We start from the raw sequence: 115343 nt of genomic DNA, 5'->3' as shown, positions 1-115343 counted from the left end.
CCGCAGGCACGCGGTCACCCTTGTCACCCGGCTGCCCCAGGTCTCGCCCGACCTGGAGGCCAGCCGCGACCTCCAGTCCACCTACCGCCGGGCCCGCAGGAAGGGCATCCGGTTCATCACCGACCACGAGCTGGCCGAGGTCGTGGAGGACACCGTGGTCCTGCGCGACGTGTGGACCGACGAACTCGTCCCGCACGAGGACGTCGACGCGGTCGTGCTCAGCACCGGCAACCGGGCCGACGACGCGCTGTTCCACGCGCTCAAGGGGTCCGTGCCGGTCCGCGCGGTGGGCGACTGCGTGTCGCCGCGCCGCGTCTTCAACGCCATCTGGGAAGGCGAACTCGCCGGAAGGGACATCTGACCGATGACCGACAACACCACCACCCCCGAGATCACCGACGAGGAGGCCCTGGCCAGGGTCAAGGCCCGCCGCGGCTACCTGCTGCCGGTGCACGAGCTGATGGCCGAGGTCGACCCGCAGATCCTGCGCAAGTACGACGACCTGGCCTCGGACCTGCTGTTCTCCGACACGCCGCGGGCGCTGGACCTCAAGACGCGCTACCTCGTGCTGGTGGGCGTCACCACCGCGGTGAAGGGCGACCCCGACGGCATCGTCTGGAGCGCCAAGCGGGCCGTGCGCGAGGGCGCCACCCGGCGGGAGGTGCTGGAGGCGATCCTGCTGTCCGCCCTGCCCGGCGGCGTGCCCACCGTCGAGGAGGCCACGCACGTCCTCTCCCGCGTGTTCGACGAGTCCTGACCGCGGCGATCGGCGAGGAGGCCGGAGGATGACCACGTTCACGCTGCGGGTGGGTCGCGCGGGGCAGGACGACGGCGAGCTGACCGCGTCTCCCGCGCGGGTCTACAACCTGGGCTCGGCCACGGTGGACCCGTCGTCCGCCCTGGCCCACCAGGAGGAGGTCGCGGACGTCGGGGTGCGCATCGCGTTCGACCGGCCCGCACCGCGCGTCTACCCGATGTCGGTCAACTCGGTGACGACCGACGACACCATCGGCGTGCACAGCGGGCGCACCTCGGGCGAGGTGGAGCTGGTGCTGGTCGTCCAGGACGGCGAGGTGTACGTGGGCGTCGGTTCCGACCACACCGACCGGGAGCTGGAGCGGCACAGCATCATCTGGGCGAAGCAGTACTGCCCCAGCGTCCTGGGTCGCCGGGTGTGGCCCCTGGCCGACGTCGAGGCCGCCTGGGACCGCCTGGTGCTGGAGTCCGAGGTGGACGGCGAGCCGTACCAGTGCTCGCCCGCCTCCGTCTTCCTGCCGCCGCGCGAGATCATCGCCGCCCTCGGGCAACGGGTCACCGAGCTGCCCGGCTCCTACCTGGTGTACTGCGGCACCTACACCAGCCTGGACAAGCGCATCCGCTTCGGCGCCAGGTGGACCGCGCGGCTGCGCGACCCCGGGGGCGACGCCCTCGAACTCGACTACGCGGTGGTCGACCTGCTCGCCGAGGTCGAGCCGGGCCACCGCGTCCCACTCCGACCGACCGACCAGTAGCCGGGAGCACCCATGTACGGACGCAGAGCCCGCCTGGGCGTCATCGTCCCGTCGACCAACACCACGGTCGAGCCGGAGTTCGCCGCGCACGTCCCCCGGGACGTGGCGGTGCTGGCCACCCGGGTGCCGGTCGAGGAGGTGGCGTCCGAGCAGGACAAGGTCGCCAGCCTGCTGGCGATGCACGGCCACGTCGAGCGGGCCGCGGCCGAGCTGGCCGGGGCGGGCGTCGCCGCCATCGCCTTCGCCTGCACCTCGGGGAGCTTCCTCGACGGTCGCGACTCCGACCAGGTGATGTGCGACGAGCTGACCCGCCGGCACGGCGTGCCCGTGGTGACGACCAGCAGCGCGCTGGTCGCCGCCCTGACCGCCCTGCCGGCGCGGCGGCTCGCCGTCGCCACGCCCTACGTCCCGGCCGTCGCGGACGGCGCGCGGGACTACCTGGAGCAGGCGGGGTTCGACGTGGTGTCCCGCAACGACCTGCGCGTCCTGTCCAACCTGGACAAGGGCAGGCTCGAACCGACCGCGTCCTACCTGGCGGCCCGGGAGCTGGACGTCACCGACGCCGACGCGGTGGTCATCAGCTGCACGAACTGGCGCACGCTCGACTCGCTGGCGGCGGTCGAGGCCGACACGGGGCGGCCCGCGGTGAGCAGCAACCTCGCCACCCTCTGGGCGCTGCTGCGCCTGGCGGGCGTGGACGAGGCGTTCAGCCCCGGCGTGGCGCTCTCCCGAGCCGGGCTGCCCGGCGCCACCCGCGCCGAGTGGTCGGCCCGGCCCGTGGCGGAGGTGACCCGTGGGTGAGCAGGTGGAGGCGCCCGGCCGCGCGCTCGTCGCGCTGGTGACCGGTGCGACCGGCGGCATCGGCGCGCACCTCTGCGCCGAGCTGGCCGCGCACGGCTACACCGTGGTCGCGGCCGACCTCGACGGCGAGCGCCCGCCCGGCGCGCGGCACTCGGTGATGCTCGACCTGCGGTCCGGGGAGTCCTGCCGGGCCGCGGTCGAGGAGACCGTGGAGGGGTTCGGCTCGCTGGACCTGCTGGTGAACAACGCCGGCGTCAACGCCCGCGGGCGCACCGAGGACATGCCCGAGGAGGTGTGGGGCGGTGTGGTGGACGTGAACCTCAACGGCACCTTCCGGATGTCGCAGGCCGCCTACCGGGCCATGGCGCGGCGGGGTGGCTCGATCGTCAACCTCGCCTCCACCGGCGGCCTGGTGGCCATCGGCGGTTCGGCGATCTACGGCGTGACCAAGGCGGCGATCATCCACCTCACCAAGGTCCTGGCCGTCGAGTGGGCGGCGGTGGACATCCGGGTCAACGCCGTGGCGCCGACCATCGTGCCCTCCCCGATGACCGCGGACGTGCTGGACGACGCCGAGTACATGGCGGCGAAGCTGGCGACGATCCCGCTCGGCCGGGCCGTCTCGCCCCGGGAGGTCGCCGCCGCGGTGCGCTGGCTCGCCTCCACCGACGCGGCGATGGTCACCGGCCACACGATCGCCGTCGACGGCGGGGTGAGCGTGCTGTGAAGACCTCACCCGACACCGTCGCCGCGCCCGCGACCGCGACGCCGAGCCCGTCCGGGCCGCGCCGCCCGCGCGCGCGCCGACCGGTGCTGCGCTACGTCCTCAAGCGCGTGGCCATCGTGCCCATCTCGCTGTTCGTGCTGGGCAGCGTGTCGTTCGTGCTGGTGTTCTTCATCCCCGGCGAGCCGGCGATCACCATCCTCGGCGACTTCGCCACCCCGGAGCAGGTCGCCCACGTCAACGCCCAGCTCGGGCTCGACAAGCCGCTGTGGGACCGCTACCTGTCCTTCTGGGGCAACCTGCTCCAGGGCGACCTGGGCCGGTCGTTCTTCACCGACGAGCCGGTGCTGCACGAGATCGGGCGCTTCCTGCCCAACACCGTCGAGCTGGTCATGATGGCGCTGCTGCTCGCGATCTCGCTCGGCCTGGCGATCGGCGTGCTCGGCGCGTACTTCGCGCGCCGCTGGCCGGACCGCGCGATGAGCGGCTTCACCTCCGTCCTCCAGTCGGTGCCGGACTTCTTCCTCGCGCTGGTCGGCATCTACGTGTTCTTCTTCCTGCTCGGCTGGGCGCCGCCGCCGATCGGCCGCCTGCCGGTGGACGCGAGCGGCGACCAGCCGTCGTTCCTGATCCTCGGCAGCCTGTTCGCCGGCGACTGGGCCACGCTCGGCACGGCGCTCCAGCACGCGGCGCTGCCGGTGCTGTCGCTGGGCCTGGTGTACTCGTCCTACTTCGCCAAGACCGCCCGCGGCAGCATGGGCACCGCGCTGACCACGCCGCAGGTCGAGTTCGCCCGCGCCTGCGGCCTGCGGGAGCGGACCGTCGTCCGCTACGCCTTCCTCGCCTCGCGCACCACCGTGATCACCTACATCGCGATCCTGTTCGGCTCCCTGCTGGGCGGCGCGGCGATCGTGGAGCGGGTGTTCAACTGGCGCGGCATGGGCCAGTGGGCGCTGGACGGCGTGCTCAAGGTCGACGTGCCGGTCATCCAGGGCTTCGTGGTCACCGCCGGCCTGATGACCCTGACCCTGTTCCTGCTGCTGGACGTCCTCGTCCTCTTCCTCGACCCGCGGGTGAGCTATGAGTGACCGACTCGCGACCAGGGCGGGCACCACCGCCTGGTCCTTCGCCCGCGCCAACCCCGGCATCGTCTTCGGCGGCGGTGTGCTGCTGCTCATGCTGCTCGCCGCGTTCTTCGCGCCGCTGCCGTACGGGCCGACCACGCCCGACCCGACGAGCGTGCTGCTGAGCCCGTCGGCGCAGCACGTCCTCGGCACCGACGCCAACGGCTTCGACGTGTTCTCCCGCGTGGTCGCCGCCGGTCGCAGCGACCTGCCGCTGGCGCTGTCGGGCACGCTGGCCTCGCTGGTGCTCGGCCTGCTCATCGGCCTGCCGCTGAGCACCAAGAGCCGCTACAGCGAGGGGTTCATGCGGGCCCTGGACGCCTTCCAGTCGTTCCCGCTGATCGTGCTGTCGGTCACCATCGTGTCCCTGACCGGCAACAACATCCAGAACATCATCTACGCCATCGTCATCATCAACGGGCCGCGCTTCATCCGCCTCATCCGCGGCGAGGCGCTGGCGATCCGGGACGGCAGGTTCATCGAGGCCGCCGTGGCGACCGGCGCGCGACCGCGCCGCATCGTGTTCCGGCACGTGATGCCCAACGTCGTGGACGTGTGCCTGGTGCAGTGCTCGCTCACCGCGGCCAACGCGGTGATCGTGATCGCGGCGCTGAACTTCCTCGGCATCGGCGTGTCACCGCCCGACCCCACCTGGGGGTCGATGGTGCAGATCGGCGCGCAGGGCATCGCCACGGGTCAGTGGTGGGTGGCCATGTGGCCGGGAGTCGCGATCTTCATCGCCATCGGCAGCCTCAACGTGCTGGCCAACGGCATCCAGCGCCGGGTGGAGGGGAGCTGACGTGCTCAAGGTTTCCGGGCTCACGACGGAGTTCCGCAGCCGGGTCCGCACGGTCCGCGCGGTCGAGGACATCTCGTTCGAGGTGCCGGGCGGCACCGCGGTCGGCGTGGTCGGCGAGACGGGCTCGGGCAAGTCCGTGACGATCCGCTCGGTCCTGGGCCTGCTGCCCTCCTACGGCCGGGTGGTGGCGGGGAGGGCCGAGTTCGAGGGCCTGGACCTGCTCACCGCGGGGCGCAAGGAGCTGCGGCAGGTCCGGGGCAGGCGCATCGGGTTCGTCGCGCAGAACCCGTTCGGCTCGCTCAACCCGGTGCTGCCGATCGAGAAGCAGTTCGCCAACGTCATCCGGGCGCACCGCAGGATGAGCCGCTCCGACGTCCGCGACCTGGCGCTGGAGCGCCTGGGATCGGTCCAGGTCCGCGGCCCCGAGCGGGTGCTGCGCGGCTACGCGCACGAGCTGTCCGGTGGCATGGCCCAGCGCGTGGTCATCGCGCTGGCCATGGTGCACGACCCGCCGCTGGTGATCGCGGACGAGCCGACCACGGCGCTGGACGTCACCGTGCAGCGCCAGATCCTCGACCTGATCCGGGAGCAGGTCTCGACCGGCGACCGGTCGCTGCTGCTGGTCACCCACGACCTCGGGGTCGTGGCGCAGTACTGCCGGGAGGTCGTGGTGATGAAGTCGGGGCACGTCGTGGAGAGCGGGCCGGTCGCCCGGGTGTTCGGCGCGCCCGCGCACGAGTACACGCGGCAGCTGCTGGCGGCCGTGCCGCCGGCCCCCTGGGAGTCGGCGCGGCCGGCGCGTGCGGAGGTGACCGGGTCGTGAGCCTGATGGAGCTGACCGGCATCCGGCACGTGTTCCGCCGCGGCGGCAAGGAGGTCCACGCCGTCAACGGCGTCTCGCTCACCGTCGAACCGGGCGAGACCGTCGCCGTCATCGGGGAGAGCGGGTCGGGCAAGTCGACCCTGGGCCGCATCGCCCTGGGCCTGATCACGCCGTCCGAGGGGCGGGTGAGCTTCGACGGCACCGAGCTGGGCTCGCTGCGCAAGCCCGAGGTGCGGGCCCTGCGCTCGAAGCTCCAGGTGGTGTTCCAGGAGCCCTACGAATCGCTCAACCCGCGGATCAAGGTGGGCGACATCGTCGCCGAGCCGCTGATCGTGCACAACAGCGGGCTGAACCGGAGGCAGCGGCGGGACCGGGTGGTGGCGATGCTGGAGCGGGTCGGGCTGACCGCCGAGCACGCCGAGCGCCTGCCCCGCAACCTCAGCGGCGGCCAGCAGCAGCGCATCGGCATCGCCCGCGCGATCATCACCGAGCCCAAGCTGGTGGTGCTCGACGAGCCGACGTCCTCGCTGGACGTGTCGGTCCGGGCCCGGGTGCTCGACCTGCTGCGCGACCTCCAGCGGGAGAAGGGCATCTCCTACGTGTTCATCTCCCACGACCTGGCCACGGTCGGGCTCATCAGCGACCGCGTCGCGGTGATGTACCTGGGGCAGGTGGTGGAGCAGGGCCGCACGGCCGAGGTGCTGGGCAACCCGAAGCACCCCTACACCAAGGCGCTGATGTCGGCGACGCTGAGCACGGTCGTCGGCGAGATCCGCGAGCACGTGCCGCTGCGCGGCGAGATCCCCAACCCGTCCAAGGCGCCCACCACGTGCGTGCTCAGCGGCCGGTGCCCGATCGAGATCGCGGAGTGCTCGGCGGGCGTCGTGCTGCCGCGACCGGTGGCGCCGCTGCACGAGGTCGCGTGCCTGCGCGCCGAGCGCAGCGACGAGCTGATCCCCGCCGAGGGCGCGTGATGGGCGCCGGCTACCTGCGGGCGCCGTGGGGCCTGCTGCACTACCGGTGCGGTGGTGACGAGCCGCTCGCCGACCGGCTGGGCCGGGGCCTGCCGCTGCTGGTGATGTTCCACCAGAGCCCGCTGTCGTCCCGCCGCTACCGACCCGCCCTGGACGGCCTGGTGGACTTCTGCGTGCCGGTCGCGGTCGACACGCCCGGATACGGCTCCTCCGAGGCGGGCGCGGGCGACTGGGACGTGGACCGGTACGCGGACGTCGCCTGGTTCGTCGCCGACCGGCTGGGCGCGGAGCGGCCCTGGCTGTTCGGGCGCGCCACCGGCGCGGTGTTCGCGCTGCACGCGGCGGCCCGCCGGCCCGGCCGCGCCGCCGGGGTGGTGCTGCACGGCGTCCCGGTCTACACCGAGGCGGAGAAGGCCGACCGGCTCGCGACGTTCGCCCCGCCGTGGACCCACGACGGGGAGGGCGACCACCTGCGGTGGATCTGGGACCGCGTCCGCGGCGAGTACCCGTGGGCGAGCGCCGGGCTGCTGACCGGGCTCGTGCGCGACCACCTGGACGCCGGGCCCGACTTCGCCGCGTCCTACCGGGCGATCTGGCGGCACGACCTGCACGACTCGGCGCGCCGGGCCGGGCCGGTGGACCTGCTGCTGTCGGGCACCGCCGACCGGATCGCCGCCATGCACGAGCGCTCCCTGGCGGCGATCGGGCACCGCCGAGCGGTGGTCCTCGCCGGGGCGACCGACTTCGTCGCCGAGCAGGACCCGCAGGGGTTCCGCGCGGCACTCGCCGACACGATCGACCAGACGAGGGGGACCACCCGATGACGCACGACCTGCCACCCCCGGCGCCGGCCGGCCCGCTGACGGGCCTGCGGGTGATCGACGCGTCGACCATCCTGGCCGGCCCGCTGTGCTGCCGGCTGCTGGGCGACTACGGCGCCGACGTGATCAAGGTCGAGCACCCGCGGCGCGGCGACGGGATGCGCGGCCACGGTCCGGCCAAGGACGGCGAACCGCTGTGGTGGAAGGAGATCTCGCGCAACAAGAAGACCGTCGCGGCGTCGCTGTCCACCCCGGAGGGCGCCGAGGTGCTGCTCCGCCTCGTCGAGCGCTCCGACGTGCTGGTGGAGAACTTCCGCCCCGGCACCCTGGAGCGCTGGGGCCTGGGACCCGACGTGCTGTGGGAGCGCAACCCCCGGCTCGTCGTCGTCCGGGTCACCGGGTTCGGGCAGACCGGCCCCTACGCCCACCGCGCGGGGTTCGGCACGCTCGCCGAGGCGATGAGCGGCTTCGCGCACCTGACCGGCCCCGCCGACGCGCCGCCGACGCTGCCCGCGTTCGGCCTGGCGGACTCGATCAGCGGCATCGCCGCCGCCGCGGCCACCGTGATGGCCCTGTACGAGCGGGACGCGGGTGGCGGCGGTGTCGGCCAGGTGGTCGACGTGAACCTGCTGACCCCGCTGATGACCGCCGTCGGCCCCGGCCCGACGGTCTACGACCAGCTCGGCGTCGTCGGCACCCGGCACGGCAACCGCTCGGTGAACAACGCGCCGCGCAACACCTACCTGACCTCGGACGGCCGGTGGGTCGCGGTCTCCACCAGCGCGCAGAGCATCGCCGAGCGGGTGCTGCGGCTCGTCGGCCACCCGGAGGTCGTCGACGAGCCCTGGTTCGCCACCGGCGCCGGGCGCGTCGAGCACTCCGACCTGCTCGACGACCACGTCGGGTCCTGGATCGGCGCACGCACCCGGGACGAGGTCCTGGCCCGCTTCGACGAGGTGGGCGCGGCCGTCGCACCGGTCTACGACGCCGCGGACGTCGTCGCCGACGAGCACGTGAGGAAGACGCGGATGCTGACCACCGTCGAGGACGAGGAACTCGGGGACGTCCTGATGCACAACGTGATGTGGGGCATGTCCCGGACACCGGGCGCCATCCGGCACACCGGGCGGGCGAAGGGCGCGGACACCCGCGCCGTGCTGACCGGGCTCGGCTACACCGCCGAGGAGCTCGACCGGATGACCGAGCGGGGCGTGATCGCGTGAGGGCCACCGACCTGGCGACACCCGGGACCGACGCCTGGCTGGACCGCACCCTGGGCGGCGGTGTCGAGGTCTTCGACCTGGGTCGACCCCTGTACCGCGGGATGCCGCAGTCGCCGAACCACCCGCCGTACTGGCACACCCTGCCCCGCAGGCACGGCGACGCGGTGCGCGCGGACGGCGGCTCGGCCGCGGCCGACCACATCTCGCTCGGCACGCACGTCGGCACGCACGTCGACGCGTTCTCGCACGTCTCCCACGACGGGCGGCTGTTCGGTGGCGTCGACGCGGTGGAGAACCAGCGGGGCGGCGCGATGACCGCGCACGGCGCGGAGACCATCGAGCCCATGTTCCGCCGCGGCGTGCTGCTCGACGTGCCCGCGGCCCTGGGGCTGGCGGCCTGCGAACCGGGCTACGAGATCACCCCGGACGACCTCGACCTGACCGCCCGGCGGCAGCGCGTGGACGTGCGCGAGGGCGACGTGGTGCTGCTGCGCAGCGGCTGGGGCGCGCGCTTCGGCCGCGGCGGTCCGGCCGAGTACGTCGGGCACGACTCGGGCGTGCCCGGCATCGGCGAGGCGGGCGCGCACTGGCTGGCCGAGCGCCGCGTGCACGCCGCCGGCGCGGACACCATCGCCTTCGAGTGCCTGCCGCCCGGCCGCGGCCACAGCCTGCTGCCCGCGCACCGCGTGCTGCTGGTGGAGCACGGCACCTACATCATCGAGACCCTCGACCTCGAAGCGGTCGCCGCCGCCGCGGTCCACGAGTTCCTGTTCGTCCTGTCCCCGCTCAAGCTCGTCGGCGCCACGGGTTCCCCGGTCCGCCCACTGGCCGTGACCCCGAAGGCGGCGTCGTGACCGACCGGACCCTCAGCGCCGTCCTGGCCGACTTCGCCTGCGCCGTCCGGCGCGAGCCGCTGCCCGAGGAGGTGGCCGCGAGCGTCCGGGACCGGGTGCTCGACGTCCTCGGCCTGTGCGTCGGCGCGCGGCGGCTCGACACGAGCACGGCGGCCATCGCCTACGTCCTGGAGCAGGGCGGGGCGGAACAGGCCCACGTCGTCGGCGAGGCCCGGCGGGTCCCGGCCGCGCTGGCGGCGCTCGCCAACGGCGTGCTGGCCCACTCGCTGGACTACGACGACACCCACCTGCCCTCGGTGCTGCACCCGAGCGCCTCCGTGGTGCCCGCCGCGCTCGCCGCCGCGGAGGCCGTGCGCGCGGACGGGCGGGCGCTGCTCGCCGCCGTCGCGGCCGGGTTGGAGGTGTGCGTCCGGCTCGGCATGGCGGGCTACGACCGCGGGACCAACAACTCGGTGTTCTTCGAGCACGGGCAGCACGCCACGTCGATCTGCGGCGCGATCGGCGGCGCGGTGGCCGCCGCGTCCCTGTTCGGGCTGGACGAGGCGGGCGTCGCGCACGCGATCGGCGTGTCCGCGTCCATGTCGTCGGGCGTGATCGAGGCCAACCGCACCGGCGGCACGGTCAAGCGGCTGCACTGCGGCTGGGCCGCGCACGCGGGGGTCAGCGCCGCCCAACTCGTGCGCCACGGGTTCACCGGCCCGCCGACCGTGCTGGAGGGCAGGTTCGGCTTCTTCGAGGCGTTCCTGCACGGCCGGTTCGACGCCGACGCGCTCACCGACGGCCTGGGGGAGGAGTGGGAGGTGCCCGGCATCTTCTTCAAGCCCTACCCGGCCAACCACTTCACCCACACCGTCGTGGACGCCGGGCGGGCGCTGCGGGAGCAGGGGGTGGACCCCGACGAGGTCGAGTCGCTGGTGATCGGCGTGCCCGCGCCGGTGGTGCGCACGGTCGGCGAGCCGATCGAGCGCAAGCGCGTGCCGAGCACCCCGTACGAGGCGCAGTTCAGCGGGCCGTACGCGGTGTCGGTCGGTCTGCTCGGGGGCTCCGGCCTCGGCGCCTCGCTCGCCGACTACGCCGCCGAGCGGCTGGACGAGCCGCGCCGCAGGCGGCTGATGTCCCGCGCGGACGTGGTCGCCGACGACGAGTGCACGGCGATCTTCCCGCACCAGTTCCCGGCCGTGGTGCGGGCGCGTACCCGGGACGGCCGGGAGTGGACGGCGAAGGTCCTGGCCAACTGGGGCGGCCCGGAGAACCCGCTGACGGTCGAGGAGCTGCGCGCGAAGTTCCGGGACAACGCGCGGGACCTGCTCGACGAGGACGCGGTGCGCGCGGTCGAGGAGGGCGTGGCGCGGCTGCCGGAGGGCTTCCCGCCGCACGAGCTGCTCGCCCTCACCCGCGTCCGGACGGACGCCTGATCAGTGGTCGACAACAAGGAGGAGCACGGGATGGCGAACTACGACCTCGTACTGCACGACGTCGACCTGGTCCGGCCGGGCGTGGCGGACGTCGTGCGCACCTCGATCGGCGTGCGGGACGGGAAGGTCGCCGCGATCTCGCCCGACCTGGGCGCCGGGGACGCCGACGAGGTCGTGGACGGCGGCGGCCGGCTCGCGTTCCCCGGCGTGGTCGACGCCCACCAGCACTGGGGCATCTACAACGAGCTGGGCGCGGACGTGGCCTCGGAGAGCCGGGCGTGCGCCCAGGGCGGCGTGACCACGGCGTTGACCTACATGCGGACCGGGCAGTACTACCTCAACAAGGGCGGCGACTACGCCACGTTCTTCCCCGAGGTGCTGGAGACCGCGCGGGGCCGCGCGCACGTGGACTACGGGTTCCACCTGGCGCCGATGATGCGCGGGCACATCGAGGAGATCCCCGAGCTGGTCGAGGCGTTCGGCGTGCCGTCGTTCAAGGTGTTCATGTTCTACGGCTCGCACGGCCTGCACGGGAAGTCGAAGGACCAGAGCTCGTTCCTGATGATCCCGGAGGGGGAGCGGTACGACTACGCCCACTTCGAGTTCGTGATGCGCGGCATCCAGGCCGCCCGCGAGCGGTTCCCGGAGCTGGCGGACGAGATCTCGTTGTCGCTGCACTGCGAGACCGCGGAGATCATGACCGCCTACACCGAGCTGGTGGAGAAGGAGGGCGTGCTCACCGGGCTGGAGGCGTACTCGGCCTCACGCCCGGCGCACTCCGAGGGCCTGGCCATCTCGATCGCCTCCTACCTCGCGCACGAGACCGGCCTGACCAACATCAACCTGCTGCACCTGAGCTCGCGCAAGGCGGTCGACGCGGCGCTGCGCATGGCGCGCGCGTTCCCGCACATCGACTTCCGGCGGGAGGTGACCATCGGCCACCTGCTGGCCGACTTCCGCACGGCGCACGGCCTGGGCGGCAAGGTCAACCCGCCGCTGCGCGACCGCGACGACGTGGAGGCGCTGTGGGAGTACGTCGCCGACGGCACGATCGACTGGGTGGTCAGCGACCACGCGTGCTGCCGCGACGAGACGAAGTTCGGCGACCCGCGCGAGGACGTGTTCGTCGCCAAGTCCGGCTTCGGCGGGACGGAGTACCTGCTGGCCGGCCTGGTCACCGAGGGCCTGCGGCGCGGCCTGCCGATGCACCGCGTGGCGGAACTGGTGTCGGCGAACCCGGCCCGGCGCTACGGCCTGCGCGCCAAGGGCGACCTCGACGTCGGTTACGACGCGGACATCGCCCTGGTCGACCCCGACCACCCGTGGGTGGTGCGGGCGGAGGACTCGGAGTCGACCCAGGAGTACACGCCGTTCGAGGGCTTCGAGCTGACGGCGCGGGTCACGGACACGTTCCTGCGCGGACGGCGGATCCTCCGGGACGGCGAGGTGGTGGGCGAGCCCGCCGGCCGGTACCTGTCCCGCCCGACGACCTGACCAGCCGCGACGCGCCACCGCACCCGGTCGCGGGGCCACCCCGCCCCGTCGGCCGGGTGCGGTCCCACCCCCGGTTCGGGCACGTCCCGGACGGTGGGGTGGGTGGCCCCGACCGCCCGGGACGTCAAGCGGGTGAGGCGGTGTCCGTGTCGGCGCCGTTGTCGGCGTGGCGCTGGGTGCGGTCGGTCCCGTGCCAGTCCAGGCAGAGCACGGTGGCGTCGTCCTGGAGGTGGTCACCGCAGGCGTGGCGCACCGCCCTGGTCACCGCCCGCACCACCTCCCTGACGTGCAGCCCCCTGGTGTCGCGGATCAGCGCCGGCAGGTCGACGTCGGCGGCGCCGCGTTCGACCATGCCGTCGGTGATCAGCACCAGCCGGTCGCCGGGGCGCAGGTCGAGCCGCTGCACCCGGTACCGGTGCGGCTGGACGCCGAAGAGCAGGTCGATCTCCAGCTCGACCGGTCGCACCACGCCGTCGCGCAGCAGCAGCGGTGGGGGATGACCGGCGTTGACCAGCTCGCACCACCCCCGGTGCAGGTCGACGCGCAGCAGCAGCCCGGTCGCCAGCGATCTCCCGCCGTGGTCCAGCAGGGCCTGGTTGGCCTGTCGCGCCTGCTCGGCCAGGTCGTGGCCGGCCCTGCGGGCGCCGCGCAGCGCGCCGACCAGCAGGGTCGCGGTGAGCGCCGAGATCACGTCGTGGCCGACGGCATCGGTCATCGACAGGTGCAGGGTGTCGCGGTCCAGGGTGTAGTCGTAGGTGTCGCCGCCGATGTCGTCGGCGGGCACCAGGGCGCCGGCGACGGTGAACTGGGCCGCCTCGCAGCAGGACGCCGTGGGCAGCAGCTGGTGCTGGATCTCCGCGGCCAGGCTCATCGGGGTGGTGCGCCGGCCGGAGTGGTAGAGGTCGGTGAAGCGGCGGTCGGCGGCGATGACGTAGGCCAGCGCGTGCGCGGCTCGCCCCAGCTGCGCCAGCACGGCCTCGTCGAGGGACGGCACGGTCACCTCCAGCACGCCGACGCTGTCGCCGCGGTTGGTCACCGGCAGCACCACCCGCACCCCGTCGCCGTCGCCGTCCCGCTCCTGCCACGGCTGCTGGGTGCGCAGCACCTCCTCGTAGGCGCTGCCCCGCAGGTCGACGTTCTCCGCGTCCCACCCGTTCGGGGTCTCCGCCGTCGAGGTCAGCCGCACCAGCTGCTCGTCGATGAGGTCGACCAGCAGGAACGACACGTCGAAGGCGTCGAACCGCTTCGCCAGGTCACGCGCGACCACCTCGACCGAGTCCGCCGGCGGTGCGCTCTCGGCCGCCGCCAGCACGTCACCCGGTTCCAACACCCCACCGCTCACGGCAACCTCCGACGACTGGGGTTCCAGCCAACCACATCGGTCACGCCGTCATCGGCCGAGCCGCCCGGAGCACGCGGCTCGCCGGTGGCGCGGTCCGCCGGGGGTTCAGGACGGGGTGAGCGGCACGGCGTCCAGCAGACCCAGCACGGCCACCTTGCGGCGCACGACCGGTGAGGGAACCAGGCGCAGCGAGCGTCCCGACCGGTCGCACCAGCGGGCCAGCGCCGACAGCGCGTACGCGGCCTCGCTGCACAGCAGCCCGACCCCGGTCAGGTCCACCACCACCGTGGGCGCGTCGGTGTCCAGCACCCGGAAGAAGCCCTCCAGCAGTTCGCCCACCATCGGGTAGGGCACCCCGCCGGTCACCCTCAGCACCACCTCGCCGGTGGCGGTCCCGGCGAGGTCGACGGCACAACGGCGCACTCCGACGTCGGGCACCGCGGTGGTGGTGCTCATTCGGTGGTGCTCATCTGGGGTGGCCCCTTCGCCGGCGCCTGGTTATCGCGACGACGCACGCGGTCGTTACCCGCTGTTCGTCACCCACACGGGTGCTGGTTCGCCGCGTCGGTGAACCAGCGGTGGGACCTGCGCGTCGACCACGGTCGAAGGGGGGAGATCGACCGTATCGTTGGCCATTCCACATCCCCTGGAAAGATCGGCGCGCGGTGCCCGAAAGTCGGTCCGATCATGTGGATACATGCCGATCGGGCCAACTTGCCTGCGCCGATCGGATTTGTTCAAGCCTCCCTGTGCCCTAACTTGTCCGCAGGTCCGACGGCTTTCCGTCCGGCGTGTTAACTTCGAAATGGGGGCACTTTCGTGGGACCTTCGCGCGGTAGATCGTCACAATGTGTCGACCGCGCATCCAGGCTACCTGGAATTATTTCTTCAAGGGGGAATCATGTTGGTCAGGTTGAAATCTTTGGGTTTGGCGATCGTCGCCGTGGCAGTGGCGGCGGCTTTCGTCATCCCCGCCGGTGTCGCTTCGGCGACGGAGCCGGGGAGCGGCCAGGTCGTCGCCGTGCCGCTGACGGAGAATTCGGGCGCGCAAGCCTCGAACACGCGCGGTTCCGGCGGGGAGGTCGGTGCTTCGGGGGCCCTGGGCTGCGCGTACCCGTACGCGTGCCTCTACAACGCGAACCAGGCGAAGGTCGGGCAGTTCCAGGTGGTCACCTCGGGGTGGCAGGCGTTCGGTCGAACGGATGTCTACTACGCGGTGAACACGCGCAACGATGACGTCGTCTACATTCGCTACACCAACGGCAGGGTTGGGTGCCTCGGGTCGGGGAATGCCTCGCTTGTCTGGAACCTGCGGGCCCTGGGTGTTCCGAACGGAATTCGCATCGACAGTTCGTCCGTCTGCTTCCCGTGACAGGAGGGGACAGCGGAACCACAACTGGATGACGCGGCCGGATGCCGGGCCCGATGACCACCGGGTCCGACATCCGGGCCGTTCGCGAACCGGGGTGTCGGTGAACTCCGCACATCACCTCCGGTCGGGGTGGGCGGCCGCTCCTGCCGGGCGTCGGCGTGGCCGTCCCGGAGGCCGTCCCGCGCGGACTGCCGGGCGCAGGTCACGCCCACGGTCTTCGGGCGGGTTCCCGGGGCGTTGCGGTCCTGACTGCGGACTCGGGGCCGGCTCCCGGGGTGGAACGGACGCCGTTCGGCCGGAAAGCCCATTTCGGGCGGCCGAATTCCCGAGTGGTCCAGGGCCGCCCGGATGCGTCCGCGAGGTCGATTGCCGACGCCCATGTGCGGTCATTGCGCGACAGGGGAGGCGGCCGAAAGAGTGAGGACGTTGTCCCAGGTCGGAGCCGGTCTGATAGATTTCCCTGGCGCAATTTCCGGTCAGCGGCACCGGTTTCGGCGGCGTTCGGTTCATTCGTGTCGCGCATCTGCCGGTACTTCGGGGTCCTATTGTTCAGGGGGAGTCGTGTCGGCACGACAGGAGAGACCGCTCAGATCCCGGGTGTTGTCGATGCGCGCCCTCGTGGTGCTCGTGCTGGTGGCGGCGTCCGTCGTGGCGGTGGGCGACGCCCGGCCGAGACCCGTCCACGCGCAGCCCGCCGCGGCGGCGGTGTGCGACGCGCCGGTGGTCAACCAGGTGGCGTGCGAGAACACCAAGCCCGGCGCGTCCGACTGGCAGGTGGCCTACCGCGACCCGTCCATCGTCGGCTTCACCACGGACATCAGCGCGACCCCCGGCAGCCGGGTCGACTTCAAGGTGCAGACCAGCGCGACGTCCTACCGCGTGGACGTCTACCGGCTCGGCTGGTACGGGGGCGCGGGGGCGCGGCTGATCGACTCGGCCTCGCACGGCGGCGGCTCGACCCAGCCCGCGTGCCTGCGCGGCACGGACGGCAGCGCGCTGATCGACTGCGGCAACTGGGCGGTGTCGGCCGGCTGGACCGTGCCGCTCGACGCGGTGTCGGGCATCTACTACGCGCGGCTGCGGCGCGAGGACACCGGCGCGATGAACGAGATCGTGTTCGTGGTGCGCGACGACACCAGCACGTCGAAGATCCTGTTCCAGACCTCCGACTCGACGTGGGTGGCGTACAACCGGTACGGCGGCAACAGCCTGTACTTCGGCGACGGTCCGGGGCAGGGCGGCCAGGCGTACAAGGTGAGCTACAACCGCCCCTACACCGGCGGTGACGGCGAGGAGAACTTCATCTTCAACGCCGAGTACCCGATGCTGCGGTTCCTGGAGCGCAACGGCTACGACCTGAGCTACACCACCGACGTGGACTCGGCGCGCCGCGGGCACCTCATCCAAAACCACCGGGTGTTCATGGCGGTGGGTCACGACGAGTACTGGTCGGAGGAGCAGCGCGCCAACGTCGAGGCCGCCCGGGACGCGGGGGTGCACCTGGCGTTCCTGACCGGCAACGAGGTCTTCTGGAAGACCCGCTGGGAGAAGTCCATTGACTCCTCGCGCACCGACTGGCGCACCCTGGCCTGCTACAAGGAGACCAAGGGCGCGCAGGACGACGGCCTGGACGACTGGACCGGCACCTGGCGCGACCCGCGCCGCAGCCCGCCCCAGGACGGCGGCCGACCGGAGAACGCCCTGCTGGGCAACGCCTTCGCCGTCAACGGCCGTCGCGACGACCGCCTCCAGGTGCCCGCCGCGTACGGGAAGATGCGGCTGTGGCGGCACACCGACCTCCAGGACATGGCCGCCGGCTCCACCCACACGTTCCAGCCGGGCACCCTCGGCTACGAGTGGAACACGGTGCCGGACAACGGGTTCCAGCCCGCCGGCGTGGCGAAGATGTCGTCGACGACCGTGGCCCTGAACGGCGCGTACCTCCTGAAGAACCACGGTGACCTCTACGTCTCGGGGACGGCGACCCACTCGGTCACCTACTACCGGCACCCGAGCGGGTCGCTGGTGTTCGGCGCGGGCACGGTCCAGTGGGCGTGGGGCGTGGACGACGACCACGCCTTCCTGACCAACACCCCCACCTCCGACGTCCGGATGCAGCAGGCCACGGTCAACTTCCTGGCCGACATGGGCGCGCAGCCCGCCACGCTCCAGCCCACCCTCCGGGCGGCCACCGCGAGCACCGACACCGCGCCGCCCGTCGTGGCGCTCACCACCGTGCCCGTCCTCTCCACCGTCGGCGCCGCCCACACCTTCTCCGGCACGGTCGCCGACGCGGCCGGCCAGGTCGCCGGCGTCGAGGTGTCCACCGACGGCGAGTCCTGGCACCCGGCGGTGTGGCAGCCGGGGCGCGGCACGTGGAGCCACACCCACACCCCGGCCAGGTCCGGCCCGGCGAGCCTGCGCGTGCGCGCGGTCGACGACTCGCTCAACCTCTCCGCGCCCGTCACGGCCACGCCCACCACGTCGGCGCGGACCTGCCCGTGCGGCATGTGGACCAACGACGACCGGCCCGCGGAGCTCGAACTCTCCGACGGCACCGCGCTGGAGCTGGGCGTCAAGTGGCGTGCCGACCGGAGCGGCTACGTGCGCGGCGTGCGGTTCTACAAGAGCTCCGGCAACACCGGCAGGCACACCGGCAGCCTGTGGACCCCGACCGGTCAGCGCCTGGCCACCGGCACGTTCACCAACGAGACCGCGAGCGGCTGGCAGACCCTGCTGTTCGCGACCCCGGTGGCGGTCGCGGCGAACACCACCTACGTCGTGTCCTACCTGTCCCCGACCGGCCGCTACTCCACCACCATCGAGTACTTCAGCCACTTCAGCCGTTGGCGGACCCACCTCGAACCGCTCACCGCGCTGCCGAGCGGCGTCGACGGCCCCAACGGCCTGTACCGCTACGGCGCCGGGTTCCCCGACCGGAGCGCGGAGGATGCCCACTACTGGGTGGACGTGGTGTGGGCCTCGACGGCGAGGGGCTGAGCCCGAGCCCCGTTGGCATCGGGGTCGATCACGCCCCACCACCGCTCCGAACGGCAGGTCCATGACCACCGGTGCCGACCTCGGCCAGACCATCGACGCCTTCGTGTCCGCCTTCAACGACCCGGAGCCCGACCTCGACCGGGTCATGTCCTTCTTCGCCGAGGACGCCCGCTACCTGCCCGGTCACGGCCCCGAACTGCGCGGCCTCGCGGCGATCCGGGCGGAGTTCGCGCCGCAGTTCGCCGGCCGCTACGGCGCGATGACCTTCGACGTGTACGACCGGGTGATCGACGAGTCCCGCGGCCGGGCCACGATCCGCTGGGCGTGCCGACTGAACCTGACCGGCGAGCACGGTCGGCGCGCGATCCCGCCGCTGCGGTGGTTCGCCCGCATCCGCCACGGCGGCCGCGTCCAGTGGCACGGCCTGGACGTCTTCCACTTCGATCCCGAGGGGCGGATCACCGGCAAGTTCACCTACGCGACGTTCCGCCTCCCCCTCTGGGAACGGGCGCGTTGACGAATCCGCCGCACCGCCGTGGTCACTTCGTCGTGCGGCGGTTCGTGACCGCACCCGTTCGGACGATAGACGTGAGGACATGACGGACCGACGACGTCGCTGGTGTACGTGCTGGACAGCTCCGGCAGCCTCACCCAGAGGGGGTGGGACGCCGAGGAGCAGGCCGTCGGCGAGTTCCACCGGCAGGTGGCGCAGCAGCCGTATCCGGGGGTGGGCAACGCCGGCCTGGTCGCCCGGGGCCGCGCCCTGCCGGTGGCGGGCATCACGTGGTCGTGCACCAGCCGCAGCTGCTCGCGCATCGTGGCCACCCCGGGCAGGTCCAGGCCGGTGAACGCCTTCACCAGCGCCGCGTCGGTGATGGCGAGGATCAGGTGGTCGACCCCGGCCGGTGCGATCTCGGACCTGATCTTCGCCACGCACTCCTGCGGTGTGCCGGCCACCGACAGCCTGCCCGCCAGCTCGGGCGGGGTCAGCTCGAACGCCCGGTCGACCCGGCCTTCGCCCACGGCGGCGATGATGTCGGTCAGCGACGCGGGGTCCACCCCGTTGCGGGCCAGCCGCTCCGCCGGCATCGACGAGGCGTACAACCCGACCACCGCCCTGGCGGCGTCCTTCGCGGCGCGTCCGTCCGGCCCCGTCGCGAACACGACCCACGCGCCCAGGTCCGGGGTGGACACGTCGCGGCCGGCGCGCTCGGCCCCGATCCGCACGTTCTCGACCACGTACTCGTACGCCGACCTGGTGTAGCTCAGCGCGTGGTGCACCCCGCCGGCCACTTCGCCCGCCACCTGGAACGACTTCGGCCCGCGCATCGCGCCGAGCTTGACCGGGACGTGCCGCTGGACCGGCCGGGCGAAGGTGAACAGGCCGCGGTAGCGGTAGAACTCGCCCTCGTGGTCGATCGCGCCCTCGTCGAGCAGGATGCGCAGCACGTGGTGCGCCTCCTTGAGCCGGGACAGCGGCTTCGTCTTCGCCCAGTCGATGCCGTACTGGGCGAGCAGCCCGAAGTCCCCGAGCCCAGCACGCACTCGGCACGGCCACCGGTGAGCTCGTCGAGGGTGGCGGTGGCCTGGGCGATCAGCGACGGCTCCCGCAGCGTCACCGAGGACAGGCTCGGGCCGAACCGGATGTCCTTCGTCTTGTCCGCCGCGGCGGCGAACAGCAACCAGAGGTCCTTGTGCCACGTCTCGTCCGCCGCGTAGCAGGCGTGGAACCCCAGCGCGTCGGCGAGCTTGATGGACTCGGTGGTGTCGTCGAGCGGGTAGTCGGGCAGCAGTACGAAGCTGAATCGCGTGCGACGCCTTTCCGGAACGCCAGGAGAGGGCTCAACCGCGTTCACGCCCGGTGCCGGTGCGGCACGGGGCGGGGCACCGGGCCGACCACCGCGCCCCTCGGGATTTCCCGCCCGTACCGCCGGGGAAGTCTTCCACGAGGGTTCAACGCCTCTCCAGCCTCATCCGCCTTTCTCACACCAACGGGCCACGTCGGGCACGCGACGTGGCCCGTCGACCGCACCGTTGGTGCGTCATGGGCGTGCCTTCGGGTCAGGGCAGGTGAGCCCCGGGGACGACCGCTCCACGGGCGCGCGACCCGTCCTGCTCCCCGTGGCCGAGATCCCCGCCGGGGATCCTGCCGAACAGGTGCGCGGCGGGGGCGTCCGGGTCGTCGCCGTAGAAGAACTCCGCGAGCGCCCGGTGGAACTCGGCGCGGTTCAGCCCGCCCGAGCCGTCCAGGTCCAACGCGTCGAAGACCGCCGCGCAGTCCTCCGGGGTCACGTTGCCCGCCAGGCCGAAGATCTCCCCGAACTCCTCCCGGTCCAGCCGGTCGTCGCCGTCGAGGTCGACCAGGTCGAAGTAGCAGTCGCCCACCGGCCCGACCTGCCGCGGGTACAGGGCGGGATCGGCCAGCGCCCGCCGGAACCCCTCGGTCATCTCCCGCAGGTCGACCTCCCCGTCACCGTCCTGGTCCATCGGCGCTATCACGGTGGCCCAGAACGCGTCCAACCCCTCGGTCAGCCGGCGGGCGGCCTCGGACCCCGGCGCCGCGCCGCGGGCCGCGAGGTACCGCTCGCCCATCAACCGGACGTCCTGGCGGGTGATCACCCCGTTGCCGTCGACATCCGCGCCCTTGAACCACTGGCGGTACTTGAGATCCCGGATTTCGGTCATGGCCACGCAGCGTAGTCAAGTGACCGCCGAATATCCGGGGCGACGCGACCACCGGGGGGCGGATCACTCGTTCGAGTGATCCGCCGTGGTCCGCGTCAACCGGGCGGCACGAGGTCCGGTGGCGCGAAGGCGAGCACCTCGGGAAGGGGACCGTCGTAGGGCTCGACGTCGACCAGCGCGCTGAGGGCACTCGGTCCCTGGGACAGGCTCGAACACGGTCGATCCGCCGTGAGGGCGTTCGGGTTGCCGTGGCGGTCCAGCGTTCCGCCCAGGCCGGGCTGGACCGGGTCCCACCACGCTCCCGTGGACAGCTGCACGACGCCCGGCATGACGTCGTCCGACAGGACCGCGCCCGCGAGGCAGCTGCCCCGGTCGTTGTGGACGCGCACGACCGTGCCGCTCTCGATGCCGCGTGCCGCGGCGTCCGACGGGTTCATCGTCAAGGGCTCACGACCGCGGATCTTCGAGCCGAGGCTGTGGCCGCCGTTGTCGTACTGGCTGTGCAGGCGTGAGGCGGGCTGGTTCGAGATCAGGTGCAGCGGGAACCGGTTCGACAGGTCGGCGCGGAGCCACTCGGCCGGTTCGAACCACTTCGGGTGCCCGGCGCAGTTCTCGTAGCCGAACGAGTCGATCTCCTCGGAGAAGATCTCGATCCGGCCCGAGGGCGTCGACAGGGGGAAGCGCCGCGGGTCCGAGCGGAGGTCCTCGAAACTGCCGGGGAACGGTCCGGTCACCGCCGGCAGCTCAGCGGTGGAGCTCCGCCAGAAGTCGTCGAAGTCCGGCAAGGCGCTGTCGCCACCGAGCCCGGCCCTCGTCTGCTCGTAGAGGTGCCGGACCCACTCGATCTCGGAGCGCGACTCCGTGAACTCCCGCTCGAACCCGAGCCGGGAGGCCAGGGCGGCGAAGATGTGGTGGTCGGTGCGCGACTCGCCCGCCGGTTCGCGGACCTTCGGCATCGCGACGAGGTGGGGGTCCGAGAACCCGGCGGCGAAGTCGTCGCGCTCCAGGCCGGTGGCGACGGGGAGGACGATGTCCGCGAACTTGGCCGTCGTGTTCCACCAGGCTTCGTGGACCACCACCGTGTCGGGGGTCTGCCAGGCGCGGGCCAACCGGTGGAGGTCCTGGTGGTGGTGGAACGGGTTCCCCCCGCACCAGTAGACGAGGCGGAGCTCGGGCAACGTGAGGCGCCCGCCGTCGTAGTCGATGACCTCGCCCGGGTGCAGCAGGGTGTCGGCGATCCTCGCGACGGGGATGAAGTCCGGAACCGGGTTGGGGACCTCCGGTAACGCCGCCACTGAGGCGCGGCCCTCGGCGACGCCCGTCCCGTCCATCGTCGCGTAACCCGCGCCCCACCCGCAGCCGGGCCGACCCATCGAGCCCGCCATGGCGGCCAGCACGACGGACATCCAGATCGGTTGTTCGCCGTGGTCCGCCCGCTGCACCGCGTAGTTGACCATGATGAGTGACCGCCGGGTGGTGAGGCGGCGGGCGAGGTCGGTGATCGCGTCGCGACCGATGCCCGTGATCTTCGCGGCCCAGTCGGCGTCCTTCCGGATGCCGTCGAGCTCGCCCACCAGGTAGGAGGCGAAGCGGTCGAACCCGACGCAGCACCGGCGCAGGAAGTCCTCGTCGTGCCACCCGTTGACCAGCATCGTGTGGGCGATGCCGAGCATCGCGGCGGTGTCGGTGTTGGGGACGACGGGCAGCCACTCGGCGTCGAGGAAGTCGGCGACGTCGTTGCGGATGGGGCTGATGTTCACGAACCGCACCCCGGCCTCACGGCACCGGCGTTGCAGGTCCCTCGTCCGGTGCCTGGCCAGCCCACCGGGGTTGATCTGGCTGTTCTTGAGGGCCAGCCCCCCGAACGCCACCACGAGCTCGCAGTGCTCGGCTATCGCGTCCCACATCGGCATCCGGCTCTGGTAGCTCCACGGGTGACCGCCGATCACGTGGGGGAGGACGACCTCCAGGGCGGCGGTGCTGTAGGTGTTGCGGGAGTCGGTGTACCCGCCGTCCAGCGCCAGGAACCGGTGGAGCTGTTCCTGCGCGTTGTGGAACCTGCCCGCACTGGCCCAACCGTAGGACCCGCCGAACACCGCGCTGTCCCCGTGCTGCGAACGAACGCGACGGAGTTCATCGCTCACCAGCGTGATCGCGTGGTCCCAGCTCACCTCCACGAAGGCGTCCGAGCCCCTGGCCGTGCCGTGGGCGCGGGGCTCGCCGTTCAGCCAACCCCTGCGCACCGCGGGGCGCAGCACGCGAGCGCTGTCGTCGGCGGCTGTCACCATCCCGGGGCCGATGGGCGAGGGCGCGGGGTCGTCGTGCCTCGGCTCGATCCGCACCAACCGGCCTGAATCGACCACCGCGACGAAACTGCCCCAGTGCGTCGCAACCGACACGCGTCGTTCCACCACGCATCAACTCCACCTCTGAAGGATTCGACCTCGGACAACGGGTACCCGCGCCGCCGTGGGTGAGGTGTCGCGACGGGGCCCGTCGCCGACGCCGCCCGACTCGCGGGAAGGAGCCGGTGCCCGGCTGCGCGAGCCGGGAGGCCCCACGCGGGAGTCGCTCATCAGCGGAGTCTCCGTCCCGCCCTCCGGCGTGCCACGCGGTGCGGCTCTCGGCCGGCGACGTGGCACCCACGGTAGCCCCGTCCGGGCGCACCTCGCCGCGGACCGGGGACGAGCCGGGGCACCTCTCCACCACGCCCCGGCAACCGTCCGGTTCGACGGGGAGCACGTCCACCGGGTCCCGACCGGCGAACGAGGTGAACGACGCGGCGGCGTCCGACAACCGCGCCAGGTCGGCGGGCCCCGCACCGGCGCGGCCTCGGCGGCGCACGGACGTGTCCGCCTCGTCGGGGTTGCTGCGGAAGGGTTGCTGCGGAAGGGTGGTGTGGAGGGTGGATGAATGCTCCGTTCGGGTGAAACGGGGCGGAATCGTTCAAGTCGGTCGAGGTGCCTGCCGATGCGGTGGAGGAGAAGCGCCGGACCTGCCGCAGCCCGGTGGGGAGGCCGAGGTCCGCGGCCGGTGCCTATGCGGGGCTCTCGGCAACGGCGAGGTGGCGGGCGGAGGCCACGTCCGGGCAGCCCGCCAGGCGCAGCGCCGTCTCGAACTCGGCCCGCAGCACGTCCAGCACCGCCGTCACGCCCCGCTCACCGCCCGCCGCGAGCCCCCACAGCACGGGCCTGCCGACCAGGACCGCCGCGGCCCCGAGCGCCAACGCCCGCAGGACGTCCACCCCGCTGCGGACCCCGCTGTCCAGCAGCACCGGGCACCGCCCGCCCACCGCGGCGACGACCTCCGGCAGCGCGACCGCGCTCGGCACCGCACCGTCCAACTGCCGCCCACCGTGGTTGGACACCACCACACCCCGCACCCCGAGGTCGACGGCCCGCGCCGCGTCCCGCGCGTCGAGCACCCCCTTGACCACCAGCGGCAGGTTCGTGTGCGCCCGTATCCACTCCAGGTCGCGCCAGCTCAACGACGGGTCGAACACCGCACTGGTGTGCCGGGCGATCGCCGAGTCGCCGGGCACCCGTTCGCCGACCTCGCCGTCGGTGTTCACCGGCTTGACCCACGACGGCAGCGCGAACCCGTTGCGCAGGTCCCGCAGCCGCCGCCCGAGCACCGGCACGTCGACCGTCAGCACCACCGCGGCGCACCCCGCCTCCTCGGCACGGCGCAGCAGCTTCACCACCACCTCGCGGTCGCGCAGCCAGTACAGCTGGAACCACGTCGTGCCGCCCACCGCGGCCACGTCCTCGATCGGGTCGGAGCTGAGCGTGCTCACGACGTACGGCACACCGGCCGCCGCCGCGGCGGCCGCGGCCGCCCGCTCGCCACCGTCGTGGACCAGCCGCTGGTAGGCCATCGGGGCCACGGCCAGCGGCAGCGCCGACGGGACGCCGAACAGCTCGCAGCCCGTGTCGCAGGCCGAGACGTCCACCAGTGCCCGCGGCACGACCGCGACCCGGTCCAGCGCGGCCCGGTTCGCGGCGAGCGTGACCTCCTCACCGCTGCCGCCCGCGATGTAGTCCCACACGTCCGGCGCCGACCGCTCGGCGGCCAACCGCTCGACATCGGCCGTCGACCACACCTCACGCATACGCCGCCGCCTGCATCGAGTAGAGCTCGGCGTACAGGCCGTTCGCGGCCATGAGCTGCTCGTGCGAACCGTGTTCCCGGACGTGCCCGTCGGCCACCACCACGATGAGGTCGGCCATGCGCACGGTGGAGAAGCGGTGCGAGACGAGCAGGGTGATCGCGCCGGTGCGCCTGCCGACCTGTCGCGCACTGGCCGCGTACCGCTCGAACAGCCGGTGCTCGGCCTGCGCGTCGAGCGCCGAGGTCGGCTCGTCGAGGACGAGCAGCAACGGTTCCCCGCGCATCATGGCCCGGCCGAGGGCGAGTTTCTGCCACTGCCCGCCGGACAGCTCCGCGCCGTCGGCGTAGGTCTTGCCGAGCCGGGTCTCGATACCGTCCTCCAGGCGGTCCAGGACGTCTTCGGCGCGGGCCCGGCGCAGGGCGCCGTGCACGGCGTCGGCCGATTCGACCTCGGCCAGCTCGCCGACACCGACGGTCTCGCGGGCGAGCAGCTCGAAGCGGGCGAAGTCCTGGAACCCGACGGTGATCCGGCGGCGCCAGGCGTCCACGGGGAAGCGGGTGAAGTCCGTGCCGTCCAGCGCGACCGTGCCGGTGGTGACCGGGTAGAACCGGCACAGCAGCTTGATCAGGGTGGTCTTCCCGGCGCCGTTCTCACCGACGAACGCGACCGTGCCGCCCGCGGGCAGGGTGAGGTCGACGTCGGCGATGACCGGCCGGTCGGTGCCCGGGTAGGTGAAGGACACGCCGCGCAGCTCGATGCCGTCCCGGATGCGCCGGGGCACGTCCCGGTCGGGCGGTGGCGGCGCCTGGCCCGCCACCAGCGCCCGGACCCAGCGCAGGTTGCCCATGACCCGCCCGGTGCGCTGCATCTCCTGCAACGTGGCCACGGACGAGGTCACCTGGAGGTTCACCTGGGACGCCAGGGTCAGCACGAGCAGGACGTCACCCACGCCGCGGCGGCCGGCCACCGCGTCGCGCAGCACCAGCAGCGTGCCCAGCACGTAGGCCACGGCGAAGAACAGCTCACCGCCGGTGCGCAGCACCACGGCCCGGCGCTCACCGCGCCACAGCTGTGCCGACGCGTCGTCCCAGGCCCGGCGCTGGCGCGAGCGCAGCTCCGACTTCAGCCCGCTGACGCGCAGCTCCTTGGCCGACGCCGCGTTCGCCACGAGCCCGAAGAGGTGCTTGGCGTGCCGGGACGGCAGTGCCGAACGCTCGCGCGCGCCGTTGACGATCGACTCGGCCCGCCGCCCGAGCAGCAACGGCGGCACGGCCGCGAGGGGCAGCAGCAACAGCAGCGGGTTGAGCCGGGCCAGCAGGACTGCGGTGATCGAGATGGCCACCAGCAGGCCCAGGCTGTTCAGCAGGCCCTCCATCGAACCCCACCCGGCCCGGTGCAGTTCCTGGCGCAGCACCTGGAGCTTGTCGGCGTACTCGGGCCGCTCGTGGTGCTCCAGCCCGGCCGAGCCGTTGGTCATCTCGATCAGCTCGCGCTCCAGGCGCGGCACCGCGCGGTCGCCGAGCTCGAAGTAGAAGATGTGGGCGAAGTGCCCGGCGGTCAGCGCGGCGATCACCGCGACCACGACCAGCACCGCCGCGGTGGTCGCCCCCCGGACGTCCCCGGCCAGCGCCGCGTCGGTCAGCGCGGCCAGCGCGGGCGCGGCCAGCGGCATCGCCGACGCCTGGGCGATCATGAGCACGACGGCGAGCACCAACCGGTACCGGCTCTCCTGCCAGGCGATGACGAGCAGCTCCCAGCCACCGCGGACGACCTCGATCACCGGCTGACCCCCTCCGCCACCGCGGCCGTGTCCTCGGTGTCGTCGTCCTCGGCTTCGTCGTCCTCGGCGTCCAACCCCCGGGCGAACCGCTTCGCCTGGAGGGTGAACAGGCGCGCGTAGTGGCCGCCCGCCGCGATCAGCTCGTCGTGCGAACCCCGCTCCACCACGTGCCCGCCGTCCACCACCACGATGTGGTCGGCCCGCCGGACGCTGGAGAACCGGTGCGAGATCAGCAGCGAGGTCACCCCGCGGGTCAGCTCCACGAACCGGTCGAAGAACGCCACCTCGGCGCGGACGTCCAGCGCCGCGGTGGGCTCGTCCAGCACCAGGACGGTGGCGCCCGCCTCCAGCGCGTAGAACGCCCGCGCGATGGCGATCCGCTGCCACTGGCCGCCGGACAGGTCCGTCCCGCCGGGGTAGGCCCGCGAGAGCGGCGTGTCCAGGCCGTCGGGCAGGGCGAGCAGCGCTTCGGCGATCCCGGCGCGTTCGGCGGCGCGCAGCACCACCGCGCGGTCGACCGGCACGTGCGCCGCGCCCAGCGCGATGTTCTCCGCCGCGGTCAGCTCGTAGCGCACGAAGTCCTGGAAGATCACGCCGACCTGGCGCCGCCAGAGCACCGGGTCGAACTCCGCGATGTCCACGCCGTCGGCGCGCACCGCGCCCGACGTCGGCTCGTACAGCCGCGCCAGCAGCTTCACCAGCGTGGTCTTGCCCGCGCCGTTGACGCCGACCACGGCCGTGCACCGCCCGGCGGGCAGGACCAGCTCGATGCCGTCGAGCACGGTGCGGTCCGAGTCGGGGTAGTGGAAGCCGACGCGGTCGAACGCGAGCGACGCGGCCGGCGTGCCCGGGGGAACCCCGGCCCTGCCCGGCGTGGGCTGCCCCTCGTCCAGCTCGTCCAGCCGGTCGCGCAACCGTTGCAGGGCCGTCAGCGACAGCATCGCGTACTGGGTGCTGGTGTCCGCCTCGGGGTAGTAGCCGCCCAGCGAGATCGCCAGCACGATCGCCTGCACCCCGAGCGCCAACGCGGTCAGGCTCACCCGCCCGGTCGCGGCGAGCTGGGCGGCGTACACCATCGCGCCGCCCGCGAGCAGCAGGCCCAGCAGCGTCAGCACCAGGTACGGGGTCAGGTAGACGCGGCGGCGTGCCCGTTCGAAGGTGTTGCGCACGGTCTCCCACACGGCCGCGTAGCGATCCGCGAGCCAGCCGGTGAGGCCGAACACCCGGATCTCCTTCGCCGCCACGTCGGTCATCGTGAGTTCGTGGAGGTAGCCGATCTCGCGCATCCTGCCGATGAGGTCGCGCCCCACCCGCGAGTACTTGCGCAACCCGCCGCGCTGCCCGTAGCGGAACGCCAGCACCGCCGCGCCGACCCCGAGCGCCGAGGGCCACCCGATCGCCAGCCCGATGGCCACCACCAGCGCCACCAGGCGGGTGTAGCGGGCGACCAGCGCCACCATGCCGAAGCACGCCTGCCCCGGTGTGCCCCAGTCGCGGTCGAAGGCGCGCACGGCCTCGTTCAGCTCGTCCAGCGTGCGCTGGTCCTCCAACGGCCCGATGCCGACCGGGCGCAGCATCAACGCCATCGCGTCGTCCCGCAGCGCGCTGTCCACCCGTCGCCGCAGCTGCTGGCCCAGGGCGTTGCCCACGGGGGTGAGGACCTGGGTGAGCAGGAACGCGGCGGCGGCGAGCAGGAAGATCGAGGTCAGCCGGTCCCACGCCGCGCTGCCGACCCCGCCGCCGACCGCGGCGGGCACCTCGCCGACCAGGGTGCTCGTCGCGACCACGAAGGCCACCGGCAACAGGCCGAGCACGAGGTTGAGCACGGCCAGGAACACGACCAGGCCCACGCCCCCGGACGGCAGCAACCGCGCGATCCGCAACCGCGGCCGCACCGCCTCCTCCACCCAGTTCGCCCACGTGGCGCGCAACCCGGCCGTCGCGGACCCCGCCGAGGGAGGTGTTCCGGTCGTCATGGCGCTCCCGCGGGTCCTCCGGTGGTGCGGTTCGTCGACCGACCGCTCGTCGAATTGACCGCGGGCGCATTGCCGCGGTTTTCGTGATGTCGGGTGGACGCCAATCCTCAATCGGCCGGCCGGGCGTCCCAGGGCATCCAAGCACAGGGGCGCGAGCACCTTCAACAAGGTGATTTCGTGAATCCGCACGATTTTTTCGCGCCACTCGTCGGACGTTGCTCCGGTCGGTCCAGCGGCCTGCCGCCACGGCCCTGGCACGACGGCGTGAGCGCTGGGTGCCGGGTATTTCCCGTAAGTTTTTCGGCCGCGACGAACGAATTCTTCCGGGAGCCCCCGTCGGCCGTGCCTGCCGAAGATCGTGCGGCCGAACGTGCCGATGAGCCGTAGTGCCGGGACGAAGTCCCCTCCCCGGCGTCGTCGCGAAAGGCTACGGTCGTCGCGCGACAGGCGGCGTGCGGGCGGATGGGATGAGGTGGAGGCGAATGGCCACCGGTGGCTTCTCGTCGAAACGGCTGGTTCGGGTGCGAGAGCTGCTGGAGCACCGCGTCGAGTCCGGTTTCGTGCCCGGTGCGGTGGCCGTTCTCGCCCGCCGCGGCGAGGTGCGCGTCCAAGCGGTGGGCACCCTCGCCTTCGAGGGCCCGGGTTCGGGGACACCGATGGCGGCGGACACGATCTGCCGCACGGCCTCGATGACCAAGCCGATGGTCGCCGCGTGCGCCTTGACACTCGTCGAGGACCGCACCCTGCGCCTCGACGACCCGGTGGACGACCTCATCCCGGAACTGGCGGACATGACCGTGCTGGTCGATCCCCACGGGCCGCTGGACGACACCGTCGCGGCGCAACGCCCGATCACGCTGCGGGACCTGCTGACGTACACCTGCGGCATCGGCGTGCTCCCGACCAAGCCGGGGAAGGTCCCGATCGTCGACGCGGTGAACGCGCTCGACTACACGTCGCCGGACGCGTGGGTGCGCGGGCTGGGCAGGCTCCCGCTCGTCCACCAGCCGGGTGAGCGCTGGATGTACGACACCGCCTCCAACGTGACCGGCGTGCTCATCGCCAGGGCCACCGGCACGTCCTTCGGGGACGCCTTCCGCGAGCGGATCTGCGAGCCGCTCGGCATGGCGGACACCGCCTTCAGCGTGAGCGGCGAGGACATCGCCCGGGTGGCGACGGCGTACCACCGCGACGACGCCGCCACCGGCGAGCCGGTCGTGGAGGACGGCCCCGACGGGCGGTGGAGCCGACCGCCGTCGTTCGAGTCGGGTGGCGGCGGACTCGTCTCGACCGCCCAGGACTACTGCGCCTTCGCGTCGACCCTGCTGGCCGGCGGCTCCCACCGCGGCCGGCGGGTGCTCTCCCCACCGCTGGTCGCGCTGATGACCAGCGACCGCCTGACCCCGGAGCAGAGGGCGGTCTCCGGGTTCTGGCCGGGGTTCTTCAACGAGATGGGGTGGGGTTTCGGGATGTCGGTCCTGACCCGCCCCAGCCCGCTCGGCCCGTCGGCCGGCAGCTACGGGTGGTCCGGCTTCTACGGCACCGCCTGGTACAACGATCCCGCCGAGGACCTGACGGCGATCTTCTTCATGCAGCGGGGGCACACGGGCGACCAGAGGTTGCCGATGTGGCACGACCTCTGGACCGCCGCCTACCGGGCGATCGACGACTGACCGCCGACCCCCGACCCCGGTGCCGCCCCGGGCCGGGGACCGGTGGTCAACGCCCGGTGCCGGTGGTGAGGGGCGCCGGCCACGCGGCGGGGTCCGTCGGATCGGCCGGGGCGGTGGGGCACAGGACGTAGTGGCGCGGGGCGAGGGCGTTGAGGTGGTCGGGCAGCGCGGCCAGGCAACGGGCGTGGGCCTGTTCGGGTGTCCGCACGGCGTCGGTCGCGGTCAGGTGGGCGACCAGGTCGCGGCCGTCGACCGAGCGGAAGACGCGGGCCGTCGAAGGCGCCAGGGCCTCGTCCAGCAGCTGTTGCACCTCGGCGAGGTCGACCCAGCACGAGTCGACCAGCACCCAGTCGGGCGTGCGGGCGACGGGGTCCAGGCCGATGACCTCGCGGACGCGCGGGGCGTCGAGGTCACCCGCGGCCGCACCGACCAGCAGGCGCTCGACGGCCAGCAGCAACGACTCCATCTCGGCCCGGGGCACCAGCCCGGTGTCCGCGCTCCACAGGTCGAGCCGGACCCGGCCGTCCACCTCGTTCAGGCCGAACCGCAGCGGCGTCCCGTTGTGGGGCACCGGGCGCCACCGCAGCTCCGTCTGCCGCAGCGCGGCGGTGATCTCCTCCGGCCGGTGCTTGACGCCCGCGGTGACCCCGGACCACGACTCGGGCACGAGGCTGTTGAACAACGGGTCGTAGAGGAAGTGCGCACCCCGTTCGTGCTGGATCCGCTCGTCCGCCGCGCCGCGCTCGACGCCGTCGTACCTGGAGTGCCTGCTCGCCTCCAGCACCGCGGCCCACGTGTGCTTGACCAGCGCGTCGAAGCTCCGGTCACCGACCTCGACGGCGACGAGGTTGCCCTGCGCCAGGGAACCGACGAAGTCGACCAGGTGGCGGTCGAACCGGTTGCTCGACAGCGACGGGAACACCAGCTCGCGGTAGCCGGTGCGCCGCGCCAGCACCGCGCACGTCGCGGCGAGCACGACGGAGGACCGGCTGGACCGGGTGCGCGCCGCCACCTGCCGCACCGCCATCGCGGCGGCCGGGGACGACAGCTCCACCGCCAGCGACTCGCCGGACCGCGTGGCCCGGGGCAGCACGAGCAGGCAGCGGGGCTGCCGCCGCGCCAGCTCCCGGACGTGGTCGTTCGCCGCCCGGGTCCGGCGTCGCTCGGCGGGCGTCGCCTCCAGCTCGGCCTGGTCCAGCGGCTGGTGGCGGGGTCCGCCCACCTGTCGGCGGTCCGGGTGCGCGAGCATCTCGGCGAACTCGCGCTTGAGCACCTCGATGGAGCCGAAGTCGACGGCCAGGTGCGAGAACCCCGCGACGCAGGCGATGACCGCGCCGTGCTCGTCGGTGGCGACCGCCATCCGCAGCGTGGTGGCCGACGTGTCGCCCCGTTCCCCCAACCACGCGAGCAGCCGCCCGGCCACCGCCGGGCGGTCGCGGGGCCCCCACGGACCCTCGCCGAGGGCGCACACGTGGAGCGTGAACGCGACGGTCGCCGCGACCACCTGACGCGGGTCCCCGCCCCGGACGTAGGTGGTCCGCAGGGACTCGTGCCTGGCCACCAGCACGGCCGCCACCTCGGCCACGTCGGCCGCGGACCTCCCGTCGGGCACGGGCAGTTCGACGCGCAGGACCGCGGCCAGGTGGTCGTCGTCGGGCCCCAACCACTGGAGGGTGTTGAGCTGGCCGAGGGTGACGGGTCCCTCGGCCGCACGCGCTTCGGTGGAGCTGACCTGGATGGCGTCGACGGGCGTGAGCCGCACGCGCCGCCTGCGCCGGCCGGTGTCGGTCGAGGTGCTCATCCCGGTCAGCCGATCAACCCGCGCAGCGCGCCGGCCACGTCCCCGTCCGGCGGCGTGTGCTCGCGCGTCACCGCCGACGGCCAGTCCGCGAACGCCGGCCGGTCGTCCGAGGGGCCGGTGAAGACGTCGAGCGGACCCGGGTACGGCCGGGGTTCCCAGTCGCGGACGGCGTCTTCGTTCGCCTGCCACACGCGCGCCGAACGCTCGACGAATTCCGGGGTCGCGTCCGACGGCACGAGGTCGAGTTCCCTCCACCGGTCCAGGACCGCGACCAGGTCACCGGGCGGCTGGTCGAACCGGGGGCCGACGTCGAGCAGCTCGGCGTCGACCAGGGCCAGCAGCCGCACCTCGGCGTCGTCCCCGGTGAGCAGGGCGGCCATCTCGTGGGCGACCGCCGCGCCGGTCGAACAGCCGCCGAGCAGGTAGGGGCCGGTCGGCCGCGCCGCGCGGACGGCCTCGACGTAGGTGCGCGCCATGGCCCGCACCGAGGCGACCGGGTCGACGTCCGAGTAGAGCCCGGCCGCCTGGAGCCCGAACACGGTGAAGTCCTCGCCCAGCGCCTGGGCGAGCCCGGCGTATGGGCCGACCTGCCCGTTGGCCGGGTGGACCAGGAACAGCGGGGGAGCGGCCCCGTCGCCGCGCTGGACCAGGACCAGCGGGCCGGCCAGCCGCCCGTTGTGGTCGCGCAACAGGGCGGCGAGGCTCTCCACGGTGGGGTGCTCGGTCATCGTGTTGAGGGGCAGTCGCACGCCCAGTTCCTCGAGGACGGAGTTGACGACCCGGGCCGCGTCCAGGGAGTTGCCGCCCAGCTCGAAGAAGTTCTCCCGGATGCCGACGGCGAACCCGATGACCTCCTGCCACTGCCGTGCCAGCCACAGCTCCACCGGGTCGCGGGGGTGCCGGTAGCCGGTGTCGAGCACGTCGTCCACGGTCGGGTTCATGGTGTGGGCGCACCGCCTTCGTGATCGGCGGCGAGCCGCCAGCGCTGGATCTTCCCGGCCGCGGAGCGGGGGAGTCGGTCGACGAACGCGAAGTGCTTCGGGATCTTGAAGCCGGCCAGCCGCCGGCCGCAGTGCGCGGCGAGGTCGGCCTTGCGGACGCTCACCTCGGGGCGCAGCACCACCTGCACGCCGACCACCGACCCGAGGGTCCGGTGCGGCACGGCCAGCGCGACGGCGTCGACCACCGCGGGGTGGGCCAGCAACGCGGCCTCGACCTCGCTCGGGTCGACCTTCTCGCCGCCCACGTTGATCGTGCCGTGGTCGCGGGGTGCGAGGTAGAGGTAGCCGTCGCGGTCGAGCCTGCCGCGGTCGCCCACCGTGGCGAACCCGTCCGGGGTGGTGCGGACGACCTGGTCATTGACGTAGTCGGACCGGGCCACCCGCCGGGGGGTGCGCATGAACACGGTGCCGACCTCGCCGGGCGCGACCGGTGCGCCGTCGTCGTCCAGGACGCGGAGCTGGGTCAGGACCCCGCGCCCGACCGTGCCCGGCCGGGCCAGCCACTCGTCGCCGCGGGCCAGCGTCACGCCGATGCCCTCGGTCGCGCCGTACAGCTCGAAGACCCGCTCGGGGCCGAGCAGGTCGATCCACCCGCGCTTGGTGTCCGCGTCGCAGGCGGCCGCGGTGTGCAGGAGCGCGCGCAGGCTGTCGAAGGCCCCCGGGTCCGCGTCGGCGAGCGCCAGGATCTCGCGCATGTGCGTCGGCGTCAGCTGCACCCACTCGATGCGGTGCTGCCGCACCAGGTCGACGGTCCACCGCGCGGAGAAGAACGGTTGCAGCACGACGGTGTTCAGGTCCAGCAGCGCGTCCACGAACGCGGTGAACGGTGCCGCGTGGTACAGCGGACCGACGATGAGTTGCCGCTGGCCGGTTCGCCAACCGGTCTGCCGGATCACCAGCGACGGCGTCAGCGCGGGGTCGTAGCGCAGCGGCCCCGGTCGCGCGGAGACCTTCGGCACGCCCGAGCTCGCGCCGGTCGCCAGCAGGTAGGCCACGGCGCCGTTCCCGGCCGGTGGTCGCGTGGTCGACGGCAGCGTGGTCGACGGCAGCGTGGTCGACGGCAGCGCGGCCGACACGATCGCCGGCCCCGGCCGGTTCCCGACGTCCACCAGGTGCACGTGCCGGTACCGGCGGCCGAGCAGCCCGAGCAGGACGTCCCGCTCGGCCGCGGGTGTGGCCGGGTTCAGCGGGAAGACGGGCACCTCGGCCGCGAGCGCCGCCGCGAGGCCGGTCGCCGCGGCGAGGGTGTTGGCCGCCTCCACGACGACGCACGACGGCACGTCCGGGTCGAGCGCCGCCCGCAGCGCGGCCACCGCCTCCTCCACCGACCCGGCGAGTTCCCCCCACGTGAGGGTCTGCTCGGCCAGGTCGGCGTCGAACCCGATCAGGGCCGGCCGACCGGGTTCGGCGCGGGCGATGTCGGCGATCCGCCGGTGCACGGGGAGGACCACCGCTACCGCAGCATCTCGGCCAGCCGCCGGACGCTGGACGCGCTCATGAACTCGTACACGTCCAGCGACCGGTCGAACTCCGCTTCGAGCGCGGCGATGATGCCGAGCGCGGACAGCGAATCGCCGCCCAGCTCCAGGAAATCGTCGGTCACGCCGACCGGCCGCACGTCCATCAGCGCCGACCAGATCGCCGCCACCCGCCGCTCGACGTCGTCGCGCGGGTCCTCGAACGTGGTGCACCGGCCGTCCGCGACGGCCGCCGCCAACTGCCCGGCGTCCACCGCGCCGTCCGCCATCGGCAGCCGGTCCACGACGAGCACGCCGCCCAGCCCGCAGTCCTCGCCGAGCCGGTGCCGCACGTGGTTGCGCAGCACCGGCCCGCTCAGGTACTCGGTCAGCTCGACGGCGGCGATCGTGACGTCACGTCCCTCGTGGCGCACGACGGCGACCCCGGCCCGGCTCACACCGGGGTGCGCGGAGAGGACGTCGGCTATCTCGGCCACGTTCACCACGGGCGCTCTCCTATCAGCAGTTCGGCGACGAGGTCGTGCACCGCGGGCTCGCGCAGCAGGTCGGGGTGGTCGAAGTCCAGCGCGAGGCGCCGGGCGTCGTCCACGGGCGGCTCGTGCTCCCTGGAGGACAGGAACAGCGGCGTCCCGGAGCGCGTGTCGAACCGGCCCTGGGCGGCCAGGAGCAGGTACTCCACGTAGGCGGTGAACCCGCCGGTGAGCTGCTGCCGGAAGAACTGGTTGAGCGACAGCCGGGCGGCGACCTCGCCCATCAACGCGTCGTACCGGTCGACCAGGGCCGCGGCGATGCGGGGCAGGTCGTCCGGGTGCGCCTCGACCAGCTCGTCCGCCAGGGCCCGCGCGTCGTCCAGCTCCCCGGCGGTCAGGTGGTCCGCGGAGGTCTCGATGGTGGACGTGAACTGGTGGCCCAACGAGCCGGCGCCGGTCGCCGCGGCGTCGAAGAGGAGGGTCACCGGCGTGGGCGCGAACTCGGCGAGGGCGTCGGCGACGCAGGTGGCCAGCGACGACCCGGCGCAGTACCCCAGCACCGCGCGCACCGGGCGGCCGGTGGCCGTCGCGTCCGCCACCCAGCGGTCGACGCACGCGTCGAGCGGCCCCGAGCCCGGCTGGGCGAGGTGCAGGAAGCAGGCGTCCACGGGAACACCGGACGCCAGGTCCGCGAACCCCGCCGCGGCCCGTGCGCCGGGGAAGTCGAGGCACAGCACGAGGTCCGGTCCGCGGTCGGACAGCCGCCGCCAGTGCGTCAGTTCCACCGGCCGACCTCCCGGGTGTCCACGGCCGCCGCCAGCGCCCGGTAGTCGACCTTGCCGCCGGGCGTCCGGGGCAGGTGGTCGACGTGGCGGACCGCCACGTGCCGGCTCGGCACCCCCAGCACCTCGGCCAACCGCCGCCGCTGCCGCTCGTGCACGTCCGGGTCGCCCGCGCCGAACAGGTACACCACGTCGTCGTCGCAGACCACGGCGGACGGGTGGTCGGCCCGCTCGACCACGCGCTCCAGGTCGTCCAGGCTCGTGCGGACGCCGAGCACCTTGGCGATCCGCTTGGTGCGGCCGGTCAGGTACAGGTAGCCGTCGCGCAGGTACCCGAGGTCGCCCGTGTCCAGGACGTCCACCTCGGGACCCCGGCCGAGGTCGTCGCGACCGGTCGCGTAGCCGAGCATCACGCCCGGACCGCGGTAGTGCACGGCGCCCTCGCCGGGGGCGGCCCGGTCGTGAACTTCGGCGGGCGCGATGGTGATGACGCCGCCGGGCACCGCCGTCCCGACCGAGCCGAGGCGGTCCGGGAGGGCCGCCGGGTCGAGGCACGTGATCCGCGAGGTGGCCTCCGTCTGGCCGTACATGGGGAAGAACCGGCCCCGTCGCCGCTCCATCATGCGCACCAGCCGCATCGTCAGCTCGTCGCCGAGACGGGCGCCCGACTGGGTCATCGTGCGGATCTCGCTGCGTTCCAACAGGTCCGCGTGCGCCGGGCCGAACGCCGCGTAGGTCGTCGGCACCGCGGCGAACGAGGTGGCGCCCGCCCTGGTCGCGTGGTCCCACATCGCCAACGACAACGGCGACCGGTCGGTCAGCACGACACCCGCGCCCGCGCTCAGGTGGCTGTTCACCACCGAGAGGCCGTAGGCGTGGGTGATCGGCAACGTGGTCGGCGCGCGTTCCGCGGCGGTGACGCCCAACGCGCGGACGATGGCGGCGGCGTTGTCGGCCAACCCGTCGTACGACAGCCGCACCGCCTTGGGGCTCCCGGTCGTCCCGGAGGTCGAGAGCAGCAGCGCCAGGTCCGGGAAGATGTCGCCCGCCGGCCGCGCCGAACGCCCGCGGAAGACGTGCGGACCTCCCACGTCTGCTCCGGGCACGTGTTCCCCGGCCACGTCTTCCACGGGCGCGTAGCCGAGGTCGGCCAGGTCCGACCCGCCACCGGGGGCCGGGACCACGAACTCCGGTCGGTACGCCGCGAGCACCTCGGCCGAGGCGGGCAGGAACGCGACCGAGTGGCCGAGTCGCAGCGCGGCCAGGTAGGCCGTCAGCGTGGACAGGTCGCGGTCCCCGGCGCACAGCACCAACGCCTTGGTGTCGTGGCGCAGGGACCGCTCGACCTCGCGGACCAGTGCGGCCAACTCGCCGTAGGACAGCGCCCGCCCGCCGACGAGGTGGACGGCGGGGGACCGCGGCGACGCCTCTCCGTGCGTCACGAGATCCAGCATCGCCGAGGGCATGGCGCACATTCTGCGGCCGTTCCCGACCGCGGTCCATAGCCCGTATTCGGTACGGGCCCGCGCTTGACGGCCTCGACCCCGGTGAGGCAGATTCCCGTTGACCTCCCGGAGAGGGGAAGCACCGTCATGAATTCCGAGATCCGCCAGTTCCTTTTCGACTCGTTGACGGTCATGAAGTACAGCACCGCCGACATGGACGACGACACGGTGCTGGGCCCGGCGGGCGCCGACCTCGAATCGCTCGCCCTGGCCGAGCTCTCGCTGCGGGTGGAGGAACACTTCGGCGTCCGGTTCGACGAGGACGAGGCCGAGCGGTTCGCCGCCATGACGGTCGGGGAGTTCTGCGCCGAGGTGGCCCGACGCTCGCAGACCGCAACGGCGACGTGAGCACGAGCGTTGCCGTGACGGGGATCGGGCTGGTCAGCCCGGTCGGCACCGCGGTCGACGAGGTCTTCGCGGCGGTCTGCGCCGGTCGGTCCGGGGTCGTGCGCCCGCCGGCGGGCCACCCGCTGCACGGCGTGGTCGACGTGGCCGCGATCGGACCGTTCATCGACCCGGAAAGCGTTATACCGCCCAAGGAAGCGCGCGTGGTCGACCGCTCGGTCGTGATGGCCGCGCGGGCCGCGGACGACGCCCTGGCCGACGCCGGGATCGAGGTCGGCCGGGACGTCGACCCGTACCGCGTCGCGGTCGTGCTCTCCGGGGTCGGCGGGCTCGGGACGCTCGCGGACCAGGCGGTGGAGCGGTCCCGGCGCGGTCGCCTGGGCGTCAGCCCGTTCCTGCTGCCCGGTGTGCTGCCCAACATGGCGGCGGCCCGGGTCGCCATCAAGTTCGGCATCCGGGGGTACACGTCGTCGTCCGGCACGGCGTGCGCCGCCGGCGGGCAGTCCATCGGCGAGGCGATGCGCATCCTCCGGTCGGGCGAAGCGGACGTGGTGGTGTGCGGGTGCACCGAAGCGCCGCTGTTCCCGACCTTCGCCGACGCCTTCGGCAACGCGCTCGCCCTCGCCCGCGGCTGGTCCGACCCGACCACCGCGAGCCGCCCGTTCGACCGGCGCCGCAACGGTTTCGTGCTCGGCGAGGGCGCCGGTGTGCTGGTGCTGGAGCGGCTCGACTTCGCGCGGGCGCGCGGCGCGGCGGTCCACGCCGGCGTGCTCGGCTGGGGTGCGACGAGCGACGCGCACCACCCGACCACACCCCGGCCGGACGGCTCCAGCGCGGCGGAGAGCATGCGGATCGCACTTCGGGATGCCGGACTGTCGACCGGCGACATCGACTACCTCAACGCGCACGGCACCGGCACGAAGGCGGGCGACACCGCCGAGGCCGCGGCGATCCGGGGCGTGTACGGCGACGCCATGCCGCCGGTCAGCTCGACCAAGGGGGTGACCGGGCACATGCTCGGCGCGTCCGGTGTGGTCGAAGCGGCGGTCGGCATCGCGGCCATGCGCAAGGGGCTGCTCCCACCGACCCACAACCTGGACGATCCCGACCCGGCCTGCGACCTCAACCACGTCCGCGGCGAGGCGCTGCCCGCCGCGGTGGGCGCGGTCATGTCCAACTCGTTCGGCTTCGGCGGCCACAACGTGAGCGTGATCTTCGGGAGTGCCGGTGGATGAACCGATCGTCCACGACCGCGTCACCGTGCCGTTCTCCGGGCCCGGCGCGGGGACCGCGCCGCTGACCTGGGGTCAGAAGAGCATCCTCCAGGACATGCGCAACAGCGACTGGACCTACAACATCAGCGGTGCGCACCACCTGCCGGAGGGCCTCACCGTCGCCGACGTCGCCGAACGCCTGGGCCGGCTGATGGGCAAGCACCCCGCGCTGCGGACGCGGTTCGGCACCGACGACGAGGGGAAGCCGTGCCAGGTGGTGCACGGGTCCGGGGAGATCGACCTGGAGGTCATGACCTTCGCCGACCACCTCGACCGCGCCGCCGCCGTCGACCACGGCAACAAGCTGTGGCTCAAGTGGATGGCGGCCCCGCTGGCGGAGCACACCCCGTGGTCGCTGCGCATGGGCGTGATGCGGCACCGGGGCGAAGCCGTGTACGCGGTGCTCACCATCGGCCACCTGGTCGCCGACGGCGTGGGCGCGTTGCTGCTCATGACCGACCTCGGCCTGGGCGAGCTGGTCGGCCGCCCGGTGGACCCGGACGCGGTGCTGCTCGCCGACCTGGGCCGCCGGGAGTCGGCACCGGAGCTGCGGCGGGTCAGCGACCGGGCCATGCGCTACTGGGAGGGCCACCTCCGCGACCTGCCGCCGCTGACGTTCGGCGGGTCGGGCGCGCCGGACTACGAGGCGGGGCGGCGGTGCCGGAACGTGCGGTTCAGCTCGCGGGCCGCCTACCTGGCCGTGGTCGAGATCGCCCGGCGGACCCGCACGGACACCGGGCGGGTGCTGCTCGCGGTGATCGCCACCGCGATCGCCCGGACCACCGGCGTCGACCCGCTGACCCTGCACGTGGCAGCGGGCAACCGGTACCGACCCGGGTTGGCCGACGTCATCGGCACGGTGGTCCAGAACGCCGTGCTCACCCTCGACCTCGACGGCACGGTGGACGACGTGATCGCGCAGGCGCGCCGGGCCACGACCGCGGCCCTGATGAACTCCTACTACGACCCCGACCGGCTGGCGGAGCTGACCGCGCGCCTGGACGCCGAACGCGGCCACCCCGCCCGGATCACCTGCCGGGTCAACGACCGGCGGTTCAGCACCAGGACCCGTGCCGACGCGGTGGCGGACGCCGCGCCCCTCACCGAGGACGAGATCAGGTCCAGGCTGCCCGAGACGTACCTCAGGTGGAACAAGTTCGTCTACCGGTGGACCGACCAGCTGTTCGTCAACATCGAGGACCACCCGGACACCGTGTACCTCCAGGTGGTCGGCGACACCGAGATCTTCTCCGCCGAGCAGGTGGAGGCGATGCTGCGCGCGGTGGAGGAGGTGGCCGTCGAGGCCGCGTTCCACCCGGACGTGCCGACCGGCGCACGACCCCGACCGGCCGTCTCCGGTGGCGGACCGAGGTAGCCGGGGGCGGCACCGCGCGGCTCGCGGCCAGGGCGGGACCCGCTACGCCCCGGCCGACCGGTCTGGTCCGTCCACCGAGGACGGAGCGGCCGCGACCACGGCGAAGCAGAGGTAGCGCAGCTCCCGGTCGTAGTCGCCGACCAGCACCGCGCCCTCGCGCGCACCGGCCAGGTGCCACCACACCCCCGTCGTGGGCTGCCCGGCCGGCGCGCGGGTGTGGTCGGGGCGGTCCGGCCACACCGCGGCGAGCGAGTCGCTCAGCACGACCCGCGTGCCGGGCCGGCCGGCCGACAGCTCGGCCATCCCGAGGCGGGCCACCTCCGGCACGGCCCCCGGCTCCACGTCGGGGTACTGGCGGACCCCCGTCACCCCGGTGCCCGCCCCCTCCTCGTACAGCATGGCCACGCCCCGGTGCGCCAGCGGTGTCGCGGCGGCCGACCGGTAGGGCAGCGCGGCCTGCTCGACCACGACCAGCAGCGCCCGCCGCACGCCGTGGTCGCCGAGGACGCGCAGACCGGTGAACGGCGACGCGCTGCCCTGGTCGCAGATGGCGAACGACATCGGCGTGCCGGGGCAGACGTGGCTGAGGTAGGTCGCGGTCGCCCGGCCCGGCCACACGTCGTGGATCGAGAACGCCAGCACCAGCAGGTCGACCGGCTCGGTCGCGGGCACGACCTCCGCCACCAACGCCTTCGCCATCTCGCCGTAGGACTGGCCGGACAGGTCGGTGACGGGTCCTGCGCCGAAGGGCCGGACCAGGTCCGCGAGGTACTCGGTCACCTGCGCGCGGTGGTCGTCGTCGGCCAGGACGGCGGCGTCACCGGTGAAACCCCGGCGCCCGGCGCGGACCAGGCGCATCACCAGGGCCGGCTGTGACCGGCGATGAACGTGGCCAGCTGGCCGACGGTCAGCAGCTCGTCCGGGCGCATCCGCTCCACGTCGATCTGGACGCCGAGCTGCTCCTCCACCTCCAGCAGCAGCTCCAACCCCATCGACGAGCTGACCCCCAGCTCGTCGACCATGTGCATGTCCTCGGTGATCGGCTCCTCGCGCTCGACCAGCCGCTTGAGCACGGTCGTCATGGCCTGGACCACGCGGTCCCGCGATGCGTTGTCGACCTGGGCGTCGGGTGCGGTCATGTCGGCCTCCTGGGTGGGACGGGGTGTCAGTGCTGGAACACCATCGCGGAGAACGTCGCCCCGGCTCCGGCGCCGACGGTCGCGACGAGGTAGTGGTCGCCCTCGCGGAGCAGGTCGCGCTCCCGGGCGGTCCGGTAGTTGGCGAACGCGTCGGTGCAGAACAGGTGGCCGTTGTCGGGCACGTTCGACAGCAGCACGCGCCGCACCGGGAAGTCCATGAGCGAGCACAGGCGTTGCCAGGTCACGACGTTCACGTTGTGCGGCAGGACCAACCGGATGTCGTCCAGGACGAGCCCGGCCTCGGCGACCGCCCGGTTGATCACCTCGGCCAGCGACGGGCGGTACCGGCGCTGGAACTCGTCCTCCCGGTCGCCGAACTCGCCGTCGAACTCACCGCGTTGCGCGCACACGAAGGACAGCACCCGGTCGCGCCGCCCGTTGGCGCTCACCAGGCACGCGGACGCGCCCTCGCCGAAGAGGGACGTGCCCGGCAGCAGCCGCGCGTGACGGGTGAACGCCTTCTCTCCCGTCAGCACCAGCGCCAGCGCGTCCCCGTCCGGGTCGCCGGCGAGCAGCCGGCCGGCCAGCCCGACCGCCAGCAGCCCGCTCGCGCAACTCTGCTGCGTGACGGTGAAAGCCAGCGCGTGACCGAGCCCCAGCGCCCGGCAGACCTCGTGCAGCGGGTTGTGCGGGTACGGCACGACGACCGGCATCGCCCGGCCGTGGACCACGTACCGGACCCGGTGCTCCTGACCGCGCAGCTCGGTGAGCCCTTCGACGGCGGCGCGCAACAGCCCGGCAGGCGACCGGTCCGGGTCGAACCGGACCTGGTCGAGCCCGTGGAACCGCCGGAAGAGCCTGACCTGGATGCCGGTCAGGCCGAGCGGGTCGGCCAGGTCCTCGATGGGGACGCGAAAAGCCGGTGTGTACACCGACACCGCGTCGAGAGCGGTCACACTTCGGGATCCCACCACGTCGTTCCGGGGATCGTCAATGTGTGCCACGATGGTGCGGTGTCGCGGTTCCTGCTGGTCGTGCTGCCGCTGCAAGGTCACCTCTACCCCATGCTCGCGATCGGGCAGGAGCTCGCCCGCGCGGGTCACGAAGTCGTCTGGTGCGGTCCGGAGAACGTGCTGCGCCCACTGGTCGGTCCGGGTGCGACGGTGCACCCCACCGGCACCCGGGCCTACCGCCGCTACGACGAGACGGGCATGGCCGGCGTGCGGGCGATGTGGGACGGGTACCTGATCCCGTTCACCCGCTTCACCCTCGGCCCCGTCGACGAGGCGGTGCTGGAGCACCGGCCGGACGTCGTGGTCACCGAGCAGTACGCGCTGGCCGGCGCGTTGGTGGCGCACCGGCACGGCGTGCCGTGGGCGACCCTGTGCACCGGCACGCTGGAGCTGACCCCGCCGGCCGACCTCGTCGGGTTCGACGACTACCTGGCCGACAAGGTGGCGCAGGCGTTGGCGATGGCGGGCCTGTCCGGCGAGCCGATCGACCCCCGGTTCTCGCCGCACCTGGTGATCGCCCTGATGACGCCCGGACTCGTGGGCGACGCCGTGCTGCCGGACCGCTGCGTGCTCACCGGCGCGGCGCTGGGCGCCAGGCCGAACGCACCCGATTTCCCCTGGCACCTCTGGGACCCGGACCGCAGGCACGTGCTGGTCACGGTCGGCACGCTGGTCGGCCACATGGTCGGCGACTTCTACGACCGGGCCGCGGCGGTGCTCGCACCCATGGCGGACGAGGTGCAGGCGATCTTCGTGACCTCCGGCGTGGCCGCGGAGTCGTTCCCGGACAACGCCATCACCGCCGAGCTGGTGCCGATGCTCGACCTGATGCCGAAGCTGGACGCGGTGGTGTGCCACGCGGGGGGCGCGGTCAACGAGGCGCTCACCTTCGGGGTCCCGATGGTCGTCGCGCCGGTCCGGGCCGAGCAGGCGGCGCTGGCGCGGCAGGTCGCCCGGTCGGGCGCGGGCGTCGAGGTGTCGATCCTCGACGTCACGGTGGCCGAACTGGGCACCGCGGTGCGGGCGGTGCTCGACGAGCCGGACTACCGGCGCCACGCCCGTCGGATCGGGGCGGAGTTCGCCGCCGCCGGTGGCGCGTCGGCGGCTGCCGCGCACCTGGTCGGGTTGGCGTCCGGCACGTGAGCACGCGCGAGCGGGAGGGTGGTCCGGTGGACGGGTCCGCGGTGAAGGCGTTGCCGGCGGCCGAGGAGTTCGCGTGGGCGAGGCAGCGGCGGGCCGACATCCGCCGCGCGGGTGGCGTCCTCGACCTGGTGCTGCCGCTGAGGGAGGGCGGTGACGGCCCCGCGCTGTTCTGCGCGCCGCCGTTGATCGGTGCGAGCTGGTGCTACCTCGCGCTGCTGCCGCACCTCCCGCCCGAGCACCCGGTGTACGGCCTGCAACTGCGCGGGCTGCGCAGGCCCGAGCCGCTGCCGGTCGACATGGCCGAGCTGGCGCGGGACTTCGCCGACCAGATCAGGCTCACCCGGCCCCACGGCCCGTACCACTTGTTCGGGTGGTCGATCGGCGGCAACACGGCGCACGCGATCGCCGAGGAGCTGGAGCGGCGCGGCCACGAGGTCGGACTGCTCGTCATCGGCGACACGGTGCCCGGCCTGCCGAACAGCCTCAGCGTGGCCGACGACAACCTGTGGCTGGTGTGCGACTTCGTGCTCCGCGAGCTCGGCTACCAGCCGGTGGTCGAGCCGGACGACCCCGACCCGGTGCACCGGATGCTGGAGGTGGTCCGCGGCCGGCCGGGCTTGGGGCTGCACGAGTGGCCGGATCGCCAGCTGCTCGCCCTGCCGCACGTGATCAGGAACAACCTCGCGGTGGCGCAACGGCACCGCCCCGGTCGGGTCCGCTGCCCGGTGCTGTTCCTCTCGGCCACCGGGGACGAGCGGACCACCGGGGCGAAGGTGGCCTCCTGGGACGACTGCGTGAGCGGGCCGGTCGACGTCGTCGAAGTGGACTGTTCGCACGAGCACATGCTGCTGCCGGCGCCGGTCGCGCGGATCGGCGCCGCGATCGCGGCCCGGCTCGCCGGGAACCCGGAGTCGCCTGCCCCGGAGTCGCCTGCCCCGAAGTCGCCCGTGCCGACGGCGGACGCGTCCGAAAGCCCGATTGCCACAGGGGAATCGCGAACCTAGTCTCGGACCACACGTCCGCGCCCGCGGCCGCCAGGTCCACAAGACCGGCGGGCGGCGCCGCAGTCCGCGAAGCGCCGCACCCCGCCGCTGTCGATGCGGGAACCCGACTCGGTGATGTCCGTTCGGTAGTCCATTGTTCTCCGCAAACGGGAGGTCTGATGAGTCGGGCGAACCTGCGCACCGCGCTGGCGCGGGACATGCGGGTCGGCGCGGGCAACGTGCTGCCCATGCTGCTGGAGCACGGCGCCGACCTGGACGCCCCGCGGATGACCTTCGACGTCGAGGTGGACGGCACACCCGCGTGGACGCCGCTGTCGCTCCGCGACCTGACCGAACGGGTCGCGGCGCGCGCGGACTGGTTCGCCCGCAAGGGGATCGGCCGACGCGACCCCGTCGCCGTGTTCGTCACGTCGGCGGCCGACGTGTTCCTCAACTTCTTCGCGCTCAACCACCTCGGCGCGATCCCGGCGTTGATGAACGGGTCCATGCCGATCGAGGTGGCCGCGGAGTTCGTCCGCCGGCTGCGCGGCGTCGGCGTGCTGGTCGACGCCGACCACGCGGCGCTGCGGGACCACGAACTCGGCGTGCCGGTCCTGGGCGACGCCGCGGAGACCGGCACCGGCGACCCGACCCAGGCGCCCCCTCCCTACCGCCACCACGACGACGACCCCGTGGCGATCACGCACTCGTCGGGCACCACCCGGACGCCGACGCCGGTCGTGCACTCGCACCACAGCCTGTTCGCCGCGGTGCGGGCGGTGCGGCTCACCGAAGCCAGGCCGTACGGGCAGGTGCGCGAGCTGTCCGTGCTGCCCGCCGCGCACGCCGCCGGGATCATCGTGGTGAACCAGGCGCTGTGCAACGGCTACGAGCTGCTGTGCCTGTCCGGGCAGGGAGGGCCGTTCCGGCACAGCGGCGAGGTGGTCCTGGACGCCATCGAGCGGTGGCGGCCGACCGGGGTGTTCGGTTTCGCGGTGACCTGGGCGGAGCTGGCGCGGTTCGACCTGACCCGGCGCGACCTGAGCTCGGTGCGCAACTGGTCCAGCACCGGCGACTGCGCGCACGAGGCGCACATCCGCAAGCTCGTCGCGGTCGGTAGCCACCCCGTGTGGACGCCGGACGGCGTGGTCGACGTGCCGGGCTCGAAGTTCATCGACACGCTCGGCTCGACCGAGATGGGCCACAGCGCGTTCGCCATCAGCCACCGGCTCGACAGCGACCGCTACGACCGCTGCGTCGGCAAGCCCTACCCGTTCGCGGAGGTGGCGCTGCTGGACGTGGAGACGGGGGAGGAGGTGCCGGTGGGCCAGGTCGGTCAGTGCGGGCTCAGGTCACCGACGCTCGCGCCCGGCTACTGGAACGACTCGACCGCCACCTACCGCAACCGCCTCAACGGCTACTACCTGACCGGCGACCTGATGTACCGGGACGAGGAGGGCTACTACTACCACCTCGACCGGGCCGGCGACGCGGTCGACCTCGGCGACGGGAACCGGCTCTACACCGCGTTGACCGAGGAGCGCATCCTCGCCCGGTGCCCGGACGTCCGCGACTGCACGGTCCTCGCGACCGGGCGGGAGGACGGTCCGCCGATCACCGACGTGCTCCTGGTGCTGCACGAGGGCGCCGACCCCGCGCAGGACCGGGGTGAGGAGGTCCGCGCCGCGGTCGGTGAGGCGGTGGCGCGCACCGTCCGCCGGGTCGACGTCGTGCCCGACGCGCAGCTGACGGTCGGGCCGACCGGGAAGGTCCGCAAGTTCCTCATGCGGCAACGGGTCCTGGCGGACGCGCCCCACGGGAGGTAGTTCGTGCGGTACCCGCTGTCGTTCGCGCAGGCGCACGCGCTGTCCCTGCCCGAGCCGCTGTCCCACGCGACCTGGCTGGACGGTCCGGTCGACCCCGTCGCGCTGCAACGGGCCGTGGACGTCGTGGTCGCGCGGCACTCGACGCTCCGGACGGGCGTCACGGCCTCCGGCGAGCAGGTCGTCTCGGAGGCGGGTGGTGTGGTGGTCGAGCACGTCGTCCTGCCCGGCGACGTCGAGCGGGCCGAGTCGATCGCCGCGGCGCTGGCGGAACGGCCCTTCGACCTCTCCTCCGACCCCCTGCTGAGGGTCGCGGTGGTCGAGGTCGGCGCGGACCGGTGCCTGTTCGTGCTGGTGGCGCACCGGGTCGTCGCCGACGGCTCCGCACTGGCGGTGCTGCTCGCCGACCTGTCCACGGCGTACCGCGGAGGGCTGTCCGAGCTGCCGGGGTCGTGGATGGACTACGGGGACTACGCCGTGTGGCAACGCGAGCGGTTGGGCGGCGAGGAGCTGGCGCGTCAGCTGGAGCACTGGCGCGAGGTGCGCGACGTGCCCGCGCCGTCGCCGCTCCCGGCCGGGCACCCCGCCGCGCGGTCGACGGCGGTGGTGGACCCCGCCGCGGTCCGACGCCTGGTCGACGTGGCGGAGGGCGTCGGAGCCACCCTGCCCACGGCGTTCCTCGCCGCGTACGCCGTGGTGCTGTCCCGGTACGCCCGGCGGGCCGACCTCGTGATCGCGGTCCCGGTGAGCGGTCGCGTGCGGGTGGAGCTGGAGCCGATCGCGGGCCCGTTCGCCGACGCGGTCCCCGTCCTGGTCTCCCTGGCGGGTGAACCGTCGTTCGGCGACCTGCTCGTCCGGGTGCGGGACGCCACGGCGCACGCGCTGTCGCACGACGAGGTCCCGCTGACGAAGCTCGCCGAGGAACTGGGGGTCGACCTGTCCGCCGCGCCGCGGTTCACCCCCGGGCCGCCGGCCGCGCCGGCGCTGGACCTCCCCGGCGTCACCGTGCGGAGCCACGTCGTCCTGACGGGCGCCGCCGAAGCCGACCTCGACCTGCGCGGGGACGAGAGCGGCGCGCTGACCCTGGAGCACCGCGCCGACCCGGGGTTCGCCGGCTGGGTGCTGCGGTCGGTGGTGGCCGTGCTGGAGCACGCGGCCGCGGACACCGCGGTGGCGGAGCTGCCGGTGCCCACTCCCGACGGGGACTGGTCCGCGGTGACCGGGCCGCCGGCGAACGGCGTGGTCGGGCGCGCCACCGCGGAGCCGGAGCCCGAGGCGGACGGGGGCCCGGTGCCGTCGCGTGACCGGATCGAGGGGACCATGGCCCGGATCTGGGCCGAGCTCCTGCGCGCCACCGAGCCGATCGGCCCGCACGACAACCTGTTCGGCCTCGGCGGCGGGTCGTTGACCGCGGTCCGGTTCGCCGCCCGGATCGCCGACCTCTACGGCGTCGTCCTGCCCATGGACCGCATCATCGCCTCGCCCACGATCGCGGCCCTCGCCGAGGTCGTGTCGGCCGAACTCGCCCCCGACCCGCCCGACGACGCCGCCCGCGACGCCGCGCTGGCCGACCTCTCCGACGCCGAGCTGGACGACCTGCTGCGCGCGGTCGTGGCCGCTCGCGAGCGGCGTCGGAGAAGTCGAGGGGGACCTCCGGTGAGCACATCGCCGGTGAACGCGGAGAACATCGCCGAGCTGACCACCGGAACGTTGTTCGGCGCGCTGGAGGACCCGGCGCTCAACTCGATGAATTTCCTCAACGAGGTCGCGATCCACTACCCGGACGCGATACCGCTGGCGGCCGGCAGGCCGAGCGAGGAGTTCTTCGACCTGGAGGACGTGCACCGATATCTGCGCGAGTTCTGCCGGTATCTCGCCGAAGACCTCGGGCGCACCGGAGAACAGGTGCGGCGCACCGTATTGCAGTACGGCCGGACCAAGGGGATCATCCACGACCTGGTCGCGGAAAACCTGCGGCTCGACGAGGGCATCGCGATCGACCCGGGGTCGGTGGTGGTCACCGCGGGGTGCCAGGAGGCGATGTTCCTCGTGCTCCGCGCGCTGCGCGCCGACGAGCGGGACGTCCTGCTCGCGGTGTCGCCGACGTACGTCGGGCTGACCGGCGCGGCGCGGCTGGTCGACCTGCCCGTGCGCCCGGTGCGCACCGGCGGGCACGGGATCGACCTCGACGACCTGGTCTCCGTGATCCGGCGGGAGCGCGCCGCCGGCCGCCGGCCGCGCGCGTGCTACGTGGTGCCCGACTTCGCCAACCCGTCGGGGCTGAGCCTGGACGTGCCGACCCGGCGGCGGCTGCTGGAGGAGGCCCCCGCCGAGGACGTGCTGCTGATCGAGGACAACCCCTACGGGCTGTTCCACGGCGACTCGGGCCGGATGCCCACGCTCAAGGCCCTGGACGAGGGTCGGCGGGTCGTCTACCTGGGCTCGTTCGCCAAGTCCGTGCTGCCCGGCGCGCGGGTGGGCTACGCGGTCGCCGACCAGCGGGTGGTCGGCGCCGACGGCGTGGTGGGCCTGTTCGCGGACCAGCTGTCCAAGATCAAGAGCATGCTGACGGTGAACACGTCGCCGATCGCGCAGGCCGTCGTCGGCGGGAAGCTGCTGACGCACGGCTGCCGGCTCACCGGGGCGACCGCGCCGGAGCGGCGGCTCTACGACCGGAACCTGCGGCACCTCGTGGCCGGGCTGGCCGAGCGCTTCCCGGTCGGGACGGGCGTCACCTGGACCGTGCCGACCGGTGGGTTCTTCGTCGTGGTCACCGTCCCGTTCGTGGTCGACGACGCGCTCCTGGAACGCTCCGCCCGCGACTACGGCGTGTTGTGGACGCCAATGGGGCATTTCTACGGCGACGGTTCGGAAGTCCGCGCCCTGCGCCTTTCCTCCAGCGTTGTCCCGATCGACCGGATCGACCACGGCCTTGATCGGCTGGCCGCATTGATCAATGACCGGTCGGGTCGATCGGAGAACCCGGTGGTTCGTCACGGCCGATTGGCCGATGGTGCGTCGGCCGAACCCTGACGTACGATTCGGATCACTCGTTCCGCGGGTGAGCCGGAAGTTCGGCGCAACTTTTTCGAAATGACTTTCGGACCAGGCGGGAGAACTGATGGAAAAGGTTCTGGCGTCGGCCGGATCGGCATTCGCGGCAAGCCCGGAATGGGTCGACGAGATCCTGCTGCGCGGCGCGGACGACGACATCTGCCTCCACGTGGGCGGCCCGGTCGACCGGGCCGCGCTGCGCCGGCTGGTCGCGCAACGGCAGGCACGCCTGGCGGAGGCGGGACTGCGCGCGGGCGGGTCGCTCGCGCTGCGCCTGCCGCCCTCGGTCGCGTACGTGGCCAACCTGCTCGCCGGGTGGCGCATCGGCGCCCAGGTGAGCCTGCTCGACCACCGGCTCACCGCGTTCGAGGTCGACGCCGCGCTCGGCAGGCTCGCACCGCAGGTGCTGGTCGAGGCGGGACGGATCACGAGCAGCCCGCTGAGCCCGTTCGCGGACGTGGAGGAGACCGTCACGGCCCGCCCCGGCCGTCCGGCGGCGACCCCGCACGCGGTGATCCAGTTCAGCTCCGGCTCCACCGGCCCGTCCAAGGTGATCGGCCGCACGGCCGCCGACCTGGTCGCCGAGGTCGAGCGGTACACCCGGATCGACGGCGTGCCGCTGCCGGGTGAGCGGATCATCGTGCTGGCCTCGGTGGTGCACGTCCTGGGGCTGGTCGGCGCCCTGCTGTACGGCCTGCACGCGGGCGTGCAGATCAGACCGCCGGAACGGCTCACCGGTGACAGCGTGCTCGACGCGGTGGCGGCCGAACCCACCCCCGCGACCGTGCTGGGCGTGCCGTTCCACATCGGACTGCTCGCGTCCGTCGTGGACCCCCCGCGACTGCCGAACCTCAAGCGGATGACCACCGGCGGTGAGGCGGTGCCGGTCGCGACCGCCACCGCCTTCACCGACAGGTACGGCGTTCCGCTCGGCAACATGTGGGGGATGACCGAGGTCGGTGTGATCGCGACCGACCTGTTCGGCGCGCACCGGCCCGCGCTCGCGCCCGCGCCGGGCCTCGCGGTCGTCGAACGCGGCGGCGAGCTGTGGGTGAGCCGCCCCGAATCGCCGTACGTCGGTCCGTCCGACCCGGACCGCTGGGCGGACGGCTGGCTGCACACGAGGGACGCGGGCGCGGTCGACCCGGGCACCGGCCTCGTCACGGTCAAGGGACGCCTCGACTCGCAGGTGTCGGTCGGCGGCCTGAAGGTCGACCTGACCGAGGTGGAGGCCACGCTGGCCGGGCTGCCGGGCGTGGTGGCGGCCGTGGTGCTGCACGACGACGTCATCACGGCCTACGCGCAGCTCGACGCGCCGGCCACGGCGGCGTCCGTCCAGGCGGGTCTGACCGAACGGCTCGCCCCCTACAAGAGACCACGCCGGGTGCACGTGCTCGACGCGATGCCCCGCACCACGACGGGGAAGCTGGTGCGCGACCGCTCGGTGCTCCGCGCGGTCGCGACCGGGAACGGGGTGCCGGGGTGACCCGGGGCGGCGCACCCGACCGGGACGACGTCCTGGCGATGCTCGCGAGCCTCGACGGCAGACCGGCGCAGGACGTCCCCGAGCTGATCGAGTCGATGGAGCTGGCCTGGCTCGTGCACCAGGTGGAACAGCGCTACGGCGTGCGCATGGAACTCGACAGCGGCCAGTACGGCCGCATGACCACCGTCTCAGGAGCCGCTGACGTGCTCCGGGAAGTGATCCGGATGCCTGATGAACCTCTCCAGGATTGACCACATCGAGATGTACGTCGGCGACGCGAGGCAGGCGGCGTTCTACCTCTGCACCGCCTTCGGGTTCACGACCTGCGGTCAGGGCGGACCCGAGACCGGGCTGGAGGGCGCGCGCTCGTTGCTGCTGCGGCAGGGCGACATCCAGGTCGTCCTGACCACGGGCCTGGTCCCCGACCACCCCGCGACCGAGTACGTGCGCAGGCACGGCGACGGCGTGGCGGTCGTGGGGATCGGCGTGGACGACGTCGAGGCCGCCTACCGCGGCCTCACCGAGCGCGGCGCCGAGCCGGTGTCGCCGCCGCGCGAGTACGTGGCCGGGGGACCGGGCGGGCGGGTCGTCGTGGCCGAGGTCTCCGGCTTCTCCGACGTGACGCACCGGCTGGTCGAGCGGCACGGCTCACCGAGGGAGTTCCTGCCCGGCGCGATCGAGGTGACCGACCCCGAGCCGCACACCGACGACAAGCTGCTGCGCGCGATCGACCACCTGGCGATCTGCGTGCCCGCGGGTGGCCTCGCCGCGACCGTCCGGTACTACGTGGACGTGTTCGGGTTCACGCAGATCTTCGAGGAGTACGTGGAGGTCGGCGGCCAGGGCATGGACTCCAAGGTGGTGCAGAGCCCGTCCGGGCACGTCACCTTCACGTTGATCGAGCCGGACCCGGAGCGCCGGCCCGGTCAGATCGACGACTTCCTGACCTGGCACGCGGGCGCGGGCGTCCAGCACGTCGCGTTCGGCACCGACGACATCGTCAAGGCGGTGAGCACGCTCGGCGAGAGGGGTGTGCGGTTCCTCGGCACGCCGAGCGCCTACTACGACACGCTCGAAGAGCGGGTCGGCCACCTGGACGAGCCGGTGGACGAGCTGCGCCGGCTCGGCGTGCTGGTCGACCGGGACCACTGGGGCCGGCTGCTCCAGATCTTCACCGAGTCGATGCACGTGCGCCGGACGCTCTTCCTGGAGATCATCGAGCGGCGGGGCGCGTTGACCTTCGGCAGCGGGAACATCAAGGCGCTGTACGAGGCGAAGCGGGACGAGCTGTCCGGCACGACGGCCGGCTGAGGGGGAACCACCGTGAACGGGTTCACGCTGACCGAGCGGGAGCGCGCCCTGCTCCCGACCGACGACGAGGTCCGGTTCTACGCCGAGCACGGCTGGTACCTGTCGAAGAAGCTGTTCTCCGACGACGAGGTCGACGAGCTGGCCGCGGCGGTCGACCGGTACTACGCGGGCGAGCGGAGCCGCAGGCTGCCGACGCGGCCGCCCCGGTTGGCCTACTGGGAGCCCGAGCACGGCGACGTCCAGCGCCACAACGACTACGCGCACCACGAGAGCGACCCGATCGCCAAGGCGCTGCTCAAGCCGCTGGTCGGCGCGGTGGCCGCGCGCCTGGCCGGTGCGGAGGAGATCCGGGTGTTCCAGTCGACCCTGATCTACAAGCCGCCGATCGCCGAGGAGCCGTCGAACGTCGTGCCCTGGCACTTCGACAAGCACTACTGGTCGTCGTCCTCGTCGGACCGGATGCTCACCGCGTTCATCCCGTTCCACGACTGCGACGAGGAGCTGGGCACCATCACGATGGTCGACGGCAGCCACCTCTGGGAGGAGGTCGGCTCGGACGACAGCGCCACGAGGCACTTCGCCGAGCGCGACCCCGACCACCTGGAGGACCTGCTCACGGCCAACGCCGAGCACAACGGCACCACGGTCGCCAAGATCCCGATGATCATACCCAAGGGGCACCTGAGCTTCCACCACTGCCGGACCTACCACGGCAGCGGGCCCAACCGCTCGAACCGGCCGCGCCGGGCCATCTCCCTGCACCTCCAGGACGGCGACAACGCCTACCGCGAGTTCCCCCTGTCAGACGGCGACCTCGCCTTCTACAACCACGACTCCCTCGTGCGGCGCACCCCGGACGGCAGGCCGGACTACGCCGACCCGGAGTTCTGCCCGACCGTGTGGCGGTCCTGACCGCCGTGGGGGCACACGCGCCGGACTCCGACATCGGCCTGTACCGCACGGTGCGGCTGATCCGCCGCTTCGAGGAGCGGGCGGTCGAACTCGTCCACTCCGGTGACGTCGTCGGCGGTATCCACCCGTACACGGGCCAGGAGGCCATCGCCGCCGGGGTGTGCGCGGCACTGCGCGTGGACGACATGATCACCAGCACCCACCGCGGGCACGGGCACGTGCTCGCCAAGGGCGCCGACCCCGCCCGGGTGCTCGCCGAGCTGGCCGGTCGCGCCACCGGGCTGAACAAGGGGCGCGGCGGGTCGATGCACGCCGCGGACTTCACGCTGGGCATCCTCGGCGCGAACGCGATCGTCGGCGCCAACGGCGCGATCACCGCGGGCGCGGCCTGGGCCGCCCGGCAGGACGGGGACGACCGGGTCGCGGTGAGCTTCTTCGGCGACGGCGCGGTCAACCAGGGCGTGCTGCTGGAGGCCATGAACCTGGCCGCCCTGTGGCGGCTGCCGGTGCTGTTCGTCTGCGAGAACAACGGCTACGCCACGACCCTGACCGTCGGCGACGCCGTCGCCGGTACGATCACCGGGCGTGGCGCGGCGTTCGGCATCCCGTCGGTGGCGGTGGACGGGATGGACCCGCGGACGGTGCTCGCCGCGGCCGGCGAGGCGGTGGACCGCGCCCGCGCGGGCGGCGGGCCGTCGCTGGTCGAGTGCCTGACCTACCGGTTCGACGCGCACCACACGTGGGAGCACAAGGCCCGGGTCCGCTACCGCGAGGACGACGAGGTCCGGAGCGGACGGGAGAGGGACCCGGTGGAGATCCAGGGCGCGCGGCTGGCCGGCGGTGAGCGGGAACGGGTGGACGCGGAGGTCGAGTCCGTCGTGGACGCGGCGGTCGCGTTCGCGCTCGACAGCCCGCACCCCGACCCCGCCGGCGCGCTCGACCACCTGTACGCCACCGGGATGCGGGCGCGTCCGGGCGGTGGTGGGTGATGCCGTGGCTGTCCTACCGGAAGGCGCTGAACCGCGCGCTGGGCGACGAACTGGCCCGCGATCCGGCGGTGTTCGTGCTGGGCGAGGACGTCCGGGTCGCGGTCTCCAACGTGACCGCGGGCCTGCTCAAGCGGTTCGGGCCGGACCGGGTGCTGGACACGCCGCTGTCGGAGCAGGCGTTCACGAGCTTCGCCACCGGGGCGGCGCTGGGCGGGCGGCGGCCGGTGATCGAGTTCCAGATCCCGGCGCTGCTGTACCTGGCGTTCGAGCAGATCGTCAACCAGGCGCACAAGTTCTCCCTGATGACCGGGGGTCAGGCCCGCGTGCCCGTGACGTACCTGGTGCCCGGCTCCGGGTCGAAGACGGGCTGGGCCGGGCAGCACTCCGACCACCCGTACGCCCTGTTCGTCCACGCCGGGGTGAAGACGGTGGTGCCGGCCACGCCCGAGGACGCCTACGGCCTGCTGACCACGGCGATCCGGGACGACGACCCGGTGGTGGTGTTCGCGCCGGCGGCGGCGCTCGACGTCCGGGTGGACCTCGACCACGACGGGCTGGCCCCGGTGCCGCTCGGCGTCGGCCGGGTCCACCGCGAGGGCGGGGACGTCACGGTCGTGGCGGTCGGGCACCTCGTGCACGACGCGGTGGCGGTCGCCGAGGAGCTGGCCGCCGACGTCTCGGTCGAGGTGTTCGACCCGCGCACGGTGTACCCCTTCGACTGGGACGGCCTGGCCGCCTCGCTGGCCAAGACCGGTCGGCTGGTCGTGGCCGACGACTCCAACCGCGCGTGCGGCCTCGCGGCCGAGGTCATCGCCACCGCGGCCGAGCGGTGCGACCTGACCGCGCCGCCCGTCAGGGTGACCAGGCCGGACGGCGCCGTGGTGCCGTTCGCCCCCGGGCTCGACCTCGCCGTGCAACCCGACCGCGCCCAGTTGACCGCCGCGATCCGGAAGGTGCTCGGACAGTGACGACGGAGGCCCCCATGCCGCTGGACCCGAGGCCCGGGGCGGTGCGCGAGGACGCGGCGCCCCCGCCGCTCTACACCCTCTCGGTCGAGGAGGCGCGGGCCGCCGACCTCGCCGCGATCCGGGCGGCGGCGGGTGCGGGCGAGCCGGTGCGCCACGTCACCGATCGGCACCTCCCCGGACCGGGCGGTGATCTGCCGATCCGGGTCTACCGCCCGGTGGACGAGGCGGGGCCCCTGCCCACGGTGGTCTACTTCTTCGGCGGCGGTTGGGCGCTGGGCGGCATCGAGACCTCCGACGAGATCTGCCGCGCCCTGGCCAACGCGGTGCCGTGCCAGGTGATCACCGTCGGCTACCGGCTGGCGCCCGAGCACAGGTTCCCGGCCGCCGTGGACGACTGCCGCGCGGCCGTCGCCTGGATCGCCGCGAACGCGGCCGAACTCGGCGTCGACCCCGACCGCCTCGCCGTGGCGGGCGACAGCGCCGGCGGCAACCTCGCGGCCGTGGTGACCCTCGATAGCGGCGGGCCCGCGCTGGCCGCCCAGGTGCTGGTCTACCCCAACACCGACCACCGCGGCGACACCGCGTCCATGCGCGAGAACGACGACCCGGCCGCGTTCAACCGCCGATCGGTCGCCTGGTACTGGGGGCACTACCTGGCGAGCCCGGACGACGGCCGCGACCCGCGGGCCTCACCCCTGCTCGCCGAGGACCTGACCGGCCTACCGCCGGCACTCGTCATCACCGCCGAGCACGATCCGCTGCGCGACGAGGGCGAGCAGTACGCCGAACGGCTGCGCGAGGCCGGTGTGCCCGTGGTCGCGACGCGGTATCCCGGGGTGGCGCACGGCTTCTTCGCCATGTCGGGCGTGGTGGACGCGGCTCGTGAGGCGCGGGCCGAGGTCGCGGCGTTCCTGCGCGCCCACCTCGGTCGGTGAGGTCCGGGCCGCGCGACGACACCGGGGACCGGGTCGCCGAGTCGGTGACCGGTGCCGTGCCGGGAGCAGCCACCGCCGGCGGAAACGCACGTGGCCACGAAGCGCGGGTGGAGCACTAGGCTTCGAGCCCGTGCGCATCCTCTTCTCCAGCCTCGGTTTGTACGGGCACACCTTCCCCCTGCTGCCGCTCGCCGTCGCCGCGCGGGAGCTCGGCCACGACGTGGACTACTTCACCGGCAAGGGGTTCAAGGACGTCCTGGCCGCACACGGCATCGAGCACGTCGAGGGCGGCATGTCGCCCCGCAAGGCGTTCGAGACCGCGATGGCGGGCGCCGCGCCCGGGACGCCGGGGGACGTCGACGTCGAGCGGGTCGCGTTCACGTTCGCCTCGGTGCTGCCGCGCAGCTTTGCCACCGGGCTCGCGCCGGTCCTCGCCGAGCGCAAGCCGGACCTGGTGGTGCACGAGTTCGGCAACCCGGGCGCGGGCCTGGCCGCGAAGGTCGCGGGCGTGCCCGCGCTGTGCCACTCGTACGGTCGGATGTGGCAGGAGCCCGACTTCGCCGAGCCCGCGCGCGACCACCTCACCGCCCTCGGCGCGGAGCTGGGCGTCGAGGTGCCCCGGACCGACTCCATGGCCCTGGGCCACCCGTACCTCGACATCTGCCCGCCCTCGGTGCAGAACCCGGCGTTCCTGGCCTCGTCGGCGCACCGCATACCGTTGCGGCCGGTGGTGTTCGCCGCACCGGGGGAGCTGCCGTCGTGGGTCGCGGAGCACCGGGAGCCCCTGGTGTACCTGACGTTGGGGACGGCGTTCAGCGAGGCGGCGCTGCTGCGCACCGCCGTCGACGGCCTGGCGGTGGTGGGCGCGAGGGTGCTCGTGTCGGGCGGGCGGAAGGTCGACCCGGCGGCGCTGGGGGAGGTGCCGGACAACGTCGTGGTGCTGCCGTGGGTGCCCCAGGCCGACCTGCTGCCCCACGTGGACCTCGTGGTCCACCACGGCGGCGCGGGCACCACGATGGGCACGTTCGGCGCGGGCGTGCCGCAGCTCGTCCTGCCGCAGGCGGTCGACCAGTTCAACAACGCCGAGGTGGTGACCGAGGCCGGGCTGGGCGACCACCTGCTGGCCGAGGACGCGACCGCCGAGGCGATCGCGACCAGGGCGCGGCGCCTGCTCGCCGACGAGGCCGTGCGCGCCGCGGCCCGCGCGATGGCCGCCGAGGTGGCCGCGATGCCGTCGCCGCGCGACGTGGCCCGCACGCTGCCCGACTACGCCTGAACGGCCACCGGGCCCCGCCGGACTTCCCCGGCCCGGTACGACCGTTCGCCGAGGTCGGGGATGGCGGCGCACCCGCGATCCAAACGCTTCGACACGCCGTGCCCGTCCCGCCGCCCTTGCCTCCGGCGCCACGGCACGTCACAGTGTTCTGGGAGCGCTCCCAAGAACGGCACGGCCCCGCGGGGTCGGACAGCGGTCCCGACAACCACCGGACCACCGCCGCGGTCCGACCGAACGGGTGGAGGCGTCTGTGCCAAGCAGTCGACAACGGCGAGGACCACGATCGTCCACGGCCATCGGGCTGTCGGCGGTCCTGGTCGCGACCACGGTCACGGCCCTGGCGGCGACGAGCGCCGCGGCGGCGACCGCCGGCCCCGGGCTGTCGGTGGACGTGTCCGCCGGCCGGCACGCGATCAGCCCCGACATCTACGGCCTCAACGGCGGCGATCCGGCGTTCAACGCCGAGATCGGCCAATCGGTGGCGCGCTGGGGCGGCAACGCCTCCAGCCGCTACAACTTCAAGAACCGCACCTACAACACCGGCAGTGACTGGTACTTCGAGAACATCGTCGCCGACGAGGCGAAATCCCTGGAGACGATGGTCGGGAGCAACCTGGACCGCGGCATCAAGCCCGTCGTCACCGTGCCCCTGGTCGGCTGGGTGGCCAAGGACTCCCCGTCGCAGCACCCGTTCGCCTGCGGGTTCCCCGCGACCCGGTTCCCGCGGCAGGACGGGTTCGACGAGTGGGACCCCCAGTGCGGCAACGGCCTGCTGAACGGGCAGGAACTCGCCGGTGTGCCCACCGACACCTCGATCCCGGCGGGCCCGGAGTTCGTGGGGGAGATGGTGTCGCACCTGGTGGCGGAGTTCGGCACGGCGGAACAGGGCGGCGTCCCGATCTACGAGCTCGACAACGAGCCGGTGCTGTGGGCGCACACGCACCGCGACGTGCACCCGGAACCGGTCTCGATGGACGAACTGGGCGACAAGGGCACCGCGACCGCCGCGGCGATCAAGGCCGCGGACCCCGGCGCCAAGACCCTCGGCCCGTCGGGCTGGGGGTACTGCGAGTGGGTGGCGTCCGGTGTGGACGGTTGCGGGCCGGGTCCCGACTCGGCCGCGCACGGGGGTCTCAACCTCTCCCAGTGGTACCTGAAGAACATGAAGGACTACAGCGACGCGCACGGCGGCACGCGCCACCTCGACTACTTCGACCAGCACTTCTACCCGCAGATCACCGGTGGTACCGATCCCGCGGCCAACGCCTGGCGGCTGCGGTCCACCCGGTCGCTGTGGGACCCGACCTACGTCGAGGAGTCGTGGATCGGCCCCGGCGGGGTCAACGCACCGCCGTTGCAGTTCATCCGCACGATGAAGTCCTGGGTCGACCGGTACTACCCCGGCACCAAGACCGCCATCACCGAGTACAACTGGGGCGCGCTGGACAACATCAACGGCGCGCTGGCGCAGGCCGACGTCCTGGGCATCTTCGGGCGCGAGGGCCTCGACCTGGCCACGATGTGGGGTGAGCCCAAGCCGACCGACCCGGGCGCGTACGCGTTCCGCGTGTACCGCGACTACGACGGCGCGGGCAGCCGGTTCGGCGACGTCAGCGTGTCGGCAACCTCCGGGGACCAGGACCGGCTGGCGGTCTACGCGGCGGAGCGCTCCTCCGACGAGGCGCTGACCGTGGTGGTCGTCAACAAGACCGCCGAGGACCTGACCTCGCCGCTGTCGGTGGCCGGGTTCGACAGCGCCGGCGCGGCCCGGCGGTTCACCTACAGCTCGGCGGACCTGGGCGCCATCGTGCGCGGCACCGACCTCCCGGTGACCGGGGACCGCGTCGAGGCGACGTACCCCGCGAACTCCATCACGCTGCTGGTCCTGGCCCCTGCCGGGTGCTCGGCGACCCTGCGCGTCGACGGCGACTGGGGCACCGGGCACGTCGCGACGGTCACCGTCACCAACAACCGCCGCACGGCCATCACCGGCTGGCGGGTCGGCTGGACGTGGCCCGCGGGCCGGCGGGTCACCACCTCGTGGAACACCACCCTGACGCAGGACGGCACCGCCGTGACGGCCGCGAACGCCAGGTGGAACGGCTCGATCAGGGCGGGCGGCACCACCACCTTCGGGTTCCACGCCACCGGGGGAGCGGCCTCACCGGCACTGGTCTGCGGCCCCACCTGAGCGAGCGCGGGTTCAGGGCGGGTCCGTTCTCCCGTCCTCGGTCGTGTCCGCCTGCCCGACCGGCGTCGGGTCGAGGTCGGCGAGTTGCCGGAGCACCCGCTCGGTGTCGGTGTCGCGGCCCTGGTCCCGGTACAGCGCCAGCGCTTCCCGCCACGCCTCGCGGGCCTGGTCGTGGTGGCCTAGGGCGGCGTGCGGGTGGCCGAGGCGGTCGAGGGTGTCGGCGGCCGCGGCCGTGTCGCCGAGGGTGCGGTAGAGGGCGACGGCCTCGCGGTAGTGGTGGACGGACCCGGTGTGGTGGCCGGTGCGGTGGTCGATGTACCCCAGGCTGTCCAGGGCGTTCGCCTGACCTTCCGGGTCGTGGTGACGTCGCTGGAGGTCGAGGGCGGCCCGGCAGTGGTCGCGGGCGGTGTCGTGGTCGCCCAGCGCCGCGGCGGCCCAGCCCGCCTGGTTGAGCGCGTCGCCCTCCAGCACCGGCCGGTCGAGGCCGCGGAGGAGGCGCAGGGCGCGCTGGGCGTGGTCCAGGGCCTGCCGGTAGTCCCCCCACAGCTCCCAGGCCCTGAAGAGCGCGTGCTCGGTGTAGGCCGCCTGGAGGGTGTCGTGGTGGCGCTCGGCCGTGGCCAGTGCCCGGTGCAGGTGCTCGACGGCTTCCTCGTGCTGCCCCAGTTCGAAGTGGGCGCGGCCGAGCAGCCGCAGGGCGAGGATGTGCTCGGTCCGGCCGGGCAGGTGGGCGGCGGCGTCCAGCGCGACCCGCCACACGGCCAGCGCGTCGTGGAAGTGCCCGCGCCGCCAGTGGAAGGTGGTCAGGGTCCAGGCCACGTGCAGCGCGGCCTGGTGGCGGTGCTCGCCGGCGGCGGTCCGCTGGGCGGCGACCAGGTGGGAGTGCCGGTCGTCCAGCCACGCCAGCGCGGCGGGCAGGTCGGGGAGCGGCTGGGCGCGGACCCCCGGTGCGGGCGGGTCGAGCCGGACCGGGTCGCGGGTGGGGTCCAGGAGGCGGTCGGCGGTGTGGGCGGTGTGCAGGTAGAAGTCGACCACCCGCGCCAGCGCGGCCCGGCGCACCGGTTCGGGCAGTTCGTCGCGGGCGGTGGTGGCGGCGTAGGCGCGGACCAGGTCGTGCATCGCGTAACGGCCGTGCGGGTGCCGGTCGAGCAGCGAGTGGTCCTCCAGGACGTGCAGGGCCTTGCGCGCCTCGGCCGGGGTCAGGCCGGTGAGGGAGGCGGCGGCGGGCAGGTCGATGTCCGGGCCGGGCGCGATCCCGAGCAGCATGAACACCGCGCGCTGCCGCGCGGTGAGGCGGTGCAGGGACCAGGACAGCACGGCGGGCAGACTGGCGGTGGGGTCGGTCTCGTGGTCGAGCATCTCCAGGCCGACTTCGCGCAGCTCCGCGGCCAGCTCGGTCAGGGGGAGCCGGGGACGGGTGGCGGCGTGCCGCGCGGTGATCGCCAGGGCCAGGGGGTGCCGACCGCACAGCCCGACCAGCTCGTCGACGGCGCCGGGTTCGGCGTCGGTGCGGTTCCGGCCCAGGCGTGCGGCCAGCAGGGCGCGGGATTCGACCGGGGTGAGCACGCCCAGGGGCAGGTGGTGCGCACCGTGCCGGTCGATCAACGACGGCAGGCTGGTGCGGCTGGTGACCAGCACGGTGCAGGTGGGGCTGGCGGGGAGCAGCGGGACGACCTGGTCGGCGGTGGCGGCGTTGTCCAACAGCACCAGCACCCGTCGCCCGGCCACCAGGCCGCGGTACAGGGCGCCGGGGTCGGATCGGCCCCTGTCGGGGGTCACGCCCAGGGCGGTGAGGAAGTCGCGCAGCGCGTCGGCCGGGTCGGTCGGGTTCCCGGTGGGGCTGAACCCGCGCAGGTCCACGAACAGCTGCCCGTCGGGGAACCGGTGCAGGTTGCGGTGCGCCCACGCCAGCGCGAGCCAGGTCTTGCCGATCCCGCCCACGCCGCCGACCGCCGAGATCGCCACCGTCGCGGTCGCCGGGTCCCCTGACGCGTCGGTCCCGTCGCCCGGTGCCGCGAGCAGGGCGCGGTCGAGTTCGGCCAGGTCGGGGACGCGGCCGGTGAACGGCGCGGGCGCGGCGGGCAGTTGGCGGGGCACCACCGGTGACCGGTCCGCTCCGGGAACGGCCAGATCGGGGTCCGCGGCCAGGATCTGCTGGTGGAGTCGTCGCAGGTCCGACCCGGGATCGGTGCCCAGTTCCTCGGCCAGGCCGGCGCGCAGTCGCCGGTACCGCTCCAGGGCCTCGGCCTGGCGACCGGCGCGGTAGAGGGCGAGCACGAGCTGGGCGGCCACGTGCTCGTTCAGCGGGTGCGCGGTGGCGCGGTCGGTCAGTTCGGGCAGCAGCGCGGAGTGCCGCCCGAGCCGCAGCGCCAGGTCCAGGCGGTCGGTGTCGGCGGCGAACCGCTCCCGCTCCAGCCCGTGGCGCACCGCGGTGGCCCACGGTGTGTCCAGCCCGAGCAGCGCCTCGCCGTGCCACAGCCCCGAAGCGCGCTCGGCCAGTTCCAGCGCGCGGACGTGGTCGGTCTCGGCGCGCGCTCGGGCGACCAGTCGGCGGAACCGGTGCACGTCCACCGCGTCGTCCTCGACAACCAGTTCGTACCCGCTCGACCGGTGCACGATGGCGGCCTGGCGGGTGGCCCGCAGTGCCCGGCGAAGGCGCGACAGGTAGCCGTAGAGCGTGTTCCGGCCGCCGGGCGGGATCCGGTCGCCCCAGGCCCGGTCGAGCAGTTGGTCCGCCGACACCCACTGGTTGGCCTCGATCAGCAGCACCGCCAGCACGCACCGCTGGCGGGCGTGACCCAGGTCGAGCGCTCGCCCGCCGAGCCTGGCCTGCACCGGACCCAGCACGCGGAACTCCACCGCCACCGCGGACCCCCTCGCCGGACCGGTACCCCGTCGTTGCCGGTCTAGCAGGGACGTTCGGCGGTTGCAGGTTTACCGCAGGTTTTCGTTCGTTCGGCCGAGCAGGGTGGTGGACGCGGCGGGACCGGAACGGACTGTTCCCCTGCTACCCCGGCACCACCAACCCCTTGAGGAGTTACGTGAACAGGATCGCGCGAAGACGCGTCGCGGTGGTGGCGTGCGCCGTGCTCGTCGGTACACCGGTGCCGGCCACGGCCGAGCCGCTCGTGGGGCCGTCGGCGGCTCCGGCGGTCGGCGTCCCCCCGGCCGACATGATGTCGGCTCTGCAACGCGACCTGGACCTCACCGCCGATGAGGTCCGGGCCCGGCTGGCCAGGGAGGACGCCGCCGCCCGCGTCGAGCAGCAGGTGCGCGCCGAACTCGGCGCCGGCTTCGGCGGCGCCTGGCTGACCGCCCGCGACCAGCGGTTGGTCGTGGCCACCACCGACGCCGGCGCGGCCGACCGGGTCCGCGCACTGGGCGCCCAGCCCCGGCTGGTGGCGCGCGGTGCGCGGCAACTGGACACCGCCAAGGCCCGGCTGGACCTGGGCGAGGCGCCGGCCGGCGTCACCGGCTGGTACATCGACGTCACCACCAACACCGTGGTCGTGCTGGCGGCGGCGTCGGCCGCGGGCGCCGCCGCCGGCTTCGTGGCCCGCAGCGGCGCCGACCCCGGGGCGGTCCGCGTCCAGGCGTCCACCGAACAGCCGCGACCGCTCCACGACCTGCGCGGCGGCGACGCCTACTACCCCGGCAGCACCCGGTGCTCGATCGGGTTCTCCGTCACCGGCGGGTTCGTCACCGCCGGGCACTGCGGCGGCGTGGGCACCACCACCGCCGGCGTCAACGGGGTCGCCCAGGGCACCGTGGCCGGTTCCACCTTCCCCGGCGTCGACCACGGCTGGGTGGCGGTCAACGCCAACTGGACCCCCACCCCGCAGGTCAACGCCTCGGGCGGCACGCCCGTCGAGGGTTCGCAGGAGGCGGTCGTGGGCGCCTCGGTGTGCCGGTCCGGGTCCACCACCGGCACGCGCTGCGGCACCATCCAGGCCAAGGACGCCACCGTCAACTACGTCGAGGGGACGGTGCGGGGTCTGACCCGCACGAACGCCTGCGCCGAAGGTGGCGACTCCGGCGGGTCCTGGCTGTCCGGGTTGCAGGCCCAGGGCGTCACCTCCGGCGGTTCCGGCAACTGCACCAACGGCGGGACCACCTACTTCCAGCCGCTGCCGCCCATCCTGGCCGCCTACGGCTTGACGCTGACCGTCGCCAACGCGGCTCCGCACACCGTCATCCGGTCCGTGACGTCCCAGGGCCAGGCCGGCACCCGCGAGGCCGCGATCGGCAACGGCATCGCGGCCAACAGGGTCGCGCTCCGCGCCGCCGGCATCAACTGCAACCCCTACGACTCATCGACTTCCACGCACGTGTGGACCGCTCCGGACGGCTCTTGGCGCGTCTACGACGTGACCACCAAGGGCTACTGCACCAACTGACCCACAGGAGGATCGCGTGTTGGCAAGAAGGAAAGCGCTACCCACCCTGGTCTTCGCGGTGGCCGCGCTGCTGTCGGCGCCGGGCACCGCCCTGGCCGCCGAGGCCCCGGCGGCATCGGCGGACCAGCTCGCGGCGGCGGTCACCCGGATCGTCGGCAACGAGCACAGCGCCGCCGATCTCGCACTGGTGAAGACCCGGCCCGAACTCGCGCGCCACGTACCGGTGCCGGACGGGCTCACGATCTCCGTCAAAGCCGACGGTTACGCGTTGGCGCGGGACAAGGGGGCGTCGGCCGCCGCGGGTGGCGCGACGCTCCTGGCCGAGAACTGCGCCGGCTCCATCGACGTCGGCCTCCAGCAGAGGTCGATGCTCGGGAACGTCATCTGGCAGTACATACACCACGTCGAGGCGTGCAGCGACAACGTCAACGTCACCCGGTTCCTCGTGCGCCGCGACATGGTGAGGACGGACGGCACCATCGAGATCCTGGAGCAGACGCAGAACGTGGTGGGCACCACGCCGGCCGCGTGGACCACGTCGATGTTCCAGCGGCACCTGAAGCAGTGCCTGCCCATCATCCCGTGCACCAACTGGTACCCGTGGATCCGGATCAAGCTGTACGCCGACCACACCTACACCCCCGAGGGGAGCATCACCACGTGACCGCACCGCGGTTGGTCGGACACCGGTGTCGGTGAGAGCGTCGTTCAGGACGTCCGAGCCGGGTTGACAGCGCAACAGCCCTGTCTGGGAGGGGTCGGTTCACCCTCACCGAAGCGACCACCACAGGACAGGGCTGTCGCGCCACCCACCGCGCCACCCACCGCGCCACCCACGGCGTCAGGCGACTGTGCCGGCTGTTGACCCGCGCGGGGAGCACACCTCCCGCCACATCCGGCAGCACGTCCGCTCCGGAGCACGCGCACGTAGACTTCCGGGGATGCGGATCGGCGAGCTGTCCAAGCGCACGGGCGTGAGTCCGCGCTCACTGCGGTACTACGAGGAGCAGGGCCTGCTGACCAGCTCACGCTCCGACGTCGGGCAGCGCCACTACCCCGATGCCGCGGTCCAGCGCGTGTCGCTCATCCGGCAGCTGTTCGACGCGGGTATGTCCAGCCGGGTGATCGCGACCGTGCTGCCGTGCGTGGACCTCCCCGATGACCTGGGCGTCGCCGACGAGACGTTCACGACGATGACGCGCGAGCGCGCCCGGATCGACGCCGACATCGCGCACCTGATCGAGACCCGGGACGCGCTCGACGTGCTGATCAGGGCCAACAGCCGGCACCGGGCGGAGCTGTCCGCGGTCCCGGAACCGGTGGCGCCGTCGGCCTGATGCTGTGACCCGCGCCTCAGCCGGTTGCCCCTGACACCGGTGTGAGCGGTGAGGATGGCCGCAGGGCCCGGAACCCCCGGGTCGGTCACCCAGGAGGCGGCGGAAGATGGGACAGGCGTGGGGTTTCCGCAGGTACGGCGGGCCCGAGGTGCAGGAGTTCTTCGACCGTCCCGATCCCGTCCCCGGTCGCGGCGAGGTGCTGATCCGGGTCGACGTCGCCGGTGTGAATCCCCTCGACCACCTCCTGCGCTCGGGTCTGGTCCCGGGGCTCGACGGCGGGCGTCCGTTTCCCCTCGTGCTGGGCATGGAGGCGGCGGGAACCGTTCTCGCCCTGGGCGAGGGCGTCGACGGGATCGAGGTGGGTGACGCGGTCTTCGGCTTCGCGCTCACCGGTGGCGGCACCTACGCCGAGACGACGGTGCTGTCCGCGCGGAACACCGCTCGCACCCCGGTGGGCCTGTCCGCGATCGTGGCGGCAACGCTGCCGGTGGCCGGGACGACCGCGGTGGACGCGCTCGACCAACTCGGCCTCCCGGCCGGTGCCGCGATCCTGGTCAACGGGGTCGGGGGAGGGGTCGGCCTCGCCGTCGCCCGGCTGGCCGTCGGGCGCGGGTTGCGGGTGATCGGCACCGGGAGCACCGCCAAGCGCGAGTCCGCCGAGGCCGTCGGGGCGCGGTTCGTCGACTACACCACCGGAGACGTCGCCGCCGCGGCACGCGAGCTGGTCCCGGACGGCTTCGACGGGATCGTCGACCTGGTCGGAGGCACCTCGCTGCGGACGGTCGCCCCCCTGGCCAGGGAGCCCCGCAACGTCATCGCCGTGGGTGACGTGTCCGTGCCCGATCTCGGTGGGCGTGTCGTCGAGCGTCGCCTCGACCGCGAGAACCTGGAGCGGTCCGCCCGGCTGGCCCTCGACGGGGTTCTCACACCGACGATCACCGCGGTCCACCCGCTCTCCGACGCCCCGGCCGCCCTCGCCACCGTCGAGAACGGTCACACCTCGGGCAAGGTCGTCATCGAGGTGGCATGAGGGGGCCCGGCCGCCCGACGCCGTCAACATCCACAAAAGACGGACGAGGGCTCGTGGTCAGGGCATCGCCAACTGGGCACGTTCACCTGTACGGGGCTGAGCACGTCCAGGCGTGCGCCGACACGTGTGGTGCCGTCAGCCGGCTCACCGCTCCTCGTCCCGGGCGCGGGGACGTGTCTCGCGTTGTGCGAGCCGTTCGTCCCTGTTCGCGGTCGTCTTGTCCAGCCGCCCCGACGACCTCACCGGCGGCGCGGCGGCGGCCACCCTGCCCGGCGGCCGGGCAGGGCGACCGCCGCGATGGCCGTCTACCCGACCTCTCCGACGCCGGGGCCTCACGGCACCCGCGGACATCGCCAGGAGCAGGAGCGGCCCGTTCGACGAGCAGCCCGCCGTCGGTGCTGTCACCGCGAGCGCCTACCGGGCTTTGGCGAACTCCCGCACGATGCGCTCGCAGAAGGCCGGCAGGTCGTCGGGCGACCGGCTCGTGGTGATGTTGCCGTCGGTGACGACCGGCTCGTCGACCACCTCGGCCCCGGCGTTGCGCAGGTCGGTGCGCACGCTCGGCCACGAGGTCAGCCGGCGTCCCCGCGCGACGTCGGCCTCGACGAAGTTCCACGGGCCGTGGCAGATCGAGGCGACCGGCTTGCCCGATCGGACGAAGTCCCGGACGAACCGCACGGCGGCGGGCTCCATCCGCAACTTGTCCGGGTTCACCGTCCCGCCCGGCAGGAGCAGCGCCTCGTAGTCGTCGACCGACACCTCGCCGACCAGGCGGTCCACCGTGAAGGTGCCGGCGTCCTCCAGGTCGTGGTCGCGCGCCTGGATCTCGCCGCCGGCGATGGAGACCACGACGGTGCGGGCCCCGGCGTCGTCCAGCGCTTGCCGCGGCTGCTCCAGCTCGACCCGCTCCACCCCGTCGGCGGCGAGGATGGCGATCCGGCGTCCGTTCAGCTCCCCGGCCACGTCAGGCACCCGCCATCGCGGGGTGCAGGACGACCTTCGTCCACCCGTCGTCGCGCTTGTCGAAGTGCTCGTACGCCTCCGGCGCACGGTCGAGGGGCAGTTCGTGGCTGACGATGAAGGACGGTTCGGCCTTGCCCGCGGCGATCAGGTCGCGCAGCCGCCGGTTGTACTTCTTCACCGGGGCCTGACCGCTGCCGATGTGCTGGCCCTTGAACCAGGACGTGCCGTAGTCGAAGGCGAGTTTGCCCTGCTTGGCCAGCTCGTCGCCGGCCCCGGGGTCCTGGGGCACGAAGACGCCGACGCTGCCGATCTTCCCGGTGAAGCGCACCGAGGCGACCAGCCGGTTCATCGTCAGGTTGGCCTGCTCCCGGCCGTCGGGCTCGTGCGCCTGGTAGCCGACGCACTCGCAGCCGTTGTCCGCGCCCAGCCCCATCGTCTCCTCCAGGACGGCCTGCACCGGGTCGACCCGCGAGTCGTCGATGGCGATCGCGCCGATCGATTCGGCCAGTCGCAGCCGGTCGGCGTGCCGGTCGACGACCATCACCTTGCTCGCCCCCCGGATGGTCGCCGAGAGGGCGGCCATCAGCCCGACCGGGCCCGCGCCGTAGACGACCGTCTGGTCGCCGGGCTGCACGCCGGCCATCTCGGTGGCGTGGTAGCCGGTCGGGAAGATGTCGGAGAGCATCACGTAGTCGGTCTGGCGCTCCTCGGCGTCCTCGCCCAACCGCAGGCAGTTGAAGTCGCCCCAGGGCACGCGCAACAGCTCGGCCTGTCCGCCGGCCCACGGGCCCATGTCGGCGAAGCCGTACGCGGCGCCGGCCACCTCCGGCTCGGGCTGGGCGGTCAGGCAGTAGTTCGTCAGCTGGCGCTCGCAGTTCTTGCAGTGCCCGCAGGAGATGTTGAACGGCAGGACGACCCAGTCGCCCACCCGGACCTTGTCGACGCCGTCGCCGACCTCGACCACCTGACCCAGGTTCTCGTGCCCGAACCAGCGTCCGGTCTCGAAGTCGGTCCGACCCTCGTACATGTGCAGGTCCGAACCGCAGATGTTCGCCGACGTGATCCGCACCAGCACGTCGGTCGGCCGCTCGACCCGCGCGTCCGGCACGTCCTTGACGCTGACCTGCCGCGGCCCCTCGTACACCACTGCCTTCACGGCTACCTCCTCGTCGCAGGTGGCCGCCTCCGTCCGGGCGGCCCCTCGCGAGCCGAATACCCTCGGAAAACCACCTGAACCAGCAGTCCACTGCGGATGGTGCCCCAACGGGTACCCACCGTCACGCTGTAGAAGAACCGAAAGAGTGATTCTCCGGCCCCGGTGGAATCGTCGGGCGTGGCGGTGGCCACCAATGTGGGTGGAACTCCCACCGGACACCGGTGCACGAACAGGGCACTTCGCGGACCCGGCTCCCACGGGTCGTTCGGGACGCGCCAAGGCGGTGACCCGCCCCCCGCCGTCGACGAACTACCGGTACTCGTCCCCGGACGGGTCCCGCGTGGCGCGGTCACCGTCCGCGGACCTGCGGTGTTCCCGCCGACGCCGGTTTCGTTCCTGGCGTTCCCGCTCGCGGCGGCCGTAGGTCGCGTTGCGGACGGCCTCCTCGTCTTCCAGGCTCGACCCGAGCGCACCGGCGACGATGCCGACCGAAGTGCACAGCCACACCAGCTTCAAGTACGAACCCGCACCGACCGGGTGGCCCAGGGTCTGGGCGAAGTAGCCGCTGTCGATCAGGACGACCGCCGCGAGCAGCGCGAGCACGAACAGGATCACGTACATGCACGCCACCCCGATGGCCAGCGTGGTGGCCGTGGAAATGTTGTACAGCACGGCTTTGCGCCGGTCGACCGTCTCGCGAGGACGGTCCCAGAGGTGGTTGTGCGCCGTCAACCACACCGTCATGACCAGGATGGTGACCACCGTGATCGCCGCCAGCCGCAGCGGGTGCAGCGCGTCCCCGAGCTTCCAGAACGAACTGGTGATGACGCCGTAGGCGGCGGTACCGGCCGCGGCCGCGGTGGCGCCCGCGAGGTGCGGGACGAGCCGCCACGGGCGGTTGTCCCGCACCATCCCCGCCAGCAGCCGCAGCCGGCCACGCAGGCCCGTCAGGGTGAGGTGCGTCGCGGACGACCCGGGTCCACCGGATGTCCGCCGCGCGTGAGCCGGCACGTCGCGCAACCGCGCCGCCGCCCCCTGGCCGTCGTGGTCCCCGTCGATCCCGAGCTGCCGCGACACCAGTTGCCGTACCACGTGGACCAGCAGTGCCCGTGTCCGGTGCCCCACCAGGACGGCACCGAGCGCGGGCAGTGAGATCATCGCGACCCCGTGTTCGACGTCGACCCCGGCGACGACGGGTTCCGTCCCCGCGCGCCGGGGCAGGTCGGTGACCAGGACCAGCAGGTCCCAGCCCCGATCCCGCCGGCGCTGCTCAGACAGGGCGCGCATCGGGATGTCACCGTCCTCGTCCAGCGGCAGCTGGTCCACCTCGTGCTCCACCCGCCACCGCGCCCGCCCGCTCACCCGGGCGGTGAAGGTGTCGGGCAGCTCGTCGGCGATCGTCGCGATCACCCGCTCGGGCAGCCCTTCATCGGCCAGCACTCCGACGACCACCTGTCGTGGTTCGCTCATGTGGTTCACCTCGCTGCCTCGTTTCGGCTGGACCCGGACGACCTCACGGCGCTCGGGCCGGCGGTGCTCCCGTCGGCGTTCGAGCGGGGAGGTGGGGCCGGATCTTCGACCACGACGAGCGCCGGGAGCACCGATGCGGCGGACCGGCGCTGCCGAACGACCACCCGCGTCCGGCCACCGCGCTCGCCGGACGCGGGTGGTCGTCGTTGCTGTCAGCTCCACGGATCCTCCTCCGCGCACGCCCCGCGCCGCCGGCCGCACCACGCCCAGGAGGGATCCGGCCAACCAGGCCGCCGGCGCCCCGCCCCTCCTCCTGCCGCCCTCGCCCTCCAACCAGGCTTGCCGGTTGGGTCGTGGGTGCTCCTCCGCACCCGGTCGCACACCGTCGGACGCCCCGGTGCACCGCGATCCGGGACGCGACCGGTGCGGACCGGCTACCCCTCGACGATCCCGCCAACCCAACGACCGGCCACCGCGTGCCCCCGTGAGCGTGGGCCGGTGGCTCCCCGACCGCTGCGACACCCTCGTCCGGACCGCGCCCGGATCCGACCTCGGGGCCCGCTGTGAACCAACGACGCCCACAGGTCCGGGCGGGCGGGTTGCTCGTCGCGCGGCTGCCGAGTCCCCCCAGCGGCTACAACCCGGCGATCACGTGCTTGAACCCCGCCAGGTGGAACGCCGAGGAGAGGTGGATCGACTCGTGGGGCAGTTGCGGCCCGCTGTACGCGGTCGAGCAGGCCGACAGGTACGCCAGTTCCGCCGACTCCATCCGCAGGCGGCTGATGCGGGCGGTGGTGAGGGGGTCGTGCAGGGCCAAGGCGCTGCGCGACGGGCTCCGCGCGTCCTGCACGGCGTGGCAGGCGAAGTGGCACCAGGTGCTCCGCCGCAGGCGGGTCAGCACCGCTTCGGTGGTGGCGCGGTGGTCGGCAACAGCGGCAGGTCCGGCCGGGCGGCGCGCAGGGCTGTCGCCGCAGCGCCGGTCCGCGTTCACCAGCACCGCGACACCACCTGCCACGGCCGCCCGCAGGTCCTCGTAGCGCATGTGCTCGGCCATCGTGTGCCCGACGACCCCGCGCTCGCGCATGACCCGGCCGACCCGTGATGAACCGGTGGCCGCGGATCAACGACCCGTCTCCTTGGCAAAATACGCGGCGGCTTTGCGGTCGAGCCGTTGTCGCCGGTGACGGAGGCGGTGAACGTGCCGGCGACGATCGCCGGGCTGCGTGACGGGAGGAGGTCGGCGCGGAGTGGCGCCGTCACCCTTCCGACGCCTGTGGTGGGTGGGTCGGGCTCGTTACCGTGGCCCGACCCACTACCGGAGGTGCCGTCATGAGCGCCAAGTCCCGCGCCGCGTTATTCGTGACGGTGTTGGCGGCGGTGGCGTGGTCGTTGGTGCCGGCCGCACCGGCGGTCGCGTCGGCCGGCATCACCATCACCGGCCTCTCGGTCGAAACCTTCCCCGACGCGGCGAACGCGGTGTGGGTCGACGGCACCGCCACCTGCTCCACCACCACCGGTACCGCCACCGTCTTCGTGAGGGTCTCCCAGACCTTCGTGAATTCCCGCGTCTGGGGGATCGGGGGCACCAGTGTGTCGTGCGCGGACCAGCCCGCGCACTGGTCGGCGTACGTGACGGTGTTCGGCACCTGCACCTTTCCCGGCGGCCTCGGGTGCTTCCAACCCGACTCGATCGCCAACGCGGAGGCGCGGCTGACCAGGAACGGCGTGCAGGAGGCGATCCACAACGGCGAGTTCGCGACCTGACCCCCACGGCACGTGCAGCAGCCTGCGGCTTCCCACCGGCTACCCGTCGACCCACCACGCAACGCGTCGATAACTGCTCGGCAAGGCCCGACAAGGGCGACGGGTCGTCCTCGGCGGTCACCGCCGACGGTGCCAGGGCCAACGGGTGGCGTTCACGGGTGAGCGCCTGCACGGCCGTGGCGACCTCCCCGATGCCGGCCTTGACGTAGCCGCGGGTGACGCCGTGCTGGTCGGACTTCGGCGCCGCGTACCCGGCATAGACCTGCGACACCGCGTAGTCGAAGTTTGCGCCCCACCCAGGTCAGCGTGGTGTGCCGCAGCCAGTGCGCGCTGATGCCCAGCACCCGCACGCTCCCCACGTACCTGCCCACCCAGCCCCACAGCTTCTCGTCCCGCTTCTTGGTCAACGAATCGCCGTTGCGAAACCGCAACACCCGGCTGTCCTCGTCCCACGCCCCCGCTCGTGAGCGTGATGGGCCAGGTACTCCATGTGGAACCGCAGGATCAGCGCGTCCAGCGCCCGGTCGTTGCCCGTGCTGCGCGCCGCGGTGAGGATCTCCGCGACCAGTTGCGGGCTCAGCCCGTGCCGCGTGGAGTCGGCCTTGTCCGGCTTGGACACCCGGTCCATCACGTTCCGCCGCACACCGATCAGCTCATGGTTGACCGCGTACCGGAACACCGCGCCCAACGCGTGGTAGGCGTGCAAGGCGCCGCCGTTGCCGCCGTTGCCCGACTCCCGCCGCACAGACACCGCCGCGCACAGGCCGGGCCCGGCCCGACACCGACGGCACGACCGGGGACGACTCAGACGAAGCGGCGGAGGAGGACGAGACGACAACGGGCGGACGCTCGCCCGGCGGATGTGCGTCGGGTGCCCGCGTCCCACCCGAGCACCGCGAACAGCGTCCGGTCGGAGATCCGACCCTTGTCGTCGAACACCGCCACGGCGTAGCGCCGCAGGTGTCGGGTGCGCACCAGCGGAAGACCACCCGGATCAGGGGCCGGCGTTCGCCGCGGGTCCAATTTCCGTGGGCCGAGGAAACGGTCGTCGCCGAATTCGCCGGCATCGGAACCGCTGGTTGACGCACCTCAAGCCCCCGGCCGCAGACTGCGATCGGGGGCTCCGTGTGCCATCATCATGTGGTGGGCTAGAGCCCACCTTTACGTGTCCGAGGGGGGACTTGAACCCCCACCCCCTTTCGGGGACTAGCACCTCAAGCTAGCGCGTCTGCCATTCCGCCACCCGGACCCCTCGGCTCTCGCCGTGGTGTGTGCATAGATTACATGATCGTTCCTGGTCGCCAAAATCGGGGTGCCGGACGCCGCGCTTGGCGGTTGAAGGTGCTGGTAGCGGCGTTGTCGTGACGCATCGTGGCAGGGTGTTGACGCTGTGCTGTGAGGGGCTGTCGGTCCGCCGGGTGGTCCGGGTGGGGCCGCGTTGCGATCCGGCGGGCGGGGCGTCGCGGTGGGGCTGGGGCGTCCGCACGGGAGATTCGTGGCCGAAGGCGCGGCCCCGGTTGCACGCCCGGCGCTCTCATGCGCGCCTCGCTATAGGGATCGAGTATCGGTCGCGACCCGACCGCGGTACCCGCGCTCTTGCGCTGGGGTCACCGGGCGAGCACGGTGGGTGCGTGCGGGACGGCGAGCTGGGTTGTGCTTCGGCCGGTGGGTGGTGTTGGCCGGTTGGGGTGCGGCGCGTCCTGTTGGGTCACCCGGTGGAGTGTCATCCATGTGGTGATGGGATGTCGCTGGGTGCGCCTGGTCCACCTGGCCGCCTCCCCAGGGCTGTCTGCTTACTAATCTAAAGTAAAGCAAACCTGGCCGGAAGGGGAGTGCGGTGCGCGGGAGCCTTCGGTGGGGGATCTTGTCGGTGGTCGTGCCCGCCTCGGTGGTGGCACTGGGTGGCGTTGCTTCCGCACAGCACCACGATGTTGAGCCGGTCGGGGCTTCTTCGTTGGGTGGGGTGTGGTTGCGGCTACTGATCGTGGTTGCGCTCGTGGTGGTGGCCGGGGCCTCGCTGCTGCGCCCGTTCACCGAAGGTCTCGGGGGGCGTGCTCGGGCCGTGGTGGTGGGGGCCGCGGCGGTGGCGGTGGTGGGGGAGTTGGCCCTGGTGCCCGTTCGGGTGGAGCGGCTTGACCCGAACGAGGTGGTGGTGCCTGTGGTGCTAATGACCGGTGCGCTGGCCGTCCTCCCTGTGCTTGCCTGGTCAGGCGGTCGATCGCGCGGGTGGATGCCCGCCGTGGTCGGGGTCGGTGCGCTGGTCGTCGGCACGGATGTGGCGGCGGTGGGCGAGCTGGTGGCGGGCGAGTGGAGCGGGGGTGAGCTGAGGGCCAGTGCCCTGGCCTGGGTCGCGGCCCTGGCCTGGCTCACCCTGAGCACGCCGGTCTGGCGTGGGGTGTCCCGGGTGGTCGGGGTCGTCGCGTTCGCGGTGGCGGTCGCGGTGGTCGCGGCCGTGCCCGGGTTCGTCGCCGCCGGGGAGCACACCACCACCTCCGCGCGGGGGGTTGGGTGGTCCTGTGTGGAGGGAGGGGGTCTTGATGACGGACAGTTACTTGTCAACGGGATTGGCTCCGAGTCGGTTAACGAGTACCATTGACAAAGCACTAGCGAGTGGCGGTCTGGGGACGTACCACCGCAGGTTGTGCGCCTGCGGCCTTGACAGAGGTGTGCTGCTCGCTGCTACAACAGATAGCAGCCGAATCGACGTCACTGGGCCGGCACGAAAGTAGATCCTGGGGGGTGGTGGTCATCCGAACCTGCCCTCCGGTCTGGTCCCACGAGCTGGCCTCGTTCATCGCCGGCATGCCGAAGGCGGAGTTGCACGTCCACCTGGAGGGTTCCCTGCGTCCCGGCACGCTGCTCGACCTCGACCGCCGCAACGGCGGCCGGTTCACCGGCCTGGACGAGCAGTGGCTCGCCGAGCGCTTCCGGTTCCGGGACTTCCGCCACTTCGCCGACCTCTACTCGACCTGCACCGATGTGTTCCGGGGGCCCGAGGACTTCGCTCGGGCGGTCACCGAACTCGCCGCCGACCTGGCCACGCAGGGCGTGGTGTACGTCGAGGCGACGTGTTCGGCGATCACGCACCACCGCGACCGGGGCATCCCGTTCGACGAGGTGGTCGACGGGCTGTGGGCGGGAGCGGAGAGGGCGCTGCGCGACAGCGGTGTCGTGGTGAGGTTCGTGCTCGACCACGTGCGGGACCTCTCCGTCGAGGACTGCCTGCGCACGGCCGAGTGGTGCGTGCTGGGGCGGGGGCGCGGTGTGGTCGCCCTCGGTATCGGTGGTTACGAGCCCGGTCGGCCCGCCTCGCTGTTCGCGGAGGCGGTGCGCTGGGCGACGGCGCGGGGCGTGCCGTTCGTGCCCCACGCCGGTGAGGCGGTCGGCGCGGACGGGGTTCGCGACGCGCTGGCGTTCGACCCGCCGCGACTGGGTCACGGGTTCCGCGCCGCCGACGACCCGTCGGTGGTGGACGACCTGCTCGACCGCGGTGTCGTGCTGGAGCTGTGCCCGACGAGCAACCTGCGCACGGGGGTGGTGGCGGACCTCGCGGAGCACCCGGTCCGCCGGCTCCTGGCCCGCGGGGTGCCCGTCGTGCTCGGCACCGACGACCCGCTGCTGTTCGGCTCCACGGTGCTGGGCGAGTACCAGCTGGCCGCGACCGACCTCGGCTTCAGCGTGCGCGACCTGGTGGCCGCCGCACGCGAGTCCTTACGGTCGGCGCTGGTGGAGCCCGCCGTGCGCGACGCGCTCGTCGCCGCGCACGACCGCTACGCCGCCGACGTGGCCACGGCCACGCCCGACGACTCGTAGCACTCGCTGGTTCGCGGCGCCGCCACCGCGGCGGCTGCCCCTGCCCGGTGCGATCGGATCGCCGCGCCGGCCGCGGAACAACGTCATAACAAAAAATTAACCGGCAGGCGACGCCTGTCTGGTCGACCTGCCACGCCTGCTATTGGCGAGGGCATTTTTTGGATGTTCCGCCGAATGCTCGCGCAGCGTCCCCAAAATGGTAGAGCAGGGGTCGCGCGGGGGTCATCGCTGCTGCCTGGGCAACGTTCGGAAGATCCTTCCGGTAGATCGGTCAAGATGGCCGGTACGTGCGTTCCACAACCATGCACGGCATCCGTGTGAATTTGTCACTTTGTCTTGATGCGCCGCTGAACCGCTGGTAGACAGGGTTGTCGAGTCCTGCTGGCGGCTCGACGAGGTCGGTCGCCCGGGCGGTACGAGCTTTCCTGGGATGGGTGTGGTAGAGGTGAGGAAATTCAACGGGAGTTCAGCTCCGGTTTTTCTGTCAAGATTTCGTTCGCCGCTCACGATCCCGCTTGCCACGGCTGATTTCGTGGTCCGCGGGTTCCGCGCCGACCGGCCGGAGGCGCGGTCCGTGCTCGAAGAGCACGCGAGATTCTTCCTCACCGGCTTCAACCTCGCGACGGCGCACTGGAGGGCGCCGCACGAGAGGTTGCACGCCGAGGTGCCCGACAGCGAGCGCGGGTTCGCCTACGAGGGCGCCGGCATGTTCGCCGGCCTGCTCGACCTCGCCACGGCCGGCCGCGCGGGCGCGCTGCGGCGGCTGCTGACGGGGCCGGGCGACAGCTACACGCACCTGATCCACGTCGGCGCGGGCTGGCTGGCCTCGCCGATGAAGGTGACCGTCGTGCCGCGGCTGCCGTCCACGCCGCTGCTGCGGTGGCTGGCCATCGACGGCGCCGGGTTCGGCGAGGTCTACTTCGGCGGCCTGCGGGCCCTGCTCCAGCGCTCCCGGCGCACGCCCGGACCGCAGTGGGAGGCCCGGCTGGCGGGCTGCGGACGAGCCCTGTGGTTCGCCGAGTCCGCCGACGCCGCCGGGGTGACCGACGTGATCGCCCGGGCCGCCACCCCGGCCCGCCCCCACCTGTGGGCGGGCGTCGGCCTGGCCGTCACCTACGCCGGCGCCGCCGACGACGCGACCTTCGACGCGCTGGAGGAGGCGACGGGGCCGTACTTCGTCCACTTCGCCCAGGGCGTGGTGTTCGGCGCCGCGGCCCGGCAGCGCTCCGGCATCGTGCCGCCGCACACCGAGCGCTCGGCGAAGCGCTTCCTCGGCGTCGACGCGGCCGAGACCGCCGAGTGGAGCGACAGGGCCGCGCAGGGCCTGCTCGACTCCAACGACATCCACTCCTACCTCCAGTGGAAGTCCAGGCTCCGCGCGCACATCGCCGCACATCGCTGATCACGACCGGGAGAGTGCGATTTACATGCGCATCAACGCACGACAGTTTCTGGTGATCGGCGTCGTCCTCGCCCTCTGCGCCGCGCTCGGCCTCCTGGTGGTTCGCCCCGGGCTGAGCGAAGCCGAGGCGAACGCGCTGGCGTCCAACTACGGCTTCACCGCCGAACCGCTGAACCCGATGGCACCGGGCGCGCGCACCGAACGCGTCGTCGCGCCCGACCTGCACGCCATCCGGGGCTGGATCTCCTCCGTCGGCGCCGCCGCCGCGCTGTCCGACCTGCGTGAGCAGGGCCGGGCCGGCGACCTGTGCCTGGTGGACCCCCGGGACGACTCGGTCACGCTGCGCCCGGTGCGCGCGTCCGACCCCGACGGGTACGAGCCGGTGCTGCTCACCCCCGCCGCCGACGGCCTGCCCTACGACCACACGATGGCGCCCATGGGCTGCGTCCCGCACGACGTGGACGCGGACGGCGACGTCGACCACGTCGTGCACTACTGGGGCCGCTCACCCGTGGTCTTCCTCAACACCGCCGGCGTCGGCGCGCCGACCGCCGACGGCTACCGCGCCGTCGAGCTGATCACGCCGATGGCGGTGTGGAACTCCAGCACCCTCAACGTCGGCGACATCGACGGCGACGGCAACCTGGACCTGTTCATCGGCAACTACTTCCCGGACGGCGCGCGGGTGCTCGACCCCGACGCGAACACCGAGAGCCGGATGCAGATGCAGGACTCGATGGGCCTGGCCCGCAACGCCGGCGTCAACCGCCTGCTGCTGGGCAAGCCCACCGGCCGCCCGGACGAGCTGCCCGCCTACACCGACGCGAGCTACGCGCTCTCCCGGATGGCGTCGACCTCCTGGACGCTGGCCACCGGCCTCCAGGACCTCTCCGGCGACGGCCGCCCCGAGCTGTACCAGGCCAACGACTTCGGCCCCGACCAGCTGATGCTCAACGAGTCCACCCCGGGCAACGTGAAGTTCAGCGAGGTGCGCGGCAAGCGCGACTGGACCAGCCCGAAGTCCACCATCATGGGCCGCGACTCGTTCAAGGGGATGGGCCTGACCTTCACCTACGACGGCGACGCGGCGCTGCCCTCGCTGATCGTCAGCAACATCACCACGCCCTTCGCCCTGCACGAGAGCAACTTCGCCTTCATCCCGCAGGGCACGCCGCAGGACTTCGCCAACGGCGAGTTCCCCTACGACGAGCGCAGCGAGGAACTGGGCATCGCCCGCGCCGGCTGGTGCTGGGACGTGCGCAGCGGCGACTTCGACAACGACGGCGTGGACGAGATCATGCAGGCCAACGGCTTCCTCAAGGGCAAGACCAACCGGTGGCCGCTGCTCCAGGAACTCGCCATGGGCAACGACGACCTGCTGCGCCACCCGGCGTTCTGGCCGAACTTCGGCCCGGACGACGACCTGTCCGGCCACGAGCCGAACCGGTTCTGGGTCCGCGGTCCCGACGGCCGCTACTCCGACCTCGCCGAGCACACCGGCATCGCGACCGGCGACAACACCCGGGCCCTGGCCTACGGCGACGTCGACGGCGACAACAAGCTCGACGCGGTGGTGGCCAACCAGTGGGAGGACTCCGTCCTGCTGCACAACACCGCGCCGGCGGGACCCGCCGCCGACCTGCGGCTGGTGCGGCCCGCGCCCGCGGGGTCCGGCGACGCGGTGACCGACGCGATCGGCGCCCAGGTGCGGCTGCACCACCCCGACCGGCCGCAGCGCACCCAGTTCTACCCGGCCAACGGCCACACCGGCGTTTCCGCGCCCCAGGTGCACCTCGCCCTGCCCGGCGGTGACGAGGTGCCCGCCACGATCACCTGGCGCGACGCCGCGGGCCTGCACGAGGCGGTCGTGCAGGTGCGCCCCGGCCACGGGACCATCCTGCTCAAGAGCGACGGAACGGCGGAAGTGCGATGACGACCACGGCCTCTCGCGACCTCGACCAGATCGCCGCGCCCCCGGCGCAGGGCTCCGCCCCCGAGGCGAAGCCCGGCCTGTCACCGCAGGTCAAGCGGGTCCGCGCACTGGCGCGCTTCGCCACCACCATCACGATCTTCAACATCCTGGGCCACGCCTTCCTGGGCTTCGAGCAGGCGCCGATCACCCCGATCGTCGCCGCGCTCACCAGCTACGCCACGGCGCTGCTGTTCGAGTGGGTCGACGCCTGGGCCCAGAAGCGCGAACCGGCCTTCGCCGGCGGCTTCAAGTCGATGGTGATCTTCCTGCTGCCCGCGCACATCACCGGCCTGGCGTGCGGCATGCTGCTGTGGGGCAACACGTCCCTGTGGCCGTACATGTTCGCGATCGCGGTCGGCAACGGCGCCAAGTACGTGGTCCGGCTGCGCGTGAACGGCAAGCTGCACCACGTGCTCAACCCGTCGAACACCGGCATCGCCGTCGTCCTGGTGCTGTTCCCCTGGGTGAGCATCGCGCCGCCGTACCACTTCACCAACTTCACCGTGAACACGCTGGACTGGCTGCTGCCGCTGGGCATCCTGATGTTCGGCTCCATGCTCAACGCCAAGCTCACCGGCAAGATGCCGCTGATCCTCGGCTGGCTCGGCGCGTTCGCGCTCCAGGCCGTGCTGCGCTGGCTGCTGCTCGACCACTCCCTGCTCGGCGCGCTGGTGCCGATGACCGGGCTGGCGTTCATCCTGTTCACCAACTACATGATCACCGACCCGGGCAGCAGCCCGAGCAGGCCGCGCAACCAGGTGATCTTCGGCGTGACCGCCGCGGCCATCTACTCCGCCCTGGTCCTGTCCGGGATCACCTTCGGCCTGTTCTTCGCCCTGGTGATCACCTGCGTCCTGCGCGGGTTCGTGCTGCTGCTGGCGCCGCGGTTCAAGCGACCGGAGCCGGTGGTGGGCGCGTCATGAGCGGTCCCGGTGGCGTCGCGGTGGTCGGCCTGGCCTGCCGCTACCCCGACGCGGACTCCCCGGCCCGTCTCTGGGAGACGGTCCTGGGTCGCCGGCGCGGGTTCCGCAGGCTGCCCGAACAGCGCCTCTCCAGCGCCTACCTGGGCCCGGCCGACGACCCCGACCGGACCTACTCCACCCACGCGGGCCTGCTGCGGGGCTGGCAGTTCGACCGGGCGCGCTTCGGCGTGCCCGGCACGCTGCACCGGGTGGTCGACCACGCGCACTGGCTCGCGCTGGAGACCGCGGCCGACGCCCTGGTCGACGCGGGGTTCCCCGACGGCCGCGGCCTGGACCGCGACCGGGTGGGCGTGCTGCTGGGCAACACCATGACCGGCGAGTTCTCCCGTGCGGCGCAGCTGCGGCTGCGCTGGCCGTTCATGCGGCGCGCCGCGGCGGCGGCGCTCGACGGCGCGGGCGTGGACCCCGAGCGGGCCCGGCACACCCTGGCGCTGCTCGGCGACCTGGTGCGCGAGCCGTTCCCGGTGCCCGGCGACGAGTCGCTGGCGGGCGCCCTGTCCAACACCATCGCGGGCCGCGTGTGCAACCACTTCGACTTCCACGGCACCGGCTTCACCGTGGACGGGGCGTGCGCGTCGAGCCTGCTGTCGGTCATGACGGCCGGCCGCGCCCTGCTCGGCGGCGAGCTGGACTTCGCGCTCGCCGGCGGCGTGGACCTCAGCCTCGACCCGTTCGAGCTGGTCGGCTTCGCCCGCACCGGCGCGCTCGCGGTCGACGAGATGCGCGTCTTCGACCGCAACCCCACCGGCTTCCTGCCGGGCGAGGGCTGCGGCGTGGTGGCGCTGATGCGCGCCGAGGACGCCGAGCGCGAGGGCGTGCGCACCTACGCCGTGCTGGAGGGCTGGGGCACCTCCTCCGACGGCTCCGGCGGCCTCACCCGGCCCCGATCCCAGGGCCAGGCGCTGGCCATGGGCCGCGCCTACCGGATGGCCGGCATCGACCCGCACGCCGTGGAGCTCGTCGAGGGCCACGGCACCGGCACCCGGGTCGGCGACGAGGTGGAGCTGACCGCGCTGTGCGAGGTCCGCGGCCGCGGCGCCCACCGCGCCGCCCTCGGCTCGGTCAAGGCCAACATCGGGCACACCAAGGCCGCGGCGGGCGTGGCGGGGCTGATCAAGGCCACGCTGGCGGTGCACCACCGCGTGCTGCCGCCCACGACCGGCGTCGAGGAGCCGCACGACCTGCTGCGCGACCCCTCCGCACCGCTGCGCCTGCTCGGCGAGGCGGAGCCCTGGTGGGCGACGACGCCGTGGGCGTCGGTGTCCTCCATGGGGTTCGGCGGCATCAACGCCCACGTGGTGCTGCGCGGCCGACCCGCGCGGCCGGCCACCGCGCTGCCCGCGCACGTCACGGCGCTGGGCCGCCCCGCGCCCCGGCACGACATCGTGCTGCTCGACGCCCCGGACACCGCCGCGCTGGGCGACCGGCTCGACGCGCTGACCGCTCTCGCCCCCTCGCTGAGCGACGCCGAACTGCACGACCTCGCCGCCACCCTGCACGCCGAGCGGCGCGGCACCGGCGCGGTCCGCTGCGCCCTGGTCGCCGACACCCCCGACCGGCTGCGCGAGGCCGCGACCGCGGCCCGCGCCCGGCTGGACGGGTGGGACGGCGAACTGCGCGTGGACGAGACCTCGGGCGTGGTCCTGGCCGCCGGCCCGCCGCGCCGCGTCGGCCTGCTGCTGCCCGGCCAGGCCGCGCCAGTCCGCGGCGGGCTCGACGCCGGGGCCGACGGGCTGGACCTGCCGGCGGCGGGCGTCACCGTCACCGACGACGCGAACGACACCGCGATCGCCCAGCCCGCCGTGGTCCGCCACTCGCTGGCCGCGCTGGCCTGGCTCACCGCGTCCGGCTGCCGGCCCGTCGGCGCGGTCGGCCACAGCCTGGGCGAGATCACCGCCCTGGCGTGGGCGGGCGCGCTGGACCCCGACACCGCGCAGGCCCTCGCCGTGGCCCGGGGCCGGGTGATGGCCGACCACGGCGCGCCCGGCACGGCCATGGCGGGCGTCGCCGCGGACGAGGACACCGCCCGCGAGCTCGCCGAGGGCCTGGGGGTGGAGCTCACCGGGTTCAACGGCCCGGCCCAGACCACCGTCGGCGGACCGGCCGACCAGGTCGGGCAGCTGGTGGCGCGGGCCCGCGAGCGCGGGATCAGGGCGACCTCACTGCCCGTGTCCCACGCCTTCCACAGCTCGGCCATGCGCGACGTCGTCGAGCCGCTGCGCGCCGAACTGGCCGGGATCGCGTTCGCGCCGCCGGACCGGCCGGTGTTCTCCACCGTCACCGGCCGCCCGCTGACCTCGGACGCCGACCTGGTGGACCTGCTCGCCGGGCAGGTCGTCCGGCCGGTGCTGTTCACCGAGGCGCTGCGCCGCCTCACCGGGCGCTGCGACCTGCTCGTCGAGGCCGGCCCCGGCACCACGCTGACCGACCTGGCGCGCGCCGCGGGGGCCACCGCCGTGTCCCTCGACACCTGCCACCCCGGCCGGCACGCCCTGGCCACCGCCGTGCTCGCCGCGTGCTCGGCGGGCGACCTCGGCGCGTGGTTCGCGGGCCGCGCGCACCGGCCGCTGGGCCTGGACACCCGGATCGACCTGCTGGCCAACCCGTGCGAGACCGACCTGCCCGGTCTGGGCGCGCACCGGCCCGAGGACGCCCGGCCCGCGCCCGCCGCGGTGGTCCCCGCCGCGACGGGCGTGCCCGAGCCGCTCCCGGCCGCGGACGACACCGACCTGCTGACCCTCGTGCGCGACCGGCTCAGCCGCGTGCTGGAGCTGCCGGCGGCCAACATCAAGCCGGACAGCACGCTGCTGGGCGACCTGCACCTGAACTCGTTGCAGGTGGTCCAGGTCATCGGGGCCATCGCCGACTCCGTCGGCAGGCGGCCCCCGGACAGCGCCCTGTCCAACGTGGACACCACCGTCGCCGACGTGGCCGAACTGCTGGCCGCCCGGCCCGTCGCCGAGGCGGAGTCCGACCGGCCGCCCGCGGGCCTGGCGCCCTGGGTGCGGACGTTCGAGCACGACTGGGCGCCGTTCGAGCCCACCGCCGCGCCCGCCGGCGGCAGCTGGACCGTCGACGCGCCGGCCGGGCACTGGCTGCACTCCGCGGCCGGGCTCCCGGGCGCCACCGGCGAGCGCAACCTCGCCGTGTGGCTGGCCGACGAGCGGCCCGAGGAGGTCGCCCGCGTGCTCGCGCTGGTCGCCGGGCACCGGCCGCGCCGCCTGCTCGTCGCCCACCGGGGCCACCCGGCCGCCGCGGGCGTGGGGCGCAGCGCCGCCGTGGAGCTGGACGGGTGCGCGGTCACCGTGGTCCACGTGCACGACGACGCGCTGGACCCGGGCCTGGTCGCCGCCGGCGGCTACCGCGAGCTGCGCGTCCGGCCCGACGGCCGCGCCGAGCGCGTGACCACCCGCGCGCGCCGACCCGAGCCGGGCGGCGAGCTGCCCCTGGGACCCGGCGACGTCTGCCTGGTCACCGGCGGCGTCGACGGCATCACCACCGAGTGCGGCGTGGCGCTGGCCCACCGCACCGGGTGCACCCTGGTGGTGCTGGGCCGGTCCGCGCCCGACACGCCGCGGGTCGCCGACGCGCTGCGCGCCCTGGCCTCCCGCGTTCCCGCGCACTACGTGCGGGCCGACATCACCGACCCCGACCAGGTGGCCTCCGCCGTGGCGGCCGCCGCCGGGATCGGGCCGGTGCGCGGTCTGCTGCACGGCGCCGGGGTCAACCAGCCCCGCCTGCTGGGCGCGGTGTCCGCCGACACCCTCCGCGAGACCCTCGCGCCCAAGGTCACCGGCCTGCGGCTGCTGCTCGACGCCGCACCGGACCTGCGGCTCGTGGTCGGCTTCGGCTCGATCATCGGCCGCGGCGGGCTGCCCGGCCAGGCCGAGTACTGCGTGGCCAACGACTGGCTGCGCGCCGAGCTGGAACGCGCCGCCGAGCGCTTCCCGCAGCGCCGCCACCACCTGCTGGAGTGGTCGCTGTGGGACGGCCTCGGCATGGGGGAGCGGATGGGCGTGGTGGAGGGCCTCGCGGCCGCCGGCATCGCGCCGATCACCGCGGCGGACGGCCCGCCCGCCATGCTCGCCGCGCTCACCGACCGCGGCGCGCCGGTGACGCTGCTGGTCACCGGCCGCTTCCCGGAGGGGCCCACGCTGCGCGTCGAGGGCGAGGCGCCCGAACCGCTGCGCTTCGTCGAGGACCCGCGCGTGCGCTTCGCCGGGGTGGAGGCCGTGCTGGACGCGGAGCTGTCCCTGGGCCACGACCCCTACCTCGACGAGCACCGCGTCGAGGGTGTGCCCGTGCTGCCCGCCGTGGTCGGGCTGGAGGCCATGGCCCAGGCCGCGGACGCGGTGGCGGGGGAGCACCGGGGTTGGGAGTTCTCCGACCTCGACCTGCGCAGCCCGGTCACCGTGCCCGAGCGCGGCGCGCGGGTGGTGCGGGTGCTGGCGCTCGACGACGGCGCGGACGCCGTCCGGGTCGCCCTGCGCGACGACACCGACGGCCACGCCGCCGACCGCTTCACCGCCGTGGTGCGGGAGGCGCCGGAACCGGGGCCCGCCGGCCCGCCGGACGACGTCGTGCCCGCCGAGACCGGCCCGCACCCGTTCTACGGGCCGCTGCTGTTCCACCGGGGCCGGTTCCGCCGGCTGCTGGGCTACGAGCGGCTGTCCGCGTTCGAGGTCCGGGCCCGGGTGCGCGCCGAGCCCGACGCGCCGTGGTTCTCCCACTTCCACCACCAGCGGCTGCTGCTGGGCGACCCGGGCGCGTTCGACGCGGCCCTGCACGTGCTGCTCGCGTGCGTCCCGCACCGCCGGGCCCTGCCCGTCGGAGCGGACCGGTTCACCGCGTGGAAGGCGCCGCGCGGGGTGCTGCGCGTGCACGCGGTGGAACGCGCGCACACCGCCGACGACTACGTGTTCGACGTGGACGTGCTGGACGCGGGCGGTGCGCGCGTCGCCCGGTGGGACGCCCTGCGGCTGCGCGCCGTGGGTCCCGCCCGCTGGGCGGAGGCCATGCCCGCCTCCCTGGTCGGGCCCATGCTCAGCCGCCGCCTCATCGAACTCGACGTCGCGCAGCGCGTCGAACTCGTGATCGCCGGGGCGGACGGCTGGGACGGCGGCGGCGAGCCCGTCCTCGCCGACGGCCACGACCACGCCCTGTTCGTCCGCGCCGACCACCAGGTCGGCGTCGCCTGGGGCACGGGCACCGCGCCCGAACCGTTCGAGGAGTCCGACGGCGACCGCGCGGCGTCCGTCGCGGCCAAGCTCGACGAACCCCTGGAGGTGGCGGCCGGGCGGATCACCGCCGCGCGCGCCGCCCTGGCCCGCGCCGGTCTCGACCGGCGCTCGCCGCTGGAGATCGCCGAGGTCACCGACGACGGCCTGCTGGTGCTGTGCGCCGCGAGCGCCGCCGTGGTGGTCGCCCGACCCGCCGTGGCCGGGATCGGCGAACCCGTTGTCGCGATCGCAGTGGAGGTGGGATGACGTGCGCGAATACCTGTTGCGGCACCGAGTGACGTTCGACGAGACCAATGTCGTCGGCAACGTCTACTTCGCGCACTACCTGCACTGGCAGGGCCACTGCCGGGAAGCCTTCCTCGCCGACCACGCCCCCGGCGTGCTCGCCGACGTGCGGAGCGGGGACCTGGCCCTGGCCACCGTGTCGTGCGAGATGGAGTACTTCGCCGAGTGCTTCGCCCTCGACGAGGTCGAGGTGGCGATGACGCTGCGCCGCGTGCGCGGCAACCAGGTGGAGATGAGCTACGAGTTCCGGCGGGACGGCCGCATGGTCGCCCGCGGCGGGCAGGTCGTGTCCTGCCTGCGCAGGACCGCGAACGGGGTGGTCCCCGTCCGGGTCCCAGACGAGTTGTCCCTGGCCCTGGCCCAGTTCGAAGCGAAGGCGGCGGTATGACCCACCCGATGGCGCTCCCGGTGGTGCGGACCCTCAACACGGATCGGCACCGCGTCGCTCTCCAGGTGTTCATGGTGGTGGTGGTCGCCCACTGGGCCGAACACCTGGCGCAGGCCGTGCAGATCTACGTCCTGGGGATGCCCACGTCCGAGGCGCGCGGCGTCCTCGGCCTGCCGTTCCCGTGGCTGGTGCACTCCGAGTGGATGCACTACGGGTACGCCCTGGTCATGATGGTCGGCCTGATCCTGCTCCGACCCGGGTTCGTGGGCAAGGCGCGCACCTGGTGGACCGCCGCGCTGCTCATCCAGGTCTGGCACCACTTCGAGCACCTGCTCCTGCTGCTCCAGGCGCTCGTGGGCACGAACATCGCGAGCCGGCCCGTGCCGACCAGCCTGCTCCAGCTCGCCCTGCCGCGGGTGGAGCTGCACCTGTTCTACAACGCGATCGTGTTCATCCCGATGGTGGTCGCGATGATCAAGCACGGCAAGCCGTCGGACGAGGAACTGGCCGCGGCGCCGTGCCGCTGCGCGCCGGCGAAGGTGTGATCGACGTGCCGCCCGAGGACCAGGAGAACCGTCGTCCCTGCCCGCTGGAGGCCGGCCTGGACGTGGTCGGCGACATGTGGTCGATGCTGGTGGTGCGGGAGCTGCTGGTCGCGCCCGCCACCGAGGACCAGCTGCTGGAGGGCCTGCCGGGGCTCGACCGCGACCTGCTCGCGCCCCTGCTCGACGCGCTGTGCGCCAACGGCGTGGTGGAGCGGGGCGAGGAGTACCGGCTGACGCCGCTGGGCCACCGGCTGCACGGGCCGCTGCTGGCCCTGGCGCACTGGGGACGGACGAACTCGATGCGCTGACCCACCGCCGATGAGTACAAGAACACGTAATTTCCCGCTGTGCTCGACCCCGGTCCGGTACGTGCCGTCGCCGGACCGGGGTCGGGCGGCGGTCCGGGACCGCGACGGGGAACCCGGTTCGACCGCTGGTCCGCCGACGGCCCGCACGCCCGGGAGGGGACCATGCCACCCACGACCGACGAACCGGACCGCGCCGTCCCCCGGTTGGCCGCTGTTCCGGGGTTGGCCGCTGTTCCGGGGTTGGCCGCCTTTGTGGGGTTGGCCGCCCTTCTGGGGCGCCCCCGGACGCGCCGGTCGGAGCGAGGACGGCCGGGTGGTTCCCCGCCGTCGACCGCCACCCCCCGGGGAAGCGGGGTGGGTCGCGGTGTCGTCGAAGCGTGACTACGGCCAGTTCTGCGGGCTCGCCGGGGCCCTCAACGTCATCGGCGAGCGCTGGACGCTGCTGGTGGTGCGCGAGCTGCTCATCGGCCCCGCCCGGTTCACCGAGCTGCTCGACAACCTGCCCGGCATGGGCCCCAACCTGCTGACCGAGCGCCTGCGCGCGCTGGCCGACCTCGTCATCGTGGCCCAGCAGCCGGTGCCGGGCGACGGCCGGGCCCGCCAGTACGCCCTCACCGAGGTGGGGGAGCAGCTGCGCCGGCCGGTGCTGTCGCTGGCCCGCTGGGGCCTCCAGTTCCTCAGCGAGGAGGACAGCGCGGGCGCCAGCCGCGCGACGTGGGGTTTCCTGGCGGTGCAGGCGATGGTGTGCCAGGAGGCGGTGCCGGGCCTGTCGGAGGTCTACGAGTTCCGCGTGGCCGACCAGGTGTTCACCATCGCCGTGCGCGACGGCCGGGTCACCTTCGGCCGGGGACGGGTCCGCGCCCCCGACCTGACGCTGGAGTGCGACACCGACACGTTCATCCGCATCGGCGCGAGGATGATGTCCCCGTACCACGCGGTCGCCACCGGCGCGGTGAGGATGACCGGCACACCCGAGGCGGCCCAGCGCATCACGAGGTTGCTCGGGCTGGCCTGACCGCCCGCCCCCCGTTCGGCGCCCTCCCGTTCGGCGGCGGCTCACCACCCGCCGCGGCCCGTCTGCGTCTTCGTCACGGCTCCGCACCGTGACGAAGACCCTCGCGATTAAGCCGCACTCGTCACTCGTTTGGCGTAAGTATGTGGTAGCTAGTCACGCGCTGTGCGGAGACGCGGAAGTGCTTCCCCCGCACACGCACGGGGTATCCCCCGGAAACCACGACATGCGGTGAAACCCGGTTCCCGCCGCGCGGGTCGCGTGGGGAGGCCGGGGAACTTGGCTATACGCTGGTGCAGCGAAATCAGCCGCAGAGATTTAGTGTGGCCTTATATAGGTTCACTCTGATATTGTCCGCCCCACGCCCGGTGTGACGGCACCGGTGCGACCCGGATGGAGAGACAAGGACATGAGTGACAGCAAGACCAAGCACCCGGTCGACGAGACCGAAAGGGAGCTCGGGCAGCGCACGATCGGCGCGGGTGAGGCCCACTCCGCGATCATGCGTCGCGTCTACTCGGCTCCGATCGACGAGGTCTGGTCCGCCATCACCGACCCGGACCGCATCACCCGGTACTTCCTGCCGGTGAGCGGCGACCTCCGCGAGGGCGGCTCCTTCTCGATCGAGATGAACGCCGACGGCGAGATCCTCAAGTGCGACGCGCCGAACCTGCTCCGCGTGACCTGGTCCTACGAGGGCTCGATCCCCGACGAGGTCGAGATCCGGCTCAAGGAGGTCGAGGGCGGCACCCAGCTGGAGCTGGAACACGCCTCGGTGCGGGACGTGCTCGTCTCCAGCGACCCCAAGACCGGTGACTACGGGGTCGGCGCCGGCTGGGAGGCGCCGCTGAAGTACCTCGGCAAGTACCTCGCGGGCGAGCTGCCCAACAAGCCCTCCCTGGAGTGGTACGAGCCGACCGAGGAGGACGCCGACCTGAGCCGGGACGCCGGGATGGCCTGGTCGCAGGTCATCGAGGCGGCCTACGTCAAGCTGCTCAAGCAGGGATCGAAGTCCTGAGCCGCCGTCCGTCAGACCTGCCGGGCGGTGGCCCGGTCCTCGCCGGGCCACCGCCCGACACCGGTGCGTAAGGCATCATCATGAGCGATTCCTCCCCCGGCCTCGGCGTGGCGTTCGACCGCGCGGCCGACGACTGGCTCGCCTGGCAGCAGACGCCCTGGGCGCGCGTGTACTACGCCCTGGTCCGGCACGTCCTCGCCGCGCTGCCGGAGGTGCCCGGTCGGTCCCTCAACGTGCTCGACGTGGGCGGCGCCAACGGCGTCGACTCGCTGCCGCTGCTCGTGGCGGGCCACCGGGTGACGGTCCTCGACTTCTCCCCGGTCCTGCTGGCCGAGGCCGTCGCGGCGGCGGAGAGGGCCGGCGCCGACGGCGACCGGCTGCGGGTCGAGCACCGGGACGTCGGCGACCCCCGACCGCTCCCGCTCCCCGCCGACGCCACCGGCTGGGACCTCGTGCTGTGCCACAACGTGCTGCACTACCGGGACGACCCGGCGGAACTGGTCGGCCGGCTCGTCGCCGTCACGCGGCCCGGCGGCGCGCTGTCGCTCATCGCGCCGAATCCCGCGATGGACGTCCTGGCCGCCGCGATCCGCGACGGCGATCCCCGGCAGGGACTGGAGATGCTCGAAGCGCCGACCCGCCGTTCGGTCACCATCGGTGAACCCATGCACCGGTTGGAAAGGGCGAGCGTCGAGGCCGCGGTGCGGGACGCCGGCGCGGTCGTGACGGACCGCTTCGGGCTCCGCACGGTGATCGACCTCGTCACCGACGACGAGCTGAAACGCGATCCGGAGTGGCTGCGGCAGACCACGGAGCTCGAACTGGCCCTGTGTTCCCGCGCCCCCTACCGCGATATCGCGCGGTTCTGGCAGCTGATCTGCCGAAGGCCGGACTGAACCACCCCGGTCCACCGGCCGGGCCGATGGCGAAATGTCCCGCCGACGCGGTGGAACCGCCGAACCGCCCGACCGAAACCCTGGTCCACATCACTTCACAAATGATTGTATGAGCTGGCCGATGATCCAACGCCGAACGCGGGAGACGACATGCCGCACACCGGTCCGGGCCCCGGGACGGGCGCTCGCGGCCGGGGTCGGCGCGGATCGCCGGCCCGGCGCCCCGACGACTCGGGCGCGCCGCTCGACATCGACTCGCACATCGACTCGCACACCGACGACCCGCCACCTGATCGGATGCGTTCCCGTCGGTCGGTACCGGGGCCGGAGTTCGGAGGCGCCACCGGCATGAGCAGTCCGGACCCCGACGCGCCGCGCGCGGGAACAGTGTCGGTTCTCTGTGTACAGCAACAAAGATCGCTAAGGATTGGTGAAGCTATGAGGCGAGTGTTGGCGGCGTCCACCAACGACGACAGGGGCACAGCATGAACGCGACCATCACCGCGCGCGGGCTCGTCAAGCGCTACGGCGACGTCGTCGCGCTCGACGGCCTCGACCTCCAGGTGCCCGACGGCACCGTGCTCGGGCTGCTCGGCCCCAACGGCGCCGGCAAGACGACCGCCGTCCGCATCCTGACGACGTTGCTCGAACCCGACGAGGGCGAGGTGACGATCGCCGGCATCGACGTCCGCGCGGACCCGGGCAAGGCGCGTCAGCACATCGGCCTGTCGGGGCAGAACGCGGCCGTCGACGACTACCTCACCGGCTACGAGAACCTCTACATCGTCGGCCGGCTGTACGGCCTCAAGGCGGCCGACTCCCGCGCGCGGGCGCGCACCCTGATCGACGACTTCGCGCTCACCGACGCGGGCGACCGCCCCGTCAAGACCTACTCCGGCGGTATGCGCCGGCGCCTCGACCTCGCGGCGGCCATCGTGGCGCAGCCGAAGGTGCTGTTCCTCGACGAGCCCACCACGGGGCTGGACCCCCACAGCCGCAACAGGTTGTGGGAGACCATCCGCGCGCTGGTCGAGCGCGGCTCCACCGTGCTGCTCACGACCCAGTACATGGAGGAGGCCGACCAGCTGGCCGACGACGTGGTGGTGGTGGACAACGGCAAGGAGATCGCCCACGGCACGCCGGACGAGCTCAAGCGGACGGTCGGTGGCGACCGCGTGGAACTCGTCGTCAAGAGCCACGAGGACCTCCAGGCCGCCGAGCAGGCGCTGCGGGGCACGGGTCTGGACGAGGTCACCGTCGACCGCGAGACGCGGCGGCTGACCGCGCCCGGCTCCGGGGGCCCCGACATGCTGGCGGGCCTACTGCGGTCGTTGGGCGAGGCCAAGGTCTCGCTGCTCGACGTGTCGCTGCGCCGTCCCACCCTCGACGACGTCTTCCTGTCCCTCACCGGGCACAGCACCGTTCCCGCCGACGACGGCAAGGACCCCGCCGGGGTCGACAAGAAGGCCGGGACCAAGAAGAACGCCGCCCGTACCAAGCAGGAGGTCGAGTCATGACCGCAGCGACCAAGGCCCTCACCGACGGCGCCATCATCGCGAAGCGCAACCTGATGAAGGTCAAGCGGATGCCCGAGATCATCGTCATGATGCTGATCTCGCCGTTCATGTTCATCCTGCTGTTCGCGTTCGTCTTCGGCAACGTCATCGAGATCCCGGGCGGCAACTACCGCGAGTTCCTGCTCGGCGGCATCTTCGCCCAGACCATCATCTTCGGCGCCACCTTCACCGGCCTCGGGATCGCCGAGGACGTGCAGAAGGGCATCATCGACCGGTTCCGGTCGCTGCCGGCCTCGCGCTCGGCGGTGCTGGTGGGCCGGACGACCAGCGACATCGTCTACAACGCGCTGTCCATCGGCGTCATGATGCTGGCGGGCCTGCTGGTCGGGTGGCGTATCCGGTCCTCGTTCCTGGACGCGGTCGCGGGCGTGCTGCTCCTGCTGCTGTTCGCCTACGCGTTTTCCTGGGTGATGGCCTTCTTCGGCCTGCTCGTGCCCAGCGTCGAGGTCTTCAACAGCGCCACGGCCGTCATCATCTTCCCGCTGACGTTCCTGGCCGGCACGTTCGTGCCGACCGAGCCGCTGCCGCCGGTCATCCAGACCTTCGCGGAGTGGAACCCGGTCACGGCCATCGCGCAGGCGTCCCGGGAGCTGTTCGGCAACATCAGCGCGGCCACGCCGACCCCCGACGCGTGGCCGCTGCGCGAGCCCGTCACCTACAGCCTGCTGTGGGTCGTGGGCATCCTGATCGTCTTCGTGCCGCTGGCGATCCGGCGGTACAGCAAGACGACCAACCGCTGATCGCGCGTCGCGCGGCGTCGTCGGCGGAAGGTGTGGCGGGCAGGGCGGGGATTCCCCGTCCTGCCCGCCACCCGTCGTCCAGGGTGGCCGGAGAGTGGCACTCGCTGTGCTGTCAGTATAGAATTCAAAAGTATGATGACGGCATTGCTCCTCACCGGACCGCACGCCGGCAACGTGCATCCCACCCTTTCGCTCGTCGGCGAGCTGACCGGTAGGGGCCACCGGGTCACGCACCTCACCACCGCGGAGTTCGCCGAGTCCGCGGCGGCCTTCGGGGCCTCGGTGCTGACCTACGAGTCGGCGGTCGCGGGCCTGGACCCGGCGGAGGTGTTCGCCTCCGGCGACCCCACCCTGCCGCACATGCTCTACCTCAAGGAGAACCTCCAGGTGCTGGAGGCGGCGGAGGCGGCTTTCGACGGGTCCCCGCCGGACGTGATCCTCTACGAGGACGCCCCGTTCATCGCCGGGCGGCTGCTGGCGCACCGGTGGAACCGGCCCGCGGTGCGGCTCAGCGCGGGCTTCGCGACCAACCAGGAGTACTCGTACTACCAGGAGATGGTGGACGCCTCGGGCATCCCCGGACCCCTGACGTTCGAGGGTTTCCGGGAGGCGCTGGCCGAACTGCTCCAGGCCCGCGGCCTGGACACCTCGCTGGAGGAGTTCTGGTACGGCATCGCGGACCGCAACCTGGTCTTCATCCCGAAAGCCTTCCAGTTCGCCGGGGAGACGTTCGACGACCGCTTCCTGTTCGTCGGACCGGCGCTGGAGGGCCACCGCGCCGGCCGGTGGACCCCCCGGGACGACCGACCGGTGGTGCTGATCTCGTTGGGCACCAGCTTCAACGACCAGCCCGAGTGGTTCCGGACCTGCATCCGGGCCTTCGCGGACACCCCCTGGCGCGTGGTCATGACGGTGGGCACCCGCGTCGACCCGGCTGAGCTGGAACCGCTGCCCGACAACGTGGAGGTCCACGGCTACCTGTCCCACTTCGCGGTCCTGGAGCACGCGCGGATCTGCGTCACGCACGGTGGAATGGGCACCGTGATGCAGTCGCTCCACTGGGGACGGCCGATGGTGACCGTTCCGCACTACGCGTTCGAGGTCGAGCCGATGGCGAGGCGCATCCAGGAACTGGGACTCGGTCGCCACATCACCTCGGAACAGTTCGACGCGACAACGCTGTACAACACCGTGGAGGAACTCGCCAACGACGCGGATACCCTCGCGAGGGTTCAGGAGATGCAGCGTCAGATCCAGAGCGCCGGCGGCGCCGCCAGGGCGGCCGACGCGGTACTCGCGCGGCTCGACAGCGCAATGAGCAACCAACGGCCATGACACAACCACGACGTGATCTGTCGCCAAGATGATCTGCTGCTATTGTCGCCGCGAGACCGTCTAGTTTCTATGTTGAGAGGCGATGAACCTTGAGCATCAACGACTGGATTGCACAGACCACTCGTGATGTCAGGCCCGGTTCCGTGGCCGGTGGTCCCGGTTACGCGGCGGTGCTGCGGCGCACCTACGACGCGCCCGCCGAGGACGTGTGGGACGCCATCACCACCCCGGAGCGGCTGGAGCGGTGGTTCCTGCCCGTGTCCGGGAACCTGGAGCACGGTGGCAAGTTCCAGTTGGAGGGCCACGCCGGCGGCGACATCGTGGAGTGCGACCGGCCGCGCAAGCTGCACCTGACCTGGATGGCGGAGGGCCACCCGGCCAACGAGATCGTGCTGGTCCTCACGGCCGACGGCGACTCCCGCACCACGCTGGAGCTGGAGCACTCCGGCCCCGGTGAGGGCGACGAGGTCATCGGCCACGTGCTGGCCGTCGGCGTCGGCTGGGACCCCGCGCTGATCGCGCTGGGCCAGCAGGTGGCCGGCGAGACGCCGGACAAGCAGTGGTGGTTCGAGTCGCCCGAGGCCCTCGAGTTCACCAAGATGTCGGTCCGCTCCTGGGCCGAGGTGCTCAAGGACCGCAAGGTCGCCGACGCCGACGCGGTGGACAAGACCGCCGAGGAGACCCTCGGGTTCTACACCCCCGAATAAAACGGCGGTACCGAATCCGAATCCGCCGCGCAGCGGCCGCCCCCCGGCGGAGTGCGAGGAACTTTCTCGCACCCCCGCCGGGGCGGTCGCTCACGGTGGTGGTCGCGTCGAGAACGAATCGTGTTGCATTACAGTGAACATCCTGGGAATGGAGAGTTCAGCTCAAATGTCAACTACGTCGTTTCGTCACCCAGACGCCGAAGCGCAGGCTGGACCGCCGCCCGGGAAGGCGTCGCCCGAGGGCACGTCGACCGCGGCGCGGGACTTCGAGCGGTTCCCGCTGCACCACCGGATTCGGCTCCACATCCTGGAGCAATCACATCGGGCCCGATTCGGGCACATCGGTTCGGCCCTCTCCATCGCGGACGTCGTGGCCGTGCTGTTCGACGGGGTCCTGCGCGGCGAGGGCCCGGACCGCGAGCGGTTCATCCTGTCGAAGGGCCACGCGGTGCTCGCGCTCTACGCGGCGCTCTACGAGACCGGGCGCATCGACCGGGCGGCGCTCGACAGCTACTGCGGCAACGGCACCCCCCTCGGGGCGCACCCCGAGCACGTCGTCGACGCCATCGACTTCTCCACCGGCTCGCTGGGGCACGGGCTGTCCATCGGCGCCGGCTCCGCCCTCGCGGCCCGGATGCAGGGCTCGGACCGCCGCACGTTCGTCCTGGTCAGCGACGCGGAGCTGAACGAGGGCTCGGTCTGGGAAGCCGCCATGTTCGCGGCCCACCGGGGCCTCGGCTCGCTCGTCGCGATCGTCGACGCCAACGGCCAGCAGGCCCTGGGGCCGACCAACCAGGTCCTGGACCTCGAACCGCTCGTCCCGCGCTGGGAGGCGTTCGGCTGGTCCGCCCAGGAGGTCGACGGCCACGACGTGGGCGCCCTGCGCGCCGCGCTCGACTCGGTCGACGGCACCTCGTCGCGCCCGCACGTGATCATCGCGCGCACCACCGCGGGCAGCGGCGTCTCGTTCATGGAGGACCGCGTCGCCTGGCGCTACTGGCCGCTGTCGGACGAGCAGTACGCGACCGCGGTCGCCGACGTCACCGCCACCGCCGGCGGTGCCGGCGCCACCACCCCGACGGAGGCATGATGAGAGCCGCGTTCGTCGAGACGCTCACCGAGCTGGCGGAGCGGGACCCCCGCGTCGTCCTGCTGACCGGTGACCTCGGGTTCAACATGCTGGAGCCGTTCGCGGAGCGGTTCCCGGACCGCTTCTACAACGTCGGTGTCGCCGAGCAGAACATGGTGGGCCTGGCGACCGGGCTCGCGGAGTCCGGGATGATCCCGTTCGCCTACTCGATCGCGACGTTCGCGACCATGAGGCCGTACGAGTTCATCCGCAACGGCCCGGTGCTGCACCAGCTGCCGGTGCGGATCGTCGGCGTGGGCGGTGGGTTCGAGTACGGCAACAACGGCGCGACCCACTACGGGCTCGAAGACGTCGGCATCCTGCGGATGCAGCGGGGGCTGACGGTCGTCGTGCCGACCGACGCCGCGCACGCGCGCACCGCGTTCGAGCAGACCTACGCGCTGCCGCGGCCGATCTACTACCGCCTGTCGAAGGGCGGCGCGGCGATCCCCGGCCAGGACACGGACTTCGAGCTCGGCCGGCTGACCAGGCTGCGCGCCGGGGGAGACGTCGCGCTGGTCGCGCTCGGCGCCAGCGTCACCGACGCGCTGGCCGCGGCCGACCTGCTGGCCGCGGAGGGTGTCGAGGCGTCGGTGGCGGTGGTCGAGAGCTTCAACCCGTCGCCGCACGACGACCTCGCCGACTTCCTCGCCGACGTGCCCCTGGCGGTCACCGTGGAGCCGCACTTCGTCGACGGCGGCGTGGGCACGCTGGTGGCGGAGGTGATCGCGGAGCGCGGCCTGTCGACCCGCCTGCGGCGCTGCGGGGTGGAGGACCTGCCGCGCGGCATCACGGGGTCGCAGGCGTTCCTCCAGGAGCACTTCGGCATCTCCGCGACCGCGGTCGCGGGAGCGGCCACGTCCATGGTGGCGTCCGCGCGGCGGTGAGCGGGCACGACGACGGCCGGCCGGCCGGTCCCGCGGCCGGCCCCCCGCCCGGCCGGCCACCGGCCGGGCACGCGCCGCCCGAACTGTCGCCCGGCCGGCTCCCGCCGGTCCGGTCCCGGCCCGACCTGCCGCCACTCGGCCTGCCCTCGCCCGGCCTGCCCTCGCCCGGCCCGTCGTTGCCCGGCCACCCCCCGCTCGGCCCGTCGGTGCCCGGCCACCTCCCGCTCGGCCGGCCGTTGCCCGGACGGCCCCGGTCCGGCCCCGCGCCGTCCGACCACCCGCCCGTCTCGCCCCGGCGGGCCCTGGTCACCGGCGCCGGGGGTTTCATCGGCGCGAACCTCTGCCGCCGGCTCCTGCGGGAGGGGCACGCGGTGCACGCGGTCCTGCGGCCCGGCTCCGACCCGTGGCGGCTGGAGGGGGTCCTCGCCGACCTCGCGGTGCACCGGCTCGACCTGCGCGACACCGGGGCGGTGCGGGCCGTGCTCGACGCCGTGCGGCCCGACTGGGTGTTCCACCTCGCCGCCCACGGCGCGTACTCGTGGCAGACGGACGCCGACACGATCTTCACCACCAACGCCGAGGCGACCGGCGGGCTCGTCGACCTGGCCGGCGCGGGCGCGTTCGAGGCGTTCGTCCAGGCCGGTTCCACGGCCGAGTACGGCCCGGGGGACCGCCCCGCCCGCGAGTCCGACCCGGAGCGGCCGCGCGGCTCCTACGCCGTCAGCAAGGCCGCGGCGACGCGGTACGCGCGGACCGTGGCGGTGGAGCGCGGGGCCCACATCGTCACGCTGCGCCTCGGCACGGCCTACGGGCCCTGGGAGGACCCGCAGCGTCTGATGCCGACCCTGGCGGTGTTCGGGCTGGGCCGGCGGCTGCCGCCGCTCACCGACCCGCGGACGGTCCGGGACTTCGTCTTCGTCGACGACGCCTGCGAGGCGTTCGCGCGCGCGGCGGCGGCCACGCACCTCGACCGCGGCACGGTCCTCAACGTCGGCAGCGGCACGCCGACCTCGCTGGCCGACCTCGTCGAGCTGGTGCGCGCCGAGCTCGGGATCGACGAGCGGCCGGGCTGGTCGACGATGGCGCCGCGGGCGTGGGACGCGGCGCTGTGCGTGGCGGACTGCTCGCGCGGCCGTCGCCTGCTCGGCTGGCGGCCGCGCCGGGACCTGGCCGGTGGCTTCCGCGCCCTGGTCGACTGGCTCGGGCGGGAAGGCGGACCGGGTGCGAGGTACGCGCGGGAGGTCGGGGCGCCGCCGCGTTAGGCGGAGGTGGCCGCCCAGGCTTTCTTGGCGGTCTTCCACTGGGTGGAGTTGACCTCTTCCCACGCGCGGGCGCGGGTTTCCTCCAGGACCTTCCAGGGCACCAGCGTGTTGGTCATGGTGGCGTTGTAGATGTTCATCTTGTCGGGGTCGAAATCGGGGCTGAGGTGGCCGTTGGCGATCGCCATGTCGAACAGCGGCGAACCGGGCATCGGCACCACGATGAAGAAGTTCGCCGCGTCCAGGCCGTAGGAGACGTGCTCGCGGGCGAGGTCGATGGTGTTCTGGATCTCCTCCATCGTCTCGTCCGGGTAGCCCATCATGTAGTTGCCGTAGAGCTGGAAGCCGTACTCCTTCATGGCGATGATCAGCCCGCGCAGGTCGGCCTTCTCCACGTTGAGCTTGTTGCTCGCGTACTTGCGCATGATGCGCAGGTTGCCCGTCTCGAACGGCATGTTGATCTGCGTGAAGCCCGCCAGGGACAGGGCTTCGAGCACCTCGTGGTCGGGCTTCCAGCGCTTGAGCAGGTGGATGATGTTGATGCCGTTGAGGTCGCAGATGGTCACGCCCGCGCCCTGGATCTTCTGGAGCAGCCGCAGGCCGCGCTTCTTCTGCCCCAGCAGCGAGTCGTCCTCGATGAACACCTCGGTCACGCCGAGGCCCTTGAGGGTTTCGATCTCGGCCAGCACCCGCTCGTCGGACTTCACCCGGAAGCTGCCGATGGGGCCGCTGAGGCTGCCCTCCTCCTCGTTGGCGATGTGGCAGTACGCGCAGTGGAACGGGCACCCGAGCGAGGTCATCATGGTGGCGTAGCGCAGTTCGGCGCCGGGCTCGAACATGCCCGAGTGCGGCCGGGCGAGGGTCCAGTACCGCTGGTTGGGCAGCAGGTCCCAGGCCGGCATGGGCAGCAGGTCCAGGTCCTGCACGACGTCCCGGGACCGGGTCGGCTTGATCCGGATCTGGCCGTCCTCGGGAAACGCGACCCCGTGGAGGTCGGCGAAACTCGGTCGCTTCGAGCGCCGCACGACCTCGACGATGTCGATGATGGTCTGCTCGGCCTCGGACAGGCACACCACGTCGAAGCCGGCGTTGAAGAACTGCGGCAGCCGCGAGCGGGCGTTGACCCCGCCGGAGACGAGGATCTTCTCCGGGTAGGCGGCTTTGATCAGCCGGGCGCAGTGCAGGACCATGGACTCCTGGTCGGTGAAGATCGAGGTGATGCCGACGATGTCGTGCTCCGCCGCGACCTCCAGGATGCGCGCGTCGTCGACGCCGGTGCGCAGCAGGCCGCTGGGCAGCGGCGAGGGCTTGGCGAAGATCTCGTCGAGGTTGTCGGGACCGTCGCCCACGCAGGCGTCGAAGACGCGCACGTGCACCCCGTGCTCCCGCAGCGCCCCGCCCAGGTTCGGATAGGCGAGTGAGCCGTTCGGCTTGCACACGGTCCCGGGGAAGTTCTGGTTCGGCGGGTACAGAAGCAGCACGCTGACGTCTCGGAGCTCCATGATAAAATGCTATCTTTTTCTTAAGTGAAAGGCAATCGGCTGGGCCGCCCGGGTCAGGCCCCGGAGCGCTCCAGGTACGCCTCGACCTCGTCGGCGCCGCGGGCCGAACCGCCGGACTCCCGGACGTCGCTCCGCATGAGCAGCACCCGCCGCTTGACCTCGGTGTCGCGCGCGAGCCGCTCCACGACCTCCCGGATGCCGGCCGGGTGGACCTGGTCGGCCGGCAGCTCGTAGCCGAGGCCCAGCTCGACGGTGCGCCGCGCGAACGGGGCCGCCTCGGTGGCGAAGTGCGGCATGACGACCAGGGGCACGCCCATGTCGACGGCCTGCATCGTGGCGCCCGTGGTGCCCTGGATCAGGCACGCCGACGCGTGCCGGAGCACGGCGCGGAAGGGCACCCAGGGCAGGGCCTCGACGTTGGGGGGCAGCGGCCCCAGCGTTTCGGGGTCGAGGGTGCGGCCGATCGCCATGACCACGTGCCACGGGGTGTCGGTGAAGGCTTCCGCGCACGCCTTGAAGAACTCCGGGTGCTCGTTGAACGTGCTGCCCAGCGACACCAGCAGGACCGGGGTGTCGGGGGTGGGCGGCTGCCAGCCGGTGTCCTGCGTCAGCCCGGTGAAGTTCGGCCCGACGAACGCGAACCGCTCGTCGAACGTCTCCGGGGCGATCTGGTAGGACTTGGGCAGGTGGATGATGTTGAGGTCCTCGATCTCGCGCCAGAACTCCTTGACCGGCGTGTCGACGCCGTACTCGGCGAGCAGGTCGGCCAGCACCGCGTGCACCGCCTCGACGTCGGCCGGGTGGCGGTGGCCGTGGCTGGCCCACAGCGCCTCGAACATCGAGTAGTGCTCGTTCTCGGCGAAGCCGCCGTTGAAGCGCACGGCCGGGCGGTTCCAGCGCTTGGCCAGCAGCCGCCCCGCCAGGAACGGCATCACGTCGTAGGCCACGAGGTCGGGCGGGTCGTTGCGCAGCGCCTCCTCGGCCGCGCGCAGGAGGGCCACGTTCTCCCGGACGTAGACCAGGTGCAGCTGAGTCTCGGCGTCCTCCCGCTGGACGACGTCGGGCACGTGGAAGTCGTCGAACGCCGACTTGTAGAGCAGCACCTCGGCTCCCGCCGCGGCGACCTCCTCGGCGAAGGCCGGTCCCGTCAGGTACGAGATGCGGTGCCCGCGCCGGGCGAGCTCGCCCACCACGCCGAGCGACGGGTAGACGTGGCCGTGCCCCTGGACGTTGACGACGAGGATGTGGCGCGGACTGATCGGCATTCGGGCTGCACGCTCCTTCTGGGGGTGTTCGACCTGGTGTGTTCGACCCGGGGTGTGTTCGACGTCGTGCTGTTCACCCTGCCGGGGCGGGACGGGTGGGGCTAGCCGCCCACCAGCGGCGGGATGATCTCGACGCGGCTGCCGTGCTCCAGCCCCACCTCCTCGGGCGGCGTCATGCGGGGCACCTGCTCACCGTCGACGACGAAGATGTGGTAGTCCAGCAGGCCGCCGGTGGGGGAGAAGAGCCGGTAGCCGGCGGTCGGGTGCGAGTGCACGAACGCCTCCAGGAGCTCGCGCAGGTTGGCCGCCTGCAACTCCAGGCGGGCCTGGCCCGACGTCGCGTTTCGCCAGCTTCCGGGGACGATGAGCTGTGGCATGGGACATCCTCAGAGGTCTCGGGCGCAGCGGAATCCGGTCGCGAAGCAGGCCCACCCGGTGGGGTCACCGTGCAGCCGCTCGCTCGTGCGGGTCTGGAAGCGCAGGTTCATCCACGAACCACCGCGGACGACGCGGTACCGGCCCATCACGCTCAGCAGGGAGTCGTCGCAGTCGGGCGACGGGCCGTAGAGCCGACTCGGCGATGAGGTCCACTCGTACACGTTGCCCGCCATGTCCGCCACCCCGTACGGGCTGTCGCCGTGCGGGCTGAAGGACCCGACCGGCGTGGTCAGCGGGACCGGGCCCCGGTCGCGCTGGTGCTCCCGCCACCACGCGCGCCACTCGACGGCGCTGTGGGTGGACCGGCCCAGCCACAGGTCGGCGGTGTTGGCCCGCTCGCGCGACCACTCGTCGCCCCAGGGCCACAGCCGGTACCCGGGGTCGGGGCCGCGCGCGGCCAGCTCCCACTCGGCCTCCGTGGGCAGCCGCTTGCCCGCCCACGCGGCGAAGGTGTCGGCGTCCTCGACCGCGATGTGGACGACGGGGTGGTCCTCGGGCGGGGCGTAGTCGACCTCGGAGCCGGCGGGGCGGCGCCAGGACGCGCCGGGTGTCTGCTGCCAGTAGTCCACGCCGTAGACGAGGCTCCAACCCCGGCGCTCGGCGACCGTCTCGTACCCGGTGTCCTCGGCGAAGGCGGCGTACTGGCCGACGGTGACCGGGTGGCGGTCGATCACGAACGGCGCGACCTCCACGAGCGTCTGCGGCGTCTCGTCGCGGAACCACGGCGTGGGCAGGGGCTGCTCCTGCTCCTCCAGCCACTCCATCACCCACTCCGGCGATCCGAGCTGGAGCGCGGCTCCGTCGATCAGCACGGATTCGTCGGCTTCAACGCTGCTGGGCGTCGCTTCTCCGTAGGTTGCCATAGCGCCATCCTGTCGGTCGTAAGCCTTAAGAACTGTACAGCGAGTTGGTCCAGGGGAGGCAAGGTTGACGAGCCGACCGGCAGCGTTGAGACTATCGGCTCGTATAGTGTTCCAGCAGTTCCGAGGCCGTCCCGCCGCCGGGGACGTCGAGGTGGCCCGCGCCTCGAGGTCGACCTGGCCGACGGGCCGGACTCCGCACCGGCCGTCCTACGTCAGGAGCAACCCGATGAAGGTTCTGTTCGTCTCGTCGCCTGGCCTCGGGCACCTGTTGCCGATGATCCCCCTGGCCTGGGCGTTCCGAGCGAGCGGCCACGACGTGGTCATCGCCACGGCCGAGCACGCCCACCGGGCGGCGCAGGCGGGCCTGGAGGTCGTGGACATCGCGCCGCACTTCAGCTCCGTCGCGGCCTTCGAGCAGGTGGCCAAGGACCGTCCCGACTTCGTCACCACCGTCGCGACGCGGCCCGCGATCGACCTCGCCGAGTGGGGCGTGCAGATCGCCGCGGTGAACCGCCCCCTGATCGACGGCCTCCTCACCCTGACCGACGACTTCAAGCCCGACCTGGTGGTCTACGAGCAGGGCGCGACGGCCGGCCTGTTCGCGGCGGCGCGGGCCGGGGTGCCCTCCGTGCAGCGCAACCACGGCGCGTTCGCGACCGGCGGGATGCACGACGCCATCGCCTCGTACCTCGGCGACTTCTTCGAGAAGTACGACCTCCCGAAGTCGCTTCCGAAACCTGATGTGATCATCGAGTCGTTCCCGCCGAGCATGATCCTCGACCGCGCCCCCGAGGGCTGGTTCATGCAGTGGGTGCCCTACGGCGGCGGAGAGGTGCACGGCGACCGCTGGCCCACCGCCCCCGAGCGGCCCCAGGTCGCGGTGTCGATGGGCACGATCGAGCTCCAGGCGTTCGGCCTCGGCGCCGCCGAGTCGATCATCGCGGCGGCCGCCGAGGTGGACGCCGACTTCGTGCTGGCCCTCGGCGACCTCGACACCACCCCGCTCCAGCCGTTGCCGTCGAACGTCCGCGCGATCGGGTGGACGACGCTGCACCGGCTGCTGCGCCAGTGCGCCGCGGTGGTGCACCACGGCAGCGGCGGCATGATCATGACGTCGATCGAGTCCTGCACGCCGCAGCTCCTCGCGCCCGACGCCAGGGACATGTTCCAGCACTCGGGGCGCGACGCCGTCCGCAAGCTCGGGGTCGGTCTGGTGAGCACGGCCGACCAGGTCACCCCGGAGCTGCTGACCGAGCTGATCCGGGACGAGAAGCTGGCGCGGCAGATGAAGGTGGTGCGGGACGAGGTGCACTCGCTGCCCTCCCCGGCCGAGACGGTGCGGCGGATCATCGCCGAGATCTGACGGGTGTGCGGGCCGCGGGGTCCGGTGGCGGGGTGGTCCTCCAGGGGATTCCCGCGCCGCCGGGTCCCGCGGTCGTGCGTTCCGGTGGGGTAGGGGCGTGCGGACGCCGGGGGTGGGGACCGCCGGGCGGCGCGGGACCGGGCCGACCGGATCAGGTCAGCCAGGCGTCCGGGCCGGCGCCGCCGCGGCCGAGGGGCGGGAACAGCTCGTCGAGGGCCGCTCCGAGCTCCGGGGTCAGCGGTTCCCGCAGCGCGGCCAGCGCGCCCTTGAGGTGGGCGGGGTGGCGCGGTCCGATCACCAGCGAGGTCACGCCGGGGCGGGCGAGCGTCCAGGCCAGGCCGACCTCGGCGGGTGGGCGTCCGTGCTCGGCGCACAGCCGCTCGAACCGCTCGACGACGTCGCGGTGCTCGTCGAGCGCGGCCGCCGCGCGGCCCTGGGCCGACTTCACCGCCGTCCCGTCGGCCATCTTGGCCAGCACCCCGGAGAGCAGCCCGCCGTGCAGGGGCGACCACACCAGCACGCCGATGCCGTAGTGCCGCGCCGCCGGGATGATCTCCAGCTCGGCGTGCCGGACGAGCGGGTTGTAGAGGCACTGCTCGGCGGTGATCCCGAACGAGTGACGCGCGCGGGCCGCCTCCTGCGCGGCGGCGAGCTGCCACCCGGCGAAGTTGGAGGACCCGACGTAGCGGACCTTGCCCTGGGCCACGAGCAGGCCCATCGCCTGCCAGATCTCCTCCCAGCCCGTCGCCGGGTCGGGTTGGTGCATCTGGTAGAGGTCGATGTGGTCGGTGCGCAGCCGCCGCAGCGACGCCTCGCAGGCCCGGACGATGTGGTGGGCGGAGAGCCCCTCGTCGTTGGGCCCGACGCCGAACCGGCTGCCGACCTTGGTGGCCAGCACGACCCGGTCCCGCACGCCCGGCCGGGAGAGCCAGTCGCCGAGCAGCTCCTCGGTGTGTCCCTGGTGGACCCGCCAGCCGTAGATGTCGGCGGTGTCGACGAAGTCGATGCCCTCGTCGAGGGCCGCGTCCAGGAGGGCCAGCGCCTCGGGGCCGTCGACCCGACCGCCGATGTTCACCGTGCCCAGGCACAGCCTGCTGACGCGCAGTCCGGCGCGGCCCAGCGGGACGTGCGTGGCCTGCTCCCCGGTCATCGGACCCCCGTCTCCGCGGCTGCTCCGCGCCTCGCGGGCACTCGGCTTTCCACCGTCGCAGATAGATCTACGAAAGGCAACTCAGCAGGAGTTCTGGCGCCCTTGATAGCTTCTTGCCCGTGTGTTAGATACTGTTATCTATACCCATAGTGGCGGAGGGTGCTCATGATCCCGGTCTTCAAGGTGGCGATGGCGCCCGATGCCCCGGAGCGGGTGGCCGAAGTCCTCCGGAGCGGCCGGGTGGAACACGGGCCGAGGGCCGACGCGTTCGAGGTCGAACTGGGGCGCCGGCTCGGCAACCCCCGGGTCGCCGCGGTCAACTGCGCGACCTCCGGCCTGCACCTGGCGCTGCACCTGCTCGTGGGGCGCGACCCGTACCGGCCGGACCCCACCCCCGAGCGGGACGAGGTGCTCACCACCCCGTTCACCTTCGAGGGCACCAACTGGCCGATCCTGGGCAACGGCCTGAAGATCAGGTGGGTCGACACCGACCCGGCCACGCTCAACATCGACCTCGACGACCTGGAACGGCGGATCTCCCCCCGGACGCGGGCGATCGTCGTCGTGCACTGGCTCGGGTTCCCCCTCGACCTGCGCAAGCTCGACGAGGTGCTGGACCGGGCCGAGCAGCGCCTGGGCTTCCGACCCCCGGTGGTGGAGGACTGCGCCCAGGCGTGGGGGGCGACCTACCGCGAGAAGCCGCTGGGCAACCACGGCAACACCGCCGTCTACAGCTTCCAGACGATCAAGCTGCTGACCGCGGGCGGCGGCGGCCTGGTGGTCCTCCCGGACGAGGAGCTGCACCGGCGGGCCCTGCGCACCCGGTGGTTCGGCATCGACCGCGCCGACGACCGCACCCGCGGCGAGTACGAGGTCCCCGAGTGGGGCTTCCGCTTCCCGATGAACGAGATCAGCGCCGAGATCGGCCTGGCCAACCTGGAGCTCGTCGACGACCTGCTGGCCCGCCACCGGGCCAACGCGCACCGCTTCGACAAGGAGCTCCAGGGCGTGCCGGGCCTGGAGCACACCGAGCGGCCCGACGACCGCGAGCCCACCTTCTGGGCCTACCCGGTGAAGGTCGAGGACCGGCCGGGGTTCATGCGCCGGCTCGACGAGGCCGGGATCATGACGAGCATCATCGCCCGGCGCAACGACGAGCACGTCACCGTCGCCGCCGCCCGCGAACCCCTGCCCGGCCTCGACTCCGTGGCCGACCGGGTCTGCTACCTGCCCGTCGGCTGGTGGTTGACCGAGGAGCAGCGGGAGCACATCGTCGACACCGTCCGCGCCGGATGGTGAGCACACCCTCCGCCGACCGTTCACCCTGCGGCCGTCACCGAGAGGATCATCGCCGAACTCGCGCGGGCGCACGCCGTGCGTCGGCCGCGTCGAGATTGGAGGACCATGCGGTTCCTGCCTCATGACCGCGACCCGTCCGTGCTCGTCGTCGGAGCGGGCTACGTCGGCCTGTGCCTGGCCGCGGTGCTCGCGCAGCGCGGCCTCCGGGTCATCGCGGCCGACGTCGACCGCGCCCACGTCGAGCGGCTGCGCGCCGGCAGGTGCACGATCGCCGAACCCGGCCTGGAAGAACTGCTGCGCGACGGCCTCGCCAGTGGGCGGCTGACCGTCACCGCGGACCTGTCCGCGGCCTCCGACTGCGACGTCGTCCTGCTCACCACGGGCACCCCGGTGGACGCCGAGGGCCGGCTCGACCCGAGCCAGCTGGAGGCGGCCTGCCGCGACCTGGCCCCCCGGCTGCGCGCCGGGCAGCTCGTCGTCGTCAAGTGCACGGTCTCGCCCGGCACGACCCGCACCGTGGTCGCGCCCCTGCTGGCGGGCCACGGGCTGGAACCGGGCACCGACATCGGCCTGGTGCACTGCCCGGAGCGGCTGGCCGAGGGCCAGGCGCTCGACCAGCTGCGGGAGCTCGCCGTCGTGGTCGGCGGGGTCAACGCCGAGTCGGCCGAGGCGGCGACCGCCTTCTGGGAGCGCCACCTCGGGGTCCCCGTCCACCCGGTGAAGGACGCCGACGTGGCCGAGGCGGTCAAGCTGGCCAGCAACTGGTGGATCGACCACAACATCGCGATGGCCAACGAGCTGGCGCTGTTCTGCGACGCGTTCGGGATCGACGTGATGGACGTGGTCACGGCGGCCAACACCCTGCCGAAGGGCGCGGGCCGGATGAACGTGCTGCTGCCCAGCGTCGGCGTGGGCGGCTCGTGCCTGCCCAAGGACCCGGTGATGGCCGCGCGGGCCGCGGCGGACCGCGGCGTCGAGCTGCGCACCGTGGCGACCGGTCGGGCGGTGAACGACGCCATGCCGGGCCACGCGGCCCGGAACCTGGTCGACGGGCTGCACAAGCTCGGCACGGACCCGGCCGGCGCGACCGTCGCGGTGCTCGGGCTGGCGTTCAAGAGCGACACCGGCGACCTGCGCGAGACCCCCGTGGCCCCGTTCGTCGAGCACCTCCGGAACGCCGGCTGCACCATCCGGCTGCACGACGGACTGGCCGAGCCGGACCGGGTCCGCGCCCTGTTCGGGCAGGACCCGGAACCCACGATCGCCGCGGCGCTGGCCGGGGCCGACGCCGTGGCCATCCTGGCCGGGCACCGGGAGTACCGCGAGCTCACCGCGGCCGACCTGCGCGCCGCCACCCGGGCGGGGTGCCTGGTCTTCGACGGCCGCCGCTACTTCACCCGGGACGAGATCAGCGACCTGCACGCCCACGACCTCCAGTACCGAGGGATCGGCCGGTGACATGACCGAGACACCCATTCCGCTGGTCCGCCGCGGCGAGCACGTCCTCGTCACGGGCGGGCACGGCTTCATCGGCAGCCACCTGGTGGAGGCGCTGGCCGCGGCCGGGCGGCGGATCACCGTCCTCGACCCCGCCGACCCGCCGCCGGACCTCGCCGTCCCGGCCGGGACGGTGCGCCACGTGCGCGGCGACGTGCGCGACGCGGAGCTGGTCCGCCGCGAGATCACGGCCGACACCGCCCTGATCATCCACCTGTCGTCGCTGGTCGGGGTGGACCAGTACCTCTACGACCCGCTCGACGTGATCGACATCGCGGTGACCGGGACGCGCGCCGTCCTCGACGCCACCCGCGACGCGGGCGCGAAGCTGGTCCTGGCCAGCACCAGCGAGGTCTACGGCCGCAACCCCGACACGCCCTGGTCGGAGGACTCCGACCGGGTGCTCGGCCCCACCACGGCCGACCGGTGGTCCTACTCCACCAGCAAGGCGGCGGCCGAGCACATGACGTTCGCCCACGCCCGCCGCTACGGCACCCGCGCCACCGTGCTGCGGTACTTCAACGTCTACGGCCCCCGCCAGCGGCCGGCCTACGTCGTCAGCAACACCGTGCACCGCCTGCTGCGCGGCGAACCGCCGCTGCTCTACGACCGCGGCGACCAGACCCGGTGCTTCACCTACATCCGGGACGCCGTCGAGGCCACCCTCGCCGTCGCCGCCTCGTCGGAGACCGAGGGGCTGGTGCTCAACGTCGGCAACGAGCGCGAGAGCACGATCGCCGAGATCGTGCGCGCCGTGGGCGCCGCCGTCGGCTCCTCGGTGGAGCCGATCCGGCTGGACACCGACTCCGCGTTCGGGAAGGTGTACGAGGACATCCCCCGGCGCGTGCCGGACACGTCCCGGATCGCCGGTCTGCTGGGCTGGCGGGCGACGACCCCGGTCGAGCAGGGCCTGGTCGAGACGGTCGCCTGGGCCCGCGCGAACGACTGGTGGACCGGCCAGAGCGCGGGGGAGCGGAACGAGCGCGGAGCCGCCCGATGACCAGCAGCACGACGACGACCGGCACGACCGACGGCACGGCCGCCGACCCGAGCGCCGGCACCCCGGCCGGCACGGCCGACGGCACCCCGGCCGCCACGGCGGCCGCCACGGCGACCGCGCTCCGGCTGGTCCTCCCCGGTGAGGGCGAGCCCCGCCGGGGCGGCATCCTCCGGTACTTCGGGCCGGGCGGCATGGACCACATCGACCCGGCGTGCGCCAGCTACGCGTTCTCCCACCAGATCCTGCGGCTGTTCACCCGGCAGCTGTTCACCTACCCGACCACCGCCGACGAGGACGCCCTCACCCCGGTGCCCGACCTCGCGGTGGCGGTCCCGACCCCGGACAACGGCGGCGTCGTCGAGGGCGGCCTGGTGCACCGCGTCGAGCTGCGCCCCGGCGTGTTCTGGGACACCGAGCCGCCGCGCGAGGTCACCGCCGCCGACCTGGTGCGCGGGCTCAAGCGCCTGGCCTGCCCGGTGACCGGCACCGGCGCCCTGGGCTACTTCACCAGCACGGTGCGGGGGATGGCCGAGTTCGCCGAGGGCTACCGGGCCGCGATCGAGCGGGACGGCGCCACCCCGGAGACCGCCGCCCGCTACCAGAACACCCACGAGATCAGCGGGCTGCGGGTGCTCGACGACCACCGGCTGGAGATCGGGCTGGTCCGCCCGGCGAACGACATCGTCAACATCCTCGCCACGCTCTACGCCTCGCCCGCCCCGGTCGAGTACGACGCCGTGGTGCCCGGTGGTCCCGGGTTCGCCGACGTCGTGCGCTCCTGCGGCCCGTACCGGCTGACCGGCTACCGGCACGGCGAGCACCTGTCGATGCGGCGCAACCCCGCCTGGAACCCGGGTTCGGACCCGCTGCGGCCGGCCTGGATCGACGGCATCGAGGTCCGCATGGCCCGGGTCGAGGACGAGGTGGTCCGGGACGAGGTCGAGAGCGGCCGGGCGGACCTGTCCTGGGGCGCGCCGGTCATCAGCCACGACCGGCCGTCACCGGACGCCGACCGGCACGTGGGCTACGCCCTCAACCCGTACCTCCTGTTCAACGTGCGCGGGCCGCGGCAGGAGCTGCGGGACCCGGCCGTCCGGCGCGCCCTGGGCACGGCCGTCGACAAGGCCGCGCTGGTCGGGCTGATGGACCGGATGGACCTGGGCACGGTCACCCAGACCGCGCACTGCGTCATCCCGCCGGGCAACGTCGGCTACCGGCCCGCGCCGCCCGGCACCACCGACGGCGGGGACCCGGAACTGGCCCGGAAGATGCTGCGGGCCGCCGGCTGCGAGGGGATGCGGCTGCGCGTCCTCTACCGGGTGGAGACGCCGCACGACGACATCGCGTTCAGCTACGCCGACGACCTCCGCGCGGCCGGCGTCGACGTCGAGATGATCAGGATCCTGCACGCCGACGAGTACTACCGGATACTCCAGGACCCGGAGCGCGCCCTCGCCGGCGACTGGGACGTCACGGCCGCGGCCTGGACGCCCGACTGGTTCGGCAACAACGGGCGGACCTGCATGCAGCCGCTGTTCGAGTCCCCCTCCGGGGCCGGCAGCTGCAACTACGGCGGCTACAGCGACCCGGCCGTGGACGCGCTGATCGCCGAGGCGCTGGCCGAGCCCGACCCGGAGCGGGCGGGCGACCTGTGGCACGCCGTGGACCGGGCCGTGTGCGAGGCGGCGGCCGTGGTGCCGCTGCTGGTGTGCGAGCCGACGATCCTGCACGTCACGAGCCCGCGGGTGCGCAACGCGATCCCGATGCCGCACGTGGACCGCTGGTACGACGCCGCCAACCTCTGGCTGGTGGACTGACGCGGCCGATCGCCCGGCCGGCCACACGCCTGGCCGGTCGGGCGGTCGGTCATCACCCGGCCGACAGCCGCCTGGCCACACGCCCGGCCGACACCCGCCCAACCAACCGACCACCGCCCGTGGGCCGGTGCCTCCGCGGAGGCACCGGCCTACGGGCGTCTTCAGACCGGGACCCGGTCGGTCGAGCGCGACCCCGCCGGTTCCAGCGCGGCCGGGTCGGCGGCCATGCCGAGCGAGTACAGCGGCATCACCCGCTCCGCCCCCGGCACCGCCCGCGCGGCCCACGGCGGCCCGTGCAGGAGCGGTACGACCGCCGCCCTGGTGATCGCCTCCTGCTCCACCGCCGCCCACGCGGCCCGGGTGGCGTGCGGGTCGGAGTCCACACCCAGCGCCCGGTCGATCAGCACGTCGAAGACGGGGCCGTCGACGCGCCCGGCCGGGCGGACCAGCAGCGCCTGGAGGTAGGCCCGGTAGTTGTGGTGGCGCCACCGGGCGGCCCACCCCGTCAGCAGCAGGTCGTGCTCCGCCCCGCCGTCGCCGTGCAGCAGCTCGGCGTGCTCGGCCGGACCCACCGCCCGGACCTCGACCCGGAACCCGACGCCCGACAGGCACCCGGCCACGGCCTCGGCCACCGCGGCGGCCTCGGCGGTGTCCGGGCGGACGAGCACCAGCGCCGTCCCCTCGCCCGACCCGACCGGCGAGCCGGGGGCCGGGAGGTCGAGGGGCGGGCCCGGGTCCTGGTTCCCGCTGTTGCCGGGGGGCACCACGCGCCGGGCCGGCGCGACGCCGGGCAGGTGGCCCGCCACGGCCTCGGCCACCAGCCCGGGGTCGACCGCCGAGGCGACGAGCCGGCGCAGCGCCGGGTCGGCGAGCGGACGGCCCTCCCCGGCGTGGGGCAGCAGGCACGCGGGCAGCACCTCGGCCACCTCGACCCGCGGCGCCGGCTCCGGCGCCGGGGCGCCGGGGCGGAGGGTCACCGCGTCGAACGCGCGTTCGCGCAGCGGGTCGGTGTCGGGGTCCCAGGCGGGGTTCGGCTCCAGCCGCACCCCGCCGTCCGGGTCGAGCCCGGCGATCCGGTACGGCCCGGTCGCCCGCGCGTGCCGCGCGAAGTCCTCGCCACCGGGCACGACGTCGTCGTGCTCGACGGGCGCGGGCGCGACGCAGGTCAGGGCGAGCAGGTCGATCGCGTCCTGGGAGGGGCGCTCCAGCTCGACCACCAGGCTCTCGTCGTCCAGGGCGAACACGCCCGGGATCGAGTCCCCCTCGCGGAAGGCCCGGTGCCGCGCCGCGTCGTCCTCGTGGCCCGCGACGGCCTCGGCGTACCGCTCCGCGTACGCGCGCATCCCCAGCACCGCCGACAGCAGGAGCTCGATCCCGGCCGGTCGCGCGGTCGGGCTGCACGCGCGGGCGAACCCGCGGACGACGTCGTGGGAGGTCACCCGACGGGGCGGCTCGGTGTCCCAGCGGACCCCCGGCCGGAGGTGGACCACGTAGGACCGCAGGCTCGTGCCCAGGCCCGCGTTGTAGGTCGACGGCACGGCCGAGGCGAGGTCCCCGATCGGCTCCACCGCCCGCCAGCCCCGCTGGTCGGGCTCGGCCCGGTAGCCGAACAGCGTCCGCGTGGTCAGCCGGTGGACCAGGTCCGCGGCGGGGCGGGCCCGAGCCGGGTCCAGGTCGCCAGGCGCGAGCGGGGCGGGCAGGTGCAGGTCTCCGGTTCGCGGCGCCGTCACGACATCTCCCGTCCCAGGTCGCGCATGATCGACACGGCCCGGTCGATCTCGTCGTGGTCGTTGAACAGGTGCGTGCAGACGCGGGCCGCGTAGTGCTGGTGGGTCGAGCCGGGCACGTCGAACTCGGTCCACCGGATCCAGATCCGGTGCTCGTGCTCCAGCCGGTCGACGAACGCCATGAACTTCTTGACGTTCCACGCGTCCTCGGGGCGCCGGAACGGGTGGAACGCGATCAGCGGCGAGCGCAGCCGGTCGTCGCCGCCGGGGGAGTAGATGTTGTCCCGGCCGAACGCCTCGACCAGCGCGGCGCGCGCGTGGTCGGCCAGGTCGAAGATCCGCCGTTCGATGCGGGCCCGGCCGATCTCGTCCCACAGCTCGGCCGCCGCGGCGAGGGCGGCGCCGCGGGCGATGCTGGCGCTGCCCGCGCTCTGGAAGTAGTCGCCGATGTTGCAGCTCTCGACGCTGGTGGTGGTCCTGGGCGGCGGCTCGCCCGCCATCGGGTACCAGGTCGACACGACCGGCCAGATCGTCGGCAGCGGCAGCGGGTTGTGCTCGGGGAAGACCTTGTTGCGGATGTAGAGGATGCCGGTGCCCAGCGGACCGCACTGGAACTTCGAGCCCGAGCAGGAGATGAAGTCGGCGCCGAAGGCCCGGAAGTCGCAGTCGAGCATCCCGGGCAGCAGGGCGCCGTCGACCACCGTGGTCAGGCCGTGCCGCTGGGCCAGCTCGCAGAGCGCGCGGATCGGCATCATGGTCCCGGTGAACAGGGTGATCCCGGAGAACGCGAGGACCTTGGTCCGCGGCGTGATCTCCCGCTCGAACAGCTCGACGATCTCCTCGGCCCGGACGTCCCAGCCGGTCGGGGGCGTGATCGTCTTCAGGGTGATCCCGTGCCGGTTGCGGACCAGGTTGAAGTTGGACAGGACCGAGTAGCACTCGTGGGTGGTGGTGAGCACCTCGTCACCCGCCCGCAGGTCCAGCCCGTTGATCACCCGGGCGACGCCCTCGGTCGCGTTGTGGCAGATGACCATCTCGTCCTGGTCGACGCCGAAGGCGCGGGCCAGCGTCTCCCGGTGGCCGGTGTACATGCCCGGCGGGTAGACGTTCATCAGCCCACCGGTCCACTCCCGGGTCACCCGGTCGTTGACGTCCAGCACCTCGTACGGCAGCGCGCCGACGGTGCCGGTGTTGAGGTGGGTGAAGCTGCGGTCGAGCGCGAACAGGTCGCGGATGGTGTCCCACGAGGCGTCGTGCAGTTGGCGCCTGCCCCGCAGTTCACGGGGCGCGGTGGAGGTCACGCGGCTCCTCCTGAGGTTCGGGTCCGGTCGGAGTGGATCACGGCGAGCAGGGTGAGCAGCAGGCTGCGGGCCTCGATGTTGACCTGGCAGCTGGTCGTGACGAGCTCGGCGAGCTGGTGGGCGGTGAGCCAGAGGTACCCGGGTGCCGGCTCCGGGGGCGCCGACGGGTCCTGCTCGACGACGAGGTGGCGGGTGGTCGCGTGGTAGAAGCGGCCGCCCTCCTCGGACTGCCGGGACTCGTGCAGCACGCGCTCCGGCGGGGTGGCCAGCACCGCGTCGAGGTAGTCGGGCCGGCCGGGCGTGCCCGGCGGGAAGTTCGACGGCGTGCACTGCACGGTGGGCCCGACCTCCACCCCGGCGCGGTAGCCGGGGCGCACGTCGGCCTTCACCAGCAGGTGCAGGGTGTCGCCGATCCGGCGGGTCACCAGGGCGACCAGCCCGACGTCGCACGGCGCCAGCAGCGGCTGCGACCACGCGCCGACCTCGCGGCTGTCCGCCGCGACGTCCACGCCGATGATCCGGAACCAGCGGCCGGAGACGTGCCCGATCTGCGACTCGTCCCGGACCCAGCCGGCGGCGGCGGTGGCGGCGAGCGGGATGCGCTCGACCGACAGGGACTGGAGCTCGCGCCGCTCGCCGAGCCAGCGGTGGACCTCGGCGGTGTCGTGCCGCGCCTCGTGCCCCGGGAAGCCGAGCGACCTGGCCAGTGCGGGGTGCCGAACCGACACCGAGCCGTCGACCGCCAGGGGCAGGCAGGACAGCACGGTCCGGGTGTCCATGTTGACGACGTCGGGGTGGCGCAGCAGGTCGAGGATCTCGGCGAGGGTGAACCAGCGGAAGTCCTCGTGCACGTCGACGGGCTCGTCCACCTCGACCACGACGTTGCGGTTGCGCTTGCCCCGGAACCAGGAGCCCTGCTCGGACTGGAGGATGTCGACCAGCGCCCGCCCGGGGTGGTCACCGAGGAAGTACTCGACGTACCGCGAGGTCTTGCCCTGGTGGGCCCGCGAGTAGTTGCTCGGGGTGGACTGCACCGTGGGTGACAGCTGCACCAGGCCGATGTTGCCAGGCTCCATCTTGGCCTGCATCAGGAAGTGCAGCACGCCGTCGATCTCGCGGGCCAGGATGCCCAGCACGGCGACGTCGTCCTGCCGGATGATCGGCTGGAGCCAGCGGGAGCCGCCGTCGGGGGTGGTGACCTCGGCTCCCTCGACGGTGAAGAACCGGCCGCTGCGGTGGACCAGGTCGCCGTCCTCGGCGCGGAAGGACCACCCGTCGAGCCGGTCGAACGGGACGGGGGTCACCCGGAAGGTGCCGTTGCGGCGGCGCTCGCGCAGCCAGTTCAGGGCGTCGCGGGCCCCGTCCGTGGGCGCGCCGGCCGAGGTGGCGAGGCGGGCCGCGAGGTCGGGGCGGGCGTGCAGGTCCAGGGTCATGCCGGTTCTCCCGCGACTGCCTCGACGATCGACATCACCGACGGGGTCGGGATCACCCGGGTCACCCGCAGGCCGGCGGCGGTGAACAGGGGCCGCAGCTCCGCGGTGGTCCGCTCCCGCCCGGTGAACGCGCCGAGCATCATCAGGTCCATGAGGTGGCTCTGGTGCTCGCTGCCGTCCTCGGGGACGACGGCGTCGACGACCAGCACGCGGCCGCCCGGTTCCAGGGCGCGCAGGCAGGCGCGCAGGATGCGCACGGACTCCTCGTCGTCCCAGTTGTGCAGGATGCGCTTGAGCACCAGGACGTCGCCGCGGGGTACCTCGGTGAAGAAGTCGCCGCCGACGGCCTTCCAGCGCCCGTCGTGGCCGGCGGCCTCCAACCGGCTGGTGTTCAGGGCGTCGGGCCGGTCGAACAGCACGCCGTCCAGGCCCGGCCGGGCCTGGAGCGCGGCGAGCAGCATGGTGCCGTTGCGGCCGCCCACGTCCACGACCGTGCCGGAGTCCGGCAGGTCGGAGGCGGCGGCGATGAGCGCGTTCTCCGCATCGGAGACCGTGGCCATGCCCTCGTAGAAGAGGGCGTCGGTCTCCGGGTTGGCGGCGAAGTAGTCGCCGAGCGGCTCGCCGAAGTAGCGGGCGAAGGTCGGCTCCTCGTCGGTCAGGCTCGACTCCAGCCGGTGGCACGTGGTCCAGAACATCGGGTCGGTGAACATCAGGACCCCGGAGCGGGCCGGTGGCTCGGCGGTGCTGCGCAGCGCGCGGCCCAGCTCGGCGAGGGTGTACCGGTCGTCGTCGTGCTGACGCACGACGCCCCGGGTCGCGAGGAAGCGCAGGAGTCGGGCCAGACCGTCCGGTCGGGCGCCGGTCGCCGCGGCGAGCGCGCTGACCGGGACGGGCTCGTCGTCGTCGAGGTGGTCGGCCACGTTCAGCCGGGCGAACGCGCGGAGCGCCGCCGACCGGACGAAGGCCATGGCCTCGTCGTACAGGACGAGGGCTGACTCGTGGTCTCTCATGGATCACCCCAGAGTCGCGTAAGAATTTGATACTGACTGTATGCGGGGTTGGCGGGTGCCATCAAGGAACGCCGGGTGATTGACCCAGCATCTAACTTCAGGAACACTTATCTACTTGAGGCTGTGCGTGGCCTTGGGCGCCACGGCGCGTCAGCGCGCCCACGTGGGGCCCACCTGGGACCCGCCTGGGGCCCGCCGACCGGGATCGCCGAGGGAGAGGTGTGACGTGTTCGAGAGGTTCACCGACCGCGCGAGGCGGGTGGTTGTCCTGGCCCAGGAAGAGGCCCGGATGCTCAACCACAACTACATCGG

97 protein-coding genes, 1 tRNA gene and 1 pseudogene (1 of these 99 running past the window's edge) are annotated in these 115343 nt (G+C 73.0%); 64 read left to right on the top strand and 35 right to left on the bottom strand.

The window, feature by feature from the left end:
• The 14 genes in view from ACFP3R_RS12530 to ACFP3R_RS12465 are tightly spaced (at most 28 nt apart) and all read left to right on the top strand, a layout consistent with a single transcriptional unit that may run on beyond the window.
• Positions 1–361: the end of an FAD-dependent oxidoreductase gene (locus ACFP3R_RS12530; protein ID WP_380635728.1), read on the top strand. It extends 1631 nt beyond the left edge of the window; 361 of the gene's 1992 nt are visible here — the last part of the coding sequence; the start codon falls outside the window, past its left edge; it ends in the stop codon at positions 359–361.
• 3 nt (positions 362–364) lie between these two features.
• Positions 365–757 carry a carboxymuconolactone decarboxylase family protein gene (locus tag ACFP3R_RS12525; protein WP_380635726.1) on the top strand — a complete coding sequence of 131 codons (393 nt, stop codon included), beginning with the start codon at positions 365–367 and terminating at the stop codon, positions 755–757.
• A 28-nt stretch (positions 758–785) separates the two neighbouring features.
• Positions 786–1511: a DUF2848 family protein gene (locus tag ACFP3R_RS12520; RefSeq protein ID WP_380635724.1), complete on the top strand. Its 726-nt coding sequence runs from the start codon at positions 786–788 to the stop codon at positions 1509–1511.
• A 12-nt stretch (positions 1512–1523) separates the two neighbouring features.
• Complete coding sequence (locus tag ACFP3R_RS12515; RefSeq protein WP_380635722.1) at positions 1524–2312, top strand: maleate cis-trans isomerase family protein; 789 nt, start codon at positions 1524–1526, stop codon at positions 2310–2312.
• Positions 2305–3039: an SDR family NAD(P)-dependent oxidoreductase gene (locus ACFP3R_RS12510; RefSeq protein ID WP_380635720.1), complete on the top strand. Its 735-nt coding sequence runs from the start codon at positions 2305–2307 to the stop codon at positions 3037–3039. Before ACFP3R_RS12515 ends, ACFP3R_RS12510 begins: the two co-directional genes overlap by 8 nt.
• Positions 3036–4124 carry an ABC transporter permease gene (locus ACFP3R_RS12505; protein ID WP_380635718.1) on the top strand — a complete coding sequence of 363 codons (1089 nt, stop codon included), beginning with the start codon at positions 3036–3038 and terminating at the stop codon, positions 4122–4124. The genes ACFP3R_RS12510 and ACFP3R_RS12505 overlap by 4 nt, the downstream gene beginning before the upstream one ends.
• Positions 4117–4959, top strand: a complete 843-nt coding sequence (locus ACFP3R_RS12500; RefSeq protein ID WP_380635717.1) for an ABC transporter permease — start codon at positions 4117–4119, stop codon at positions 4957–4959. Before ACFP3R_RS12505 ends, ACFP3R_RS12500 begins: the two co-directional genes overlap by 8 nt.
• Position 4960: 1 nt before the next feature.
• Entirely contained in the window at positions 4961–5782 is an 822-nt protein-coding gene (locus ACFP3R_RS12495; RefSeq protein ID WP_380635716.1) for an ABC transporter ATP-binding protein, read from the top strand.
• Between the two features lie 5 nt (positions 5783–5787).
• Complete coding sequence (locus ACFP3R_RS12490) at positions 5788–6756, top strand: oligopeptide/dipeptide ABC transporter ATP-binding protein (protein WP_380635835.1); 969 nt, start codon at positions 5788–5790, stop codon at positions 6754–6756.
• A complete protein-coding gene (locus tag ACFP3R_RS12485) occupies positions 6756–7580 on the top strand; it encodes an alpha/beta fold hydrolase (RefSeq protein WP_380635714.1) in 825 nt (274 codons plus the stop codon). Before ACFP3R_RS12490 ends, ACFP3R_RS12485 begins: the two co-directional genes overlap by 1 nt.
• Positions 7577–8800, top strand: a complete 1224-nt coding sequence (locus tag ACFP3R_RS12480; RefSeq protein ID WP_380635712.1) for a CaiB/BaiF CoA transferase family protein — start codon at positions 7577–7579, stop codon at positions 8798–8800. Before ACFP3R_RS12485 ends, ACFP3R_RS12480 begins: the two co-directional genes overlap by 4 nt.
• Positions 8797–9654: a cyclase family protein gene (locus ACFP3R_RS12475; RefSeq protein WP_380635710.1), complete on the top strand. Its 858-nt coding sequence runs from the start codon at positions 8797–8799 to the stop codon at positions 9652–9654. Before ACFP3R_RS12480 ends, ACFP3R_RS12475 begins: the two co-directional genes overlap by 4 nt.
• The gene (locus ACFP3R_RS12470; protein ID WP_380635709.1) at positions 9651–11069 is read left to right on the top strand and encodes an MmgE/PrpD family protein; all 1419 of its coding nucleotides are present in this window, start codon (positions 9651–9653) and stop codon (positions 11067–11069) included. Before ACFP3R_RS12475 ends, ACFP3R_RS12470 begins: the two co-directional genes overlap by 4 nt.
• A gap of 3 nt (positions 11070–11072) precedes the next feature.
• Entirely contained in the window at positions 11073–12563 is a 1491-nt protein-coding gene (locus ACFP3R_RS12465; RefSeq protein ID WP_380635707.1) for a dihydroorotase, read from the top strand.
• A gap of 124 nt (positions 12564–12687) precedes the next feature.
• On the opposite strand, the gene ACFP3R_RS12460 is transcribed toward ACFP3R_RS12465, so the two are convergent.
• The gene (locus ACFP3R_RS12460) at positions 12688–13905 is read right to left on the bottom strand and encodes a PP2C family protein-serine/threonine phosphatase (RefSeq protein WP_380635705.1); all 1218 of its coding nucleotides are present in this window, start codon (positions 13903–13905) and stop codon (positions 12688–12690) included.
• 105 nt (positions 13906–14010) lie between these two features.
• The gene (locus ACFP3R_RS12455) at positions 14011–14361 is read right to left on the bottom strand and encodes an STAS domain-containing protein (RefSeq protein WP_380635704.1); all 351 of its coding nucleotides are present in this window, start codon (positions 14359–14361) and stop codon (positions 14011–14013) included.
• 445 nt (positions 14362–14806) lie between these two features.
• Here ACFP3R_RS12455 and ACFP3R_RS12450 point away from each other — a divergent pair, with 445 nt between their 5' ends.
• The 3 genes from ACFP3R_RS12450 (at position 14807) to ACFP3R_RS12440 (ending at position 18794) form a co-directional block, all read left to right on the top strand.
• A complete protein-coding gene (locus ACFP3R_RS12450; RefSeq protein WP_380635702.1) occupies positions 14807–15277 on the top strand; it encodes a hypothetical protein in 471 nt (156 codons plus the stop codon).
• Between the two features lie 606 nt (positions 15278–15883).
• Positions 15884–18277 carry a N,N-dimethylformamidase beta subunit family domain-containing protein gene (locus ACFP3R_RS12445; RefSeq protein ID WP_380635701.1) on the top strand — a complete coding sequence of 798 codons (2394 nt, stop codon included), beginning with the start codon at positions 15884–15886 and terminating at the stop codon, positions 18275–18277.
• Between the two features lie 61 nt (positions 18278–18338).
• Positions 18339–18794, top strand: coding sequence for a YybH family protein (locus ACFP3R_RS12440; RefSeq protein WP_380635700.1), 456 nt, complete (start codon positions 18339–18341; stop codon positions 18792–18794).
• On the opposite strand, the gene ACFP3R_RS12435 is transcribed toward ACFP3R_RS12440, so the two are convergent.
• The 7 genes and pseudogenes from ACFP3R_RS12435 to ACFP3R_RS12405 form a co-directional block, all read right to left on the bottom strand.
• Positions 18752–19822, bottom strand: a complete 1071-nt coding sequence (locus tag ACFP3R_RS12435) for an LLM class flavin-dependent oxidoreductase (protein WP_380635699.1) — start codon at positions 19820–19822, stop codon at positions 18752–18754. The genes ACFP3R_RS12440 and ACFP3R_RS12435 overlap by 43 nt on opposite strands.
• 38 nt (positions 19823–19860) lie before the next feature.
• Positions 19861–20133 (bottom strand): annotated as a pseudogene (locus ACFP3R_RS12430) (LLM class flavin-dependent oxidoreductase); the annotation flags it as partial.
• Between the two features lie 205 nt (positions 20134–20338).
• The gene (locus tag ACFP3R_RS12425) at positions 20339–20962 is read right to left on the bottom strand and encodes an EF-hand domain-containing protein (protein WP_380635697.1); all 624 of its coding nucleotides are present in this window, start codon (positions 20960–20962) and stop codon (positions 20339–20341) included.
• 95 nt (positions 20963–21057) lie between these two features.
• A complete protein-coding gene (locus ACFP3R_RS12420) occupies positions 21058–23361 on the bottom strand; it encodes a molybdopterin-dependent oxidoreductase (protein ID WP_380635696.1) in 2304 nt (767 codons plus the stop codon).
• Positions 23362–23999: 638 nt separating this feature from the next.
• On the bottom strand, positions 24000–25073 hold the full coding sequence (locus tag ACFP3R_RS12415) for an alpha-hydroxy acid oxidase (protein WP_380635695.1): 1074 nt from the start codon (positions 25071–25073) through the stop codon (positions 24000–24002).
• The gene (locus ACFP3R_RS12410) at positions 25066–26853 is read right to left on the bottom strand and encodes an ABC transporter ATP-binding protein (RefSeq protein ID WP_380635694.1); all 1788 of its coding nucleotides are present in this window, start codon (positions 26851–26853) and stop codon (positions 25066–25068) included. The genes ACFP3R_RS12415 and ACFP3R_RS12410 overlap by 8 nt, the downstream gene beginning before the upstream one ends.
• Entirely contained in the window at positions 26850–28829 is a 1980-nt protein-coding gene (locus ACFP3R_RS12405; RefSeq protein ID WP_380635692.1) for an ABC transporter ATP-binding protein, read from the bottom strand. The genes ACFP3R_RS12410 and ACFP3R_RS12405 overlap by 4 nt, the downstream gene beginning before the upstream one ends.
• Before the next feature lie 482 nt (positions 28830–29311).
• Between ACFP3R_RS12405 and ACFP3R_RS12400 the strand changes: the two genes are divergently transcribed.
• Complete coding sequence (locus ACFP3R_RS12400; RefSeq protein WP_380635690.1) at positions 29312–30502, top strand: serine hydrolase domain-containing protein; 1191 nt, start codon at positions 29312–29314, stop codon at positions 30500–30502.
• A gap of 46 nt (positions 30503–30548) precedes the next feature.
• Here the strand turns inward: ACFP3R_RS12400 and ACFP3R_RS12395 are convergent, their stop codons facing one another.
• Genes ACFP3R_RS12395 through ACFP3R_RS12370 form a run of 6 tightly spaced genes read right to left on the bottom strand, consistent with a single transcriptional unit; the run spans position 30549 to position 37476 of the window.
• Positions 30549–32303: a condensation domain-containing protein gene (locus ACFP3R_RS12395; protein WP_380635689.1), complete on the bottom strand. Its 1755-nt coding sequence runs from the start codon at positions 32301–32303 to the stop codon at positions 30549–30551.
• A gap of 5 nt (positions 32304–32308) precedes the next feature.
• Positions 32309–33244 (bottom strand): thioesterase domain-containing protein, encoded by a 936-nt coding sequence (locus ACFP3R_RS12390; protein WP_380635687.1) that lies wholly within the window; start codon positions 33242–33244, stop codon positions 32309–32311.
• Positions 33241–34755, bottom strand: a complete 1515-nt coding sequence (locus tag ACFP3R_RS12385; RefSeq protein ID WP_380635686.1) for an AMP-binding protein — start codon at positions 34753–34755, stop codon at positions 33241–33243. The genes ACFP3R_RS12390 and ACFP3R_RS12385 overlap by 4 nt, the downstream gene beginning before the upstream one ends.
• A 2-nt stretch (positions 34756–34757) precedes the next feature.
• Positions 34758–35267, bottom strand: coding sequence for a phosphopantetheine-binding protein (locus ACFP3R_RS12380; protein ID WP_380635684.1), 510 nt, complete (start codon positions 35265–35267; stop codon positions 34758–34760).
• A complete protein-coding gene (locus tag ACFP3R_RS12375) occupies positions 35261–36037 on the bottom strand; it encodes a hypothetical protein (protein WP_380635683.1) in 777 nt (258 codons plus the stop codon). The genes ACFP3R_RS12380 and ACFP3R_RS12375 overlap by 7 nt, the downstream gene beginning before the upstream one ends.
• Complete coding sequence (locus ACFP3R_RS12370; RefSeq protein WP_380635682.1) at positions 36028–37476, bottom strand: AMP-binding protein; 1449 nt, start codon at positions 37474–37476, stop codon at positions 36028–36030. Before ACFP3R_RS12370 ends, ACFP3R_RS12375 begins: the two co-directional genes overlap by 10 nt.
• Positions 37477–37626: 150 nt before the next feature.
• Between ACFP3R_RS12370 and ACFP3R_RS12365 the strand changes: the two genes are divergently transcribed.
• The 3 genes from ACFP3R_RS12365 to ACFP3R_RS12355 are packed head-to-tail and all read left to right on the top strand — an operon-like array spanning position 37627 to position 40533.
• Positions 37627–37887 carry a phosphopantetheine-binding protein gene (locus ACFP3R_RS12365; RefSeq protein ID WP_380635680.1) on the top strand — a complete coding sequence of 87 codons (261 nt, stop codon included), beginning with the start codon at positions 37627–37629 and terminating at the stop codon, positions 37885–37887.
• Entirely contained in the window at positions 37884–39119 is a 1236-nt protein-coding gene (locus ACFP3R_RS12360) for a beta-ketoacyl-[acyl-carrier-protein] synthase family protein (protein ID WP_380635678.1), read from the top strand. The genes ACFP3R_RS12365 and ACFP3R_RS12360 overlap by 4 nt, the downstream gene beginning before the upstream one ends.
• Positions 39112–40533 carry a condensation domain-containing protein gene (locus ACFP3R_RS12355; RefSeq protein ID WP_380635677.1) on the top strand — a complete coding sequence of 474 codons (1422 nt, stop codon included), beginning with the start codon at positions 39112–39114 and terminating at the stop codon, positions 40531–40533. Before ACFP3R_RS12360 ends, ACFP3R_RS12355 begins: the two co-directional genes overlap by 8 nt.
• A 42-nt stretch (positions 40534–40575) precedes the next feature.
• Here ACFP3R_RS12355 and ACFP3R_RS12350 read toward each other — a convergent pair whose 3' ends face one another.
• From ACFP3R_RS12350 to ACFP3R_RS12340, 3 genes are read right to left on the bottom strand one after another with little or no spacing between them, the layout of a single operon-like run.
• Positions 40576–41394, bottom strand: a complete 819-nt coding sequence (locus ACFP3R_RS12350) for a hypothetical protein (protein ID WP_380635676.1) — start codon at positions 41392–41394, stop codon at positions 40576–40578.
• Positions 41391–41672: a phosphopantetheine-binding protein gene (locus ACFP3R_RS12345; RefSeq protein ID WP_380635675.1), complete on the bottom strand. Its 282-nt coding sequence runs from the start codon at positions 41670–41672 to the stop codon at positions 41391–41393. Before ACFP3R_RS12345 ends, ACFP3R_RS12350 begins: the two co-directional genes overlap by 4 nt.
• A gap of 26 nt (positions 41673–41698) precedes the next feature.
• Entirely contained in the window at positions 41699–42628 is a 930-nt protein-coding gene (locus tag ACFP3R_RS12340) for a 3-oxoacyl-[acyl-carrier-protein] synthase III C-terminal domain-containing protein (RefSeq protein ID WP_380635673.1), read from the bottom strand.
• A gap of 57 nt (positions 42629–42685) precedes the next feature.
• On the opposite strand from ACFP3R_RS12340, the gene ACFP3R_RS12335 reads away from it, so the two are divergent.
• The 13 genes from ACFP3R_RS12335 to ACFP3R_RS12275 all read left to right on the top strand — a co-directional run bounded on the left by ACFP3R_RS12335 (position 42686) and on the right by ACFP3R_RS12275 (position 59756).
• A complete protein-coding gene (locus ACFP3R_RS12335) occupies positions 42686–43828 on the top strand; it encodes a glycosyltransferase (protein ID WP_380635671.1) in 1143 nt (380 codons plus the stop codon).
• The gene (locus tag ACFP3R_RS12330; RefSeq protein ID WP_380635669.1) at positions 43825–44832 is read left to right on the top strand and encodes a thioesterase domain-containing protein; all 1008 of its coding nucleotides are present in this window, start codon (positions 43825–43827) and stop codon (positions 44830–44832) included. The genes ACFP3R_RS12335 and ACFP3R_RS12330 overlap by 4 nt, the downstream gene beginning before the upstream one ends.
• Positions 44833–44990: 158 nt before the next feature.
• Positions 44991–46637 (top strand): class I adenylate-forming enzyme family protein, encoded by a 1647-nt coding sequence (locus ACFP3R_RS12325; RefSeq protein ID WP_380635668.1) that lies wholly within the window; start codon positions 44991–44993, stop codon positions 46635–46637.
• A 3-nt stretch (positions 46638–46640) separates the two neighbouring features.
• Positions 46641–49667: an aminotransferase class I/II-fold pyridoxal phosphate-dependent enzyme gene (locus ACFP3R_RS12320; RefSeq protein ID WP_380635666.1), complete on the top strand. Its 3027-nt coding sequence runs from the start codon at positions 46641–46643 to the stop codon at positions 49665–49667.
• An 88-nt stretch (positions 49668–49755) separates the two neighbouring features.
• On the top strand, positions 49756–51174 hold the full coding sequence (locus ACFP3R_RS12315; protein WP_380635664.1) for a class I adenylate-forming enzyme family protein: 1419 nt from the start codon (positions 49756–49758) through the stop codon (positions 51172–51174).
• Positions 51171–51425, top strand: coding sequence for a hypothetical protein (locus ACFP3R_RS12310; RefSeq protein WP_380635663.1), 255 nt, complete (start codon positions 51171–51173; stop codon positions 51423–51425). Before ACFP3R_RS12315 ends, ACFP3R_RS12310 begins: the two co-directional genes overlap by 4 nt.
• Positions 51406–52485, top strand: coding sequence for a 4-hydroxyphenylpyruvate dioxygenase (gene hppD / locus ACFP3R_RS12305; protein ID WP_380635661.1), 1080 nt, complete (start codon positions 51406–51408; stop codon positions 52483–52485). The genes ACFP3R_RS12310 and hppD overlap by 20 nt, the downstream gene beginning before the upstream one ends.
• Before the next feature lie 12 nt (positions 52486–52497).
• On the top strand, positions 52498–53397 hold the full coding sequence (locus ACFP3R_RS12300) for a phytanoyl-CoA dioxygenase family protein (RefSeq protein WP_380635659.1): 900 nt from the start codon (positions 52498–52500) through the stop codon (positions 53395–53397).
• Positions 53385–54386, top strand: a complete 1002-nt coding sequence (locus ACFP3R_RS12295) for a thiamine pyrophosphate-dependent dehydrogenase E1 component subunit alpha (protein ID WP_380635657.1) — start codon at positions 53385–53387, stop codon at positions 54384–54386. Before ACFP3R_RS12300 ends, ACFP3R_RS12295 begins: the two co-directional genes overlap by 13 nt.
• The gene (locus ACFP3R_RS12290; RefSeq protein WP_380635655.1) at positions 54386–55354 is read left to right on the top strand and encodes an alpha-ketoacid dehydrogenase subunit beta; all 969 of its coding nucleotides are present in this window, start codon (positions 54386–54388) and stop codon (positions 55352–55354) included. The genes ACFP3R_RS12295 and ACFP3R_RS12290 overlap by 1 nt, the downstream gene beginning before the upstream one ends.
• Positions 55351–56289, top strand: coding sequence for an alpha/beta hydrolase (locus ACFP3R_RS12285; protein ID WP_380635654.1), 939 nt, complete (start codon positions 55351–55353; stop codon positions 56287–56289). The genes ACFP3R_RS12290 and ACFP3R_RS12285 overlap by 4 nt, the downstream gene beginning before the upstream one ends.
• A 130-nt stretch (positions 56290–56419) precedes the next feature.
• The gene (locus ACFP3R_RS12280) at positions 56420–57565 is read left to right on the top strand and encodes a glycosyltransferase (protein WP_380635652.1); all 1146 of its coding nucleotides are present in this window, start codon (positions 56420–56422) and stop codon (positions 57563–57565) included.
• A gap of 250 nt (positions 57566–57815) precedes the next feature.
• The gene (locus ACFP3R_RS12275; RefSeq protein WP_380635650.1) at positions 57816–59756 is read left to right on the top strand and encodes a glycoside hydrolase family 44 protein; all 1941 of its coding nucleotides are present in this window, start codon (positions 57816–57818) and stop codon (positions 59754–59756) included.
• Between the two features lie 12 nt (positions 59757–59768).
• On the opposite strand, the gene ACFP3R_RS12270 is transcribed toward ACFP3R_RS12275, so the two are convergent.
• Complete coding sequence (locus ACFP3R_RS12270; RefSeq protein WP_380635648.1) at positions 59769–62618, bottom strand: AfsR/SARP family transcriptional regulator; 2850 nt, start codon at positions 62616–62618, stop codon at positions 59769–59771.
• Positions 62619–62794: 176 nt separating this feature from the next.
• Between ACFP3R_RS12270 and ACFP3R_RS12265 the strand changes: the two genes are divergently transcribed.
• The 4 genes from ACFP3R_RS12265 (at position 62795) to ACFP3R_RS12250 (ending at position 66517) form a co-directional block, all read left to right on the top strand.
• On the top strand, positions 62795–64150 hold the full coding sequence (locus ACFP3R_RS12265) for a S1 family peptidase (protein ID WP_380635646.1): 1356 nt from the start codon (positions 62795–62797) through the stop codon (positions 64148–64150).
• 19 nt (positions 64151–64169) lie between these two features.
• On the top strand, positions 64170–64814 hold the full coding sequence (locus ACFP3R_RS12260; RefSeq protein ID WP_380635644.1) for a hypothetical protein: 645 nt from the start codon (positions 64170–64172) through the stop codon (positions 64812–64814).
• Positions 64815–65091: 277 nt separating this feature from the next.
• On the top strand, positions 65092–65487 hold the full coding sequence (locus ACFP3R_RS12255) for a MerR family transcriptional regulator (RefSeq protein ID WP_380635643.1): 396 nt from the start codon (positions 65092–65094) through the stop codon (positions 65485–65487).
• Positions 65488–65593: 106 nt separating this feature from the next.
• Positions 65594–66517, top strand: a complete 924-nt coding sequence (locus ACFP3R_RS12250) for an NADP-dependent oxidoreductase (protein WP_380635641.1) — start codon at positions 65594–65596, stop codon at positions 66515–66517.
• Between the two features lie 414 nt (positions 66518–66931).
• Here ACFP3R_RS12250 and ACFP3R_RS12245 read toward each other — a convergent pair whose 3' ends face one another.
• The 4 genes from ACFP3R_RS12245 to ACFP3R_RS12230 form a co-directional block, all read right to left on the bottom strand.
• On the bottom strand, positions 66932–67480 hold the full coding sequence (locus tag ACFP3R_RS12245) for a type 1 glutamine amidotransferase domain-containing protein (RefSeq protein WP_380635640.1): 549 nt from the start codon (positions 67478–67480) through the stop codon (positions 66932–66934).
• A 1-nt stretch (position 67481) separates the two neighbouring features.
• Positions 67482–68636 carry a glutathione-independent formaldehyde dehydrogenase gene (locus ACFP3R_RS12240; RefSeq protein WP_380635639.1) on the bottom strand — a complete coding sequence of 385 codons (1155 nt, stop codon included), beginning with the start codon at positions 68634–68636 and terminating at the stop codon, positions 67482–67484.
• A gap of 309 nt (positions 68637–68945) precedes the next feature.
• A complete protein-coding gene (locus tag ACFP3R_RS12235) occupies positions 68946–70106 on the bottom strand; it encodes a hypothetical protein (RefSeq protein WP_380635637.1) in 1161 nt (386 codons plus the stop codon).
• A 634-nt stretch (positions 70107–70740) separates the two neighbouring features.
• Positions 70741–71190 carry a CHAT domain-containing protein gene (locus ACFP3R_RS12230; RefSeq protein ID WP_380635635.1) on the bottom strand — a complete coding sequence of 150 codons (450 nt, stop codon included), beginning with the start codon at positions 71188–71190 and terminating at the stop codon, positions 70741–70743.
• 245 nt (positions 71191–71435) lie between these two features.
• Between ACFP3R_RS12230 and ACFP3R_RS12225 the strand changes: the two genes are divergently transcribed.
• Positions 71436–71870, top strand: a complete 435-nt coding sequence (locus ACFP3R_RS12225; protein WP_380635634.1) for a hypothetical protein — start codon at positions 71436–71438, stop codon at positions 71868–71870.
• Positions 71871–72273: 403 nt separating this feature from the next.
• On the opposite strand, the gene ACFP3R_RS12220 is transcribed toward ACFP3R_RS12225, so the two are convergent.
• The 3 genes from ACFP3R_RS12220 to ACFP3R_RS12210 all read right to left on the bottom strand — a co-directional run bounded on the left by ACFP3R_RS12220 (position 72274) and on the right by ACFP3R_RS12210 (position 73119).
• Entirely contained in the window at positions 72274–72621 is a 348-nt protein-coding gene (locus tag ACFP3R_RS12220) for a hypothetical protein (protein WP_380635633.1), read from the bottom strand.
• A 53-nt stretch (positions 72622–72674) separates the two neighbouring features.
• Positions 72675–72845, bottom strand: coding sequence for a hypothetical protein (locus ACFP3R_RS12215; RefSeq protein WP_380635632.1), 171 nt, complete (start codon positions 72843–72845; stop codon positions 72675–72677).
• Positions 72846–73036: 191 nt separating this feature from the next.
• Positions 73037–73119, bottom strand: a tRNA-Leu gene (locus tag ACFP3R_RS12210).
• Between the two features lie 621 nt (positions 73120–73740).
• Here ACFP3R_RS12210 and ACFP3R_RS12205 point away from each other — a divergent pair.
• From ACFP3R_RS12205 to ACFP3R_RS12115, 19 genes are all read left to right on the top strand, one after another.
• The gene (locus tag ACFP3R_RS12205; RefSeq protein ID WP_380635630.1) at positions 73741–74466 is read left to right on the top strand and encodes a DUF6239 family natural product biosynthesis protein; all 726 of its coding nucleotides are present in this window, start codon (positions 73741–73743) and stop codon (positions 74464–74466) included.
• 143 nt (positions 74467–74609) lie between these two features.
• Entirely contained in the window at positions 74610–75683 is a 1074-nt protein-coding gene (add, locus tag ACFP3R_RS12200; RefSeq protein ID WP_380635628.1) for an adenosine deaminase, read from the top strand.
• 430 nt (positions 75684–76113) lie between these two features.
• Positions 76114–77085: a DUF1702 family protein gene (locus tag ACFP3R_RS12195; protein WP_380635626.1), complete on the top strand. Its 972-nt coding sequence runs from the start codon at positions 76114–76116 to the stop codon at positions 77083–77085.
• Positions 77086–77137: 52 nt separating this feature from the next.
• A complete protein-coding gene (locus ACFP3R_RS12190; RefSeq protein ID WP_380635624.1) occupies positions 77138–79018 on the top strand; it encodes an FG-GAP repeat domain-containing protein in 1881 nt (626 codons plus the stop codon).
• Entirely contained in the window at positions 79015–79980 is a 966-nt protein-coding gene (locus ACFP3R_RS12185; protein ID WP_380635622.1) for an enediyne biosynthesis protein UnbU, read from the top strand. The genes ACFP3R_RS12190 and ACFP3R_RS12185 overlap by 4 nt, the downstream gene beginning before the upstream one ends.
• Positions 79977–85526 carry an SDR family NAD(P)-dependent oxidoreductase gene (locus ACFP3R_RS12180; RefSeq protein WP_380635620.1) on the top strand — a complete coding sequence of 1850 codons (5550 nt, stop codon included), beginning with the start codon at positions 79977–79979 and terminating at the stop codon, positions 85524–85526. Before ACFP3R_RS12185 ends, ACFP3R_RS12180 begins: the two co-directional genes overlap by 4 nt.
• Before the next feature lies 1 nt (position 85527).
• Entirely contained in the window at positions 85528–85953 is a 426-nt protein-coding gene (locus ACFP3R_RS12175; protein ID WP_380635618.1) for an acyl-CoA thioesterase, read from the top strand.
• Positions 85950–86498, top strand: a complete 549-nt coding sequence (locus ACFP3R_RS12170; protein WP_380635617.1) for a hypothetical protein — start codon at positions 85950–85952, stop codon at positions 86496–86498. The genes ACFP3R_RS12175 and ACFP3R_RS12170 overlap by 4 nt, the downstream gene beginning before the upstream one ends.
• Positions 86471–86806 carry a winged helix-turn-helix transcriptional regulator gene (locus tag ACFP3R_RS12165; protein WP_380635615.1) on the top strand — a complete coding sequence of 112 codons (336 nt, stop codon included), beginning with the start codon at positions 86471–86473 and terminating at the stop codon, positions 86804–86806. The genes ACFP3R_RS12170 and ACFP3R_RS12165 overlap by 28 nt, the downstream gene beginning before the upstream one ends.
• A 364-nt stretch (positions 86807–87170) precedes the next feature.
• Positions 87171–87821: a winged helix-turn-helix transcriptional regulator gene (locus ACFP3R_RS12160; protein WP_380635614.1), complete on the top strand. Its 651-nt coding sequence runs from the start codon at positions 87171–87173 to the stop codon at positions 87819–87821.
• A 406-nt stretch (positions 87822–88227) separates the two neighbouring features.
• Positions 88228–88836 carry an SRPBCC family protein gene (locus tag ACFP3R_RS12155; protein ID WP_380635612.1) on the top strand — a complete coding sequence of 203 codons (609 nt, stop codon included), beginning with the start codon at positions 88228–88230 and terminating at the stop codon, positions 88834–88836.
• Positions 88837–88916: 80 nt separating this feature from the next.
• Positions 88917–89732 carry a class I SAM-dependent methyltransferase gene (locus ACFP3R_RS12150; RefSeq protein WP_380635610.1) on the top strand — a complete coding sequence of 272 codons (816 nt, stop codon included), beginning with the start codon at positions 88917–88919 and terminating at the stop codon, positions 89730–89732.
• Between the two features lie 485 nt (positions 89733–90217).
• Positions 90218–91249, top strand: a complete 1032-nt coding sequence (locus tag ACFP3R_RS12145; protein WP_380635608.1) for an ATP-binding cassette domain-containing protein — start codon at positions 90218–90220, stop codon at positions 91247–91249.
• Entirely contained in the window at positions 91246–92049 is an 804-nt protein-coding gene (locus tag ACFP3R_RS12140) for an ABC transporter permease (RefSeq protein WP_380635606.1), read from the top strand. Before ACFP3R_RS12145 ends, ACFP3R_RS12140 begins: the two co-directional genes overlap by 4 nt.
• Before the next feature lie 132 nt (positions 92050–92181).
• Positions 92182–93384: a macrolide family glycosyltransferase gene (locus tag ACFP3R_RS12135; RefSeq protein ID WP_380635604.1), complete on the top strand. Its 1203-nt coding sequence runs from the start codon at positions 92182–92184 to the stop codon at positions 93382–93384.
• 143 nt (positions 93385–93527) lie between these two features.
• Positions 93528–94091, top strand: coding sequence for an SRPBCC domain-containing protein (locus ACFP3R_RS12130; protein WP_380635603.1), 564 nt, complete (start codon positions 93528–93530; stop codon positions 94089–94091).
• Positions 94092–94257: 166 nt separating this feature from the next.
• Entirely contained in the window at positions 94258–95181 is a 924-nt protein-coding gene (locus tag ACFP3R_RS12125) for a transketolase (protein ID WP_380635601.1), read from the top strand.
• Positions 95181–96107 (top strand): transketolase family protein, encoded by a 927-nt coding sequence (locus tag ACFP3R_RS12120; protein ID WP_380635598.1) that lies wholly within the window; start codon positions 95181–95183, stop codon positions 96105–96107. Before ACFP3R_RS12125 ends, ACFP3R_RS12120 begins: the two co-directional genes overlap by 1 nt.
• Positions 96104–97369: an NAD-dependent epimerase/dehydratase family protein gene (locus ACFP3R_RS12115; protein WP_380635596.1), complete on the top strand. Its 1266-nt coding sequence runs from the start codon at positions 96104–96106 to the stop codon at positions 97367–97369. Before ACFP3R_RS12120 ends, ACFP3R_RS12115 begins: the two co-directional genes overlap by 4 nt.
• On the opposite strand, the gene ACFP3R_RS12110 is transcribed toward ACFP3R_RS12115, so the two are convergent.
• The 4 genes from ACFP3R_RS12110 to ACFP3R_RS12095 form a co-directional block, all read right to left on the bottom strand.
• On the bottom strand, positions 97366–98868 hold the full coding sequence (locus ACFP3R_RS12110; RefSeq protein WP_380635594.1) for a B12-binding domain-containing radical SAM protein: 1503 nt from the start codon (positions 98866–98868) through the stop codon (positions 97366–97368). The genes ACFP3R_RS12115 and ACFP3R_RS12110 overlap by 4 nt on opposite strands.
• Positions 98869–98921: 53 nt before the next feature.
• A complete protein-coding gene (locus ACFP3R_RS12105; RefSeq protein WP_380635591.1) occupies positions 98922–100133 on the bottom strand; it encodes a macrolide family glycosyltransferase in 1212 nt (403 codons plus the stop codon).
• A 101-nt stretch (positions 100134–100234) separates the two neighbouring features.
• A complete protein-coding gene (locus ACFP3R_RS12100) occupies positions 100235–100510 on the bottom strand; it encodes a MoaD/ThiS family protein (protein ID WP_380635589.1) in 276 nt (91 codons plus the stop codon).
• 9 nt (positions 100511–100519) lie between these two features.
• Entirely contained in the window at positions 100520–101434 is a 915-nt protein-coding gene (locus ACFP3R_RS12095; RefSeq protein WP_380635586.1) for a formylglycine-generating enzyme family protein, read from the bottom strand.
• Between the two features lie 226 nt (positions 101435–101660).
• On the opposite strand from ACFP3R_RS12095, the gene ACFP3R_RS12090 reads away from it, so the two are divergent.
• Positions 101661–102797, top strand: coding sequence for a glycosyltransferase (locus ACFP3R_RS12090; protein ID WP_380635583.1), 1137 nt, complete (start codon positions 101661–101663; stop codon positions 102795–102797).
• A gap of 151 nt (positions 102798–102948) precedes the next feature.
• Here ACFP3R_RS12090 and ACFP3R_RS12085 read toward each other — a convergent pair whose 3' ends face one another.
• Entirely contained in the window at positions 102949–103947 is a 999-nt protein-coding gene (locus ACFP3R_RS12085; RefSeq protein ID WP_380635581.1) for an aldo/keto reductase, read from the bottom strand.
• Between the two features lie 165 nt (positions 103948–104112).
• Between ACFP3R_RS12085 and ACFP3R_RS12080 the strand changes: the two genes are divergently transcribed.
• The 4 genes from ACFP3R_RS12080 (at position 104113) to ACFP3R_RS12065 (ending at position 109560) form a co-directional block, all read left to right on the top strand.
• Complete coding sequence (locus tag ACFP3R_RS12080; protein WP_380635579.1) at positions 104113–105246, top strand: DegT/DnrJ/EryC1/StrS family aminotransferase; 1134 nt, start codon at positions 104113–104115, stop codon at positions 105244–105246.
• Positions 105247–105351: 105 nt separating this feature from the next.
• Positions 105352–106704: a nucleotide sugar dehydrogenase gene (locus tag ACFP3R_RS12075; protein WP_380635577.1), complete on the top strand. Its 1353-nt coding sequence runs from the start codon at positions 105352–105354 to the stop codon at positions 106702–106704.
• A gap of 1 nt (position 106705) precedes the next feature.
• Entirely contained in the window at positions 106706–107743 is a 1038-nt protein-coding gene (locus ACFP3R_RS12070) for an NAD-dependent epimerase/dehydratase family protein (protein WP_380635575.1), read from the top strand.
• On the top strand, positions 107740–109560 hold the full coding sequence (locus tag ACFP3R_RS12065; protein ID WP_380635574.1) for an ABC transporter substrate-binding protein: 1821 nt from the start codon (positions 107740–107742) through the stop codon (positions 109558–109560). The genes ACFP3R_RS12070 and ACFP3R_RS12065 overlap by 4 nt, the downstream gene beginning before the upstream one ends.
• Before the next feature lie 161 nt (positions 109561–109721).
• Here the strand turns inward: ACFP3R_RS12065 and ACFP3R_RS12060 are convergent, their stop codons facing one another.
• The 4 genes from ACFP3R_RS12060 to ACFP3R_RS12045 are packed head-to-tail and all read right to left on the bottom strand — an operon-like array spanning position 109722 to position 115031.
• Entirely contained in the window at positions 109722–111290 is a 1569-nt protein-coding gene (locus ACFP3R_RS12060; RefSeq protein ID WP_380635571.1) for an ABC transporter substrate-binding protein, read from the bottom strand.
• Positions 111287–112588 carry an aminotransferase class V-fold PLP-dependent enzyme gene (locus ACFP3R_RS12055; RefSeq protein ID WP_380635569.1) on the bottom strand — a complete coding sequence of 434 codons (1302 nt, stop codon included), beginning with the start codon at positions 112586–112588 and terminating at the stop codon, positions 111287–111289. Before ACFP3R_RS12055 ends, ACFP3R_RS12060 begins: the two co-directional genes overlap by 4 nt.
• On the bottom strand, positions 112585–114021 hold the full coding sequence (locus ACFP3R_RS12050; RefSeq protein WP_380635568.1) for an NDP-hexose 2,3-dehydratase family protein: 1437 nt from the start codon (positions 114019–114021) through the stop codon (positions 112585–112587). Before ACFP3R_RS12050 ends, ACFP3R_RS12055 begins: the two co-directional genes overlap by 4 nt.
• Positions 114018–115031 carry a methyltransferase gene (locus ACFP3R_RS12045; RefSeq protein ID WP_380635567.1) on the bottom strand — a complete coding sequence of 338 codons (1014 nt, stop codon included), beginning with the start codon at positions 115029–115031 and terminating at the stop codon, positions 114018–114020. The genes ACFP3R_RS12050 and ACFP3R_RS12045 overlap by 4 nt, the downstream gene beginning before the upstream one ends.
• A 115-nt stretch (positions 115032–115146) precedes the next feature.
• On the opposite strand from ACFP3R_RS12045, the gene ACFP3R_RS12040 reads away from it, so the two are divergent.
• Positions 115147–115343, top strand: a 197-nt coding sequence (locus ACFP3R_RS12040) for a hypothetical protein (protein WP_380635564.1), incomplete at its 3' end; no start/stop codon positions are given.

This window comes from Saccharothrix lopnurensis (assembly GCF_042658445.1).
Classification (GTDB): domain Bacteria; phylum Actinomycetota; class Actinomycetes; order Mycobacteriales; family Pseudonocardiaceae; genus Actinosynnema; species Actinosynnema lopnurensis.
This window is presented reverse-complemented; position numbering and strand designations above follow the sequence as displayed.

Bases quoted from the DNA above. Each gene is read 5' to 3' on its own strand.
- ACFP3R_RS12525 (WP_380635726.1), top strand. From the start codon at position 365: ATGACCGACAACACCACCACCCCCGAGATCACCGACGAGGAGGCCCTG.
- ACFP3R_RS12520 (WP_380635724.1), top strand. From the start codon at position 786: ATGACCACGTTCACGCTGCGGGTGGGTCGCGCGGGGCAGGACGACGGC.
- ACFP3R_RS12515 (WP_380635722.1), top strand. From the start codon at position 1,524: ATGTACGGACGCAGAGCCCGCCTGGGCGTCATCGTCCCGTCGACCAAC.
- ACFP3R_RS12500 (WP_380635717.1), top strand. From the start codon at position 4,117: ATGAGTGACCGACTCGCGACCAGGGCGGGCACCACCGCCTGGTCCTTC.
- ACFP3R_RS12490 (WP_380635835.1), top strand. From the start codon at position 5,788: ATGGAGCTGACCGGCATCCGGCACGTGTTCCGCCGCGGCGGCAAGGAG.
- ACFP3R_RS12485 (WP_380635714.1), top strand. From the start codon at position 6,756: ATGGGCGCCGGCTACCTGCGGGCGCCGTGGGGCCTGCTGCACTACCGG.
- ACFP3R_RS12480 (WP_380635712.1), top strand. From the start codon at position 7,577: ATGACGCACGACCTGCCACCCCCGGCGCCGGCCGGCCCGCTGACGGGC.
- ACFP3R_RS12455 (WP_380635704.1), bottom strand. From the start codon at position 14,361: ATGAGCACCACCACCGCGGTGCCCGACGTCGGAGTGCGCCGTTGTGCC.
- ACFP3R_RS12450 (WP_380635702.1), top strand. From the start codon at position 14,807: ATGTTGGTCAGGTTGAAATCTTTGGGTTTGGCGATCGTCGCCGTGGCA.
- ACFP3R_RS12445 (WP_380635701.1), top strand. From the start codon at position 15,884: ATGCGCGCCCTCGTGGTGCTCGTGCTGGTGGCGGCGTCCGTCGTGGCG.
- ACFP3R_RS12440 (WP_380635700.1), top strand. From the start codon at position 18,339: ATGACCACCGGTGCCGACCTCGGCCAGACCATCGACGCCTTCGTGTCC.
- ACFP3R_RS12425 (WP_380635697.1), bottom strand. From the start codon at position 20,962: ATGACCGAAATCCGGGATCTCAAGTACCGCCAGTGGTTCAAGGGCGCG.
- ACFP3R_RS12415 (WP_380635695.1), bottom strand. From the start codon at position 25,073: ATGCGTGAGGTGTGGTCGACGGCCGATGTCGAGCGGTTGGCCGCCGAG.
- ACFP3R_RS12405 (WP_380635692.1), bottom strand. From the start codon at position 28,829: ATGACGACCGGAACACCTCCCTCGGCGGGGTCCGCGACGGCCGGGTTG.
- ACFP3R_RS12400 (WP_380635690.1), top strand. From the start codon at position 29,312: ATGGCCACCGGTGGCTTCTCGTCGAAACGGCTGGTTCGGGTGCGAGAG.
- ACFP3R_RS12395 (WP_380635689.1), bottom strand. From the start codon at position 32,303: ATGAGCACCTCGACCGACACCGGCCGGCGCAGGCGGCGCGTGCGGCTC.
- ACFP3R_RS12390 (WP_380635687.1), bottom strand. From the start codon at position 33,244: ATGAACCCGACCGTGGACGACGTGCTCGACACCGGCTACCGGCACCCC.
- ACFP3R_RS12365 (WP_380635680.1), top strand. From the start codon at position 37,627: ATGAATTCCGAGATCCGCCAGTTCCTTTTCGACTCGTTGACGGTCATG.
- ACFP3R_RS12345 (WP_380635675.1), bottom strand. From the start codon at position 41,672: ATGACCGCACCCGACGCCCAGGTCGACAACGCATCGCGGGACCGCGTG.
- ACFP3R_RS12325 (WP_380635668.1), top strand. From the start codon at position 44,991: ATGAGTCGGGCGAACCTGCGCACCGCGCTGGCGCGGGACATGCGGGTC.
- ACFP3R_RS12315 (WP_380635664.1), top strand. From the start codon at position 49,756: ATGGAAAAGGTTCTGGCGTCGGCCGGATCGGCATTCGCGGCAAGCCCG.
- hppD (WP_380635661.1), top strand. From the start codon at position 51,406: ATGAACCTCTCCAGGATTGACCACATCGAGATGTACGTCGGCGACGCG.
- ACFP3R_RS12290 (WP_380635655.1), top strand. From the start codon at position 54,386: ATGCCGTGGCTGTCCTACCGGAAGGCGCTGAACCGCGCGCTGGGCGAC.
- ACFP3R_RS12255 (WP_380635643.1), top strand. From the start codon at position 65,092: ATGCGGATCGGCGAGCTGTCCAAGCGCACGGGCGTGAGTCCGCGCTCA.
- ACFP3R_RS12250 (WP_380635641.1), top strand. From the start codon at position 65,594: ATGGGACAGGCGTGGGGTTTCCGCAGGTACGGCGGGCCCGAGGTGCAG.
- ACFP3R_RS12235 (WP_380635637.1), bottom strand. From the start codon at position 70,106: ATGAGCGAACCACGACAGGTGGTCGTCGGAGTGCTGGCCGATGAAGGG.
- ACFP3R_RS12230 (WP_380635635.1), bottom strand. From the start codon at position 71,190: ATGCGCGAGCGCGGGGTCGTCGGGCACACGATGGCCGAGCACATGCGC.
- ACFP3R_RS12225 (WP_380635634.1), top strand. From the start codon at position 71,436: ATGAGCGCCAAGTCCCGCGCCGCGTTATTCGTGACGGTGTTGGCGGCG.
- ACFP3R_RS12195 (WP_380635626.1), top strand. From the start codon at position 76,114: ATGGGTGTGGTAGAGGTGAGGAAATTCAACGGGAGTTCAGCTCCGGTT.
- ACFP3R_RS12185 (WP_380635622.1), top strand. From the start codon at position 79,015: ATGACGACCACGGCCTCTCGCGACCTCGACCAGATCGCCGCGCCCCCG.
- ACFP3R_RS12180 (WP_380635620.1), top strand. From the start codon at position 79,977: ATGAGCGGTCCCGGTGGCGTCGCGGTGGTCGGCCTGGCCTGCCGCTAC.
- ACFP3R_RS12170 (WP_380635617.1), top strand. From the start codon at position 85,950: ATGACCCACCCGATGGCGCTCCCGGTGGTGCGGACCCTCAACACGGAT.
- ACFP3R_RS12155 (WP_380635612.1), top strand. From the start codon at position 88,228: ATGAGTGACAGCAAGACCAAGCACCCGGTCGACGAGACCGAAAGGGAG.
- ACFP3R_RS12150 (WP_380635610.1), top strand. From the start codon at position 88,917: ATGAGCGATTCCTCCCCCGGCCTCGGCGTGGCGTTCGACCGCGCGGCC.
- ACFP3R_RS12145 (WP_380635608.1), top strand. From the start codon at position 90,218: ATGAACGCGACCATCACCGCGCGCGGGCTCGTCAAGCGCTACGGCGAC.
- ACFP3R_RS12140 (WP_380635606.1), top strand. From the start codon at position 91,246: ATGACCGCAGCGACCAAGGCCCTCACCGACGGCGCCATCATCGCGAAG.
- ACFP3R_RS12135 (WP_380635604.1), top strand. From the start codon at position 92,182: ATGATGACGGCATTGCTCCTCACCGGACCGCACGCCGGCAACGTGCAT.
- ACFP3R_RS12125 (WP_380635601.1), top strand. From the start codon at position 94,258: ATGTCAACTACGTCGTTTCGTCACCCAGACGCCGAAGCGCAGGCTGGA.
- ACFP3R_RS12120 (WP_380635598.1), top strand. From the start codon at position 95,181: ATGAGAGCCGCGTTCGTCGAGACGCTCACCGAGCTGGCGGAGCGGGAC.
- ACFP3R_RS12110 (WP_380635594.1), bottom strand. From the start codon at position 98,868: ATGGAGCTCCGAGACGTCAGCGTGCTGCTTCTGTACCCGCCGAACCAG.
- ACFP3R_RS12105 (WP_380635591.1), bottom strand. From the start codon at position 100,133: ATGCCGATCAGTCCGCGCCACATCCTCGTCGTCAACGTCCAGGGGCAC.
- ACFP3R_RS12100 (WP_380635589.1), bottom strand. From the start codon at position 100,510: ATGCCACAGCTCATCGTCCCCGGAAGCTGGCGAAACGCGACGTCGGGC.
- ACFP3R_RS12095 (WP_380635586.1), bottom strand. From the start codon at position 101,434: ATGGCAACCTACGGAGAAGCGACGCCCAGCAGCGTTGAAGCCGACGAA.
- ACFP3R_RS12090 (WP_380635583.1), top strand. From the start codon at position 101,661: ATGAAGGTTCTGTTCGTCTCGTCGCCTGGCCTCGGGCACCTGTTGCCG.
- ACFP3R_RS12085 (WP_380635581.1), bottom strand. From the start codon at position 103,947: ATGACCGGGGAGCAGGCCACGCACGTCCCGCTGGGCCGCGCCGGACTG.
- ACFP3R_RS12080 (WP_380635579.1), top strand. From the start codon at position 104,113: ATGATCCCGGTCTTCAAGGTGGCGATGGCGCCCGATGCCCCGGAGCGG.
- ACFP3R_RS12075 (WP_380635577.1), top strand. From the start codon at position 105,352: ATGCGGTTCCTGCCTCATGACCGCGACCCGTCCGTGCTCGTCGTCGGA.
- ACFP3R_RS12070 (WP_380635575.1), top strand. From the start codon at position 106,706: ATGACCGAGACACCCATTCCGCTGGTCCGCCGCGGCGAGCACGTCCTC.
- ACFP3R_RS12065 (WP_380635574.1), top strand. From the start codon at position 107,740: ATGACCAGCAGCACGACGACGACCGGCACGACCGACGGCACGGCCGCC.
- ACFP3R_RS12050 (WP_380635568.1), bottom strand. From the start codon at position 114,021: ATGACCCTGGACCTGCACGCCCGCCCCGACCTCGCGGCCCGCCTCGCC.
- ACFP3R_RS12045 (WP_380635567.1), bottom strand. From the start codon at position 115,031: ATGAGAGACCACGAGTCAGCCCTCGTCCTGTACGACGAGGCCATGGCC.